100 protein-coding genes and 1 pseudogene (1 of these 101 cut by a window edge) are annotated in these 113,812 nt (G+C 62.6%); 55 read left to right on the plus strand and 46 right to left on the minus strand.

What is annotated here, in order from left to right; all coding sequences use genetic code 11:
• Positions 1 to 233: 233 nt before the first annotated feature.
• The 5 genes from BLQ09_RS11000 to BLQ09_RS11020 are packed head-to-tail and all read right to left on the minus strand — an operon-like array spanning position 234 to position 5,414.
• Positions 234 to 1,178 carry a D-isomer specific 2-hydroxyacid dehydrogenase family protein gene (locus tag BLQ09_RS11000; RefSeq protein WP_027608701.1) on the minus strand — a complete coding sequence of 315 codons (945 nt, stop codon included), beginning with the start codon at positions 1,176 to 1,178 and terminating at the stop codon, positions 234 to 236.
• On the minus strand, positions 1,175 to 2,344 hold the full coding sequence (locus BLQ09_RS11005) for an acyl-CoA dehydrogenase family protein (RefSeq protein ID WP_092356668.1): 1,170 nt from the start codon (positions 2,342 to 2,344) through the stop codon (positions 1,175 to 1,177). Before BLQ09_RS11005 ends, BLQ09_RS11000 begins: the two co-directional genes overlap by 4 nt.
• A gap of 39 nt (positions 2,345 to 2,383) precedes the next feature.
• Positions 2,384 to 3,067: a peroxiredoxin-like family protein gene (locus BLQ09_RS11010; RefSeq protein WP_092356671.1), complete on the minus strand. Its 684-nt coding sequence runs from the start codon at positions 3,065 to 3,067 to the stop codon at positions 2,384 to 2,386.
• A complete protein-coding gene (locus BLQ09_RS11015; protein ID WP_092356674.1) occupies positions 3,064 to 4,428 on the minus strand; it encodes an LLM class flavin-dependent oxidoreductase in 1,365 nt (454 codons plus the stop codon). Before BLQ09_RS11015 ends, BLQ09_RS11010 begins: the two co-directional genes overlap by 4 nt.
• Before the next feature lie 11 nt (positions 4,429 to 4,439).
• Complete coding sequence (locus BLQ09_RS11020) at positions 4,440 to 5,414, minus strand: ABC transporter substrate-binding protein (protein ID WP_092356677.1); 975 nt, start codon at positions 5,412 to 5,414, stop codon at positions 4,440 to 4,442.
• 396 nt (positions 5,415 to 5,810) lie between these two features.
• On the opposite strand from BLQ09_RS11020, the gene BLQ09_RS31255 reads away from it, so the two are divergent.
• Entirely contained in the window at positions 5,811 to 5,972 is a 162-nt protein-coding gene (locus BLQ09_RS31255; RefSeq protein WP_155954390.1) for a hypothetical protein, read from the plus strand.
• Between the two features lie 68 nt (positions 5,973 to 6,040).
• On the opposite strand, the gene BLQ09_RS11025 is transcribed toward BLQ09_RS31255, so the two are convergent.
• Both BLQ09_RS11025 and BLQ09_RS11030 read right to left on the minus strand, forming a co-directional pair.
• Positions 6,041 to 7,624, minus strand: coding sequence for a rhodanese-related sulfurtransferase (locus BLQ09_RS11025; protein ID WP_092356680.1), 1,584 nt, complete (start codon positions 7,622 to 7,624; stop codon positions 6,041 to 6,043).
• Entirely contained in the window at positions 7,621 to 8,232 is a 612-nt protein-coding gene (locus tag BLQ09_RS11030) for a cysteine dioxygenase family protein (protein WP_027608695.1), read from the minus strand. The genes BLQ09_RS11025 and BLQ09_RS11030 overlap by 4 nt, the downstream gene beginning before the upstream one ends.
• Positions 8,233 to 8,448: 216 nt before the next feature.
• On the opposite strand from BLQ09_RS11030, the gene BLQ09_RS11035 reads away from it, so the two are divergent.
• Both BLQ09_RS11035 and BLQ09_RS11045 read left to right on the plus strand, forming a co-directional pair.
• A complete protein-coding gene (locus BLQ09_RS11035) occupies positions 8,449 to 9,354 on the plus strand; it encodes a LysR family transcriptional regulator (protein WP_027608694.1) in 906 nt (301 codons plus the stop codon).
• Between the two features lie 735 nt (positions 9,355 to 10,089).
• Positions 10,090 to 10,884: a class II aldolase/adducin family protein gene (locus BLQ09_RS11045; RefSeq protein ID WP_092356686.1), complete on the plus strand. Its 795-nt coding sequence runs from the start codon at positions 10,090 to 10,092 to the stop codon at positions 10,882 to 10,884.
• A 72-nt stretch (positions 10,885 to 10,956) separates the two neighbouring features.
• Here BLQ09_RS11045 and BLQ09_RS11050 read toward each other — a convergent pair whose 3' ends face one another.
• Positions 10,957 to 12,039: an LLM class flavin-dependent oxidoreductase gene (locus BLQ09_RS11050; RefSeq protein ID WP_092356689.1), complete on the minus strand. Its 1,083-nt coding sequence runs from the start codon at positions 12,037 to 12,039 to the stop codon at positions 10,957 to 10,959.
• A gap of 255 nt (positions 12,040 to 12,294) precedes the next feature.
• On the opposite strand from BLQ09_RS11050, the gene BLQ09_RS11055 reads away from it, so the two are divergent.
• On the plus strand, positions 12,295 to 12,918 hold the full coding sequence (locus tag BLQ09_RS11055) for a phosphatase PAP2 family protein (RefSeq protein ID WP_092356692.1): 624 nt from the start codon (positions 12,295 to 12,297) through the stop codon (positions 12,916 to 12,918).
• Here BLQ09_RS11055 and BLQ09_RS11060 read toward each other — a convergent pair.
• Positions 12,870 to 13,202: a hypothetical protein gene (locus BLQ09_RS11060; RefSeq protein WP_027608690.1), complete on the minus strand. Its 333-nt coding sequence runs from the start codon at positions 13,200 to 13,202 to the stop codon at positions 12,870 to 12,872. The two genes, BLQ09_RS11055 and BLQ09_RS11060, sit on opposite strands and share 49 nt — an antisense overlap.
• Complete coding sequence (locus tag BLQ09_RS31505) at positions 13,199 to 13,507, minus strand: phosphomannomutase (RefSeq protein WP_223841602.1); 309 nt, start codon at positions 13,505 to 13,507, stop codon at positions 13,199 to 13,201. The genes BLQ09_RS11060 and BLQ09_RS31505 overlap by 4 nt, the downstream gene beginning before the upstream one ends.
• Before the next feature lie 230 nt (positions 13,508 to 13,737).
• Here BLQ09_RS31505 and BLQ09_RS11070 point away from each other — a divergent pair, with 230 nt between their 5' ends.
• The 18 genes from BLQ09_RS11070 (at position 13,738) to BLQ09_RS11155 (ending at position 32,945) form a co-directional block, all read left to right on the plus strand.
• On the plus strand, positions 13,738 to 14,178 hold the full coding sequence (locus BLQ09_RS11070) for a low molecular weight protein-tyrosine-phosphatase (RefSeq protein WP_027608688.1): 441 nt from the start codon (positions 13,738 to 13,740) through the stop codon (positions 14,176 to 14,178).
• A gap of 41 nt (positions 14,179 to 14,219) precedes the next feature.
• Positions 14,220 to 16,439 (plus strand): polysaccharide biosynthesis tyrosine autokinase, encoded by a 2,220-nt coding sequence (locus BLQ09_RS11075; protein ID WP_092356695.1) that lies wholly within the window; start codon positions 14,220 to 14,222, stop codon positions 16,437 to 16,439.
• Between the two features lie 5 nt (positions 16,440 to 16,444).
• Entirely contained in the window at positions 16,445 to 17,758 is a 1,314-nt protein-coding gene (locus BLQ09_RS11080) for a lipopolysaccharide biosynthesis protein (RefSeq protein ID WP_027608687.1), read from the plus strand.
• A complete protein-coding gene (locus BLQ09_RS11085) occupies positions 17,755 to 18,930 on the plus strand; it encodes an O-antigen ligase family protein (protein ID WP_092356699.1) in 1,176 nt (391 codons plus the stop codon). The genes BLQ09_RS11080 and BLQ09_RS11085 overlap by 4 nt, the downstream gene beginning before the upstream one ends.
• Positions 18,927 to 20,090 (plus strand): polysaccharide pyruvyl transferase family protein, encoded by a 1,164-nt coding sequence (locus tag BLQ09_RS11090; RefSeq protein ID WP_092356702.1) that lies wholly within the window; start codon positions 18,927 to 18,929, stop codon positions 20,088 to 20,090. Before BLQ09_RS11085 ends, BLQ09_RS11090 begins: the two co-directional genes overlap by 4 nt.
• Entirely contained in the window at positions 20,087 to 20,638 is a 552-nt protein-coding gene (locus tag BLQ09_RS11095; RefSeq protein WP_027608684.1) for an LbetaH domain-containing protein, read from the plus strand. Before BLQ09_RS11090 ends, BLQ09_RS11095 begins: the two co-directional genes overlap by 4 nt.
• Positions 20,639 to 20,652: 14 nt before the next feature.
• Entirely contained in the window at positions 20,653 to 21,612 is a 960-nt protein-coding gene (locus BLQ09_RS11100) for a nitroreductase family protein (RefSeq protein WP_159440249.1), read from the plus strand.
• A 1-nt stretch (position 21,613) separates the two neighbouring features.
• A complete protein-coding gene (locus tag BLQ09_RS11105; RefSeq protein WP_027608682.1) occupies positions 21,614 to 22,549 on the plus strand; it encodes a glycosyltransferase family 2 protein in 936 nt (311 codons plus the stop codon).
• Positions 22,550 to 22,618: 69 nt separating this feature from the next.
• Positions 22,619 to 23,740: a GDP-mannose 4,6-dehydratase gene (gene gmd, locus BLQ09_RS11110; RefSeq protein ID WP_027608681.1), complete on the plus strand. Its 1,122-nt coding sequence runs from the start codon at positions 22,619 to 22,621 to the stop codon at positions 23,738 to 23,740.
• 2 nt (positions 23,741 to 23,742) lie between these two features.
• On the plus strand, positions 23,743 to 24,720 hold the full coding sequence (locus tag BLQ09_RS11115; RefSeq protein WP_065925164.1) for a GDP-L-fucose synthase: 978 nt from the start codon (positions 23,743 to 23,745) through the stop codon (positions 24,718 to 24,720).
• Positions 24,720 to 25,928, plus strand: a complete 1,209-nt coding sequence (locus tag BLQ09_RS11120; RefSeq protein WP_092356705.1) for a glycosyltransferase WbuB — start codon at positions 24,720 to 24,722, stop codon at positions 25,926 to 25,928. Before BLQ09_RS11115 ends, BLQ09_RS11120 begins: the two co-directional genes overlap by 1 nt.
• Positions 25,929 to 25,933: 5 nt before the next feature.
• On the plus strand, positions 25,934 to 26,392 hold the full coding sequence (locus BLQ09_RS11125) for a GDP-mannose mannosyl hydrolase (RefSeq protein ID WP_092357244.1): 459 nt from the start codon (positions 25,934 to 25,936) through the stop codon (positions 26,390 to 26,392).
• Positions 26,393 to 26,415: 23 nt separating this feature from the next.
• Positions 26,416 to 27,825 (plus strand): mannose-1-phosphate guanylyltransferase/mannose-6-phosphate isomerase, encoded by a 1,410-nt coding sequence (locus tag BLQ09_RS11130; protein ID WP_027608677.1) that lies wholly within the window; start codon positions 26,416 to 26,418, stop codon positions 27,823 to 27,825.
• Positions 27,826 to 28,003: 178 nt separating this feature from the next.
• Entirely contained in the window at positions 28,004 to 28,243 is a 240-nt protein-coding gene (locus BLQ09_RS11135; RefSeq protein WP_027608676.1) for a hypothetical protein, read from the plus strand.
• Positions 28,244 to 28,330: 87 nt separating this feature from the next.
• A complete protein-coding gene (locus BLQ09_RS11140) occupies positions 28,331 to 29,443 on the plus strand; it encodes a polysaccharide biosynthesis/export family protein (RefSeq protein ID WP_027608675.1) in 1,113 nt (370 codons plus the stop codon).
• Between the two features lie 12 nt (positions 29,444 to 29,455).
• The gene (locus tag BLQ09_RS11145; protein ID WP_223841601.1) at positions 29,456 to 30,109 is read left to right on the plus strand and encodes a YjbF family lipoprotein; all 654 of its coding nucleotides are present in this window, start codon (positions 29,456 to 29,458) and stop codon (positions 30,107 to 30,109) included.
• Positions 30,106 to 30,873 carry a capsule biosynthesis GfcC family protein gene (locus tag BLQ09_RS11150; RefSeq protein WP_027608673.1) on the plus strand — a complete coding sequence of 256 codons (768 nt, stop codon included), beginning with the start codon at positions 30,106 to 30,108 and terminating at the stop codon, positions 30,871 to 30,873. The genes BLQ09_RS11145 and BLQ09_RS11150 overlap by 4 nt, the downstream gene beginning before the upstream one ends.
• Positions 30,870 to 32,945: a YjbH domain-containing protein gene (locus tag BLQ09_RS11155; RefSeq protein ID WP_027608672.1), complete on the plus strand. Its 2,076-nt coding sequence runs from the start codon at positions 30,870 to 30,872 to the stop codon at positions 32,943 to 32,945. The genes BLQ09_RS11150 and BLQ09_RS11155 overlap by 4 nt, the downstream gene beginning before the upstream one ends.
• Positions 32,946 to 33,153: 208 nt before the next feature.
• Here BLQ09_RS11155 and BLQ09_RS11160 read toward each other — a convergent pair whose 3' ends face one another.
• The 5 genes from BLQ09_RS11160 to BLQ09_RS11180 form a co-directional block, all read right to left on the minus strand.
• Positions 33,154 to 34,545, minus strand: coding sequence for an undecaprenyl-phosphate glucose phosphotransferase (locus BLQ09_RS11160; protein WP_027608671.1), 1,392 nt, complete (start codon positions 34,543 to 34,545; stop codon positions 33,154 to 33,156).
• A gap of 242 nt (positions 34,546 to 34,787) precedes the next feature.
• Positions 34,788 to 35,435 carry a winged helix-turn-helix domain-containing protein gene (locus tag BLQ09_RS11165; RefSeq protein WP_065925171.1) on the minus strand — a complete coding sequence of 216 codons (648 nt, stop codon included), beginning with the start codon at positions 35,433 to 35,435 and terminating at the stop codon, positions 34,788 to 34,790.
• A 31-nt stretch (positions 35,436 to 35,466) separates the two neighbouring features.
• Positions 35,467 to 36,171 carry a YuxH family protein gene (locus BLQ09_RS11170; RefSeq protein WP_092356708.1) on the minus strand — a complete coding sequence of 235 codons (705 nt, stop codon included), beginning with the start codon at positions 36,169 to 36,171 and terminating at the stop codon, positions 35,467 to 35,469.
• On the minus strand, positions 36,164 to 36,892 hold the full coding sequence (locus BLQ09_RS11175; RefSeq protein WP_092356711.1) for a winged helix-turn-helix domain-containing protein: 729 nt from the start codon (positions 36,890 to 36,892) through the stop codon (positions 36,164 to 36,166). The genes BLQ09_RS11170 and BLQ09_RS11175 overlap by 8 nt, the downstream gene beginning before the upstream one ends.
• Before the next feature lie 319 nt (positions 36,893 to 37,211).
• On the minus strand, positions 37,212 to 38,075 hold the full coding sequence (locus tag BLQ09_RS11180; RefSeq protein WP_027608667.1) for a LysR family transcriptional regulator: 864 nt from the start codon (positions 38,073 to 38,075) through the stop codon (positions 37,212 to 37,214).
• Between the two features lie 101 nt (positions 38,076 to 38,176).
• Between BLQ09_RS11180 and BLQ09_RS11185 the strand changes: the two genes are divergently transcribed.
• Entirely contained in the window at positions 38,177 to 39,181 is a 1,005-nt protein-coding gene (locus BLQ09_RS11185) for a quinone oxidoreductase family protein (RefSeq protein WP_027608666.1), read from the plus strand.
• A gap of 62 nt (positions 39,182 to 39,243) precedes the next feature.
• Here BLQ09_RS11185 and BLQ09_RS11190 read toward each other — a convergent pair whose 3' ends face one another.
• Both BLQ09_RS11190 and BLQ09_RS11195 read right to left on the minus strand, forming a co-directional pair.
• Entirely contained in the window at positions 39,244 to 39,708 is a 465-nt protein-coding gene (locus tag BLQ09_RS11190) for a phage infection protein (protein WP_081744503.1), read from the minus strand.
• A 145-nt stretch (positions 39,709 to 39,853) separates the two neighbouring features.
• Entirely contained in the window at positions 39,854 to 40,576 is a 723-nt protein-coding gene (locus tag BLQ09_RS11195) for a pirin family protein (protein WP_027608665.1), read from the minus strand.
• A gap of 181 nt (positions 40,577 to 40,757) precedes the next feature.
• Between BLQ09_RS11195 and BLQ09_RS11200 the strand changes: the two genes are divergently transcribed.
• The gene (locus BLQ09_RS11200) at positions 40,758 to 41,708 is read left to right on the plus strand and encodes a GlxA family transcriptional regulator (protein ID WP_027608664.1); all 951 of its coding nucleotides are present in this window, start codon (positions 40,758 to 40,760) and stop codon (positions 41,706 to 41,708) included.
• Positions 41,709 to 41,803: 95 nt separating this feature from the next.
• Complete coding sequence (locus BLQ09_RS11205) at positions 41,804 to 43,327, plus strand: ATP-binding protein (RefSeq protein ID WP_092356714.1); 1,524 nt, start codon at positions 41,804 to 41,806, stop codon at positions 43,325 to 43,327.
• On the opposite strand, the gene BLQ09_RS11210 is transcribed toward BLQ09_RS11205, so the two are convergent.
• Positions 43,274 to 46,036, minus strand: coding sequence for an ATP-binding protein (locus BLQ09_RS11210; protein ID WP_027608662.1), 2,763 nt, complete (start codon positions 46,034 to 46,036; stop codon positions 43,274 to 43,276). The genes BLQ09_RS11205 and BLQ09_RS11210 overlap by 54 nt on opposite strands.
• A gap of 58 nt (positions 46,037 to 46,094) precedes the next feature.
• On the minus strand, positions 46,095 to 46,493 hold the full coding sequence (locus BLQ09_RS11215) for a helix-turn-helix domain-containing protein (RefSeq protein ID WP_027608661.1): 399 nt from the start codon (positions 46,491 to 46,493) through the stop codon (positions 46,095 to 46,097).
• 204 nt (positions 46,494 to 46,697) lie between these two features.
• Between BLQ09_RS11215 and BLQ09_RS11220 the strand changes: the two genes are divergently transcribed.
• The 7 genes from BLQ09_RS11220 to uvrA all read left to right on the plus strand — a co-directional run bounded on the left by BLQ09_RS11220 (position 46,698) and on the right by uvrA (position 57,759).
• Complete coding sequence (locus BLQ09_RS11220) at positions 46,698 to 47,606, plus strand: LysR family transcriptional regulator (RefSeq protein WP_027608660.1); 909 nt, start codon at positions 46,698 to 46,700, stop codon at positions 47,604 to 47,606.
• Between the two features lie 92 nt (positions 47,607 to 47,698).
• Complete coding sequence (lexA, locus tag BLQ09_RS11225) at positions 47,699 to 48,316, plus strand: transcriptional repressor LexA (protein ID WP_027608659.1); 618 nt, start codon at positions 47,699 to 47,701, stop codon at positions 48,314 to 48,316.
• On the plus strand, positions 48,316 to 48,930 hold the full coding sequence (imuA, locus tag BLQ09_RS11230) for a translesion DNA synthesis-associated protein ImuA (protein ID WP_027608658.1): 615 nt from the start codon (positions 48,316 to 48,318) through the stop codon (positions 48,928 to 48,930). Before lexA ends, imuA begins: the two co-directional genes overlap by 1 nt.
• A gap of 7 nt (positions 48,931 to 48,937) precedes the next feature.
• Positions 48,938 to 50,353 carry a Y-family DNA polymerase gene (locus BLQ09_RS11235; protein WP_027608657.1) on the plus strand — a complete coding sequence of 472 codons (1,416 nt, stop codon included), beginning with the start codon at positions 48,938 to 48,940 and terminating at the stop codon, positions 50,351 to 50,353.
• Positions 50,329 to 53,421: an error-prone DNA polymerase gene (locus tag BLQ09_RS11240; protein ID WP_218190476.1), complete on the plus strand. Its 3,093-nt coding sequence runs from the start codon at positions 50,329 to 50,331 to the stop codon at positions 53,419 to 53,421. Before BLQ09_RS11235 ends, BLQ09_RS11240 begins: the two co-directional genes overlap by 25 nt.
• Before the next feature lie 109 nt (positions 53,422 to 53,530).
• Positions 53,531 to 55,243, plus strand: a complete 1,713-nt coding sequence (locus tag BLQ09_RS11245) for an ATP-binding protein (RefSeq protein ID WP_027608655.1) — start codon at positions 53,531 to 53,533, stop codon at positions 55,241 to 55,243.
• Complete coding sequence (gene uvrA / locus BLQ09_RS11250) at positions 55,240 to 57,759, plus strand: excinuclease ABC subunit UvrA (RefSeq protein WP_092356720.1); 2,520 nt, start codon at positions 55,240 to 55,242, stop codon at positions 57,757 to 57,759. Before BLQ09_RS11245 ends, uvrA begins: the two co-directional genes overlap by 4 nt.
• A 119-nt stretch (positions 57,760 to 57,878) precedes the next feature.
• Here uvrA and tkt read toward each other — a convergent pair whose 3' ends face one another.
• Positions 57,879 to 59,936 (minus strand): transketolase, encoded by a 2,058-nt coding sequence (tkt, locus tag BLQ09_RS11255; protein ID WP_092356723.1) that lies wholly within the window; start codon positions 59,934 to 59,936, stop codon positions 57,879 to 57,881.
• Positions 59,937 to 60,111: 175 nt separating this feature from the next.
• Between tkt and BLQ09_RS11260 the strand changes: the two genes are divergently transcribed.
• On the plus strand, positions 60,112 to 60,336 hold the full coding sequence (locus BLQ09_RS11260) for a DUF465 domain-containing protein (RefSeq protein WP_027608652.1): 225 nt from the start codon (positions 60,112 to 60,114) through the stop codon (positions 60,334 to 60,336).
• Positions 60,337 to 60,494: 158 nt separating this feature from the next.
• On the opposite strand, the gene BLQ09_RS11265 is transcribed toward BLQ09_RS11260, so the two are convergent.
• On the minus strand, positions 60,495 to 61,871 hold the full coding sequence (locus tag BLQ09_RS11265; protein WP_092356726.1) for a 2-oxoadipate dioxygenase/decarboxylase HglS: 1,377 nt from the start codon (positions 61,869 to 61,871) through the stop codon (positions 60,495 to 60,497).
• 288 nt (positions 61,872 to 62,159) lie between these two features.
• Here BLQ09_RS11265 and BLQ09_RS11270 point away from each other — a divergent pair, with 288 nt between their 5' ends.
• Both BLQ09_RS11270 and BLQ09_RS11275 read left to right on the plus strand, forming a co-directional pair.
• Complete coding sequence (locus tag BLQ09_RS11270) at positions 62,160 to 63,569, plus strand: OprD family outer membrane porin (protein ID WP_092356729.1); 1,410 nt, start codon at positions 62,160 to 62,162, stop codon at positions 63,567 to 63,569.
• 69 nt (positions 63,570 to 63,638) lie between these two features.
• Positions 63,639 to 66,314, plus strand: coding sequence for an MGH1-like glycoside hydrolase domain-containing protein (locus BLQ09_RS11275; protein ID WP_092356732.1), 2,676 nt, complete (start codon positions 63,639 to 63,641; stop codon positions 66,312 to 66,314).
• A 67-nt stretch (positions 66,315 to 66,381) separates the two neighbouring features.
• Here the strand turns inward: BLQ09_RS11275 and BLQ09_RS11280 are convergent, their stop codons facing one another.
• Entirely contained in the window at positions 66,382 to 66,696 is a 315-nt protein-coding gene (locus tag BLQ09_RS11280) for an SCP2 sterol-binding domain-containing protein (RefSeq protein WP_065927178.1), read from the minus strand.
• A 56-nt stretch (positions 66,697 to 66,752) separates the two neighbouring features.
• Positions 66,753 to 67,463 carry a histidine phosphatase family protein gene (locus BLQ09_RS11285; RefSeq protein ID WP_092356735.1) on the minus strand — a complete coding sequence of 237 codons (711 nt, stop codon included), beginning with the start codon at positions 67,461 to 67,463 and terminating at the stop codon, positions 66,753 to 66,755.
• 195 nt (positions 67,464 to 67,658) lie between these two features.
• On the opposite strand from BLQ09_RS11285, the gene sohB reads away from it, so the two are divergent.
• Positions 67,659 to 68,684 carry a protease SohB gene (gene sohB, locus BLQ09_RS11290; protein WP_027608646.1) on the plus strand — a complete coding sequence of 342 codons (1,026 nt, stop codon included), beginning with the start codon at positions 67,659 to 67,661 and terminating at the stop codon, positions 68,682 to 68,684.
• Positions 68,685 to 68,919: 235 nt separating this feature from the next.
• Here the strand turns inward: sohB and BLQ09_RS11295 are convergent, their stop codons facing one another.
• Entirely contained in the window at positions 68,920 to 70,428 is a 1,509-nt protein-coding gene (locus BLQ09_RS11295) for an MFS transporter (RefSeq protein WP_092356738.1), read from the minus strand.
• Positions 70,429 to 70,578: 150 nt separating this feature from the next.
• Here BLQ09_RS11295 and BLQ09_RS11300 point away from each other — a divergent pair, with 150 nt between their 5' ends.
• Positions 70,579 to 71,475, plus strand: coding sequence for a LysR substrate-binding domain-containing protein (locus tag BLQ09_RS11300; protein ID WP_027608644.1), 897 nt, complete (start codon positions 70,579 to 70,581; stop codon positions 71,473 to 71,475).
• On the opposite strand, the gene dhaL is transcribed toward BLQ09_RS11300, so the two are convergent.
• From dhaL to BLQ09_RS11335, 7 genes are all read right to left on the minus strand, one after another.
• Entirely contained in the window at positions 71,432 to 72,079 is a 648-nt protein-coding gene (gene dhaL / locus BLQ09_RS11305; RefSeq protein ID WP_065927173.1) for a dihydroxyacetone kinase subunit DhaL, read from the minus strand. The two genes, BLQ09_RS11300 and dhaL, sit on opposite strands and share 44 nt — an antisense overlap.
• Before the next feature lie 3 nt (positions 72,080 to 72,082).
• The gene (locus BLQ09_RS11310) at positions 72,083 to 73,084 is read right to left on the minus strand and encodes a dihydroxyacetone kinase subunit DhaK (protein ID WP_027608642.1); all 1,002 of its coding nucleotides are present in this window, start codon (positions 73,082 to 73,084) and stop codon (positions 72,083 to 72,085) included.
• An 88-nt stretch (positions 73,085 to 73,172) separates the two neighbouring features.
• Positions 73,173 to 74,288 carry an MDR/zinc-dependent alcohol dehydrogenase-like family protein gene (locus BLQ09_RS11315; RefSeq protein WP_027608641.1) on the minus strand — a complete coding sequence of 372 codons (1,116 nt, stop codon included), beginning with the start codon at positions 74,286 to 74,288 and terminating at the stop codon, positions 73,173 to 73,175.
• Positions 74,289 to 74,315: 27 nt separating this feature from the next.
• Entirely contained in the window at positions 74,316 to 75,071 is a 756-nt protein-coding gene (locus BLQ09_RS11320) for an SDR family oxidoreductase (RefSeq protein ID WP_027608640.1), read from the minus strand.
• Between the two features lie 151 nt (positions 75,072 to 75,222).
• On the minus strand, positions 75,223 to 76,230 hold the full coding sequence (locus BLQ09_RS11325; protein ID WP_027608639.1) for a substrate-binding domain-containing protein: 1,008 nt from the start codon (positions 76,228 to 76,230) through the stop codon (positions 75,223 to 75,225).
• A gap of 36 nt (positions 76,231 to 76,266) precedes the next feature.
• Positions 76,267 to 77,244 (minus strand): ABC transporter permease, encoded by a 978-nt coding sequence (locus BLQ09_RS11330; protein ID WP_027608638.1) that lies wholly within the window; start codon positions 77,242 to 77,244, stop codon positions 76,267 to 76,269.
• On the minus strand, positions 77,241 to 78,728 hold the full coding sequence (locus BLQ09_RS11335; protein ID WP_092356741.1) for a sugar ABC transporter ATP-binding protein: 1,488 nt from the start codon (positions 78,726 to 78,728) through the stop codon (positions 77,241 to 77,243). Before BLQ09_RS11335 ends, BLQ09_RS11330 begins: the two co-directional genes overlap by 4 nt.
• A 283-nt stretch (positions 78,729 to 79,011) precedes the next feature.
• Here BLQ09_RS11335 and rpiB point away from each other — a divergent pair, with 283 nt between their 5' ends.
• From rpiB to BLQ09_RS11350, 3 genes are all read left to right on the plus strand, one after another.
• On the plus strand, positions 79,012 to 79,473 hold the full coding sequence (gene rpiB, locus BLQ09_RS11340) for a ribose 5-phosphate isomerase B (RefSeq protein ID WP_016969738.1): 462 nt from the start codon (positions 79,012 to 79,014) through the stop codon (positions 79,471 to 79,473).
• 63 nt (positions 79,474 to 79,536) lie between these two features.
• The gene (locus tag BLQ09_RS11345) at positions 79,537 to 80,517 is read left to right on the plus strand and encodes a sugar-binding transcriptional regulator (RefSeq protein ID WP_027608636.1); all 981 of its coding nucleotides are present in this window, start codon (positions 79,537 to 79,539) and stop codon (positions 80,515 to 80,517) included.
• Between the two features lie 554 nt (positions 80,518 to 81,071).
• Positions 81,072 to 82,640 carry a TerC family protein gene (locus BLQ09_RS11350; protein WP_027608635.1) on the plus strand — a complete coding sequence of 523 codons (1,569 nt, stop codon included), beginning with the start codon at positions 81,072 to 81,074 and terminating at the stop codon, positions 82,638 to 82,640.
• A 19-nt stretch (positions 82,641 to 82,659) separates the two neighbouring features.
• Here BLQ09_RS11350 and BLQ09_RS11355 read toward each other — a convergent pair.
• Together BLQ09_RS11355 and BLQ09_RS11360 are read right to left on the minus strand one after the other, a co-directional pair.
• A pseudogene (locus BLQ09_RS11355) lies at positions 82,660 to 82,950 on the minus strand (thioredoxin family protein); the annotation flags it as partial.
• 75 nt (positions 82,951 to 83,025) lie between these two features.
• On the minus strand, positions 83,026 to 83,274 hold the full coding sequence (locus BLQ09_RS11360; protein WP_027608634.1) for a hypothetical protein: 249 nt from the start codon (positions 83,272 to 83,274) through the stop codon (positions 83,026 to 83,028).
• 332 nt (positions 83,275 to 83,606) lie between these two features.
• Here BLQ09_RS11360 and BLQ09_RS11365 point away from each other — a divergent pair, with 332 nt between their 5' ends.
• The 8 genes from BLQ09_RS11365 (at position 83,607) to BLQ09_RS11400 (ending at position 90,103) form a co-directional block, all read left to right on the plus strand.
• Entirely contained in the window at positions 83,607 to 84,455 is an 849-nt protein-coding gene (locus BLQ09_RS11365) for a transporter substrate-binding domain-containing protein (RefSeq protein WP_027608633.1), read from the plus strand.
• A 52-nt stretch (positions 84,456 to 84,507) separates the two neighbouring features.
• Positions 84,508 to 85,170, plus strand: coding sequence for an amino acid ABC transporter permease (locus BLQ09_RS11370; RefSeq protein ID WP_027608632.1), 663 nt, complete (start codon positions 84,508 to 84,510; stop codon positions 85,168 to 85,170).
• 11 nt (positions 85,171 to 85,181) lie between these two features.
• Positions 85,182 to 85,844 carry an amino acid ABC transporter permease gene (locus tag BLQ09_RS11375; RefSeq protein ID WP_092356744.1) on the plus strand — a complete coding sequence of 221 codons (663 nt, stop codon included), beginning with the start codon at positions 85,182 to 85,184 and terminating at the stop codon, positions 85,842 to 85,844.
• Positions 85,841 to 86,623 carry an amino acid ABC transporter ATP-binding protein gene (locus tag BLQ09_RS11380; RefSeq protein ID WP_027608630.1) on the plus strand — a complete coding sequence of 261 codons (783 nt, stop codon included), beginning with the start codon at positions 85,841 to 85,843 and terminating at the stop codon, positions 86,621 to 86,623. The genes BLQ09_RS11375 and BLQ09_RS11380 overlap by 4 nt, the downstream gene beginning before the upstream one ends.
• 16 nt (positions 86,624 to 86,639) lie before the next feature.
• Positions 86,640 to 87,029: a RidA family protein gene (locus BLQ09_RS11385; RefSeq protein ID WP_012723821.1), complete on the plus strand. Its 390-nt coding sequence runs from the start codon at positions 86,640 to 86,642 to the stop codon at positions 87,027 to 87,029.
• 169 nt (positions 87,030 to 87,198) lie between these two features.
• Positions 87,199 to 87,963: an IclR family transcriptional regulator gene (locus BLQ09_RS11390; RefSeq protein ID WP_027608629.1), complete on the plus strand. Its 765-nt coding sequence runs from the start codon at positions 87,199 to 87,201 to the stop codon at positions 87,961 to 87,963.
• A gap of 9 nt (positions 87,964 to 87,972) precedes the next feature.
• A complete protein-coding gene (locus BLQ09_RS11395; RefSeq protein ID WP_027608628.1) occupies positions 87,973 to 89,181 on the plus strand; it encodes an amino acid deaminase in 1,209 nt (402 codons plus the stop codon).
• Between the two features lie 10 nt (positions 89,182 to 89,191).
• The gene (locus tag BLQ09_RS11400; RefSeq protein WP_092356747.1) at positions 89,192 to 90,103 is read left to right on the plus strand and encodes a sugar kinase; all 912 of its coding nucleotides are present in this window, start codon (positions 89,192 to 89,194) and stop codon (positions 90,101 to 90,103) included.
• An 81-nt stretch (positions 90,104 to 90,184) separates the two neighbouring features.
• On the opposite strand, the gene BLQ09_RS11405 is transcribed toward BLQ09_RS11400, so the two are convergent.
• From BLQ09_RS11405 to BLQ09_RS11465, 12 genes are all read right to left on the minus strand, one after another.
• The gene (locus BLQ09_RS11405; protein ID WP_010564624.1) at positions 90,185 to 90,460 is read right to left on the minus strand and encodes a peptidylprolyl isomerase; all 276 of its coding nucleotides are present in this window, start codon (positions 90,458 to 90,460) and stop codon (positions 90,185 to 90,187) included.
• A gap of 31 nt (positions 90,461 to 90,491) precedes the next feature.
• On the minus strand, positions 90,492 to 92,999 hold the full coding sequence (locus tag BLQ09_RS11410; RefSeq protein ID WP_027608626.1) for a PAS domain-containing hybrid sensor histidine kinase/response regulator: 2,508 nt from the start codon (positions 92,997 to 92,999) through the stop codon (positions 90,492 to 90,494).
• A 134-nt stretch (positions 93,000 to 93,133) separates the two neighbouring features.
• The gene (locus tag BLQ09_RS11415; protein WP_092356750.1) at positions 93,134 to 95,092 is read right to left on the minus strand and encodes an acetoacetate--CoA ligase; all 1,959 of its coding nucleotides are present in this window, start codon (positions 95,090 to 95,092) and stop codon (positions 93,134 to 93,136) included.
• A 61-nt stretch (positions 95,093 to 95,153) separates the two neighbouring features.
• Positions 95,154 to 95,927 carry a 3-hydroxybutyrate dehydrogenase gene (locus tag BLQ09_RS11420; protein WP_092356753.1) on the minus strand — a complete coding sequence of 258 codons (774 nt, stop codon included), beginning with the start codon at positions 95,925 to 95,927 and terminating at the stop codon, positions 95,154 to 95,156.
• Between the two features lie 7 nt (positions 95,928 to 95,934).
• Entirely contained in the window at positions 95,935 to 97,326 is a 1,392-nt protein-coding gene (locus BLQ09_RS11425; RefSeq protein ID WP_027608623.1) for a GntP family permease, read from the minus strand.
• A gap of 293 nt (positions 97,327 to 97,619) precedes the next feature.
• Positions 97,620 to 99,011, minus strand: a complete 1,392-nt coding sequence (locus BLQ09_RS11430) for a sigma-54 interaction domain-containing protein (protein WP_092356756.1) — start codon at positions 99,009 to 99,011, stop codon at positions 97,620 to 97,622.
• Positions 99,008 to 100,582 carry an ABC transporter ATP-binding protein gene (locus BLQ09_RS11435; protein WP_092356759.1) on the minus strand — a complete coding sequence of 525 codons (1,575 nt, stop codon included), beginning with the start codon at positions 100,580 to 100,582 and terminating at the stop codon, positions 99,008 to 99,010. The genes BLQ09_RS11430 and BLQ09_RS11435 overlap by 4 nt, the downstream gene beginning before the upstream one ends.
• A gap of 10 nt (positions 100,583 to 100,592) precedes the next feature.
• Positions 100,593 to 101,615, minus strand: a complete 1,023-nt coding sequence (locus tag BLQ09_RS11440; protein WP_065927157.1) for an ABC transporter permease — start codon at positions 101,613 to 101,615, stop codon at positions 100,593 to 100,595.
• A complete protein-coding gene (locus BLQ09_RS11445) occupies positions 101,615 to 102,676 on the minus strand; it encodes a microcin C ABC transporter permease YejB (RefSeq protein WP_027608619.1) in 1,062 nt (353 codons plus the stop codon). The genes BLQ09_RS11440 and BLQ09_RS11445 overlap by 1 nt, the downstream gene beginning before the upstream one ends.
• Complete coding sequence (locus tag BLQ09_RS11450) at positions 102,676 to 104,535, minus strand: extracellular solute-binding protein (RefSeq protein ID WP_092356765.1); 1,860 nt, start codon at positions 104,533 to 104,535, stop codon at positions 102,676 to 102,678. Before BLQ09_RS11450 ends, BLQ09_RS11445 begins: the two co-directional genes overlap by 1 nt.
• 130 nt (positions 104,536 to 104,665) lie before the next feature.
• Complete coding sequence (locus tag BLQ09_RS11455; protein ID WP_003208024.1) at positions 104,666 to 104,947, minus strand: peptidylprolyl isomerase; 282 nt, start codon at positions 104,945 to 104,947, stop codon at positions 104,666 to 104,668.
• Positions 104,948 to 105,532: 585 nt separating this feature from the next.
• The gene (locus BLQ09_RS11465) at positions 105,533 to 106,027 is read right to left on the minus strand and encodes a DUF1543 domain-containing protein (protein WP_027608617.1); all 495 of its coding nucleotides are present in this window, start codon (positions 106,025 to 106,027) and stop codon (positions 105,533 to 105,535) included.
• 106 nt (positions 106,028 to 106,133) lie between these two features.
• Here BLQ09_RS11465 and BLQ09_RS11470 point away from each other — a divergent pair, with 106 nt between their 5' ends.
• A complete protein-coding gene (locus tag BLQ09_RS11470) occupies positions 106,134 to 106,955 on the plus strand; it encodes an aldo/keto reductase (protein ID WP_027608616.1) in 822 nt (273 codons plus the stop codon).
• A gap of 53 nt (positions 106,956 to 107,008) precedes the next feature.
• On the opposite strand, the gene BLQ09_RS11475 is transcribed toward BLQ09_RS11470, so the two are convergent.
• A complete protein-coding gene (locus tag BLQ09_RS11475; RefSeq protein ID WP_027608615.1) occupies positions 107,009 to 107,524 on the minus strand; it encodes an Hcp family type VI secretion system effector in 516 nt (171 codons plus the stop codon).
• Positions 107,525 to 108,002: 478 nt separating this feature from the next.
• On the opposite strand from BLQ09_RS11475, the gene tssA reads away from it, so the two are divergent.
• The 6 genes in view from tssA to tssG are tightly spaced (at most 31 nt apart) and all read left to right on the plus strand, a layout consistent with a single transcriptional unit that may run on beyond the window.
• Positions 108,003 to 109,550 (plus strand): type VI secretion system protein TssA, encoded by a 1,548-nt coding sequence (gene tssA, locus BLQ09_RS11480; RefSeq protein WP_027608614.1) that lies wholly within the window; start codon positions 108,003 to 108,005, stop codon positions 109,548 to 109,550.
• A gap of 31 nt (positions 109,551 to 109,581) precedes the next feature.
• Positions 109,582 to 110,079, plus strand: coding sequence for a type VI secretion system contractile sheath small subunit (gene tssB, locus BLQ09_RS11485; protein ID WP_027608613.1), 498 nt, complete (start codon positions 109,582 to 109,584; stop codon positions 110,077 to 110,079).
• A 28-nt stretch (positions 110,080 to 110,107) separates the two neighbouring features.
• Positions 110,108 to 111,583, plus strand: coding sequence for a type VI secretion system contractile sheath large subunit (tssC, locus tag BLQ09_RS11490; RefSeq protein WP_051429442.1), 1,476 nt, complete (start codon positions 110,108 to 110,110; stop codon positions 111,581 to 111,583).
• A gap of 14 nt (positions 111,584 to 111,597) precedes the next feature.
• Complete coding sequence (gene tssE / locus BLQ09_RS11495) at positions 111,598 to 111,999, plus strand: type VI secretion system baseplate subunit TssE (protein ID WP_027608611.1); 402 nt, start codon at positions 111,598 to 111,600, stop codon at positions 111,997 to 111,999.
• Positions 111,989 to 113,776 (plus strand): type VI secretion system baseplate subunit TssF, encoded by a 1,788-nt coding sequence (tssF, locus tag BLQ09_RS11500; protein ID WP_092356768.1) that lies wholly within the window; start codon positions 111,989 to 111,991, stop codon positions 113,774 to 113,776. The genes tssE and tssF overlap by 11 nt, the downstream gene beginning before the upstream one ends.
• On the plus strand, positions 113,740 to 113,812 hold the 5' portion of the coding sequence (gene tssG / locus BLQ09_RS11505; protein WP_027608609.1) for a type VI secretion system baseplate subunit TssG. It continues 935 nt past the right edge of the window; only the first 73 of its 1,008 coding nucleotides appear in the window; its start codon is at positions 113,740 to 113,742; its stop codon lies off the right edge, out of view. Before tssF ends, tssG begins: the two co-directional genes overlap by 37 nt.

Raw genomic sequence — 113,812 nt, forward strand, 5'->3', positions numbered from 1 at the left:
AAGCCTTCGTTCGGGCACACCGAGCCTAGGCGAGGTGCCGAGTGTTGGGGCAAGAGCCCTTTGGTTACTTTGGGGCTTTTCCAAAGTGACCCGCCGTAAGGGCGGAACCCTAAGCCGCCGTTACCGCAGCAACGGATATGTACTCGCTCAACTCCAACGACATGGTCGGCCCGAAGGCCGCCACGGGAGCAAGTCGAATCGTCGCACCGCCCCTCCGACATTTTTGAACAGCGTCAGGCGTTAGCCAGATTCGCCAGTTCAACCCCTGAAACGTAGCGCTCCAGATTCGCCAAGAACGTATCGGCAATCTCGTTGCGGCTATTGGTCGAAATCGCTGACGTGTGCGGCGACAACCGTACCCGTGGGTGGCTGTACAGCGGGTGCCCGTCCGGCAAGGGCTCCGGCTCGGTCACGTCGAGCGATGCCAGGCCGATCTGGCCGTTATCCAGGGCCTCCAGCAACGCCTCCTGATCGAGCAGGCCCCCACGGGCGATGTTGATCAGGTGCAGGCCCGGCCTGGCGCTGCCCAGCACATCGCGGTTGATGATATGCCGCGTGGCGTCGGTCAGTGGCGCTGCCACCACCAGGTGGTCGGCGCGGGCGAACAGGTCGTGGATGTCCTGGGCGGCGTCCACGCCGGCGCCGAGCGGTGCCTGGCTCTGACGCAGCGCGACCACCTTGATGCCCAGGCCCAGGGCTTTTTGTGCCAGGCTTTCACCAATCGCGCCAAAGCCAAGGATACCCAGGGTGGTGCCCTTGAGGGGGCGCAGGGCGGTGAAGTTCCATTGCGAGTCCTTCACCCAGATGTCCGGCAAATGCTTGGAGGCGGCAAAGATCGCTGCCAGGGCGAACTCGGCCAGGTTGTCGGCGGCGCTGCCTCGGGAGGTGGTCACCGGCGGGCCGTTGAACAGCCATTGCGGGTAGAAGTCGATGCCGGACGATACCAAATGCACCCATTGCGCGCCGTAGGGCCAGCCCGGTGGCGGGGTGTCCGGTGCGGTGTAGCCGCGCACGTTGATCGGGCGCAGCAGCAGGATATTCGCCTGGGGCGGCAGGTCGCTTGGCACGCCTGCCGGCACGCCGATCACCTGGGCTCCGGGGTGGATCGCAGTGAGGCGCGCGCGGATCACGTCGTTGTAGTCTTCGTCCAACTGGCTGGCGATAATCACCTGGGTCATGTGCGTTCCTTCTGGCGTTGGGCGAACACGGCTTTACCCACGCCCTGCAGCACCGCATCGTTCTGCGGGGTATGCACACGACTGCACAGCACATCGCGGTAGTGGCGTTGCAGCGGGCTATGACGTGACAGACCGGGGTTGCCGGAGGCCTCGATGGCCAGCTCCACCGCGCGAATAGCGTTGTGGGTGACCAGGTACTTCAACTGCGCGGCGTTGGCGGCCGGGGTGTGGCCGTCGGCGGCGGCGTCGAGCAGGCTGCGGTTGGCGAACAGCAGGGTGTCGATATGGCCGACGGTTTCCTGGAAACGCGGCAGTGTCGACAGCGCCGCGCCGAGATTGGATGGCTGGCGCTCTTCCAGCCAGTTCACCAGCCAGTCCCGCGCGGCCTGGGCCACGGCGTCATACACCGAGGACAGCAGCACCGACATCCACAGGAAACCCTCGGCATCCAGTTCCGGTTGCGGCGCGCTCCAGGGGCTGACGCTGACGGCGTGGTCCAGTGGCACCAGCACATTGTCGAGCACCACTTCATGGCTGCAGGTGGCGCGCATGCCGAGGTGGTCCCAGGTGTCGATGATGCTTACGCCGGGGCTGTCCTTGGGCACCAGCCAGGCGCCCACCAGCGGGTCGGCGTCATCGCTGCGCGCCCATACGCTGAACCAGCTCAGACCATGGCTGCCGGTGGAGTAGATCTTGCGCCCGCTGATGCGCCAGCCCTCGGCAGTGCGCACGGCAGTCGTCGCCGGCAGCCCGCCACGGGCCGGGGTGCCGAGGTCGGGTTCGACGCGCAGGGCATTGATCAATGCACCGTCGCGCACCGCGTCCTCGGCCACTCGGGTACGCAGGTGGGGCGGCCAGGTCTTGCTGTCTTGCAGGCGCGTGTGTTGCAGGTATTGCATCACCAGGATCAGTGCGGTGGACGGTTCGCCCTTGGCAATCGCACTGATCGCCTTGCGCGCCTGGGGCAGGCTGGCACCACCGCCGCCGAGGGCCTTGGGCACGGTGAGGGCGACCAGGCCATGGTCGTGCAGCCGCTGGAAGTTGGCATGGGGGAAGGCGCCGCTCTCGTCATACAGGTGCGCGGTGCCGGCCAGCTCGGTGCTGAGGCGTTCGAGCAGGGCCTCGAAGTTGGCGACCTCCACGGAGCGTAGAGACGGTTGGGTCATGAGAATGTACTCGGTCAAAATGTGGGAGGGGCGCTGGGCCTAGATGGCGATGCGTACAGGCTGTTGGCCCAGCAAGCGCTCCACCACCTGCACCACCGGCTCGGCTTCGGTACGCACCAGCCAGTCCGGGCTGACGTCCACGAACGCCACCGTGCCGTCCTGGGCAATCACCACCACGGTCGGTTGCGGCAACTCCCAGGTTCCCGTACCGGTGGTTTCACCGATGTGATTGCCCTTGGCCAGGGCTGCATTGCGCGAGGCTTCGTCGAAGCTGTAGAGGATGCCCAGGCGGCGACCGAGTTGGTTGTCCGGGTCGCTGGCCACCCGCAATTGCAGGGCGTGGCGGCTCTTGATCTCAACCAGACGTTCAGGCACTTGCGGGCTCACCGCGACCAGGGGCACGCCTAGTTCTCGCAGGCGTGGGTAGAGTTGGCGTTCGTAATAGGGCAGGGCGATATTGCACGCCGGGCAGCCGGCAAAGCGGAAGAAGATCAGCACCGCCGGGCCGTCGGCCAGCAATCGTTCGCGGGTCAGTTCGCCGCCTTCCACAGTGAGCAGGGTGAAGGGGTCCAGCTCATCGCCGATCTGCACGTAGTCGTCTACCCGTGCTTCATCCACCAGGCGCTGGCGCTGGTCGATATTGACCTGCAACGCCGCCGGTGCCCAGGTCGCTACACGCTCGGCGTGCAGCGCCGCCAACTGACGGTTGAGGGACTCGCTCATGCCAGCGCCTCCTGTTGCGTTTCGACCTCGGCGGTGACGCTGTAACGGTTGGCCGGCACGTCCAGGCCAAGGTTGTCGCGCAGGGTGTGGCCGGTGTATTCGCTACGGAACAGGCCACGCTGTTGCAGCACCGGCACCACCAGTTCGGTGAAGTACTGCAAGCCGTCCGGCAGCACCGAGTTGATGATGAAACCATCGCTGGCACCGCGTTCGAACCAGGTCTGGATCGCGTCGGCGACTTGCTCCGGGGTGCCGACAAAATCACGCTTGGGCCGCGAGAAGCGCAGCGCCACTTCGCGCAGGGTCAGGCCTTCGTCCCTGGCCAGTTGCTTGATGCGGTCGGAGCCGCCTTTCTGGCTGTTGGCGCCCAGGTCGCCGAGTTCCGGGAAGGGCGCGTCCAGCGGGTACTGGCTGAAGTCATGGTCGTTGAACGGGCGGCCAAGGGCGACGATGGCGTCTTCCACGGTGACCAGCTCCACGGCCTGCTGGTAGCGGCTTTCCACTTCGGCCTCGTCGCGGCCGACAATCGGGCGGATGCCCGGCAGGATCGACAGGCTGTCGGCGTCGCGGCCAAAGCCTTTGGCGCGGCGTTTGAGGTCCTGGGTATACGCCAGGCCTTCTTCGATGCTTTCCACATGCACGAAGATGGCGTCGGCGTTCTGCGCCGCAAAGTTACGCCCGTCTTCGGAGGTGCCCGCCTGGAAAATCACCGGCTGGCCCTGGCGCGAGCGCGCAATGTTCAGCGGGCCTTTGACCGAGAAAAACTCGCCTTTGTGGTTCAGCGCATGCAGCTTGCCCGGGGTAAAGAATTCACCGCTTTGCTTGTTGTAGGCAAAGGCGTCGTCTTCCCAGGAATCCCACAGGCCCTTGACCGTGTTCAGGTGTTCCTTGGCGATGCGGTAGCGCACGGCGTGGGGTGGGTGCTCGGCTTTACCGAAGTTGTCGGCGGTGCCGCTGAGCCACGAGGTCACCACGTTCCAGCCGGCGCGCCCGCCGCTGATATGGTCCAGGGACGCGAACTGGCGCGCCACCTGGTAGGGCTCGGTGTAGCTGACGGTCACGGTGGCCACCAGGCCGATATGCGTGGTCAGTGCGGCCAGGGCCGAGAGGATGGTCAGCGGCTCGAAGCGGTTGAGGTAATGCGGGCTGGATTTGGCGTGGATGTGCAGGCTGTCGGCGATGAACACGAAGTCGAACTTGGCCGCTTCGGCGAGTTCGGTCTGCTGCTTGTAGAAGCCGAAATTCGTACTGGCATTCGGTTGCGCCTGGGGATGGCGCCATTCGCCCCAGCCGTGTCCGACACCGTGGACCATGGCGCCCAGTTTCAAATGGCGGGGTTTTAATGGATGTGGCGTGCTCATGTTCTGCTCCTTCAGCGTGATGCTTGGTTGTTGGGGGCGCGCTTGGCGTTAAAGCTCGTGTCGAAGCCCTGGGACACGTCGATGTGCCGGGGCAGCAGGCCTTCTTGCTGGTAGGTGTCGGCGGTGGCCTGCAGGCCACTGACCACGCTGTCGTCAATCAGCACCGGGCTCAGGCGGGTTTCCTTGGCCACGGCCAGATGCACGGCCAGCGGCAGCCCGGTGATTTTGGCCTGGGCGGCGGCGTACTCGTCGGGGTGGGTATTGGCCCAGGCGTAGGCGCGGTCGACGCGGGCGACAAAGTCGTCCAGCTGCGTGCGCTTGTCGGCGATGGCCTGGCGGGTGGCGGCGAGGTACAGGTGGTTGCTCAACAGGGTGTTGCCGCTGGCCAGGATCCGCGCCTGGCTTTGGGACGTGACGACGGTGGTGTAGGGGTCCCAGGTCGACCAGGCGTCGACGGTGCCGTTATCCAGTACCAGGCGCGACTCGCTGGGCAGCAGGAAAATGAACTGCACATCCTTAGTGGTCAGGCCTGCGGTGGCCAGGGCTTTGATCGCCAGGTAGTGGCCGATGGAGCCACGCCCGGTGACGATTTTCTTGCCCTTGAGGTCGGCCACCGTCTTGATCGGCGAATCCTTGGGCACCAGCAGGGCGGTGGTGTTACGCCCTTCGGCGTGGATGATGCTGACCACCTTGAGCGAGGCGCCGGCGCCAAGGGCAAACACGTAGGGCGCATCGCCCAGGGCACCGATATCCACGGCACCGGCATTCAAGGCTTCTCCCAGGGGCGAGGCGGACGGGAATTCCGACCACTGGATTTCATAGGGCACGTTTTTCGTTTCGCCGGAGACTTCCAGCAGCGTCTTGATCGTCGATTTCTGATTGGCCACCCGCAGCGGTTGCAGGTCGGCGGCGTGGGCGCCGGTGGCCAGGCCAAGGGCCAGGGCGGTGCCCAGGAGCAGGCGTTTGAACGGAGTGAAAAAGACCATGGGATGCAGGCTCCAGGCAGATCGAAAAAGGGTTCGGCTACCTCCGCCTGGAGAAGGGGTCGGTGAGGAGTTCACGTTATGCCCATAAAAACCTGCTGTGAAAGTCTTTTTGGTTATATGTTAATTATGAAAAATATTAAGATAATTTGTTATCTAATATGCGTTTTATGTATTTTTAAAGTGCGTAATTGCGGCTGGGGTGCCTGGGTTTCCAAAGGGACGGTGCCAATCGCTCTCAGCGCAGGTTTGCATAGTGCGAAGTTGTCTAGGCCACTGTCATTCTTCACAGGTGTCCAGGCGTTGCGCCGGGCAGAAAATGACAGTACGCAGCCAAGTCAGCTGTGAGTAAACGATGGGGGTATTTTTACCCTCTCAGCGAACCAGTGAGGATTCGTCATGTTCAAATTATTGGCAACCACATGCGTCATGTTCAGCCTGTTGCTCGGCGCCCAGTTCAGCGTGGCCTCGCAAATGGAGGCGGGTGTCCACGCCATGCAGTCTCAGTTGAGCGGTAGCTCGGGGACGGTTTCTTGCACCGACACAGAAGAAAGAAAGTAACGCAGTACCCCCACCCCATCAGCCTGGGGTAGCGCCTGCTCCCGCAATGGGGGCAGGCGTGCCTGGGGTCAAATGACGTAAAACCCATGGGTCCCATCACGGGCCAGTTGCTCCACCAGACCGAACTCCCAATCCAGATAAGCCTGCATGGCTTCCTTGGGGTTGTCGGTGCCTTCGTACGGCCGGCGGTAGCGGTCGATGCGCGGCGAGGCCAGGTGGGTTTCGCCTTCTTCCAGTGGCAGTTGCGCGTTGATCCAGGCGGCGGTGCCGTCTTGCAGCAGGAACACCTGTTTGCCGGTGATCGCTTCGACTTCGGCCACCGCCAGGCGCGCCAGTTGGCTGCTGCCGCAGGTCAGCACATAACGCTGGGCGGCGGGTATCTTGGCCAGGGCCTCGGGCAGTTGCGCACGCAACGCCCACCAGGCGCCGGGGATATGGCGTTTGACGTAGTTGGCGCTGGCGGTGAAGTCCAGCACCACCGTGTCGCCATGGGCGAGCCATTCGGCGAGGGTATGCGGGCTGATCAGTTCGGCCTGGGGCGGCGCGGGCACCGGGGCGACCCAGGCGCCTTTCGCGCTGAAATGCGCTGCCTGCAGGTCATCCAGCACATGCACCTCCCAGCCCAGTTGGGCCAGCCAGGACGCGGACATATTCGCCCGCACGCCATCGTCGTCCGCCAGTACCAGGCGTGCCCCGCGCACGCTGGCGACATGGTCGGTTTCCTGTACCAGCTGGCCGCCGGGTGTGGAGCGTGCGCCGGGCAGGTGGCCGGCTTCGAATTCTTCCGGGGTGCGCACATCGAACAGGTAGGTGGTGCGGGTGGTGTCCTGCTGCCAGGCTTGCAGGTCGGCCAGGGTGGCACGACCGACGCGGGCCTTGTCGGCGACGCGGCGGGCATCGACGGCGGCGATCTGGCGATGTTCTTCCGAGGTCGGGGCAAAGCGCCGCGACTGGCCGTGGGCGAGTGTCTGCCCGGCGAGGGTCCAGCCGATGGTGCCGTTGCGCAGCGCAGACACCGGGTTGGCCACGCCGGCATTGATCAGCGACTGGGTACCGATAATGCTGCGGGTACGCCCGGCGCAGTTGACGATGATGCGGGTGGCCGGGTCGGGCGCCAGTTCGCGCGCGCGTAACACCAACTCGGCACCGGGCACGCTGATGCCGGTGGGGATGCTCATGGTTTGGTATTCGTCGAAACGGCGGGCGTCGAGCACCACCACATCGGCCTGGCTGTCGAGCAGCGCCTGCACTTCTTCAGCGGCGAGGGACGGCGTGTGGCGCTCGCTTTCCACCAGCTCGCCAAAGGCCTTGCTCGGCACGTTCACATCGATAAACAGCTCGCCACCGGCCCGGCGCCAACCGTCCAGGCCACCTTCCAGCAGGCTGACCTGGGTGTAGCCCAGCGCAACCAGGCGTTCGGCGGCACGGGCGGCCAGGCCTTCACCGTTGTCGTAGACGGTGACCTGGGTATCGCGGCGTGGAATGCGCGAATACACCTCCAGTTCCAGCTTGGACAGCGGGATATTCGCCGCGAACAGCGGGTGGGATTCGGCAAACGGCGCTTCTTCGCGCACGTCCACCAGGGCGACTTCTTCACGGTCCAACAGGGCCTGGCGAATCCGGGCAAAGCTACGGGTCGATACGGTGGTCATAGGGCAGGGCTCTTTTCTTTGGACAAATCCCAGATATTCGGGAGGAAGGCATTGGAATAACCGGAGATAAACAGTTTCTCGCTGCCGTCGGGCTGGTACACCGCACGGCGCACCGCGCCGATATTGGCGCCGTACACATGAATGCTGATCGACACCTGGTCGCTGTGGGCATTGCTCACCTGGTGGATGTCGCCGACCTTGGGAGACACCGCTTCGACCTGGCCCGGCACCAGTTGAATCGGCTGGCCTTCGGCGACCAGGCTGCCGTCGGGTGCGCGTTGGAAGCCTTGGGAGAACTCTGCGCCGCGCAGCATGCCGATCAGCCCCCACACCCGATGGTCGTGGATCGGCGTGCTTTGCCCCGGCCCCCAGACAAAGCTGACGATGCTGAAACGCTGGCGCGAATCGGCATGCAGCAGGAACTGCTGGTAGCGCTCGGGGTCGGGTTGGGCAAATTCATCGGGGAGCCAATCGTCATGGCTGACCAGTTGCGCCAGCAGCTTGCCGCCACGGTGCAACAGGTCGCCTTCCCGTGGGTTGCCGTCGATCAATTCCGCCAGGGCGCCTATGAAGGCTCTGAGTCTCTCGGGGTGTCGGGCCTGGGTCATGGCACTTCCATCGTGTGGTCGCAGGGATGGGGTTATCTAAGCATAATGTTTATAGTTAATATGCTATTTTTTAATGATTAGCTTATAGCTGAAGGTAATTTAGAACCGGTCTGAATAGCGTTAGACGTTATCGATTGCAGCGCGGGCTATTCACGCCACGTTCCTGCAACTATGCTTTACACACATCTTAATGACTGTTCTCTATGTGCGGCCCAAATGAAAATTGACGATATCGATGCTTTTGTCGAAGTGATTCGTTGCCAGTCCATCAGCCATGCCGCCGAGTCGTTGCAATTGACCCAGCCGGCCATTACCCGCCGCGTGCAGAACTTCGAGCAGGCGCTGGGCGTGGAGCTGTTCGACCGCAACACCAAGCCCCTCAAGCCGACATTGATCGGCACCCGCGTCTATGAGCAGTGCCGGTTGATCCTGCGCGAGATGGATGCCCTGCGCGAGCTGGTGGCCACCGACGCACCGCCCACCGGCCTGCTGCGCCTGGGGGTGCCGCAGACCATCGGCGACGTGGTGCTGCTGGACGCGCTCAAGCACCTGCGCAGCGAATACCCCGACTTGCGTGCCCAGGTCGCCACCGGCTGGGGCAGCCAGTTGGTGGGCAAGATCGAACGCGGCGAACTGGACGCGGCGGCGGCGCTGTTCCCGGCAGGCAAGATCTTCCCGGACAACATCGTCGGCGAGTCCATCGGCAAGATGGAACTGGTGGTGGTCTGCGCCAAGGCCCAACTGCCGAAGAAACCCTGCAAGCTGGCCGATGTGTACCAGAACGGCTGGGTCCTCAACCCGGACGGCTGCGGTTTCCGCGCCGGCTTGCAGCGCACCTTGTCCGATCAGGGCCTGGCCCTGCGGGTCAACCTGGAGACCTTCGGCACCGAACTGCAACTGGGCCTGGTGGCCGACGGCCTGGGCTTGGGCCTGGTGCCACGGCCGTTGCTGGAACGCAGTGCGCACCGTGAGCAGCTGGCGGTGATGCCGCTCAAGGATTTCAAGCCGGTGATGGACCTGTGGCTGATCTACCCGCACTTCCTGGGCAACCTGCAGGGGCCGGTGGATGCGTTTGGCAAGCGGGTGGCGGCGTCGCTGCATAAAGTCCGCGACGCCGCGTAACCCTGTGGGAGGGGGCTTGTCCCCGATGACGGCCTCTGGGCCGACCATTTTTTTGGATTGGACCGGGTACATATCCGTTGCTGCGGTAACGGCGGCTTAGGGTTCCGCCCTGACGGCGGCTCACTTTGGAAAAGCCCCAAAGTAAGCAAAGGGCTCTTGCCCCACCACTCGGCACCTCGCCTAGGCTCGGTGTGCCCGGAATCCGACAGTGATTTGGGGGGCCGCCGCCACGCGCCATCCATGGCGCGGGGCGGCTAAACCGGCATCCCTGCCGGTTTAGCCCCCCAAATCACTGTCGGATTCCGGCCAGCGTGGTTAACGGGGCGCCTGAGATCAAGATCAAGATCAAGATCAAAAGCAAGATCAAGGGCGGCTCGCTTCGCATCGATGTTAGCGTTGCGGGAGATACTCATGGCCATCGGGGGCAAGCCCCTCTTATCAAACTTAAAATAACTGAATGATTTTAGAGGGTTAAAATTTCACCCTGAAGTCTTGAGTCTTGCCTGAACAATTTCAGGCGACCGCATTCTTGTGGCAAGCCCGCTCGCCACAGTTTGCTGCGCGACAGCGCTGCGTCGAAGAGGTCGTGGGATCTACCACATTTGCCCTGAATTATTGGTAAGGGTTATATGAAAAAAAATAATAATTAGCTTAGATTAAAATGTGCTTTTTATTATTTTTGGCCATCCCCTAGGCTTGCCTGGAAGTCCTTAAGGCCATCCAGGAAGTTTTGCCATGAGCAGCGTCACCTCGATCACCAACCTCACCAGCAATGTTCGCCAGCGCGTTACCCCGCAAGAGTGGGAGGTGCGCGTCAAACTGGCCGCCGCTTATCGCCTGGCCGCCTTGTACAAGTGGACCGACCACATCTATACCCATTTCTCCGCCCGTGTACCGGGGCCGGAGGAGCATTTCCTGATCAACGCCTTCGGGTTGTTGTTCGATGAAATCAGCGCATCCAACCTGGTCAAGGTCGACCTCGACGGCACTATCGTCGATGACCCTACCGGCCTGGGCATCAACTACGCCGGCTATGTGATCCACAGCGCGATCCACGGCGCACGCCATGACCTGCAGGCGGTGCTGCACACCCACACCCGCGACGGCATTGCGGTGTCGGCGCAGAAGGACGGCCTGCTGCCGATCTCCCAGCATTCCATTGGTTTTTCCGGACGCGTGGCGTACCACGGGTATGAAGGCGTGGCCCTCGACCTGGACGAACGCGAGCGGCTGGTGGCGGACCTGGGCGACAAAAGCGTGATGATCCTGCGCAACCATGGCTTGTTGACCGCCGGCGTCAGTGTTGAACATGCGTTTGCGCAGCTGCAACAGTTGGAGCGCGCGTGCAATATCCAGGTGGCGGCGCAGGCGGCGGGGAATGCGGAGTTGATCTTCCCGCCGGCCGAAGTGGTGGCGAAAGTCGAACAACAGGCCAAGGTGTTTGCCAGTGGCGAAGGAGCGGGGGTGGCGCGGCATTGGAATGCGCTGATTCGGCAGTTGGAGCGGACTGATACCGACTACAAGAACTGATTTCGAACCAGGTGAAAATCAAAATGTAGGAGAGGGGTTGCCCCTCCCACATGGGTTTTGTGGTGTTCTTGCTCACGCGACCTGTTTGGCCTGCTCGCGTTCAGCAATCAACTGCCGGGTGAGGGGGATCAACCGCTTGCCATAGTCGATCGCATCATTGAGCGGATCAAACCCACGGATCAGGAAGGTGGTGATGCCGAGGTCGTAATAATCGACCAATGCCTCTGCCACCTGTTCGGCGGTCCCCACCAACGAGGTGGAATTCCCCTGCGCCCCCAGCAACCTGGCAATCCCCGTCCACAAACGCTTGTCCAGCCGCGAGCCCTGCGCCGCCGCCGCCAGCAACCGGCGCGAGCCTTCATTCGGCGGTTCACGCCGCACAAAGCCATTCTTTTCGGCCAGCTCGGTGGCCTGTTGCAGGATGCTGTCGGCACGGGCCCACGCCTGTTCTTCGGTCGCGGCGAGGATCGGCCGCAGCGACAGGCTGAAGCGAATCGTGCGCCCATGCCTGGCCGCTTCGGCGCGCACCTGGGTCACGATCTCGCGTACCTGCTCATAGGTTTCGCCCCACAGCGCGTACACATCGGCATGCTTGCCCGCCACTTCAATCGCGGCCTTGGACGATCCGCCAAAGTACAACGGGATATGCGGCTGCTGCGGCGACTTCACCGCGGAGTGGGCGCCTTCGACCTGGTAGTAGGTGCCGGCAAAGTCGAAGGGCTGATCGCTGGTCCATTCCTGGCGGACCACGCTCAGGTATTCATCGGTGCGCGCGTAGCGTTCGTCCTTGCCGATATGGCTGCCATCGGCGCGCAGTTCGCGGTCGTCGCCGCCGGTGATGATATGCACGGCGGTGCGCCCGCCATTGAACACATCGAGGGTGGCGAACTGGCGGGCGGCCAGGGTGGGTTGGGCGAAGCCCGGACGGTGGGCGATCAGGAACTGCAGTTTTTTCGTCACGCTGGCGGCATGGGCGGCGATCAGCGTGCTGTCCGGGCTGTTGGAATGGAACGCCACCAGCGCGCGGTCGAAACCGGCTTCTTCGTGGGCGCGGGCCACGGTTTCCACGTAGTCCGGTTGCAGGGTAGGGCCGCTGCGCGGGTGGATCTCGGAAGCGTGGTGACCGCCGATATAGCCGATGAATTCAATGCTCATGGTCTGTCCTTGTCGAGTAGGGAGTGAGTACCTCCGCCGGGCAGGGGGTCGGTCATGCTCGTCCACGGTAGGGGCCGCGACAGCCGCTGTAAAATGCCGTTTGGTTCTAACCTAATTATTAAAATATAGAATCATATTTAGGTGTTATAATCAGTAAATTGCATTTTTAGCGCGTTGCTGACCCTAGATAACGTTGTGTTTTTGCCGGGCCTGAGGTCTGATGAGCGCCGAAAATGGCACGTCGAAGGTTAAGCAGTGATGCGGGCAGAACTTGCGCAATATGGCGGCATTACCGTCATGATTCCGGCCGCACTGGTGATTGCTGTCTGGTTAAGGTATTCCACGCCGTGGGCATTGCGGGCCTGGATAATAACGCTGGGTATTACTTATTCGATCGTGGCGGCCAGCAAGTTGCTGTTTAAAGGTTGGGGCTTATCCTTCCAGCACTTGGATATTGCTGTAATAAGTGGCCATGCCATGAACACCTGTTTGATGGTCACGGTGGCAACGAGTTTGTTGGCCCGCCAGTTCAACCAGGCCTGGCGTTGGCCGGCGGCGCTGGCGGGGTTGGTGATAAGTATCGGGTTCAGTGCTTATTGTGTCGCGCCTTATATACATCCGCTGAATGAAGCCCTGGCCGGTGCCGCACTGGGTGCGACAGCGGCCAGTGTGTTCCTGTGGCGTATTGATGCCGCGCCCATCAAGGTATCCCCCGTGTTCATCGGCGGCGGGCTGGTGTTTTTGCTGGTCTGTGGGCTGGTGCCCAAGTACAACGCGGAGTGGCTGCTCAACCGCGTCGCAGTGACCCTCTCAGGTGCCGACCAGGCCCCTCAGGAGCCTGCCTGGCGCCTGGAAACCGCGCACCGGAAGGCCGAGTAGGTCGCCAGGTCCAGCGCCAGGTTGCTTTCCACCATCAGCGCCAGCAAGGTCGTCTGCGCGTTGAAGCGCCGCGCATTGCCACGGCGCTGCGCGCGTTTCATCTGCTGGAACAGTGCATGGGTGATCTGCTGCGGGGAGCTGCCGCGCAACAGGTCCAGCCAATGGCCGATGACCCGGGTGTTGCGCTGGTACTGCGCGCCCTGCACCGGTTCGGCAAACCCCTCGAACATCCCCGTCAGCCTGCGCAACGCATAGCCGCGTCTCAAGCCCGCCCACAGGCTCATGGCCGCTCCTCGGTGCCGCAGATATTGGCCAGCAGTTCGGCCGTCTTGACCTGCATGAACTGGCTGTCGCCGCGACTTTCCACGCACAGGCACACCGACAACGGGTCACTGACCTGCAACTTGAAGCGCCAATCGGCGAACACCATGGAAAACCCGGCACCGGACGCGTCGCTGTCCAGTGAGTTATCGGCATACAACACCTGCAGGCGTTCGACGACATGGGATGAATCATGCACTTCCACTTGAATATTTCCCGAAGAAGGAAATAGGCCAATACGCTCTACCAATAACTTTGACGTGTTCATGGCCGTCCCCTGTCTGGTGCATTCAAATCGCACTTTATTATGGGACGGTACAAAAATACCGGAATGTTAGTTTTAGTCGGTTAATGCCGGGATTGTTATTTTTTGTCTTGCGCGATAGATGGTCTCGGTTTGTAGGCTGTGGTCATAATTACTCGGTCGTTAGTTGCAACTCATTAAATAAGGTCGTCCCTTTTGCCGAAGAATAAGTGTGCGGTGCGTGGGAGGTTGCCTTGTTCAAAAAGATATTGATTGTGTGCATCGGCAACATCTGCCGCAGCCCCACGGCGGAACACTTGCTGGGGGCCGCACTGACGTCCTCCGGAATCACGGTGAGTTCGGCGGGCTTGGCGGCGTTGCGTGACCATCCGCTGGAACCGACGGCCGGGCAAGTGCTGCAGGAGCATGGACATGTTCCCCGGGCACACAAGGCGCGGCAACTCAGCGTTGAAGCCGTGAGTGAGGCCGACCTGATCCTGGTGATGGAGCAACGGCACATCGACGGCGTGCTCGACCTCGCCCCCGAGGCGCGGGGCAAGGTGTTCCTGTTGGGCAAGTGGCAGCACGATCGCGAGATCACCGACCCCTATCGCCAGGGCAAGCCCGCCTTTGTGCAGGCCTATGCCTTGATCGAACAGGCCGCACAGGCCTGGGCCCAGCGCCTGGCGCGCTGACGCTCCCTCTTTAAACGATTGCAAGGACGAAGACGCGATTTATGTATTCACCCCAGAACGCTTCCCCTGAAAGCCCTCACCGTGACGAGATCGATGTGCTCGGCATGCTCGGCAACCTGATCGATCACAAATGGCTGATCGCCGGGATCACCGGCACCTGCATGCTGATCGGTGCGGCCTACGCGATTCTGGCGGCGCCGGTGTTCCAGGCGAATGCGTTGATCCAGGTGGAGCCGAAGAAGAACGACATGCTCGGTTTCTCCGACGTCAGTAGCCTGCTGGGCAAGGAATCGCCGGCGGTGACCGAGATCGAGCTGATCAAGTCGCGCACCATCATTGGCAAGACCGTCGATACCCTGGCGTTGGACATCACTGTCACGCCGCAGCATTTTCCGTTGATCGGTGGCTTCCTCGCGCGGCGTTATGCGCCTGAAAACAAGGGCGATATTGCGCCGCCGCTGTTCGGTTTCAGCCGCTGGTCGGCAGGGGGCGAGGCCCTGGCGCTGAGCCGCTTGAACCTGCCGACGGCGTTGCTCGGGACCACCCTGGTACTGGTGGCCGGCGAGGCCCAGGCCTACACGTTGTTTGATGAGGACGGCGTCGAGATCGCCGCAGGAAGCGTCGGCGTGCCGTTTGCCGCCGACGGCGTCGAGGTGCTGGTCAAGGAGCTGCGGGCCAATCCGGGCGCGCATTTCAAGATCGTGCGCAAGCCGCGCCTGGACACGGTGGCCGACTACCAGGACCTGCTCACCGTGATCGAACGCGGCAAGGAGTCGGGCATCATCAGCCTGTCCCTGGAGAGTACGCGCCCGGCCCTGGCGGTGCGGACGCTGAATGAAATCTCCAACCTGTATGTGAAGCAGAACGTCGACCGCACCTCGGCCGAGGCTGCGCAGAGCCTGTCGTTCCTCAATGACCAGTTGCCCCAGGTGCGTCGCGACCTGGAGAAGGCCGAGAACGCCTTGAACCGCTTCCAGACCCGCAGCAAATCCATCGACATCAGCCTCGAGGCCAAGGCCGTGCTCGACCAGGTGGTGGCCCTGGACACCGGCATCTCCGAACTCAAGCTGCAACAGGCCGAGATGGACCGCAAGTTCACCCCCCAGCACCCGGCTTATCGCGCCTTGATCGCCAAGCTGGCGGAACTCAATGCCAAGCAGGCGCAGATGACCAAGCGCGTCGAAGGCTTGCCCACGACCCAGCAGGAATTGCTCAGCCTGACCCGCGACGTGCAAGTGGGCACCGAGATCTACACCCAGTTGCTCAACCGCTCCCAGGAGCTCGACGTAATGCGCGCCGGCACCGTGGGCAACGTGCGTTTGATCGACAGTGCCGATGTCAACCTGGCCAAGCCTGTAGCGCCGCGCAAGGTCATCGTGGTGCTGCTGGCGATGCTGCTCGGCGGCATGCTCTCGGTAGGCATCGTGCTGGTGCGCAGCCTGCTCAACCGTGGCCTGGAAAGCCCGGATGAGATCGAGAAACTCGGCCTGCCGGTGTACGCCTCGATCCCCTTCAGCCTGTTGCAAAAGGCCGAGGAAACCAACGCCGCCAAGGGCCGCTCCGGCGCACCGTCGCTGCTGGCGGTCAATCACCCCCATGACCTGGTGATGGAAGCCATGCGCAGCCTGCGCACCAGCCTGCACTTCGCCATGCTCGAGGCCAGGAACAACCGCCTGATGATCACCGGCCCGAGCCCCGAGGTGGGCAAGACGTTTGTCTCGGCCAACCTGGCGGCGATTGTCGCGCAGTCGGGCCAGCGCGTGCTGCTGATCGATGCCGACATGCGCAAGGGCTACTTGCACAAGATGCTCGGCAAGGCGGTGGAGGCGGGGTTGTCCGACCTGCTCGCCAAGCGCTGTGATCTGCAGGAAGCGATTCACCCGACCGCAGTGGAGCGCTTCGATTTCATCGGCCGTGGGCAGATCCCGCCCAACCCATCGGAACTGCTGATGCACCCCAACTTCGCCGCGTTGCTGGCCGAAGTCAGCGAGCGCTATGACCTGGTGATCATCGACACGCCGCCCTTGCTGGCGGTGACCGATGCCGCGATTGTCGGGCGCCAGGCCGGCACCAGCCTGATGGTCACCCGTTTTGGCGTGAACTCGGCGAAGGAGATCGAGTTGACCCTGCGCCGCTTCCATCAGAACGGCATCGAGCTCAAGGGGGCGATCTTCAATGGTGTGGAAAAACGCCGGTCCGCCAGCTACGGCTATGGCGACTACGGCTACTACAGCTACGCCTATCAGTCCGACAAGGCCTGACGACCATGAGCAAAGTGCTTGAAATGCCGCGCTCGTTGTCGCGACGGTTTCGCCTCAACGTGCTCAGCTACGGCTACACCCAACTGGTGACGCTGGCGGCGCAACTGGTGCTGGTGCCGTTCTTCCTGCACGCCTGGGGCACCGGGCGCTATGCCGATTGGCTGGTGCTCACCGGTATTCCGTCGATGCTCAGCCTGCTGGACCTGGGGGTGGCCCAGGCGTCGGCCACCAGCGCCACGCTGCGTGCGAGCCAGGGCGATGTGCCGGGGGCGCGGCGCAGTGTGCAGACCGCGCTGGCCTTTACCCTGGCGGTGGTCGCGCTGGTGCTGGTATTCGCCCTGACCTTGGGCCAGTGGCTCGACTGGGTGTCACTGCTCGGGCTCAAGACCTTGACCGCCGAGCAGGCCGGCCTGGTGGTGCTGTTCATGTCCGGCTACCTGTGCACGCGCTTGCTGGGTGGGCCGATCGACGCCTGGTTTCGCACCATCGACAGAACCGTCGGCGGCGTCTTCATCATGGCCAACCGCAGGACCCTGGACATTGTGCTGTCCATCGTCGTACTGCTGCTGGGTGGCTCCGAACTGCAATTGGCCCAGGGCATGTTTTTCAGCCAGGTGCTGTTCCTGGTGCTGGTGACCCTGTTTGTGCGGCGGATTTCACCCTGGCCGCTGCTGGGGCTGGGGTCGGCGTCCTGGGCCGAGTTCCGTGGTATCTGGAAACCGGCGCTGGGCAGCGCGGCGATCCCGCTGGCGCAGGCGATCACCCTGCAAGGCGGCCTGCAAGTGCTCAACCAGATCGCCGGCCCGGCGGTGGTGGTGGGTTACACCATGGCGCGCACCCTGATGCGCCTGATCATCCAGTTGGGCATCACCTGCAGCAACGCCCTGACCCCGGAGATCTCACGGCTGGCCGGGCGCGGCGAGTTCGAACAGGCACGACGCTTTACCCAGCGCGCCAGCTCCCTGGTACTGGGCCTGTGCCTGCTGGTGTATGCCGCGGGGATCTGGGCCGGGCCGCAGGTCATCCTGCTGTGGAGCCATGGCCTGGTGCAGGTCGATCGCCTGTCCTTGGCGCTGATCGGCTCCCATACGATTTTGAATGTGGCCTGGTTCATCCTCGCGGCGATGCTGATTTCCACCAATCGCCACACCCTCACCTCAGTGATCTATGCGCTGAGCAGCGTGGCAGCCTTGCTGCTGTGGCTGGCATGCAAGGAGCGCATCGATCCGCTGCTGGGCGCGTCGCTGTTGCTGTCGCTGCCGGAACTGGTGGTGTTGGTGTACCTGCGGGTGATTCGCGTGGGGGAGGTCGGCCCATGATGCTGTCCCAGGCGCGCCTGACCCTCTACCTGCCGCTGACGTTCTTCGCCTTGCCCCTGGCGCTGAGCAACAACCTCTCGCAACCGGTGGCGTTGCTGCTGTTGCTGCCGTTCGTGGTGTACGCGGCGCGTGGCTTTACCCGCGCGCTGCCATTGCTGGCGCTGGTGGTTGCGTCCAGTGTGTTGCAGGTATTGGTGAGCAGCGGGGCGAACATCTCGCTGTACCAGTTCCTGCGTTCCGGCATTCCGTTTTTCTATTTTGTGCTGCTGCTGGCCGGGTACCGCCATGTGCTGGCCCATGTGGAAACAATCGCCCGGGCCCATAGTGTCAACTACCGGCGCATCCTCGAACGCATCATCTACATCTTCGCCCTTGGCCAGTTGCTCCAGGTCAGCCTGTATGGCGTGGGCATCGACCTGACCAACGCCGCGTCCAAGTCCAGCGACGAAGTCGGGCGGATCATGTTGTTCCCCACCAGCTCGGCGGTGCTGCTGTTTTTCTATGCCTGTTGCCAGCGCAGGATCGGCCTGATGCTGATTCTCGCGGTCACGCTGCTGGCGGCCGGGTCCAAGACCATCCTCGCGGCGATGGCGGTGATGATCCTGTTGTCGGCGATTACCCAGCGCAAGCTCAAGTCGTTGGCGGTGCTGGTGGTGGCCATCGGCGCGCTGGGCACGCTGACGTTCTATGCCAGCCCCTTGGCGGTGTCGCGCTTTGCCACTTACCTGTTCGAGGAGAAGGGCGAGGACGTGACCCGTGCGTTCGAGATCGCCCATGCCAAGGAATCGTTTCTCGACAACCCGGCCACGGTGTTCCTGGGCAATGGCCTGGCCAAGCAATTGACCCCCGGCGTGCCCACCAATGACGAGCGCTGGTTCGAGAACTCCAAGTTCGATATCGAGAACGGCTACTGGGGCGTGACCGCCAAGCTGGGGGTGCTCGGCGTGGCGCTGTTTTGCCTGCTGTTCAGCGGTTTGCCGCGCAGCCCGGTATCCCTGGCCGTGGTGGCGATCCTGCTGATTTTCTCGTTCAAGACCAGCTACCAGTTCTTCACCACCTTCGATGGCAGCTACCTGCTGGTGTGGTCGATGTTCATCGGCCTGCTCAACAAGGCTGCGCCTGCACGCCAGGCGGTTTACCCCAATTACTTACTGAAACAGGCTGGATCATGAACGCACCTGCTAGCCCCATCAGGGCCGGGATACTGACGTACCACTTCAGCGAAAACTTCGGCGCGGTGCTGCAAGCCTATGCCTTGCAGCGCTGGTTGCAGCAACAGGGCTTGCAGGTAAGCCTGATCAACTACCACCCGGCCTACGTGGAGGATGGCAGCGAGATCCGCCAGCTGTTCAACCCGCGCCAGCTCAAGGCCAACCTCAAGGCCCTGTACCTCAAGGCCCTGGCGTTGAAAACCCGGGTGCTGGGGCCGAATGCCCAGTCGCGCCAGTTCGAGGCGTTCAAAACGCGCTTCCTGAATATCCAGGCGCCGCGTTACGCCCACGCCCACCAGCTCCACCAGGCGGTGGCCGGCCAGCAGTTGCTGGTGGCCGGCAGCGACCAGATCTGGAACCCCTCGGGCCAGACCGGCCTCGACCCGGCGTACTTCCTGGCCTTCGACTGCGACAAGGCGATCCGGCGCATCTCCTACGCCGCGAGTTTCGGCAAGGAATACCTGGAGCCGCAGTACCATGCCGAAGCCGAGGGTCTGCTCAGGCAACTGTCGGCGATCAGTGTGCGCGAGGAGAGCGGGGTGAGCATCGTGCAGCAGGTCTCGGGGCTGGCTGCCCAGTGCGTGCCGGACCCGACGCTGCTGCACCGCGACTATTCGGCGCTGCTCGCCACGTCCACCCAGACCCGCACCGGCCACGTGTTCTGCTATGCGCTGCGCACCGGCGTGGGCGTGCGCGAAGTGGCCCAGGCGCTGTCGCGGCAGGTGGCCGGGCCGATTGTCTCGCCGTACAACGCGCACCGGCGCTGGCGGCAGATCGGCGAGACCGTACAGGTGGGCCCGCAGGATTGGCTCAAGTTGCTCAAGGAGAGCGCCTACGTGGTGACCAACTCCTTCCACGCCACGGTGTTCGCGATCATTTTCGAGAAGCCGTTTATCGCCGTGGGGTTGCCGGGCAACAAGGCCTCGCTGAACGCCCGTGTGCGCAACCTGCTGGAGAAGCTGGAGCTGTCGCAACGCTTCCTGCCGGCAGACGATGCCGACCAGGTGCACGCCTTGATCGCGGCGCCCATCGACTGGGTGGCGGTGCGGGCCCGGCGCCAGGCCCTGCAACAGGTGGGCGAGCGCTACCTGTTGGAACAACTGGCGGCGCTGCGGTCATGAGCGACTTCGCGCAACTCAAGTACGTCGACACCCTGCCGCGCAGCAACAAGGCGCGCCGGCTGTTGTGGGGCATCGTCTACCAGCTGCTGTTTCGTCCCACGCCGCGCTGGATGCTGCACAACTGGCGGCGTTGGTTGCTGCGCTGCTTTGGCGCCAAGGTCGGCGTGGGCTGCCGCATCGCGCCCACGTGCAGCATCTGGGCACCGTGGAACCTGGAGATCGGCGACTACACCGCCATCGGCGATGGGGTCGATGTGTACGCCATGGCCAAAATCACCCTGGGCTCCAAAGTCACCATCAGCCAGCGCAGCTTCCTGTGCACCGGCAGCCACGACACCCGCAGCCTGCTGCGGCCCTTGGTGACTCGCGAGATCGTGATCAAGGACCACGTGTGGGTCGCCGCCGAGGCCTTTATCCACCCCGGTTGCGTGCTGGAGGAGGGCTGCGTGGTCGGCGCGCGCTCGGTGGTCACGGCCAGCCAGCCGGCCTGGATGATTTGCGTCGGTGCGCCGTGCCGCCCCCTCAAAACGAGAGACATCGCACTATGAAACAGGTGAAACCCATGATGGATAAGGCATGGAAGTTGATGTATTTCGTCAGCGAGTTCTTTCGCGACATGCTCACGTTTATTCGCCACAACGGTTACTCGCCGTTGGAAAGCCGCAACAAGAAGCTGTTCTACAAAATCCTCATCGAAACCCACACCGTGGAAAAGGGCCTGTCCCTCAAGGAACCCAAGCCGCTGTTCGGCAAGGACAAGATCAACGGCATCATCCATATGCTCAACGAATACGACCGCACGTATTCGGCGCTGCCGGTGGAGATGGCCCTCGGCGCGTTCCAGGGTTACCTCGAGCTGCACCGCACCCTCGGCATCAGCGACGACTTCGTGTTTTACCTGGATGCCTATGTGGAGCACCTCAAGCGCGACGGCACCGCCGGCAGCGGCGGTATCAAGCGTGCAGCGCCGTGGCTGGGCAATGGCGGGCTGGATGCCAAGGCGTTCCTGCAATCGCGCTCCAGTTGCCGCATGTTCCAGGCCGGCAAGATCGACAGTGGCCTGCTGACGTCCCTGGTGGAATTGGCGCAGTCGTCACCCTCGCAATGCAACCGGCAGTCGTCGCGGGTGCATGTGTATCAGGACCGTGCGGTGATCGCGCAGCTGCTGGAGCTGCAAGGCGGCTCGCGCGGGTTTGCGCAGTCGGTGGACAACCTGTTTGTGGTCACGTCCGAAGTCACCGCCTGGGGCGGCGCGGGGCAGCGCAACCAGCTTTACGTCGACGGTGCGTTGTTTTCCATGGGCCTGCTGCTGGCCTGCCACGCCAATGGCCTGGGTGCGTGCCCGCTGAACCTGGCGATCCTCAATTCGGTGGAAAAGAAGATCCGTGGCATCGGCGCCATCCCGGCCAGCGAGCGGTTGATCATGATGATCGCCGTGGGGCTGCCCCTGGAAAGCCACTTCCGGGCCGCGCGTTCACCGCGCCGGCTCACCACCGAAGTCCTGCAGATGCACGGTGGCTGATATGAAGCGCGAAACCGTCAGTGTGATCATCCTCACCTACAACGAAAGCCTGCATATCGCCCGGGCCATCGAGTCGGTACGGGCCTTCAGCGACGAAGTGCTGGTGGTCGATTCGTTTTCCACCGACGACACCTGCGACATCGCCCGGCGCCATGGCGCGCTGGTGGTGCAGCACGCCTTCGTCAACCAGGCCAAGCAGTTCCAGTGGGCGCTGGATCACCTGCCGATTACCGGCAACTGGACGATGCGCCTGGACGCCGACGAAATCATCGAGGCCGACCTTGCCGCCGCGATCAATACCCGGCTGCCGACCCTGGCCCGGGACATCACCGGCATCAACTTCAAGCGCAAGCATATCTTCATGGGGCGCTGGGTGCGCCATGGCGGCCGCTACCCGTTGAAGATGCTGCGGCTGTGGCGCACCGGCCAGGGGCGCATGGAGGACCGTTGGATGGACGAGCACATCTCGGTCGCCGAGGGCCGCACCATCACCCTCGACGGCGGGTTTGCCGACCATAACCTGCATGACTTGACCTTCTTCACCCACAAGCACAACCAGTACGCCACCCGCGAAGCGATTGAAGTGCTTAACGCGCGGCTGGGGCTGTTTGCGATACGCGATGAACTGCATGCCGGGCAGAGTTCGTTCCAGGCCAAGGCCAAGCGCCTGGTCAAGAACCGCGTGTACAACCGCGTGCCGTTCACCCTCAGTTCCACCGCGTATTTCCTGTGGCGCTACATCATCCAGCTGGGGTTTCTCGATGGCCGCAGCGGCCTGGTCTATCACCTGCTCCAGGGCTATTGGTACCGCTTTCTGGTGGGCGCCAAAGTGCTCGAACTGGAAACCGCGATTGCGCACTTAAACGATAAGGAAGCCATTGTCCGGGAACTCTCAAAGTTGACCGGACATAACTTGAACCTGCCCACACCGAAGTAACTGAGCGTTTTTAACAAACACCCAAGTCTGGGTGTCGGCCTTCGCTCGCCTATCAATTGGGAGACAGACATGAATAAAGTCGCGCTTATTACCGGGATCACCGGTCAGGATGGCTCGTACCTGGCCGAGCTGCTGCTGGAAAAAGGCTATACCGTGCACGGCCTCAAGCGCCGTTCTTCGTCGTTCAATACCCAGCGCATCGATCATATTTACCAGGACCCCCAGGCCCTGCGTAAAAACCTGATCCTGCACTATGGCGACCTGGCGGATTCGTCGAACCTGACGCGTATCATCCAGCAGATCCAGCCCGATGAAATCTACAACCTCGGCGCCCAATCCCATGTGGCGGTGAGCTTCGATTCGCCGGAATACACCGCCGATGTGGATGCCCTCGGCACCTTGCGCATCCTCGAGGCGATCCGCCTGCTGGGCCTGGAAAAGAAGACCCGTTTCTACCAGGCCTCGACCTCCGAGCTGTACGGGCTGGTGCAGGAAACCCCGCAGAAGGAAACCACGCCGTTCTACCCGCGTTCGCCCTATGCGGTGGCCAAGCTGTACGCCTACTGGATCACCGTGAACTTCCGCGAAGCCTATGGGCTGTATGCGTGCAACGGCATCCTGTTCAACCACGAGTCGCCGCGTCGCGGTGAAACCTTCGTGACGCGCAAGATCACCCGCGCCCTGAGCAACATCGCCCTGGGCCTGGAACAGTGCCTGTACATGGGCAACATGGATGCACTGCGCGACTGGGGCCATGCCAAGGACTACGTGCGCATGCAGTGGATGATGCTGCAACAGGAACACCCCGAGGACTTTGTCATCGCCACCGGTGTGCAGTATTCGGTGCGCGACTTTATTCGCTGGTCGGCGGCGGAACTGGGGCTGCATCTGCGCTTTGTCGGCGAGGGCGTGGAAGAGGTGGCGGTGGTCGAGCGGATCGACGGCGACCTGGCGCCGGGCATCCTGGTGGGCGATGTGATTGTGCGCGTCGACCCGCGTTACTTCCGCCCGGCGGAAGTCGAGACGCTGTTGGGCGACCCGTCCAAGGCCAAGCGCCTGCTCGGCTGGGTGCCGGAAATCAGCGCCCAGGAAATGTGCGCGGAGATGGTCCGCGAAGACCTCAAGGTCGCCCAGCGCCACGCCTTGTTGCGCCTGCACGGGCATGACGCACCGATTGCCGTGGAGAACTGAGCATGGCACGTGACTTTGATGCGCGGATCTTCGTGGCCGGCCATCGCGGCATGGTCGGCTCGGCCATCGTGCGGCGCCTGTGGGCCTTGGGCTACACACAGTTGCTCACGGCCGGTCGTGACGAACTGGACCTGCTCGACCCGGCCGCGGTGCAGGCGTACTTCGCCCGGCACCGTGTGGACCAGGTGTACCTGGCGGCCGCCAAGGTCGGCGGGATTCACGCCAACGCAACGTACCCGGCCGATTTCATCTACCAGAACCTGATGATCCAGGCCAACGTGATCCACGCCGCCCACAGCCATGGCGTGGAGAAGCTGTTGTTCCTGGGCTCGTCCTGTATCTACCCGGTGCATGCCCCGCAACCGATGATCGAAGCGGTGTTGCTCGACGGCGCGCTGGAACCCACCAACGAACCCTACGCGGTGGCCAAGATCGCCGGGATCAAGCTGTGCGAAAGCTACAACCGCCAGCATGGCCGCGATTACCGCAGCGTGATGCCCACCAACCTGTACGGGCCGGGCGACAACTACCACCCGCAGAACAGCCATGTGATCGCCGCCTTGCTGCGGCGCTTCCATGAGGCGACCCAGCGCGGCGATGAGGAAGTGGTGATCTGGGGCAGTGGCAAGCCACGGCGCGAGTTCCTGCATGTGGATGACATGGCGGCGGCCAGCGTGCATGTGATGGAGCTCAGCCAGGAACGCTACCGCGAGCAGACCCAGCCGATGCGTTCGCATCTGAACGTCGGCACCGGGGTGGATTGCACCATTGCCGAACTGGCCCAGGCGCTGGTGCGGGTCACCGGCTTCAAGGGGCAGTTGCGCTTCGACGCCAGCAAGCCCGACGGCGCACCGCGCAAGCTGCTGGATGTGAGCCGGATCAACGCCCTCGGCTGGGAAGCCTATGTGCCGCTGGAAGAGGGCCTGCGCGACGCCTACAACGCTTACCTCGCGGCCCTCGAACAGCCTCGGGGCCACTGATGAAGATCCTCCTGTACGGCATCAACTACAGCCCGGAGCTCACCGGCATCGGCAAGTACAGCGGTGAACAGGCGCGCTGGCTGGCAGGCCAGGGCCATGAGGTGCGAGTGGTGACGGCGCCGCCGTATTACCCGCAGTGGCAGGTGGGCGAGGGCTATTCGCCGTGGCGCTTTCGCACCGAGCAGGACGACGGCGTGACGGTGATTCGCTGCCCGCTGTATGTGCCACGCCAGCCCACGGCGTTGACGCGCCTGCTGCACCTGATGAGCTTTTCCGCCAGTTCGTTTTTGGCGGTCATGGGGCAGTGGCGCTGGAAACCGGACCTGGTGATCCTGGTGGTGCCCACGCTGTTTTGTGCGCCCCAGGCACTGTTGTTGGCCAAGCTGAGTGGCGCGCGCTCGGTGCTGCATATCCAGGATTACGAAGTGGACGCGATGTTCGGCCTCGGCATCGGTGGCGGCTCCCTTGTGCGGCGCCTGGCGTTTGGGCTTGAACGCTGGCTGTTGCGGCGCTTTGACCGGGTCTCGACGATTTCCAGCGGCATGCTCGACAAGGCCCGGGGCAAAGGCGTGAACGGCAAGCGCCTGCTGTTCTTTCCCAATTGGTCGGAGACCGCCCGCTTTCGCCAGGTGCCCCGCAGCCCCGGGCTGCTGCAGCGCCTGGGTGTGGCGCCGGGCCAAAGGGTGTTGTTGTACTCCGGCAATATCGGCGAGAAGCAGGGCCTGGAACTGATCCTCGACGCTGCCCAGGCCTATGCCGATCGCCCGGAGCTGGTGTTCCTGATCGTCGGCCAGGGCACCGGCAAGGCCCGCTTGCTCGAGCGTGTACAGCGCGATGGCCTGCGCAACGTGCTGTTTGCGCCGTTGCAGCCCTACGAGGATCTGCCGGTGCTGCTGGCCTCGGCCGACGTGCACCTGGTGATCCAGAAGCGCGGGGTGGCGGACGCGGTGCTGCCTTCCAAGCTGACCAATATCCTCGCGGTGGGCGGCCACGCCATCATCACCGCCGACCCCGGCACCACCCTCGGCCGCCTGTGCGAGGAACACCCGGGCATTGCGGTGCTGGCTGAACCGGAGTCCGTCGCCGCGCTGAACACCGGGATCGAGCGGGCACTGGCATTGCCTGCGCGCAATGAGGTGGCGCTGAACTACGCCAAGGAGTTCCTCGACAAGGAACGTATTCTGCAACGCTTTATGGCACAGGTCTGATGGGTATGTGGCTTGATTTACCGACCTTCAATACGGTCGTGGCATCGACGCCGCTGGTGGCGATCGACCTGGTGGTGAGAAACGCCCGTGGCGAGGTCCTGCTGGGCCTGCGCGTCAATCGGCCGGCCTATGGTTTCTGGTTCGTGCCCGGCGGGCGTATCCAGAAAAACGAACACCTCGACAACGCCTTCCGGCGCATCACCCGTGACGAACTGGGACACCCGTTCGAGCGCGCCGAGGCGCGGCTGCTGGGGGTGTACGAGCACTTCTACGACGACAGCGTGTTCGCCAACGCCGGGGCCGGGCCGGACACCCATTACGTGGTGCTCGGCTATTGCCTGGACCTGGGCGAAGGCCAGACCCTGCAACCGCCCACGGAGCAACACCAGCATTACCGCTGGTGGTCCGAGGACGAACTGCGCATCAGCCCGCGGGTGCATGAACACACTCGCGCCTATTTCTGACTCTCTCTCCCGAGGACGCTCTCATGTTGTTACCGGTGATCATGGCAGGCGGTTCGGGGTCGCGCCTGTGGCCGCTTTCGCGGCAGCTGAACCCCAAGCAGTTCCTGCGCCTGACCGACGCGCACCTGTCGATGCTGCAGCAGACCATCACGCGGCTGGAAGGCGCCAACGTCGCGCTGCCGCAGTTGATCTGCAATGAGCAGCATCGCTTCCTGGTGGCCGAGCAATTGCGCCAGTTGGGCATGGAACAGGCCAGCATCCTGTTGGAACCGGTGGGGCGCAACACGGCGCCGGCCATCGCGCTGGCGGCGTGCAAGGCGCTGGCCGAGCACCAGGATCCGATCCTGCTGGTGCTGGCGGCGGACCATTTGATCGAAGACATCCCGGCGTTTCATGCCAGCCTGGAAGTGGCGCTGCCGCTGGCCCGCGACGGCAAGCTGGTGACCTTCGGGATCACGCCCACCTGCGCCCATACCGGCTACGGCTATATCGAACAAGGCGCGGCGGCGGGCGAGGGCGGTTATCGGGTCAAGCGCTTTGTGGAGAAGCCGGACGCCGCCACCGCTGCGGCGTACCTGGCCAGCGGCGGGTATTACTGGAACAGCGGCATGTTCATGTTCCGCGCCAGTCGTTACCTGGAGGAGCTGGAGCGCTTCCAGCCGGCCATCCTCGAGGCCTGTCGCGTGGCGCTGGAGGGCGGCAGCCAGGATCAACCCTTCACCCGCGTGCATGCCGCGACCTTTGCCGCGTGCCCGGACGATTCCATCGATTACGCGGTGATGGAAAACACCCATGACGCGGTGATGGTGCCGTTGCAGGCCGGCTGGAGTGATATCGGCTCGTGGTCGGCGTTGTGGGAGGCCAGCGAAAAAGATGCCAGCGGCAATGTGATACGCGGCGACGGGCTGAGCCTGGACACACGTGACACCTACGTCCACGCCGACAGTCGGCTGGTGGCCACGGTGGGGGTGCAGGACCTGATCATTGTCGAGACCAAGGACGCGGTGCTGGTGGCCCACAAGGACCAGGTGCAGCAGGTCAAGGCCATCGTCGACCTGCTCAAGCAGGCCGGGCGCCATGAGCATCTCAACCACCGCGAGGTGTATCGGCCATGGGGCATGTACGACTCGGTGGACAACGGCCAGCGCTATCAGGTCAAGCGCATCACGGTGAAACCGGGGGCCAAGTTGTCGGTGCAGATGCACCACCATCGCGCCGAGCACTGGATCGTGGTCAGCGGTACGGCGCGGGTGACCAATGGCGAACAGACTTACCTGGTGTCGGAAAACCAGTCGACCTATATCCCCATTGGCCAGGTGCACGCCCTGGAAAACCCGGGGGTGATCCCGCTGGAGTTGATCGAAGTGCAGTCGGGCTCTTATCTGGGCGAAGACGATATTGTGCGCTTCGAAGACAAGTACGGCAGGGCCTGAGGTTTTCCGACAATTAATAACGTTTTTAATAACTTTACCGGGCGCAATGCATTGAAGGCCGGGGCTTGCCGGGAAAACGTTATTTTCAACTAAGTCGGCTGAATATTATCTGTCTGGTGTGCTGTTTAGTTGAATGGCACTATCGGTTTGCCTGCTCACTGATGATAAGGAGTCTGAAATGAGAAAATCACTGGCTATTCTGGTACTCAGTGTCTTGAGTACCTCGGCGATGGCCGACGAGTTGCCGTTGGGGCTTGATACCACAGTGGCCGGAACCGTTACGGTGGGGCAAACGTTGTTGGTCGGCACTGCCCTGGTTGCCGGTGTTGCCGCTGTTTCCAACAGCGGCGGCAGCTCCAATGGCGGCACCACCACGGGTACTACCGGCACCACCGGCACTACGGGTACCAGCAACTAGTCGTACACCTTCCGCTTTTAAGACCGCTTGGAATCCCCGCCCAAGTGGTCTTTTTTTCTTGTCGTCTATCGCGAGTGTCCTAGCACTATGATGCGTATTTTTTCTATTGCAGCCGTGGCCGCTGCATTATTGCAAGGCTGCATGTTTGCCCCGGGTCAATCTATGGACACGGCCGCCCTGACCGAAGAGGGCGGGCCTGAAAATAGTCGCGTGGATTTAATTCCGATCACCCCAAAGTTATTGGCCATGGACGCGGCAAGTCATGTGCCTTATTCCATTCCAGCAGAACTCTTGAGTTATAAACCCGGGCCGTATTTGATCGGCGCCAATGACGCGCTGTATATCACGGTGTGGGATCACCCTGAACTTACCGCGCCGTCCGGCCCGCAGCAGCAGATCGATGCCAACGGTCGCCTGGTCAGCCCCGAGGGCAACCTGTTTTATCCCTACGTCGGCGAGGTGGTTGCCAAGGGTCGCAGCATTGAAGCGCTGCGCAGCGAGATCACCGACAAGCTGCGCCAGTACATCGACAGCCCCCAGGTGGATGTCAGCGTGTTGCGCTTTGCCAGCCAGAAAGTGGTGATCAGCGGCGCGGTGCTCAAGGCCGGGCCGGTGCCCCTCACCACCATTGCCATGAACGTCAGCGAGGCCCTCGGCGCCGCCGGGATCGACCCGATCAACGCCGACCTGTCGAACCTCACCCTCACCCGTGGCGGCAAGCGCTACACCCTGGACCTCGACACGCTCAACCTTGAGCAGTCGCGCCTGAATGACATCTACCTCAAGGACGGCGACCAGCTGTACCTGGCCTACAACGACCGTAAGCGCATCTACGTGATGGGCGAGGTGATGCAACCCCGCGCGCTGAGTTTCAAGACCCGCAGCATGAACCTCTCCGACGTGCTGGGTTCAGTGGGCGGGGTCAACCAGAACACCTCCAACGCCGATGCCATCTACGTGATTCGCGGCGCGCAGAACATCGATGTGGAACCGGCCAAGGTGTTCCAGTTGCAAGCCGGCTCCCCCTCGGCCATGGCCCTGGCCACGCGTTTTGATGTGCAGCCCCAGGACGTGGTGTTTGTCGGCCCGGCGAATATCACGCGCTGGAACCGCTTTATCAGCCAACTGGTGCCGTCCGCGTCGATCATCGGCATTGGTGCATCCACCCAGAACAACCTGAGCGAAGCCAGCAGCCGATAGGGTGGTACCTGCGTGAACAGTTTGAAAATCGGTACGTACGCAGGGTTGGCGTGGCTGTTGGCTGGCTGCAATCCGCTGATGCAGGCCTCGCTGGATACCTTCAGGGCTGCCGTCGGCGGGCCGCCGCCGCTGGTGTTGAGCCAGGCCCAGGTGGATGCGGTGCCGTTCCCCCAGATCAAGGTCACCACGGTGTCCGGCGCAGGGGTAATGGCGCTGATCCGCCAGCGTGACGACCTGCAGTTCTGGGTGGCATCCGGCAAACAGGTGCTGCTGCTGCGCGACGGTCTGGTGGTGCGCACGGTGGGCCTGGGCACTGACCTGGATGGCACGCGCTGGCAAGGCCGGTCACCGTTCCAGCAAGGGTTGCATCGTGTCCCGGACGGCTATCGCAGCACGCGCCAGATCGACGTGGTCGACGGCTATCGCCTGGGCGTTACGGTCAACAGCCGCATGACGCGCCAGGGGCTGGAGAGCGTCGAGATTCTCGACAAATCCTATGCCTTGCTGCGGGTGGATGAAGACATCGAGGCCGCCGGCTTTCACGCGCGTAACCGTTACTGGGTCGACCCCGGCGACGGTTTTATCGTGCAGAGCGAGCAGCACCTGACGCCCGACCTGACGCTCACCATTACCCAACTGCAACCGACCCGCAAGGATGCCCCATGATGCTGCGAAAATTGGCCGCGCTGGTGCTGTTGTGCAGTGGCGCCAGTGTGACCCTGGCGGCGATGACCGTCAGCGGCGAGGTGCGCAATCCGGGGCCGATCCCCTTGGCGCCCGAGGCGCGCTTGCTGGATGTGATCACCGCGTCGCAACCGGATGCCCAGGGCTATTGGCTCGGTGCGGCCTGGCTGCGCCAACCCTTGCTGGCACAGCAGGCACGGCTCAAGGCCGGTGTGCTGTTTGACCTGCAAACCCTGCAGCGTGCGGCGTTGGCGGCCGGTCGCGAAGGTCGCGCGCATGCGGCGGCTCGGCTCTATCAACAGGTGCAGGCCTTGCCGGTGACCGGCCGCCAACAGGCGATGCTGGATCCGGTGGCGGTGGAAGTCGGCTTTGCGCCGAACCCGCTGGTCAGTGAGGGCGACCGCCTGGTTTATCCGCCGAGGCCGCACAGCGTGCGCGTGGTGGGGGCCGTCGCCGCAGCCTGCACGTTGGCATTCCAGCCGATGCAGCGGCCCCTCGATTACCTCCACGCCTGTCCGGCCCTGGCGGAAGCGGACCGCGATTACCTGTGGCTGATCCAGCCCGACGGCCATGTCACGCGCCTGGGTATCGCGGCATGGAATCGCGAGGAGGGCACGCCTCCCGCGCCGGGCAGCACGTTGCTGGTACCGATCCGCAGCGACGACCTGGACCCGCTCACCCCCGAACTCAATCAGCAACTGGCCGAGTTTCTTGCCACCCAACCCCTGGCCGAGGTCACGCCTTGAAATTATGTATTGCAGCCGTGCTGCTGGTGCCCTGTGGCGTCGCCCATGGCGATCCCCGTTACACCCAAAGCGATTTCGGCGGCGTCGGGCTGCTGCAAACCCCCACCGCCCGCATGGCGCCCGCCGGCGAACTCAGCGTGAATGCCAACCGCACCGAACCCTACAGCCGCTACAGTTTTTCGGCGCAACCCCTGGACTGGCTGGAGGGCACCTTTCGCTACACCGCGATCACCAACCGCCCCTATGGCGCCGAGTCCTTCAGCGGCGGCCAGAGCTATAAGGACAAGGCCGTCGACGCCAAAGTGCGCCTGTATCAGGAAAGCCACTGGCTGCCCGAGGTGGCGCTGGGGTTCATGGACCTGGGTGGCACCGGGTTGTTTTCCAGCGAGTACCTGGTGGCCAACAAGCGCTACGGTGACGTGGATTTCAGTGCCGGCATCGCCTGGGGGTACCTGGGCAGTCGCGGTGATTTCGGCAACCCGTTGGGCGCCTTGGATGATCGTTTCAACCAGCGGCCCACCGCCGAAGGGTCCGGCAGTTTTTCCAACGGCTACTTTCGCGGCCGGCCCGCGTTGTTCGGCGGGATTGCCTATCAGACGCCCTGGGCACCGCTGAGCCTCAAGCTGGAGTACGAGGGTAACGACTATCAGAACGAACCCCGCGACAACAACCAGCGCCAGGACTCGCCCATCAACCTTGGCCTGGTCTACAAGCTGGCCGACTCCATCGATGTGAGTGCCGCCTGGGAACGTGGCAACACCGCCATGTTCGGCATCACCCTGCACACCAATTTCGTCAGCCGCAAAGCCCCGGTAAAAACCTACGACCCACCGGCCCCCAAGCTGCCTGCCAGGGCCCCGACCACACCGATGGACCAGGTGGATTGGGCCGCCGTATCCCGGCGCCTGCACGATAATGCCGGCTACAACGTGCAGCGCATTACCCAGCGCGGGCCGGAATTGTTGGTGTACGGCGAACAGCAGCGCTACTTCTACAGCGCCAAGGCGGTGGGCCGCGCCAGTCGGATTCTCGATAACAGCGTGAATGACCAGATCGATTGGTTCACCCTGGTGAGCGAGCGCTACGCCATGCCGATCGAAGAAACCAGCGTGCCGCGCGAGACCTTTCGCGAGGTGGTCAACCACCGCGAGGACCTGCAGAACCTGCATCGCCAGGTCGAGGTCAATCGCGCCAGCAACCGCAGCCAGACAGTGCTGTACACCCAGCCACCCAAACCCTTCACCTATGGTGTGGGGCTGGGCTACAAGCAGAACGTCGGCGGGCCGGATGGCTTGCTCTACCAGGTGTCCGCCGACCTCGACGGCGAGTATCGTTTCACCCGCAATACCTGGTGGAGCGGCCTGCTCAGCGTCAACCTGCTGAACAACTACGACGGGTTTACCTACGATGCGCCCAGTGGCTTGCCCCGGGTGCGGACCGACCTGCGCCGGTACATGACCACCTCCGATGTGACCCTGCCGACCTTCCAGCTCAACCATGCGCAGCAGTTGGACCAGGACCTCTACGGCATGGTCTACGGTGGTTTGCTGGAGTCGATGTACGCCGGTGTCGGCAGTGAAGTGCTGTACCGCCCCATGGGCCAGCGCTGGGCGTTGGGAGCCGACCTGAACTACGTGCGCCAGCGCGGTTTCGAGCAGGATTTCAGCTTGCGCGATTACCGCACCGTCACCGGGCATATCACCGGCTATACCGATCTGCCCTTCAACATTCAGGGCGCCTTGAGTGTGGGGCGCTACCTGGCCAGGGACTGGGGCGCGACCCTGGACCTGTCGCGGGAATTCAACAATGGTGTGCGGATTGGCGCGTGGATCACCCGCACCACTGCATCCAGCGCAGAGTACGGCGAAGGCAGCTTCGACAAAGGCCTGTACCTGTCCATTCCGTTCGATGAGTTGATGAGCCTGTCGACGATGCGGCGCGCCAACCTGGTATGGGCACCGCTGACCCGCGATGGCGGCGCACGCTTGAACCGCGCCTACTCACTGCATTCGATGACCGATGGGCGCGACAGTGAGCTGTTCTACAAGAACATCGACAAGATCACTGAATAGACCCCGCTACCTCTTCGACGTAGCGCTGTCGCGCAGCAAACTGGGATCTTTGTGGTGAGCGGGCTTGGCGAAGCGTCGCACCGCCCGCGTTGGGGTGCGAAGCGCCCCCTGATGAAGACGAATGCGGTGTATCAGGCACTCCTCTGGGCCTGGTTTTGGGGCTGCCGCGCAGCCCCTCCCACATTTGAACTGTATTGATTGCCGGCTATCAGTAGATGTCCTTGGACAGCAGCGTAAACGGCGTCTTCAGCAGAATCTTGATGTCCAGCCACAGCGACCAGGTGTTGATGTAGCGCAGGTCGATGTCGACGCGCTGTTGCATCTTTTCCAGGGTCTCGGTCTCGCCCCGGCAGCCATTGACCTGGGCCAGGCCGGTGATGCCGGGTTTGATCCGATGGCGGGCCATGTAGGCGCGGATTTTCCCCGAGTAGTAGTCGTTGTGTGCAATCGCATGGGGGCGTGGGCCGACCAGTGCCATGTGGCCTTGCAGCACGTTGAACAGCTGCGGCAATTCGTCGATGGAGGTGCGCCGGATAAACCGGCCGACCGGCGTAATGCGCGAATCGTTGCGACTGGCCTGGCGTACCTCATGGTCGTCATGCACACGCATGGAGCGGAATTTCCACACCTTGATCACCTCGCCATTCCAGCCGTGGCGGTCCTGCTTGAAGATCACCGGGCCGGGGGACGTCAGCTTGATCAGCAGGGCGACCAGCAGCAGCAGCGGGCTCAGCACGATGATTGCCAGAGCCGCCAGGCTCTTGTCCAGCAGCGACTTGCTCAGCGCCGCGGTGGGGCGGCTGGTCAGCGGGCTTTCGTTGAGGTAGATCGCCGGCAGTCCATCCACTTCGGCCACGCAATGGTTGAGCAGCAGCATGTTATTGAGGTCGGGCACCCAGATCACATCCACGCTGATCTCCAGCAGGTTGAGGTACAACGCCTCAATGTGGGTGGCGTCCTGCAATGAATGGGTGATGTAGAGCCGACGGATGCCGTGTTGCCGGATCAATTGGGGCAGTTGCGGCAGCTCGCCGAGGATCTGCGCTTGCGCATCCTCGGTCGCCTCGGCACGGCTGCCGACCAGACCCACCAGGGGCGAGCGTTTTTGCCGTGAGAGGGTCCTGGCCAGGTCCACCGCAAGCTTGCCAGTGCCCACGATCAATGATTTTTGGCGTTCGTGAAGTTGGCGGTGGTAATACCGGGACAGGCTGTGCAGCGGTATGTAACACAATGCCAATAACGGGTAACTGACCGCCGCCCAGAGTAATAAGGTTTCCACAGGGAACAGTGCGCTGGCATTACAGGCTACGCCCACGGCAAACAATATACCCATGGTTAACAGCCAGCCCATGAACAAGCGTCCAAGGCCCACGGCATAATCATCTTTCTTGCTGTAGACATCGCACAAGGTATACGCCGGGAGAGAGGCCAATATCGTAAAGGCGGCCAGGACGCGGTAGTAATACTCCAGTTGGCCAGTCTTCAAGATAACCAGCGTAAATAACAGTGCCACAACTAAGCTCGATGCGAGTGTCCATTGCCCCCAGAACGTCAAACCCCTGGGGGTCAGGTTGCGATGCATTCTAGTGTTATTAAGCATAGTTCTGCTCCCGGTGATGACCGCGCACGTGGTGGCAGGCGTTAAGGGTTAACGGTTAACTTTTATAAACGACAGGCACGCGCAGGCGCGTGCCCATTGATAGTAATGAACGGCAGGGGGCAGTGGCTGACGACTTATAACAAGGTCAAGAGGGTCTGGCGGAGTGAATGTTATAAAAGGGCAGGTAGAAGAGTTTTTAATAGGCAGGGTGAATTAAAAAGTCTGGGTTGTTTTTATTTTTGTTAACGGCGTGGCTGACTAAGCTCGAGCGGCTTTTTGATTTTTTGCGTCAGGCAATAACCACGGTTTCTTACCGCACGAAACAGGCGTTCACCGTCGTTGACCCGCTTGAACTTTTCCTGCAAACGACTCAGGCACATTTCCAATCCGCGATATAAATCGGGTTCACGACCTATATTACGGATCAACTCTTCTTTGCTGACCACGCGTTCTTCATGGTGCAGCATCTTTTTAATCAGCGCCGATTCAATAGTGGTCAATGAAATGCGCAGGCCGCCCTTGACCAGTGCGCGATCATGTTGGGTGAGCAGCCAGAAATCCTGTGGATACAGTGGCGTTCGTTCGGCGCTGATCTCTTGAGTACGCGTATGGTTATTCGGCGCGCTGTCAGGGGCCTTGGCGGTTGGCATTCTGGATTCTTGCCGCTTGGGGTTAAACGATTGTGAGGGCAAGTTAAGGGTGTGGGTAATAATGTAGGTATTAAAATGCGGGGTGATCTGTGGTTGGGAAAACGCCGGATTTGTATCGGCGGGGTCTGTGGTTGCCGGGGCGTTTACATCGTAATAGAAGAACTCTGCGTTGGGCGTGAAGTCCTGCAGTGCGATAGACGCAAGTGTTGGAGCGAAGGCGTGTTTCTTGAAAGAACTCATAGGGTCCACCCATATCAGGAAGATGCAGTTGTTAAAGGCAGTCAGCGGGGGAGTAATAGCCGCCCTGAAAGTATTCGAACGGCAAGTTTTTAGCCAGCATGGCGCTGTCGGCAAACTCGACCTGATCGGCGATGAAGCAGACCCTGCAGGCACTGATCAGTTCCAGCATGTGATCGTAAAGCCGGTCGTACAGGTCCGAACGCGTGTTGAGGCTGAGCCTGAGGGCAGAATCCGGAAAGGGCATTTTTATATAGTCGTATAGCTCGAGGTCGACCAGCAGGTCTGCCGGCTTTGTATCGAGTCTGTAGTTGTTGTAGGCCAACGTGATACCGCTATGGTCTTTCAACTTATACAACTGACGCACCATCGCCCGGCGTTCTACCGGACCGGGCAGGGCGTCCAGTGGGTTGTCGAGACTGAGGGTGAAGGGTTGTTTGTGGTCTTCCAATGCCCGCGCGGCTTGAATGATCGCCTTGAGGATGTCGTCGTTCATCAGGGCCGATTGACCCATGCGCAGAAGCGTATGACTCGTCGCCGGGCTGACTGCCTTAAGCGTTTTGCGCGGTGGGTGGATATGGCGCAAGGCCTCAGTGCAGGCACTTTCAAGTTGTGCGGGATCAACGCCGTCCGCTACGCTGATTTCGCTGCCCCACCAGGCATGACCGCGATCAACGATGGCTTGCCTGATGATCTTGAAGTGCGGGGTATGTACAGGGGGCATTTTTTCACTATTCACGGCTCGGCCCCTCCTTAGTGGGTTGGAAATGGCTGGCGCAAATAAGACCCCGGCTGAGTTTATAACCATAGCCGCGAATATTTTGGATGATGTTTTCACCGTAGTGCGCCTTGATTTTACTGCGCAAACGGCTGATGGATTTTTCCAGTGCGCGGGAGTCGTAGTACTTGGTATTAAGTCCCATGACACGGGCGATCTCATTATGACTGAGCAGTCGGTTCTGAATAAGCGCTTCCAATACTTTCATTTCGACGAAGGATATTTCCAACTTTTTTCCGTCGCCATACAGGCACATGCGGTCCTGGTCGAGAATCAGGTCGCACTGATTGAGTCGAGCGCTTTCACTGAGAAAGGCATCAAACAGGTTCAACTTTTTTTCGGGTGAAGTTTCGATTACCTTGATGCAGTAATCGGCGCCAGCCAGGTAGTATTTTGTTTTGCTCAGGGTCGACGCAAAGGTGATCACGACGAATATCGTGCAGTCGGGGTTTTCAGTTCGCGCTTTTCTTATTATGTCCAGGCTCATATTGCTGGCGGAGGGTGTATCAATTTCTATAATGATGGCACGGTAATGTACGTGGCTTTCCTGGGTGTCAATTAGTTGTCCGTAGCAACGTGTATCGACTTTTAAATTATTCGCTACAGTGCGAACTAAAAGCGCCCGAAAGTCCTCTGATTTCGATTGAGTCCGTGCAATAGCGAGGACGTTGGAAAAATGCATCACCTACTCCCTTTTCCGGCATGCAAGGCCGTCAGTTCAATCGCTGCTAGCGTTTAGATACTAATCGAATTGATTCCGCTAAAACGTGACAAATTTTAACATTCACCACTTGGTTTTTACGAGCGCAGGGGGGATTAGGGGAATATTTCACGGGAGGTTGTACCGACTTACACATATGCTAGTGCAAACTCTTAATGCTCGATAAGTATTTTAGTTCCAACGATTTTTTTGACGGGTGCAGGTTTAAGCGTTGACCTTCTCAGGCAAAAAAACGCCTGCAGAGCGCCCCGAAGGTTGGCGGCCGTCCCCTCGGATGGGCTCAACGGCGCAACTGCACTTCGGCCTCGATGCACGCCACCAGAAACTCCATGACCACCTTCACGGACGGCGAGCGGCGCATGTCGGGGTACACCGTGAGCCAGATATCACGCAAAGGGCCTTCGACCGCAGTGGGCAGCCTGACCAGCAACGGGTCGTGATCGCCCACCAGGGTCGGCAGCACCACCGCGCCGACCTGGGCCCTGGCCGCCATTTGCTGGGTGGCCAGGTCGCTTGCGGCAAACGCGATCTCACGGCCGGCGCGCAGTTGGTGCATCCAGGCTTGCTGGGGCAGGTGGTCACGGCTGCTGTCGTAGGCGATGAAAGTCCACTGCGCAGCCGGCAATTGCTGGAACGTCGGCGGGCCATACAGCCCGAAGCGCACCACCCCGACTTTCCTGCGTACCAGGGCTTCCTCATCGGGACGCACCGTGCGCAGGGCAATATCCGCTTCACCTTTGTCCAGCGCGGCCAGTTGGGTCGACGGCATCAGCACCAGGTTCAACTGCGGGTATTGGGCGCGCAGCCGCGCTATATGGGGCGCAATGCAATAGTGGGCGATAGACGGCGGGCAACTGACCCGCACCGTGCCGGCCATTTCGATCGACGCGACCCGCGACAGGCGCATCACCTGGGTCGCCATGTCGTCCATGCCCGCCGCCAACTCCGCCAATGCCAGGCCTTGCGCGGTCAGCGGGCGGCTGCGCGGCAGGCGGTCCACCAGTTTGACGCCGAGGGCTTTTTCCAGCGCATCGACGCGGCGCCCGACGGTGGCGTGCTCCACCTGCAACTCGCGGGCGGCCGCCGACAACGACTGGCTACGTGCCAATACCGTGAAGTAATACAGGTCCTGCCAATCGAACATCGGGTTATTTCCGCACGGAGGTTGGGAAGCTTTGGGGAATTTTCCTACTGAGAGCGTCCTTTTACCATGGCCGCTTCCCAGTGCACACGGAGTTGTCCCCGATGAAAGCCATTACCTTGCAAACCTACGGCGGCCCTGAAGTCGTCCAATTGCGCCATGACGTCCCCAAACCCCAGGTGTTGGCCGGGCATGTGCTGGTCAAGGTGGCGTGCGCCGGGATCAACTTCATGGATATCCATACCCGGCAGGGCAAATATGCGCAGTCGTCGACCTATCCGGTGCGCCTGCCCTGCACCTTGGGTATGGAGGGCGCCGGCGTGGTGGTGGAAGTCGGCGCAGGCGTCAGCCATTTGGCCGTCGGCGACCGGGTGGCGTGGTGCATCGCCTGGGGCGCCTTCGCCGAGTACGCCCTGGTGCCCGCGGCCAAGGTGGCGCAGATTCCCGGTGCCATCGCCTTCGATCAAGCGGCTGCGGCGATGTTTCAAGGCTGTACCGCCCACTACTTGATCGAGGATGTCGCCAGGTTGCAGGCCGGCAGTACCTGCCTGGTCCACGCTGCGTGCGGCAGCATCGGCCAGTTGCTGGTGCAGATGGCCAGGCGCTCAGGGGCTACGGTGTTCGCCACCGGCAGCACCGCTGAACGCTGTGCCATTGCCCACGAGCGCGGGGCCCACCAGGCCTGGGTCTATGACGGCGGCCGATTTGCCGAGCGGGTGTTGGAGGCCACGTGCGGGCAGGGAGTGGATGTGGTCTTCGATTCGCTCGGCAAAAGCACCCTGCGTGACAGCTTCCGCGCCTGCCGCACGCGCGGCCTGATCGTGAACTATGGCAATGTCTCGGGTTCGTTGACCGACCTCGACCCGATGGAACTGGGGGAGGCGGGCTCGCTGTTTTTGACGCGCCCCCGGCTGGCCGACCATATGGCTGACGGCGCGAGCGTACAACGGCGCGCCAACGCGGTATTTGCGGCGATGCTCGAAGGTACGTTGACGGTGGCTATCGAAGGGCATTACACGCTGGAAACGCTGCATCAGGTACATGAGCGCATCGAAGCGCGGCAACAGATCGGCAAGGCTGTGGTGTGGGTGGACCGCGACCTGCATTAATCGAAGGCGAAAAAAAACCGGCTGATCAGGCCGGTTTGGGGTGCCCCGCGAACAGTGCGGGATTAAGCGTGGTTGTCCAGCAGGCGATCGGCACCGCCTTCAACAATACCGCGTTGCTGCAAACGATCGGCACCGCCTTCGGCCAGGCCACGTTCCTGCAAGCGATCAGCGCCACCTTCGGCAACGCGGTTGCCTTGCAGGCGATCGGCACCATCTTCGGCGACGCGGTTGCCTTGCAGGCGGTCGGCGCCATCTTCGGCGACGCGGTTGCCTTGCAGGCGATCAGCGCCACCTTCAACAATACCGCGTTGCTGCAAGCGATCAGCACCACCTTCGGCAACACGACGTTCCAGCAAGCGATCCGAGCCACCTTCGGCAACACGACGTTCCAGCAGGCGATCCGAGCCACCTTCAGCAACACGGCTTTCGATCAGGCGAGCCGCGCCGCCTTCAGCAACAACAGGGTGGGCAAATGCGTTTGCAGCGAGTACCGAGAAAGCGAGGCTAAGCAAGATTTGGCGTTTCATGAGGGTGTGCTCCGAGTGTTTTAGTTGGGTGTTGCCTGGTATGGGTTTGATGTTACGCGTTGCATTTTTTAAGAGAACTTCATTGGGATGATGGTGACTATCGATGCCAGCGATGGCCCGTTTCAAAGGGCCAACGCCGAGCCGGTCACGGCATCTGTGGCCGTTCCTGGGGGCGCAGGTCGAACACCAGCACCTCGGCATCCTGGCCCTGGCTCAGGCGGATTTGCCGCTCATCGCGCACTCGGGCACCGTCGCCTTCCTGCAAGCGCTGGCCGTTGATGTCCACGCTGCCCCGAGCCACATGGATGTACACGTGACGATCCGGCGGCAGGTCGAGGGTCGCGGCTTCGTCGCCGTTGAACAGCCCGGCGTACACCCGGGCGTCCTGGCGCACGGTCAGGGAGCCGTCGCTGCCGTCCGGCGAGATGATCAGTTGCAGGCGCCCTTGTTTCTGCGCTGCGCTGAAGTGCTCCTGTTGATAGCGCGGCTCGGCGCCGGCCACGGCGGGTACGATCCAGATTTGCAGGAAGTGCACGCCACGGGTCTGGCTGTGGTTGAACTCGCTGTGGGCCACGCCGCTGCCGGCGCTCATCAGTTGCACATCGCCGGGGCGAATCACCGAGCCGGTGCCCAGGGTGTCCTTGTGTTCCAGGGCGCCTTCAAGCACATAGGAGAAAATCTCCATGTCGCGGTGCGGGTGCTGGCCGAAGCCTTTGCCGGCCGCGACGCGGTCGTCGTTGATCACCAGCAGGTCGGAAAAACCCTGTTCATCGGGGTTCCAATAGTTGGCGAACGAGAAGGTGTGGAACGACTTCAACCAACCGTGATTGGCGGCGCCGCGTTCGGAAGCTTTGCGAAGGGTCAGCATGGTCTTGTCCTCAAGTGAGCGCGGGCTGCGAGATGCAGGGCGCTTGCGTTGAGAAGAAGGTTACTGGCAACCTGAAAATTCATTAAGAAGCTGAAATTTGAATAACTGTCTCCTTGAGATTGACAGTAAAAGCCATGCCATAATGCCTTTCGCTTTCTTCCCCTCGATGGATGCTTCCCGTATGAAAACCGTGGCCATGGCGCTGTTCCCGGACTTCCTCCTGCTTGACATGGCCGGGCCGCTCGAAGTGTTTTCCATTGCCAACCGCTACCTGCCGGCGGCCGAGCATTACCAGATCCTCACCCTGGGTACCGAGCCCGGTCCGTTGCGCGCCTCCAATGGGGTGCTGGTCCAGTCCGACCTGCTGCTGGACCAGGCCCAGGCGGCTTATGACCTGCTGCTGGTGCCCGGCGGCCCGGGTGCCTATAACGAATGCCATCCGGCGCTGCTGCCCTGGCTCAAGGCGGCGGCGCCACGGGCGCGGCGCTTCGGCTCGATCTGCACCGGCGCCTTTGTGCTGGGCCACGCCGGGCTGCTCGACGAACGCCGCGTGACCACCCACTGGCACTACACCGAGCGCCTGATCAAGGCCTTCCCCAAGGCCATCGTCGAGACGGATCGCATCTACCTGCAGGACGGGCGGTTGATTACCTCGGGCGGGGTCACCGCCGGTATCGACCTGGCGCTGTCGATCGTCGCCCAGGACCATGGCAAGCAAGTGGCGGTGGATGTGGCCAAGGTGCTGCTGGTGGTGATGAAGCGCCAGGGCGGCCAGGCCCAGTTCAGCCCGATGACAGCGTCCGTGGCGCCCCAGGAAACCGCGATCACCCGGGTGCAGAACCATGTGCTCGCCCATCTGGACCAGCCCTTCACCATCGAGTCCATGGCCGAACTGGCCGGCATGAGCCCGCGCCACTTTGCCCGGCTGTTCGCCAAGGACGTGCAGATGACGCCCATGGCCTTCCTGCAGGGCGCGCGCATCGACCGCGCCCGGCAACTGCTGGAAACCACCGACCTGCCGCTCAAGACCGTGGCGTTCCACGCAGGCTTCGGCAGCGTGCGGCACATGCGCTTTCTATTCAGTGAAAAACTCGGCCTCAACCCGACCCAATATCGCCAGCAGTTCAGTTAACGACAGGATGTCCGTCTCGCGCACCCGATTGTCCGTATCGCTCCCTGTGCCAGCATTGCCCTGTCACGGGTAGCTGGCAAGATAAGGTCGAGCCCATGGAAAAGGATGCGCGGAAGCCCAAGATCGGGCCTTTCAGCGCGATTGCAGACATGAATATGCCTCAGGCGATTGACGCGGATAGTACGGTGCGCTTCGGTGACTATGCCTTTCATCGGCAGCAGCGGCTGGTGAGCAAGGCGGGTTGGCCGGTGCCGTTGGGCGGGCGGGCTTTGGATATTCTGGCGGTGCTGCTGGAGTCGCCAGGGCAATTTATCAGCAAGGCCACCCTGATCGAGCGGGTCTGGCCGTGCAGCGTGGTGGAAGAGAACAACCTGCGGGTGCACATCGCCGCACTGCGCCGTGCCCTTGACGGGCAACGCTTGATTATCAACGACCCCCAGCGCGGTTACTGCTTCGCCGCCCCCGTGCGGGTCGCGGCTGCCGCGGTGCTGCCCCGGCATAACCTTGCCCCCCGGCTCAGCCCGCTGATCGGTCGCGATGAACTGCTGGGCGTGCTGGTGCGGCGGGTGTCCGGGCAGCGCCTGATGACCCTCACCGGGTGCGCCGGCGTGGGCAAGAGCACCTTGGCCCTGGCCCTGGCCGAGCGCGTGTTGCCGCGCTACCGCGACGGTGTGTGGTGGGTCGACCTGGCCACGGTGGAGGCGCCGCTGATGATGCTGCGCCACCTGGCCACGATCCTGCACCTGGAACCCGGCGGCAGTGTCACGCAGTTGTGCCGCCAACTGGTCTCCCGGCAATTGCTGCTGGTACTCGACGGCGCCGACCTGCTGCTCGGAGCCTGTCGACATCTTTTACGGACGCTGCGCGAAAATGCGCCCCAGGTCAGCGTGCTGGTCAGCAGTCGCGAAGCGTTGCAGGCCCCAGGCGAATGGGTGCTGCGCGTGCCCCCGCTGGGCGTGCCGGCGCCGTCGGCGCTGGGCAGTGTTGAACAGGCGATGGCGTTCCCCGCCGTGCAACTGTTCGTCGCCCGGGCGTGTGCCGGCCAACAGGGCTTTGTGTTGCGCCGACAGGACCTGGCGCCATTGCGGGACATCTGCCGGCGCCTCGACGGTATTCCCCTGGCCCTTGAACTGGCGGCGGCCCAAGTGGATGCGCTGGGCGTGCGCGGTCTACAGGCGCAGTTGCACAGTGGAGTGCAGGTACTGACCCGGGGCCGCCGCACAGCGGTGGAGCGCCACCAATCCCTGACCGCCGCCCTGGACTGGACCTACGAGCGCCTGAGCCTGCCGGAGCGCTGGCTGTTCCTGCAACTGAGCCTGTTCAAGATGGCCGTGACCTTGCCCACCCTGGGTAAGCTGGTGGCCGGCACCGAGCTGGAACACGCCGATTTGTCGTACCTGCTCGGGCGGCTGGTCGGCACCTCGCTGCTGAGCCTCGAACCCGGTCCGGGTTATCCGCGCTATCGTCTGCTCAACAGCACGCGCAGCTATGGCCTGGCACTCCTGCGCAACCCGCAGCAGGTGGCGCGTTTGCAGCAGGGCTATGGGCATTACCTGGGAGCGTTCTCAGGCCGGCCGTTTGTCCTGCAACTCGTCGAGCAGGCGGCGTACGCGGACTAGGTCCTGGGTGGCGAAGCCTTCGCTGAATCGCGCGTAGACCGAACCCAGCAGGTCGCGGGCGGCCTGCACACGACCCTGCTGTTGCCACCGCCGCGCCAAGGAGTCCGCACAGCGCAGCTCCCAGGCCAGCGCGCCTTGCTGGTGTGCCAACTCCAGGGCTTCGAGCAGCAGCGCCTCAGCCCCTTGGGGATCGGGCATGGCCTCGGCGCGCACGCGCAGGATTTCCGGGCTGCACCAGCCGGCCGCACCGCTCCGGGCGCGTTCGAACAAGGCTTCATCCACGGCTCGGGCGTTGAAGGTCACCAGGATGTCTGCGACCAGCCCCAATCCCTGCATATCGGCGATCTGCGCCGTGCCTTCGTAGCATTGCGCCCAGGTGTGGAACAACTGCACCGAATGCTTTTGCGCCTGTTGCAGGAGGAGGTCCAAGCGGTCGCGGGCCGCGAGGGTGTCGCCGTTGCAGTGGGCGATGACCACCCCGGCCAGGGCCAGGGTGTAGCAAATCGACGTGCCGTGGTTGATCTGCAACGCCAGCTCCAGCGCCTGGCTGGCGGTGCGCCACGCACGTTCGGGAAAACCGCGCAGCCACAGGATGCGCGCGAGGATGGTCAACGAGGCCACGCTCTGGTCGTACTGCACGCCAAAGCCGTGGGTAAACCGGTTGAGATGGCCGCTCTGGGCCATGCGCTGGATCACCTGTTCGGCATTCTGCTGCGCCAGTACCTGATTGCCGGCGAAGTGCTGCGCCAGCACCCTCAGGCGTTGGGCGCTGAGGGCCAGCAACGGTTCGGCCTGCGGCCCCAACCGGTCGAAATGCAGGCTTTGTTCCAGGGCCTCGCGGTAGTTGCCGCCACACAGGCTGACCGCCATTTGCCCCGACACCGCGCGCAGTTGGCCAACCAGGTTGCTGTCGGCTTCGGCCAGGCGCCGTGCATGGGCAAAGGCTTCGATGGTCTGCGGCGTACCGCCCTGGGTGTGGTAGGAAAAACTGCCGAAGGCCAACTGCAAGGCCATGTTCAAGTGCGGGCTCGGCGTGCTCGATTGCCCCAGCCGCGCCAGGGCCTTGCCCACGTACAGTCCGTGTTCGCGCAGCAGCGACAGCTCCTGCCACAACGGCATGGCGCTGACGGTGAGACGAATACCCAGCAGGTGCACGCCCTGGTCGCCCAGGCCCCAGTCGAGGGCGGCACGAATGTCTTCGCGCAGCGGCGCATAGCGGTCGATCCAGGTTTGGGTGGCGGTCTGTTCCCAATCGTCCTGCGCCTGGTTCATCAGCACCAGGCAGCGCTTGGCGTGGTGTTCACGGGTGGCGTCGAGTTCATTGGCGACGCTGAGTTTTTCCAGGGCATAGGTGCGGGTGATGTCCAGCAGGCGGTAGACCACCTCGTCATCCCCGGCTTCCACCGTGAGCAGGGATTTCGCCACCAGCTGGGTGATCGAACCCAGCACCTCGGCCGGTGCAACCTGTTGCCCGGCGATCACCGCCGCCGCACTGGCCAGGCTGAAACCACCTCGGAACACCGCCAGGCGACGCAGGCAGATCTGCTCGCAGCCGGTGAGCAATTCGAAGCTCCAGTCCAGGGTGGCACGCAGGGTTTGATGGCGGGGCAGGGCGCTGCGTCGGCCACGGGTGAGCAGGCGGAAGTTGTCTTCCATCTGCACCAGCAGGCCGGGCAGGCCGAAGCGCTCGATCTGCGCGGCCACCAACTCGATTGCCAGGGGGATGCCGTCCAGGCGTTGGCAGATATCAATGGCCAGGGGCAGTTCGGCTTCGCTCAGTTCGAAGCTGTCCTGATGGGACATGGCCCGCTCGATCAGCAGTTGCAGGGCCGGATAACCCAGGGCCTGGGCGCGGTTACCGGTGGCGGGCGGGCAGGCCAGGGGTTCCAGGCGCTGCACCGACTCGCCCTCGGCGCGCAAGGCCTCGCGGCTGGTGGCGAGGATGTGCAATTGGGGCGCGTGGCGCAGCAGGGCCTCGCTGATCAGCGCGATGTCGTCCAGCAGGTGTTCGCAGTTGTCGATCACCAGCAGCAACTGGTGCTCCTGCAGGCGGCGCGCAAACACGGGCAACGGTTCATGCTCGGTGTGGGTGAGGTCGAGGAGCGCGGCGAGATTGGGCAGGATCATCGACGGCGCGCTGAGGGGCGCCAGGTCCAGCAGGCGAATACCGTCGCGGTAATGTCCGATCAACAATTCCGCCACGCGCAAGGCAACGGTGGTCTTGCCGATGCCGCCGGCGCCGGTCAGGGTGATAAAGCGTTTCTCGGGCAGCTGCTGTACCAGGCTGTCGATCAGGGCCTGGCGGCCAAGCATGCGCGTGCGTCGCAGCGGCAGGTTGTGGCTCGGGCGTTGGGGGGCGCCTTCGGTCGGTAGGCTCATCGGCTCGATGCTCAGTGGCGCCACAAAACTGTAGCCGCGCTGGGCCACCGTAACGATATAGCGCTGCCCGGCCTGGCCATCGCCCAGGGCCTTGCGCAGCGCCGCCATGTGCACCCGCAGGTTGCCGTCTTCCACCACGCTCTTGGGCCAGACCCGGGCGATCAGTTCCTGCTTGCTCACCACTGTGCCGGCCTGCTCCAGCAGGATCAGCAGGATGTCCACGGCCCGCCGTCCCAAGCGCAATGGGCGACCAGCCTCCAGCACCAGGCGCTGGCGCGGGTGGACACGGTAAGGACCGAAATGCACGGCCTGGTCGCGTGGGTCACTCATGGGTGGCCATGCTCTGGGAAAAGTAAGCGGCCAGCATATTCCAAGTGCGTGCCGACCACTAGGCAGCGATCTCCCGAGGCTTGTGACGCAGTTGGTGATTTCGCCAGGTCATCGGGTTGACGCCCTCGCTGCGCGTGAACATATGGCAGAAATGCGCCTGGTCGCAAAAGCCGCACTCCAGGCTGATTTGCGTGAGGCTCAAGGAGGAACCGGTGATCAACTCCTTGGCCCGCTGGATGCGTTGCTGGCGTATCCATTCCTGGGGCGACAGCCCGGTGGTGCACTTGAACGCGCGGGAAAAATGGCTGCGCGACAGGGCGCAGGCCTGGGCCAGGTCGGCAATCGCCAGGCTTTCACCGAGGTTGGCGAGGATCAATTGCTTGGCGATTCGTTCGCGCCGGGGGCACAGGCCGCCGGTGGCGGATAAGCGAGGAGCACAATACGCAGGTCGGGCCATGACGGATATCCGCAGTCGATGGGAGCGTTCCCGGTGAATGGATGCAGTGTAGACCGGCTCATTTTTGGCGCCCCGCCGGCTGGCTGGCGAGTTAATCGTTGTTAATTTCGCCAGGTTCGGTCGCGGAAAAGACAGCACAGGCATGCAATCCAGGCAGTGTCCTGTCTGCTTAGCTGGGAGCCTGCTAACCGTTTGGATACCGCCATGAACCGCAATGACCTGCGCCGCGTCGACATGAACCTGTTGGTGATTTTCGAAGCGCTGATGTTCGAGAAGAACCTGACCCGGGTCGCCGAAAAGCTCTTCATGGGCCAACCGGCGGTGAGTGCGGCATTGGGCCGGCTGCGAGATTTGTTCGACGACCCGTTGTTGCTGCGCAACGGCCGGGGCATGGAGCCCACGCCACGCGCCGTGGCGATACTCAAGGAGCTGCAACCGGCCATGGACACCATTTCAGGCGCAGTCAGCCGCGCCAAGGATTTCGACCCTTCCACCAGCTGTGCGGTGTTCCGCATCGGCCTGTCCGACGACGCCGAGTTCGGCCTGTTCCCGCCGTTGCTCAGCCAACTGCGCGAAGAAGCCCCGGGCATTATCGTGGTGGTACGCCGCGCCAATTACCTGCTGATGTCCGCATTGCTGGCCAGTGGCGAGATCTCGGTGGGCGTGAGCTACACCACTGAACTGCCGGCGAATGCCAAGCGCAGGAAACTGCGGGACATTCCCTGCAAGGTGCTGCGCGGGGATGACGGCGTCGAACCGCTGACCCTCGACGACTATTGCGCACGGCCCCATGCGATGGTGTCGTTCTCGGGGGACTTGAGCGGCAATATCGACCTGGACCTGGCCCGTATCGGCCGTGCCCGGCGGGTGGTGCTGGCGGTACCGCAGTTCAGTGGCTTGCGGGCGCTGCTGGCTGGTACGCAGATTATTGCCACGGTGCCCGACTATGCGGCGTGTGCGTTGACCGAGGGCACGGCGCTGCGGGCAGAGGATCCGCCGTTTGCGATCGACGCGGCGGAGTTGTCGATGGTGTGGAGTGGTGTGCATGACAATGACCCGGCGGAGCGGTGGTTGAGGGGCAGGATTGCGCAGCATATGGCGGGAGGGGGATGAGCTTGGCGGCTTCTGGGCCTCCCCCGGTTTGATCTGCATACCCCCCAACCCCGACTACCGGCTCTTGTAAGAAATTTCCCAGAGGAGTACAAATGTACTCCATGACGACCCTGACCCCCCGCCGCACCGCCATCCTGACCTTCATCCGCGACCGTATCGCGCAGCAAGGCCAACCCCCCAGCCTCGCCGAGATCGCCGAGGCGTTCGGCTTTGCCTCCCGCAGCGTCGCACGCAAGCACGTCGTGGCCCTGGCCGAAGCCGGTTTCATCGAGGTCAACCCCAACCAGGCGCGCGGCATTCGTTTGCTCAACCAGCCCCCGCGCCCGGAGTGGCTGGATGTCCCGGTGCTCGGCCGAGTGGCGGCCGGCCGGCCCATCGGCGCGGATGCCGACGTGCACAGCCGCCTGCAACTCGACCCCGCCACTTTCGCGAAAACCCCGGATTATCTGTTGCGGGTGCAAGGCGACTCGATGATCGAGGACGGCATCCTCGACGGCGACCTGGTGGGCGTGCGCCGCAGTGCCGAAGCGGTGAACGGGCAGATTGTGGTGGCGCGCCTGGACGGTGAAGTCACCATCAAGCGTTTCGAGCGCAGTGGCGAGCGTGTGCGTCTGCTGCCGCGTAACCCCGCATACGAACCTATCGTGGTCGGCCCCGACCAGGACCTGGCCATCGAAGGGGTGTTCTGCGGCCTGGTGAGGCAAGGCTGATGGGCGCCGTGGTTGCACTGGATACGCTGTTCAATGGCGGCCGCGTCTGGAAAGGCCGGCCTGTCGCGCCTCCGGCCAGCGTGCAGCCTACGGGGCTGGCGGCGCTGGATGCGGTGCTGCCCACGGGCGGCTGGCCGGAGTCGGCCTTGAGCGAAATCCTGATGGCCAGGGACGGTATCGGCGAACTGCAACTGGTGCTGCCGACCCTGGCGCGATTATCGGCGGCGGGGGAGCGCATTGTGCTGGTGGCGCCGCCCTACACCCCGTACCCCCACGCGTGGCAGAACGCCGGGGTGGATTTGCGCCAGCTGTCGGTGGTCCAGGCCGAGGCGCGCGATGTGCTGTGGGCGGTGGAACAATGCCTGCGCTCCGGCAGTTGCGGCGCGGTGCTGTGCTGGCCGCACAAGGCGGATGACCGCGCCTTGCGTCGCTTGCAGGTGGCTGCGGAAACCGGGCAGACCCTGGCGTTTGCCTGGCGCGCCTTGAGTGAAGCGATCAACCCTTCGCCCGCCGCCCTGCGCCTGGCCGTCGAGGCCAAACCTGCCCGGGTGCGGGTGCTCAAGTGCCGGGGTGGCTTGGCTCATCCGGCGCCGATTGCACTGGCGGGGCACTGAGGTTGCCATGCGCTGGGTGTGTATTGTCTTCCCGCAATTGGCGCTGGACGGGGTGCAGCGCCTGCACCCCGAGCCCGACCAACCCCTGGCGCTGCTGGCCGGCACGCCGCAGCGGCGCGTGCTGCAAACTGTCAATGACGCCGCCCGCGCATTGGGCCTGCGCCCGGGGCAATCGCTGACGGCCGCCCATGCCCTGGCCAAGACCTTTGCCTGTGCCGAATACGACCCCGTGGAGATCGAGCGCTGGCAGCAGTTCCTCGCCGCCTGGGCCTACCGCTTCAGCTCCCAGGTCAGTGTGTATTACCCGCGTGCCTTGCTGTTCGAGATCGAATCGAGCCTGGGCCTGTTCGGGCCCTGGCCTCGGTTCGAGGCACGCCTGCGCCAGGAACTGAGCGAGCTGGGCTTTCGTCACCGTATCGTCGCCGCCCCCAACCCGGCGGCGGCGCGGGTGCTGGCCAATCTCTACGATGGCCTGGCCGTGGCCGATGAGGATGCGTTGCTCCAGGCCCTGGCGCCACTGCCCATCGACCGCGCCGGCCTCGACCCGCAAGCGGCCACCGCGTTGTCGCGCATGGGCCTGCGTACCCTGGCCCAGGTGCAGGCGTTGCCCCGGCACACCCTGGCGCGGCGCTTTGACGCCAGCCTGCTCAAGCACCTCGATGTCTTGACCGGACAACGGCCGTTGGCCCTGGCGTTCTATCAGCCGCCGGACCAGTTCGATGTGCGCATCGAGCTGAATTTCGATGTGCAATCCCACCAGGCCTTGTTATTCCCCCTGCGCCGTCTGACCGGCGACCTCTCGGCGTTCCTCTGCGGCCGGGACAGTGGCGTGCAGCGTTTCGACCTGCACCTGGAACATGCCGATGCACCGGACAGTGTGATCAAGGTCGGCCTGCTGAGCGCCGAGCGTGAGCCGGCGATGCTGTTCGAACTGGCCCGTGGGCGCCTGGAGCACGTGCAAGTCACCTCGCCGGTGCGTGGTTTTCGCCTGGTGGCCCAGGACCTGCCGGTGTTCGTGCCGCAACGCCAGGACCTGTTCGACGATCGCCCGCAACAGACCCTGCCGTGGGAACAATTGCGCGAACGCCTGCGTGCACGCCTGGGGGATGAGGCGGTGCAAGGCCTGCGCTTCCATGCCGACCATCGCCCCGAATGCGCCTGGCAAATGGCGGCGGATAAAAGCCCGTGCGCCACCTTGAGCAAGGTGCGGCGTCCCGGCTGGTTGCTTGACGAACCGACCTTGCTGGCCGAGCAGGGCGTGCAGATCCTCATGGGCCCGGAGCGCATCGAATCCGGCTGGTGGGACGGTGCTGATATTCGCCGCGACTACTACCTGATCCAGACCCGCGCCGGCCAGCAAGGCTGGGCCTATCGCTGCGTGGGGCAAAGCGATGGGCTGTGGCTGCAGGGCTGGTTCGCATGAGTTATGCCGAGCTGCACTGCCTGTCCAACTTCAGCTTCCAACGCGGTGCCTCCAGCGCCCTGGAGTTGTTCGAGCGGGCCAAGCGCCAGGGCTACAGCGCCCTGGCGATCACCGATGAATGCACCTTATCGGGCATCGTGCGGGCCTGGCAGGCGGCGAAGGCGGTGGGCTTGCCGCTGATTATCGGCAGCGAAGTGCGCATCGAAAACGGCCCGAAACTGGTGCTGCTGGTACAGGACCTCAGCGGCTACCAGCACCTGTGCCGCTTGATCACCGTGGCCCGACGCCGGGCTGAAAAAGGTCGCTACCGCCTGCTGCTGGAAGACTTCGAGCAGCCGTTGCCCGGCCTGCTGGCGCTGTGGGTCGCCGAAGACAGCGACACCCAGGCCTCGATCCACTGGCTGCGCCGTACCTTCGCCGAACGCCTGTGGCTGGCGGTGCACCTGCACTGCGGCCAGGACGATGCGCGGCATCTGGAGCAACGCCTGCACCTGGCCGCCAGCCTGCAGATTCCGGCGGTGGCCTGCGGCGATGTGCATATGCATGCCCGTGGCCGCCGCGCCCTGCAAGACACCATGACCGCGATCCGTCATCACGTGCCGGTGGCCGACGCCGGCACGCGCCTGCACCCCAATGGCGAGCGGCATCTGCGCAGCCTCGACGCCCTGGCCACGCTGTACCCGCAAGCGCTGCTCGACGAAACCCTGGCCATCACCCAGCGTTGCAGCTTCGACCTTAGCCAGTTGCGCTACCACTACCCGCGCGAATTGGTGCCCGAGGGTCATGATGCCGAATCCTGGTTGCGCGCCGTCACCGATGAAGGCATCGCCCGGCGCTGGCCCCACGGGGTCGACGCCAAGACGTTGCAGCAGATCCATCACGAGCTGACACTGATCAGCAAACTGGGTTACGAAAGCTACTTCCTCACGGTGCACGACATCGTGCGCTTCGCCCGCAGCCGGTCGATCCTGTGCCAGGGCCGGGGTTCGGCAGCCAACTCGGCGGTGTGTTTTGCCCTGGGCATCACCGAGATCGACCCGAGCCTGACGAGTACGTTGTTCGAGCGCTTCCTGTCAGAGGAGCGCAACGAGCCGCCGGACATCGACGTCGACTTCGAGCACGAACGTCGCGAAGAAGTGCTGCAGTACGTGTTCCAGCGCTATGGCCGTACCCGCGCGGCGCTGACGGCGGTGGTCAGCAGTTACCACGCCGCCGGCGCAGTGCGCGATGTGGCCAAGGCCCTCGGCTTGCCGCCGGACCAGATCAACGCGCTGGCCGAATGCTGCGGGCGCTGGAGTGACGATGCGCCGCCCCTGGAACGCCTGCGCGAAGGCGGCTTCGACCCGGACAGCCCGATCCTGCGCCGTGTGCTGACGCTCACCCAGCAACTGATCGGTTTTCCCCGGCACCTGTCCCAGCACCCCGGGGGCTTCGTGATTTCCGAATATCCGCTGGATACCCTGGTGCCGGTGGAAAACGCCGCCATGGCTGAGCGCACCATCATCCAGTGGGACAAGGATGACCTCGATGCGGTCGGCCTGCTCAAGGTGGATATTCTCGCCCTGGGCATGCTCAGCGCGATCCGTCGCTGTTTCGATCTGCTGCGCCGCCATCGTGGCCGTGACCTGTCGCTAGCGACGATCCCCCAGGAAGACCAGGCCACCTACGCGATGATCAGCAAGGCCGACACCATTGGCGTGTTCCAGATCGAGTCGCGGGCGCAGATGTCGATGTTGCCCAGGTTGCGGCCGCAAACATTCTACGACCTGGTGATCGAGGTGGCCATTGTGCGCCCCGGGCCGATCCAGGGTGGTATGGTGCATCCGTACCTGCGCCGACGGAACAAGGAAGAACCCACGACTTACCCGTCGCCGGAGTTGGAAACCGTGTTGGAGCGCACCCTGGGCATCCCGCTGTTCCAGGAACAGGTGATGCAGATCGCCATGGTCGCCGCCGACTACAGCCCCGGCGAGGCCGACCAGTTGCGCCGTTCCATGGCCGCCTGGAAACGCCACGGTGGCCTGGAGCCGCATCAAGCACGCCTGCGCACCGGCATGTTGAAAAACGGCTACACCGAGGCTTTTGCCGCGCAGATCTTCGAACAGATCAAGGGCTTCGGCAGCTATGGTTTCCCCGAGTCCCACGCCGCCAGTTTTGCCTTGCTGACCTACGCCAGTTGCTGGCTCAAGTGCCATGAACCGGCGGCCTTCGCCTGTGCGTTGATCAACAGCTGGCCCATGGGGTTCTACAGCCCGGACCAGATCCTGCAGGATGCGCGGCGCCATCGCTTGCAGATCCGCCCGGTGGATGTGCAGGCCAGCGACTGGGACTGCAGCCTGGAGCCCATCGATGGCCAGCAGCCGGCGATTCGCATGGGGTTGCGCATGATCTCGGGGTTTCGCGAAGAGGATGGGCGGCGTATCGAAGCCGCACGTCAGCGCCGGGCGTTCAGGGATATTGCCGATCTGGACGCCCGCGCCGGGCTGGATGCGCGCACCCAGGCATTGTTGGCGGATGCCGGGGCCTTGCGTGCCCTGGCCGGCAACCGGCATACGGCGCGCTGGGCCGTGGCAGGGGTGCATAAGCAGCTTGGCTTGTTCGCCGGCCTGCCCAGCCCCGATGAGGCGCGGGTGGAACTGCCGAAACCGACGGTGGGTGAGGATCTGCACGCCGACTACGCCCTGCTTGGCACCACCCTTGGCCCGCACCCATTGGCGCTGCTGCGCGCCGAGCTGCGTAAACGGCGTTGCCGCAGCTCGAATGAACTGCAGGCGGTGGAGCATGGGCGCACTGTCAGCGTCGCCGGGCTGGTCACCGGTCGCCAGCGCCCCGGCACGGCCAGTGGCGTGACCTTTGTCACCCTCGAAGATGAATTCGGTAACCTCAACGTGGTGGTCTGGCGCGACCTGGCCGAACACCAGCGCCAGGCCCTGGTGGGGTCGCGGTTGCTCAAGGTGGACGGGCGTTGGGAGGCGGTGGGCGAGGTGCGGCACCTGATCGCCGGGCGCCTGACCGACCTGACGCCGCTGCTGGACGGCATCACGGTGCGCAGCCGGGATTTTCACTGAGGCGGGTAGCGCTGGCGGTGATTAGCCCCTAATTTATAGAAAATGAAACCATCGCCCCTTGATACGCTCCAAATTTTGCGACCGTCCTTTCTCTGCGCAGAGCCGAACGATGCAATTCTTATCCGACCCCCACGGCTGTGAAGGTTGGGCCGGCGAAATGGCCCAGCGCATTCGCGCATTTGACTGGTCCACCACCGACCTGGGACCCCTTGACCGCTGGTCCACCAGCCTCGCCTGTACCGTGCAGATGATGCTGGCATCCCCCGTGCCCATGGTGATGCTCTGGGGGCCGGCGGGGTACATGATCTACAACGACAGCTATTCGGTGTTTGCCGGCGGCCGCCATCCTTATTTGCTCGGCACGCCGGTGGAGCTGGGCTGGCCGGAAGTCGCCGACTTCAACCGCCATGTGGTGGACACCTGCCTGGCCGGCGGCACCTTGTCGTTCAACAACAAAGACCTGGTGCTGCTGCGCAACGGCCAGCCGGAAACGGTGTGGCTGGATCTCTATTACAGCCCCGTCGCCGGGGATAACCAGCAACCGGCCGGTGTGCTGGCGATTGTGGTGGAGACCACCGCCCATGTGCATTCCGAACGTGTGCGCCAGGAATTGACCCATAACCTGGAGCAACGGGTGGCCGCCGAAGTCCAGGCGCGTTCCGCCGCCGAAGACCAACTGCGCCAGTCGCAAAAGCTCGAAGCCATTGGTGGCCTGACCGGTGGCGTGGCCCATGACTTCAATAACCTGTTGCAAGTGATCGCCGGCAACCTGCACCTGCTGGCTCGCCATGAACCGGAGAATGCCCAGGTGCAGCGGCGGGTCACGGCGGCCATTGCCGCGGTGGAGCGGGGCGCCAAACTGTCCTCGCAACTGCTTGCCTTTGCCCGGCGCCAACCGTTGTCACCGGCCGTGTACAACCCGCAGCGCATCTACGCCGGGCTGGGCGAACTGCTGCAACGTGCGTTGGGTGAAACCATCCATATCGACGTGCAGCTGCCCCAGGATTCCTGGTGCATCAACGTCGATCGCAACCAGTTGGAAAATGCGCTGCTCAACCTGGCGATCAACGCCCGCGACGCCATGAAAGGCGAAGGCGTGATTCGCATCACCGGTGAAAACATCATCCTCAACCCCAAGGATTGCCGTGGCAAAAGCATCAAGCCAGGCGAGTATGTGCGCCTGGCCGTCACCGACATTGGCGTGGGCATGCCGGCGGCGATCCTGTCGCGGGTGTTCGAGCCGTTTTTCACCACCAAGCGCGATGGCCACGGTACCGGCCTTGGCTTGAGCATGGTGTTTGGTTTTGTCCGCCAAAGCGGTGGGCATGTGGACGTGTGGAGCGAGGAGGGCAAGGGCACCGTGGTGCAAATGTACTTTCCGCGCAGCCTGGGCGAAGAAGTCCAGGAGACTCACCCAGAACCCGTGTCCCACGACATGGGCCAGGAGACCATCCTGGTGGTGGAGGACAACGAGGATGTGCGGGTGACCGTGGTGGACCTGCTCGAACAGGCAGGCTACACGGTGTTGACCGCCGAAGACGGCGACCGCGCGATGCAAGCCTTGCAGGACGGCGTGCGGCCCGACCTGATCTTCACCGATGTGGTGATGCCCGGCCGTATCAAAAGCACCGACCTGGCCGAGTGGGCCCGCGTCCAGACGCCGCCGGTGGCGGTGCTGTTCACCTCGGGGCACACCCGCGACATCCTCTCCAGCAATCACCTGCTCAGCGCTGATATTCATTTGCTGAGCAAACCCTACAGCCCCGAGGCCCTGACGCAACGGCTGCGCAGCGTGCTCACCGCCAGACAAGGTTGTTCATGACGTCACAGCGCAACATGCCTCCGATCACTGCCCAGCACCTTGGATTCGTAAAGGTGCGCGGCGCCCGCGAACACAACCTGAAGAACGTCGACGTGGACATTCCCCGGGATGCCCTGGTGGTGTTTACCGGCGTCTCCGGTTCGGGCAAATCGTCCCTGGCGTTTTCCACGGTGTATGCCGAGGCCCAGCGCCGCTATTTCGAATCGGTGGCGCCCTATGCACGGCGCCTGATCGATCAGGTCGGCGTGCCCGATGTGGACAGCATCGAAGGCCTGCCGCCCGCCGTGGCGTTGCAGCAGCAGCGCGGCACGCCGAGTGCGCGTTCCTCAGTGGGCAGTGTGACCACCCTGTCGAGCCTGATCCGCATGCTGTATTCGCGTGCCGGCAGCTACCCGCCGGGACAGGCGATGCTGTATGCCGAGGACTTTTCGCCGAACCTGCCCCAGGGCGCGTGCCCGCAATGCCATGGCCTGGGCCGTGTGTATGAAGTGACCGAGGCGCTGATGGTGCCCGATCCGTCCCTGACCATCCGTCAGCGCGCGGTGGCGTCCTGGCCCCTGGCGTGGCAGGGCCAGAACCTGCGCGACATTCTCGTGACCCTGGGCTATGACGTGGATGTTCCCTGGCGCGACCTGCCGAAAAAGCAGCGCGACTGGATCCTGTTCACCGAAGAAACCCCCACCGTACCGGTGTATGCCGGTTTCACCCCGGCGCAAACCCGCGATGCACTGAAACGCAAGCTGGAGCCAAGCTACCAGGGCACGTTCAGCGGCGCGCGGCGCTACATTTTGCACACCTTCACCCACACCCAAAGCGCGCTGATGAAGAAGCGCGTGTCGCAGTTCATGCAGGGCAGCGCCTGCCCGTTGTGCGAGGGCAAGCGGCTGACCCGGGCGGCGCTGTCGGTGAAGTTTGCCGGGGTGGACATTGGCGAGTTGTCGCAACTGTCATTGACGCAATTGGCCGCGTTGTTGCGGCCGGTGGCGGCGGGGCAGGACAAGATGAAGCTGTCGGTGGAAAAACGCCTGGCGGCCCAGCGTATTGCCGAGGATCTGCTGGAGCGGGTCAGTACCTTGATCGAATTGGGGTTGGGCTATCTGTCCCTGGAGCGCAGCACGCCGACCCTGTCGTCCGGGGAGTTGCAGCGCCTGCGCTTGGCCACGCAATTGGGTTCGCAATTGTTCGGGGTGATCTATGTGCTGGATGAACCTTCGGCAGGCCTGCACCCGGCGGATGGCGAAGCGTTGTTCTCCGCGCTCGAACGTTTGAAAGCGGCGGGCAATTCGTTGTTTGTGGTGGAACATGACCTGGAAACCATGCGCCGCGCCGACTGGTTGATCGATGTGGGCCCGGCCGCCGGCGAGCATGGCGGGCACGTGCTGTACAGCGGGCCACCGGCCGGTCTGGCGGACGTTGAGGCGTCGCAGACCCGGGCCTATCTGTTCGCCGACAAGCGCCCTGGGAACCCGGCGCGCCGTGAACCCAGCGGCTGGCTGAGCCTGGAAGGCGTGACGCGCAATAACCTCAAGGACCTGAGCGTGGATGTCCCGTTGGGCTGCTTTACGGCGGTCACCGGTATTTCCGGCTCGGGCAAGTCCAGCCTGGTCAGCCAGGCGCTGCTGGAACTGGTGGGCAGCGGCCTCGGCAGCCGGGTGGAAAACGACGAAGAGCCGAGCCTGGAAGACGACGCCCCGCAAATCAGCGGCGGGCGCATCAGTGCCGGCCTGGAGCACATCCGCCGCCTGGTGCAGGTGGACCAGAAACCCATCGGCCGCACCCCGCGTTCCAACCTGGCGACCTACACCGGTTTGTTCGACAACGTGCGCAAGTTGTTCGCCGCCACGCCAGCGGCGAAGAAGCGCGATTACGACGCCGGGCAGTTCTCCTTCAACGTCGCCAAGGGCCGTTGCCCGAACTGCGAAGGCGAGGGCTTTGTCAGCGTCGAATTGCTGTTCATGCCCAGCGTCTACGCACCGTGCCCGACCTGCCACGGCGCGCGCTACAACCCTGAAACCCTGGCCGTCAAATGGCAAGGCCTGAGCATCGCCCAGGTGCTGGGGCTGACCGTGGAACAAGCGGTGGAGGTGTTCGCCGAACAACCTGGGGTACTGCGTTCACTGCACGTGCTGCGGGATATCGGCCTGGGTTACCTGCGCCTTGGGCAGCCGGCGACGGAACTGTCCGGCGGCGAAGCGCAACGCATCAAACTGGCCACCGAGCTGCAACGCAATGCCCGTGGCGCGACGTTGTATGTGCTGGACGAACCCACCACCGGGCTGCATCCACGGGATGTCGACCGCCTGCTCAGTCAGCTCAATCAACTGGTGGATGGGGGGCATACGGTGGTCGTGGTGGAACATGAAATGCGCGTGGTGGCCCAGAGTGACTGGGTGATCGACATCGGACCGGGAGCCGGGGACCTGGGCGGCAAGGTGGTTGCCAGTGGGACGCCGCAGAAGGTGGCCAAAAACAAAACCAGCCGCACCGCGCCATTCCTGGCCCGAGAGCTGCTCTGACTAGCGATGTTGTCCAAATGTGGGAGGGGGCTTGCTCCCGATGAGGGAGTGTCAGTCGCTAATAATTTGACTGAGCCACCGCCATCGGGGGCAAGCCCCCTCCCACATTTTGCTCAGCGTTAGGTCAGGTTGATCTGTGCCCTGGCCTGCTTCACCACATTCTCAACCGTAAACCCGAACTGCTCCTGCAACTTCGCCAACGGCGCCGACGCGCCGAAGCTGTTCATCACCACCTTGGCGCCGGTCTGGCCGACATAGCGGTCCCAGCCCAGTGGCCCGGCCTGTTCCACCACTACCCGGGCCTTCACTGCCGGCGGCAACACGCTGTCGCGGTAGGCCTGGTCCTGGTCTTCGAACAGTTCCCAGCTGGGCATTGAAACCACCTGCGCGGCAATCCCTGCGCTTTTCAACTGCTCATACGCAGCCACCGCCAGGCTGACTTCACTGCCGCTCGCCAGCAGAATCACCTGAGGATCATCCGCCCTCGCCAGTACATAGGCGCCCTTGGCCGCCCCCGATGCCGCCGCGTATTTCGTACGATCCAGCGTCGGCAGTGGCTGGCGGGACAGTATCACGCAACTTGGCCGGTGGGTCTGCGCCAGCGCGACCTTCCACACTTCCAGGGTTTCATTCGCGTCGCCGGGGCGCAGGGTCAGCAACCCCGGCGTGGCGCGCAGTTGGGTCAGGTGTTCGATGGGCTGGTGGGTCGGCCCATCTTCGCCCACGCCAATCGAGTCATGGGTAAACACGAACACCACCGGCAGCTCCATGATCGCGGCCAGGCGGATCGGCGGCTTCATGTAGTCGCTGAACACCAGGAATGTCGAGGTGTACGGCCGCAGGTAGGACAACGCCATGCCGTTGGCAATCGCGCCCATGGCGTGTTCGCGGATGCCGAAGTGCAGGTTGCGCCCGCTGTAGTCGTCGGCGCTGAAACGCCCGGCACCGTCGAAGGTGAGGTTGGTCTTGGTCGAGGGCGACAGGTCCGCCGAGCCGCCGAGCAGCCACGGGATCTGCCGGGCAAAGGCATTCAGTACTTCGCCACCGGCGGCACGGCTGGCCACGCCCTTGGCGTCGGGGTCGAAACCGGGCAGGTCATCCTGCCAATGCTCCGGCATTTCGCCGGCACGCATGCGGCGCAGCTCTTCGGCCAGTTGCGGCTCGTGCTGCTGCAGCTGCGCCAGGCTATGCTGCCAGGCGTCATATAACGGCTGGCTGCGCTCCAGCAGGGCGTCACGCAACACCGTGCGGGCCTCGTCGGGGACCAGGAAGCTGGAATCCTGCGGCCAGCCATACGCAGCCTTGGTCAGGCGGATCTCTTCATCGCCCAAGGGCTCGCCATGGGCGGCGGCGGTGTTGTGTTTGTGTGGCGAACCGTAGCCGATCACGCTGTCGACCACGATCAGGGTCGGCGCGCCGGTGTTGCCCTTGAAGGTGTTCAGCGCCTCGCTCAAGGCCTGCAAGTCATTCGCATCGGTGACGTGCACGGTGTGCCAGCCATAGGCCTGGAAGCGCTTGATCACGTCTTCGCTGAAGGCCAGCTCGGTGTGGCCTTCAATGCTGATGGTGTTGTTGTCGTAGATCCAGCACAGGTTATCCAGCTTCAGGTGCCCGGCCATGGACGCGGCTTCGCTGCTGATGCCCTCCATCATGTCGCCGTCGCCGCACAGGGTGTAGACGTTGTAGTCGAACAGCACCTGGCCGTCGCGGTTGAAACGCTTGCCCAGCCAGCGCTGGGCCATGGCCATGCCGACGCTGTTGGCGCAGCCCTGGCCCAGCGGCCCGGTGGTGGTTTCCACACCGGTGGTCATGCGGTACTCGGGGTGGCCGGGGGTCTTGGAGCTCATCTGGCGGAACTGCTTGATATCGTCCAGGCTGATCGCCGGTTGCCCCGAACGTTTGCCGTGGGCATCGATCTCGACCACACCGGCCAGGTGCAGCAGCGAATACAGCAGCATCGACGCATGCCCCACCGACAACACAAAGCGGTCACGGTTGGGCCAGTCGGGATGCTCGGGGTGGTAACGCAGGAAGCGGCTCCACAGCGTATACCCCACCGGTGCCAGGCCCATGGGCGTGCCGGGGTGGCCGGAGTTGGCCTTCTGCACGGCGTCCATGGCCAGGGTGCGCAGGGTGTTGATGCATTGGGTGTCGACAGCGGTGGCAGCATGAGTCATGAAACCGTTCTCCCTCGGGTGGCGATTTACAGTGGAGGGCGGGGTGTGGCAAAGGTTTGATCCCATTGCCCGCGCCGCGACGAACGGGGATGGATTGACCCTGAACATGACAAGACCGGCTGGAATGGGCTAGCTTCAAGGGGGTAAGCCATTGATCAACTTGCGGAGGTACGCCATGCCAGTGAAACACGACCTGTATCAGGATTTGGGGTTGAGCAAGGAAGCCGTTCACGAACGCAGGGCGAACGACAAACGCCTGGACTCGCTGTTCACTCAATACGATGCGGCCGATGGGGAGGTGCTGAAGGCGGAATCGGCCAAGGCCAGCGATGAGGAGGTGGAGAAGCTGAAGAAGAAACGCCTGTTGGTCAAAGACGAGATTGTGGGGCGATTGGGTTAAGCGCAACACTGCGCCTGCCATAGCGGGCGCAGATTTTTTCAGAATTGCCTGAAAGACATCTCTGCGCCGCCTGCCTATGATCCCGCTCGCCCTCCCGGCTCTGGGGACTGTTGCGGCGCAAGGATTGCGCCGGTGAGCCGGGTGGGCACTTTCCGTTTCTACACCAGCAGTGCCCGAGTGCATTCATCTATGGAGCGCTGCTGCGTCTCGCCATACACCTTCAATTCATCGACAGTCGTGCGCCCCAGGGCCTTCTCGAATGCGGCCTGGTTCGAATTGGCCGCGTAGTGACTCTGCGCCCCATCCCCCAGGTTCGACTGGAAAATCCCCGCCGCACTCACCGGCAGGAAATCCTCATACACCAAGGGTTCGACAGCCACATGGCCGGTGGCGACCAGTGCCTCCAGTGTGCGCGGTTGATCGGCCTGGCCGCGTGCCGCCAGGCCTTTCTCCGTGGCGAAGTAGCGGAAGTAGGCCAGATCCTGCTCACGCATCTGCCCGTGGTTATCCGGGAAGGCCTGGAAGTGCTGCTCCATCAACTGCATGTAGCGCGCGGCGTTGCCCTCGTTGGGGAAGGCACCCAGTTCGTCGCGCGCGGCATTCAGCAGTTGGTCGTACAGCGCGCGGCCCTTGGGCGTCAGCGCCACGCCACGCTGTTCGATTTCGCCGAAACGCGCGCTGTGGCTGCCCTGGGCATCGGTGAAGGCGATGGGTTCGTCGAGGGCCTTGAAGCTGGTCTGGCGCAGCAGGATCGGGCACTGGCGGCGGGGCGGGCCTTCGATCACGGCCTTGGGGGTGATGCCCTTGCCGGGCATGGCGGCCTGGACCTGGTCGATGTCCAGGGTGCGCGGGGTCAGGTGGTTGATGTGCGGGCCCTTGAAGGCCACCACGTCGGCGATCAGGCGGTGCTGGTCGCTGAGTTGCTGGTACTGCGCGGCGGTCACGGTCGCGGTGTGGTGCCAGCGGAAGGTTTCCAGGGCCTGGCGCACAAACTCATCGGCATCCGCAGGGTTGAGGCCACCGTCCTTCTCCGCTTGCTCGATCAGCGCCAGGGCGCGGGGAGTGAAGATCGAGCGCTTGGCCAGGGCGGTTTCGGCAAACCTGCGCAGCTCGGGGTTTTCGATCAGCTCCAGGCGTAGCAGCGAGGTAAACACGCGAAACGGGCTGGTCTGCAGCGCGCTTTCGTGCACGGCGCGGAACGCCGTGGAATGCACCGGCACGCCGGCGGGGGTCAGGTCGTAGTAACCCACCGGCTGCATGCCCATCACCGCGAACAGGCGGCCGATGGTCGCCAGTTCCGCCGCGGTGCCGAGACGGATGGCGCCATGGCGTTCCATGTCCAGGCGCTGGATCTCACCGGTGCGTTGCAGCTGTTGCGCCAGGTCCGGTTCGCTGGCGAGTACGCGGGCGTTGGTGGCGGCGACCAGCTCCATCAGTGCGCCATACAGCGGAACTTCATCTCGGTACATGTCGGACATGGCCTTGGAAAAGCCCTTGCGGATCTCGTCGGGGCTGACATGTGCGGTGCTGTGCATAGAAAAATTCCTGATCACGATGCTGATGGGAGCGGCCGATACCTGGATTTTGTTGGGCTGTGGGCGGGCGTGCAAACGAAGAATCCTCTGGACTTCATTCTGCAAATGAATGAAATGACGTGAATATGACAAAAAACGGCGGCAGGGAAATTTCATTTTCCAGGCCCTTTTCTAAAGAAAGCTTCACGAGGTCCGCCCTGGCCGGCATGAAAGAATCGTCACGTTTGCAGAGCCGACAGTGGGTTTGCACGCCAAACACGATAAAAAAACATTCAGGGGCCGCAGTTAATGAAAATTTCTACACTGGCGCTGTCGATCACCGCCGCCGTTCTTGCACAACAGGCTTACGCTGATGACTTCGGGCTCGGCGCGCTGGGCACGGGCAATGGCCACAGCGGCTTTCTCGAAGACAGCCATGCGTCCGTCAGTTCGCGGACCATGTACTACAGCGCAGATAACCGCTCGGGGACCAATAACGACTTGCGCGAAGCTGCTACCGCACTGCGTTTCGACTACAAATCCGGCTTCACCCAAGGCACCGTTGGCCTGGGTTTCGACGTGATGGCCTTCGGCGCCCTGCGCCTGGACGGTGGCGATGGTCACACTGCGGGCCCGGGCCTGGCGGGTAATGGCAACAGCTTCTTCCCAACCAAAAACAACGGCACCGAGCCGGCCGACTCCTTCGGTCGCGCGGCCGGCAACGTGAAGTTCCGCATTTCCCAGACCGAGTTGCATGTCGGTGGTGGCCTGGCGCCGGTGTTGCCGATCCTGGTCTCCAACGACAGCCGCGTGGCGCCGCAAACCTTTGACGGCGGCATCCTCACCTCCAACGATATTCCCAACGTCACCTTCACCGGCGGCGAGCTGAACCGCGCCGAAGGCCGTGCCTCCAGCAACTCCACGGGCTTGAGCGTGGCCGGCGGTACGCGCGACAGCGACAGCTTCAAGTTCGGTGGGGTGGACTACAAGCCGTTTGGTTCGTCCGACAACACCATCGCAAAAAACCTGACGTTGCAGTACTACTACGCCCAGTTGCAGGACTTCTACAAACAGAACTACGTCGGCCTGGTCCACGTGCTGCCCCTGGGCAACGACCAGTCGTTCAAGACCGACCTGCGTTACTTCGACAGCAGCAGCGACGGCAAGAATGGCGAGAGTGGCTACCAGTTCAACAACAACGGCGGCTACGCCAAGCACGCCAACGAAGTGGACAACAAAACCTACAGTGCCGCGTTCACCTACCAACTGGGCGGCAGCAGCCTGATGCTCGGCCACATTGGCGTGGGTGACGATGGTGGTTTTGTCTGGGTCAACCAGGGCAGCCTTGCCGATCCCCACGCCCAAGGTGCCGGCGGCAGCGACTTCTACCTGTTCACCGATGCGGTGGTGGGCCAGTTCTCCCGAGCGGGCGAGCAGGTCAACTTCGGGCAGTATGCGTATGACTTCAAGGCCTACGTGCCGGGCCTGAAAGCGTCCGTGGCCTACCTGGACGGTACGGATATCAAGTCGAAGGTCGCCGGTGGCCCTGACCAGAAAGAAAACGAAACCGACTTCCGCCTGGACTACGTGGTGCAGGCCGGTCCTCTGAAAGGCTTCGGTACCACCTTGCGTACCGGCACCTATCACGGCAAAAACACCGGCACCGCCGACCAGGACCAGACCCGCCTGATCTTCAACTACACCTACGCCATCTTCTAAGTCTTCATGTGCACCCGGGCGTCATTGGGCTCTACACTGCTCCTCACCTGGTAGGCGATGGAGGACCCGATGACGGCCACACCCGACACCCGAATACTGGACACGATTGAAGGCCAACGCCTGGCGACGCCGGAAGCCGAGCGTTGGCGCGAGTGGGGCCCCTACCTGAGCGAACGCCAATGGGGCACGGTGCGCGAAGACTACAGCGCCGACGGCGATGCCTGGGCTTACTTCCCCCATGAACATGCGCGCAGCCGCGCCTACCGCTGGGGCGAGGATGGCCTGGCCGGTTTCAGCGACAAGGCGCAACGCTGGTGCCTGGGCCTGGCCCTGTGGAACGAGCGCGACGCGATCCTCAAGGAACGCCTGTTCGGCCTGAATAACGCCGAGGGCAACCACGGTGAAGACGTCAAGGAGTTGTACTTTTTCGTCGACGGTGTGCCCAGCCATGCCTATATGCGCATGCTCTACAAATACCCCCATGCCGCCTTTCCCTACGCCGACCTGATTGCGGAGAACGCCCGGCGTGGTCTGGCCGATGCCGAGTACGAGATCCTCGATACCGGTGTGTTCGAAGACAACCATTACTGCGACGTCAGCGTCGAATACGCCAAGCACCAGCCTGACGATATTTTCATGCGCGTCACCGTGCACAACCGTTCGCAGCAGCCGACGCGCCTGCAGGTGCTGCCGCAGCTGTGGGCGCGCAATGACTGGAGCTGGACCTCGGATGCGCCCAAGCCGCAGTTGAGGCTGGACGGCGAACACGTGCTGGCCCGTCATCATGCACTGCCCGATCTGCGCCTCAGCGCCTGGGGGCAGGAGAGTGTGGAATGGCTGTTCTGTGAAAACGAGAGCAACTTCCCGCGACTGGGCGGGCAACCGGCGCCGGGGCCGTTCAAGGACGGGATCAACGATTATGTGGTTGAAGGGCTGGACGCTGCGATTCGCCGCGACACCGGTACCAAGGTGGCCGCACGCTTTATCCTTGAGCTGGCGGGCCTGCAAAGCAAAAGCCTTTACCTGCGCCTTGCACCCGTGGACGCGCCGGAGGTCAACGCGCGCAAACTGTTTGAGCAGCGTCGCCAGGAAGCCGATGACTTCTACGCCGCCTTGCAGCAAGGCCTCGTCGATGACGACGCGCGCAACGTGCAGCGCCAGGCCCTGGCTGGCTTGCTGTGGTCCAAGCAGCTCTACTATTTCGATGTGAACCGGTGGCTCGACGGCGACCCGGCCCAGCCCGCGCCACCGCCCGAGCGCCTGCATATCCGCAATACCCATTGGCGGCACCTGTCCAACTTCGACATCCTGTCCATGCCCGACACCTGGGAATACCCGTGGTACGCCTCCTGGGACCAGGGCTTCCAGGCGGTGGCGTTTGCCCTGATCGATCCGGGGTATGCCAAGCAACAGCTGTTGTTGCTGGTGAAGGACCGCTTCATGCACCCCAACGGCCAACTGCCCGCCTATGAATGGCGCTTCGACGACGCCAACCCACCGGTGCATGCCTGGGCCAGCTGGCGCGTGTACCAGCAGGACAAGGCGCTGACCGGTGTGGGCGACCTGGATTTCCTCGAGCGGATCTTCCACAAGCTGCTGCTGAATTTTTCCTGGTGGGTCAACCGCAAGGACGCCGAGGGTCGCAACCTGTTCCAGGGCGGCTTCCTGGGGCTGGACAATATCGCCTTGTTCGACCGCTCGGCCGCGTTGCCGCCGGGGTATCAGCTCGATCAGGCCGACGGCACCGCCTGGGTGGCGGCGTATGCGCTGGACTTGATGCGTATCGGCCTGGAGTTGGCCAAGCGCAATGTCGTGTATGTCGATATCGCGGTGAAGTTTTTCGAGCACTTCCTGTACATCGCCGGCGCCATCAACCGCGTCGATGACAGCGCCGAAGGCCTGTGGGACGAGCAGGACCTGTTCTTCTACGACGTACTGCACCGTCCCGACGGCCAGAACGAGCCGGTGCGCCTGCGCTCCATTGTCGGCCTGATGCCGTTGTTTGCCGTGCTGGTGCTGGAGCAGCGCGAACACGAGGGGCTGGAAGGGTTGCGTGAACGGCTGTTGGGTTTCATGCACCACCGGCCGGACCTGGCCAAACTGGTGTCGCGCTGGAACGAACCGGGTCAGGGCAATCGCCTGTTGCTGGCGCTGTTGCGTGGCGAGCGCACCAAGGATTTGCTGCGGCGCATGCTCGATGACGACGAATTCCTCTCGGCCTTTGGCGTGCGTTCCCTGTCCAAGGCGTTTGCCGAGCAGCCACTGGCGCTGAAGATGAATGGCGACACCCTGTGCGCCCGTTACCAGCCGGGTGAATCCGACTCGCGCCTGTACGGCGGCAACTCCAATTGGCGCGGGCCCTTGTGGATGCCGGTGAACTACATGCTGATCGAATCGCTGCGGGAATTTCACCGCTACTACGCGGACAACTTCTCGGTGGAATACCCCACGGGCAGCGGGTATCTGGCATCCCTGGAGGACGTGGCCGACAGCCTCAGCCAGCGCTTGACCCGCCTGTTTCTGCGGGATGAAAACGGTTCACGACCGTCGATGGCGGGGTATGCGCAGTTGGAGGCGGACCCGGCCAGTCGTGACCTGGTGTTGTTCCATGAGTATTTCCATGGCGAGACGGGGCGGGGGTTGGGGGCTTCGCACCAGACCGGATGGAGTGCGCTGGTGGCGTTGCTGCTACAGCCCAAATGTGGGAGGGGGCTCGCCCCCGATAGCGGTGGATCAGTCAACTGATGACGCGACTGACAAACCGCCATCGGGAGCAAGCCCCCTCCCACAGGGATTCAGGGTTGCCCGTGAATCAGGAAGGGAACAGTTCGCTCAGCTTCATGGCCAGCATCATGTCGCCTTCGGTGCGCAGCTTGCCGCCCATGAAGGCCTGCATGCCGTCTGTGGAACCGTCGACGATGCCCTCAAGGGTCTCGCTGTCCATGACCAGGGTCACTTGGGCGTCCGGGTTTTCGCCTTCCAGCAGTTCACAGGTCTTGTCTTTGACCACCAGGGAAAAGTTCTTGGTGTCGTCGATACGGAAACCGAACACCAGGTCCAAGCCTTCGGCAGCGCTTGGGTTGAATTTGGCTTTCATTGCTTCTACGGCTTTAGCTACGTCAGTCATGGTTTCGATCCTTTTATGGTGAGTCCAGTGACCTTGGGGTCACGGTTGGCCGCACTTCATCGGAAGGTGATGAGTTGCGGCGCCTTCAACAGTTGCAAGTGGGTGTGACTGTTGAAGGAAGCCAGTGCCACCTCGCGACCGCGGAATTTCAGCTGGTTGAGCGAGGTGTTAACAATTTGCCAGTTCAGTTCGAAGGCCTGGGCGGCAGGCATCCGGGTAATCAGGTGGAGCAGGGCGGTGATGGTGCCGCCGGAGGTGAACACCGCGATCTTCTGCGTGTTGTCCGCCGCTTCCAGAATGCGTTGCAGGCCACCCTGGACGCGCTCCACGAAGCCCAGCCAGCTTTCCAGTCCCGGCGGGTCATAGGTGCCGGCCAGCCAGCGCTCGATGATCAGGGCGAAGATGCGCTGGAACTCGCTGCGGTTTTGCGCGGCGTTGCGCAGGATGTCCAGGGCGTCGGGTTCGCTGCCGAGCAGGTCGGGGAGCAGGGCGCGGATGATCGCGTCGGCGTCGAATTCGTTGAAGGCGCTGTCGGTTTCCAATGCTGGCACGGGCAGGCCGAGGGTGCTGTATTGATCGAAGGCGGCAGTGGCGGTGTGCTGCTGGCGGCGCAGGTCGCCGGCGATGCAGCGGTCGAACACCAGGCCCATATCCGCCAGGTGGCGGCCGAGCACTTGCGCTTGTTCCACGCCGACGGGCGACAGCACGTCATAGTCGTCTGCACCGAAGGAGGCCTGGCCATGTCGAATCAAATAGATGCTGCCCACGTCCGTTTTCCCGGTACGTTGAAAGTCTGGCGAGGTTATGAGGATGCCAGGGTGCTGTCAATGAAAAAACATACGCTTGTTTTAAAAGCTCGTTGGAGCGCGTTCCTGCTGGCGGTTTGAGCACTGGCCGCCCGGCGATCCCGTCGGTATGCTTGGGCAATCCGCGCCTGGCGCCGTGCATTGTTAAGGAGACACATGGATTTTTTGGCTGAATACGCGAGCTTTCTGGCGAAGACCGTCACCCTGGTGGTCGCTATTCTGGTGGTCTTGATCAGCTTCGCGGCACTGCGCAGCAAAGGGCGTCGCAAAGCCGCCGGCCAACTGCAGGTCAGCAAGCTCAATGACTTCTATAAGGGCCTGCGTGAGCGCCTGGAGTCGAGCCTGCTCGACAAGGAGCAGCTCAAGGCCCTGCGCAAGTCCGAAAGCAAAGCCGAAAAGAAGAACGGCAAGAAGAAGCCCGAGGCCAAGCCACGGGTGTTCGTGCTGGATTTCGACGGTGACATCAAGGCCTCGGCCACCGAGAGCCTGCGCCATGAAATCACCGCGCTGCTGAGCCTGGCCACGCCCAAGGACGAAGTGGTGCTGCGCCTGGAAAGCGGCGGCGGCATGGTGCACAGCTACGGCCTGGCGTCATCGCAACTGGCGCGTATCCGCCAGGCGGGCGTGCCGTTGACCGTGTGCATCGACAAGGTCGCGGCCAGCGGCGGCTACATGATGGCGTGCATCGGCGAGAAGATCATCAGCGCACCGTTTGCCATCCTCGGCTCCATTGGCGTGGTGGCGCAGTTGCCCAACGTCAACCGCCTGCTGAAAAAGCACGACATCGACTTTGAAGTACTGACCGCCGGCGAGTACAAGCGCACCCTCACGGTGTTTGGCGAAAACACCGAGAAAGGCCGCGAGAAGTTCCAGGAAGACCTGGACATCACCCATCAGTTGTTCAAGAACTTCGTCTCGCGTTATCGCCCACAGCTGGCGATTGATGACGTAGCGACCGGAGAGGTGTGGCTGGGTGTTGCCGCGCTGGATAAGCAACTGGTCGACGAACTGCAAACCAGCGACGAATACCTGGCCACCAAGGCCAAGACCGCCGAAGTGTTCCACCTGCACTATGCCGAGCGTAAAAGCCTGCAGGAACGGGTGGGCCTGGCGGCCAGCGGCTCGGTAGACCGGGTGCTGCTGACCTGGTGGAGCCGCCTGACCCAGCAACGCTTCTGGTAAGCCCCTTTGAGGTATAGGTAATACCTGTGGGAGGGGGCTTGCCCCCGATGGCGGTGGGTCAGTCACAGTTGCATTTACTGACACACCCTCATAGGGGGTATAGGTATCTACACAACGTTGGCTCAGCGCTGAACGCCTGGCAGATAGGGCTGTTGTGGCGAGCGGGCTTGTCGAATCGTCGCAGTTACTGTGTTCCTCCTTAACTGACTGGTATTAGGGCAAGCCCTCTCCCACATTAGTTCGGTGTGGGTATCGGCTTGCGCATCAGCCTCCCCACCACCAGCGCTCCGAGCAATCCCAGCACCCCCGCCATCCACAATACGTAACTGAATCCACCCACAAACGCCTGTCGCGCCAGCGGTTGCACCACCGCCTGTGCCGGCTCGGGCAACAAGCCCATTGCCGCCGGCATGTCCCCGGCCACCACCCGTGAAGCAATCCCCGCCGCCTGCGCCTGCCATTGCGTGTCGATACGTGCGCGCAATATGTGCTCGCTGTGGCTGCTCAGCAGTGCGCCATACACGCCAATCGCCAACATGATCGCGCTGAACCGCATGGTGGTGCTCATGCCCGACGCCATCCCTGCACGGTCCCGTGGCACGCAGGCCATGATGTTTTTTTGCGTATCACCATTGAGCAAACCCGCACCGGCACCGGTGACGGCAATCGCCAGGGCGAAGGGCAGGTAACCGCCGATATTCACCGCCCAGGCACTTAGCAGGTTGCCGCAGCCCACCAGGGTCAACCCGGCCGCCATCATCGTTGCCGGTGCGAAGCGCCCCGCCAGCCGCGCGCCGATCCGGGGGCAGATCAGCATGGTCAGGGCGAACGGCAGCATGCCCAGGCCCGAGGCAATCGCGGAGAAGTCCAGGCCGTTCTGCAGATAGAACGGCAGCAGCGTCATCATCACTTGGGCGCAGCCGGCGTAGGCAAACATCCCGAGCAAGGCGCCGATAAAACGCGGGTGGTGAAACAGTTGCAGGTCCACCATGGGCCGCTGCTGCACACGTTCGACCCCTACAAATACACCCAGCAACACCGCACCGCCGATCAGGCGTGCATAGGTCAGCGGGTTATCCCAGCCGATACGGTTGGCCTCGATCAGGCCCCAGATCAGGCACAACAGGCTCGCGCTGAAGGCCAGGCTGCCCCACGGGTCGAGGCGGGCGGATTGGCTATCGCGGGATTCCGGAATCGCGTGCAGCACCAGGCTCATCAGCGCCAGGCCCACGGGCAGGTTGAGGTAGAAAATCCAGCGCCAGCCGAGGTATTCGGTGATCACGCCGCCCAGGGTCGGCGCGGCCGTCATCGCCACGCCCATGCAGGCGCCCCAGAACGCCCAGGCCTTGGCCCGCTCGACTTCATCGTGGAAGGTGTGGCCAATGGAGGCCAGGGCTGACGTGAGCAATAACGCTGCACCGACGCCCTTGACCGCGCGGGCGATATCCAGCCACAACGCACTCGGCGCCGCCCCGCAGCCAAGGGAGGCGAGGATAAAAATACTCAGGCCCCAGACCAGGGATTTCTTGCGCCCGAACCGATCGGCAAGGCTGCCGGCCGGCAGGAGCAAGGCGGCAAACGCCAGCATGTAGGCGCTGACCACCCATTCGATATCGGCAAAGTTCGCCCCCAGGTCGCGAGCGATGCTCGGCAGGGTCACGGCGACGATATTGGTGTCGAGCACGATCAGCGAGCAGACACCGGACGCGGTGAGCAACGTCAGGCGCGGGCTGACCCGACTCATGGCTTGATTACCTTACAGGCAATAGGGCAAATGTAGTTGGTGGGCATCGTAAGGGCGCTCCAATGTTGAGGTGCTTCGAGCTTATCCCTGGCCACTGCTGGTATTGTTAGCCGCTGTGGAGCACTTCATTACCTTTGAGCTAATCCTGTTATGGATATCCGCCATTTTCGCTACTTCCTCGCCGTGGCCCGGCAGCGCAACTTCACCCGTGCCGCCGAGCAATTGGGCATTGCGCCACCGACCCTGAGCCGGCAGATCCAGGACATGGAAACCAGCCTGGGCACGCGCTTGTTTATCCGCCGGCAACGCGAAGTCAGCCTCACCGAAGCCGGCGCCGCCTTGCTGGTCGAGGCCGAAGCCACCGTGCGCCAGTTTGAATTCGCCCAGCACCATGCCCAGCGTGCCGGGCGTGGCGAGATCGGCCATATCGAATTGGGTTACGTGGCTTCGGCGCTGTACGCCGGGCTGTTGCAGCGGCAGATGCGTGCGTTCGGCCAGGCATTTCCCGACGTCAGCGTGACGGTGCGCGAATGCGCCATGGCCACGCTGCCGAGTGCGGTGGCGGACGGGCGCTATGACATCGGCTACATCCGCTCGCCGATGACCTTGCCCGAGGGAGTAGAGGCGGTGCGTCTGGACGGCGAAGGTTTTGTCCTGGCGCTGCCCCAGGATTCCTGGCTGCTGGGGCTCGCGGCCATTGGCTGCGAACACCTGCAAAACGAGACATTTATCCTGCCGGAGCAAATCAGCGGCACCCTGCATGTCGCCGCGCAAGGCGGTTATGCCCCGCGCCTGGGGCCACAGCCGGGCGGGTTGGTCGCGGTGGTGGCGCTGGTGTCGATGGGGCAGGGCGTGGCGGTGGTGCCCGCGTCAATGGTCGGGCATGTGCAGTTGCCGGGCGTGGTGTATCGCAGCATTCAGGGCTGCGACGCGTCCTCGTGGCTGTCGCTGATTCACCGGCGCTTCGAGAAAGCGCCGGCGGTGGCGCGGTATATCCAGCAGGTCAAGCACTCAGGCGCGGCTGCACCGAATCCGCCAGGCGCGTAAGGATCAGGCAGCACGACACCGCCCCTGCATCCAGCACGCCCAGTGAGCGCTCGCCCAGGCGACTGGCGCGGCCGATCTTCGCCACCAGGTCCTTGGTGGAGTCGCGTCCCTGGGAGGCGGCGGTTTTCATTGCCTCCAGTGCATCACTGAAGGACGCCCCCGAGGCGTGCGCGCGCTCGAAGGCTTCCACCGCCGGGATCAATGTGTCCATCAGGCACTTGTCGCCCACGCCCGCTTCGGTGATGTCCTGCAACGAGGTCAGGCCGCCGCGCAACAGGTGGGCGAAGGTGGCTGCGTCGATGTCGTCACGGCCGCGCACTTCGTCGGCCATGCCGATAAACAGGCTGCCATACAACGGCCCCATGGAGCCGCCGATGCCTTCCATCAGGCTCAGGGTCAGCTCATCCAGGGCTTCGGCGAGGGTCAGTTGGCGACCTTCGATCGTGCGCCCGCAATGGGCGAAGCCCTTGGCCATGTTGATGCCATGGTCGCCGTCGCCAATCGCGCCGTCGACTTCGCTGAGGTATTCACGGTTGGCCACGATCACACTGACCAGGTCGGTGACGATGGCGCTGCCGTGGTGGCTGGAAAAATGCTGGCTCATGGTTCAGTCCGCCTGGGTCATGCCGATGGAGCGGCAGGGTTGGTCGATCAGGGTTTTCAGCTCCGCGTCGAGGCCGAGCAGGGTCAGGGTCACGCCCATCATTTCCAGGGAGGTGAAGTAGTTGCCGACGTAGCAGCGGTGAATCTTCAGGCCCTTGGCGTTGAGTTGGCGTTCCACCTCGGCATAGAAAATATACAGCTCCATCACCGGCGTGGCGCCAAGACCGGAGACCAGCACCACCACGCTGTCATCCTGGCTGAAGTCGCGGTCGGCGAGGATCGGCGCGAGCATGCGCTCGGCCATGGCGGCGGCGGACTCAATGGGGATGACCTCAATGCCCGGTTCGCCGTGATGGCCGATGCCCAGTTCCATCTGGCCGTCGGGGATCTGGAAGTTGGGCTTGCCCACGGCGGCAATGGTGCAGGGCGTGAGGCCGATGCCAATCGAGCGGCAGTGGTCGACGGTTTTCTGCGCGACGCGAATCACGCCGTCGAGGTCGTAGTGCTGGGCGGCGGCGGCACCGCCGATCTTCCACATGAAGATTTCCCCGGCCACGCCGCGACGCTTGGCGATCTCGGTCTTGGGCGCGGAGGCCACGTCGTCGTTGGCGACCACGGTGCGGATGCGCATGTCTTTGCTGGCGGCCATTTTCATCGCCAGCTTCACGTTCATATTGTCACCGGCATAGTTGCCGTACAGGCAGGCCACGCCGGCGCCATGGTCGGCGGCGCGGAAGGCGTCGAAAAAGCTCTTGGCGGTGGGCGAGGAGAAAATCTCACCGACGGCCACCGCGTCGACCAGGCCGGGGCCGACATAGCCGAGAAAGGCCGGCTCATGGCCGGAGCCGCCCCCCGTGACAATGCCGACACGCCCTGGCCCGGAAGGCCTGGCCTTGACGATCACCCGTGGGTTGCTTTCGTACTGGCGCAGTTCGGGGTGCGCGACCAGGATGCCGCGCAGCATGTCCTCGACCACGTGGTCCGGATCGTTGATGACTCGATTCATAACGCGGGTTCCTGTTTTTATGGGTTCACCGCTATCCAACCGTGGGGGGGAGGGCTTGCCGCCTCCCACATTTGGACCTGTCGGGTGCTTAGGGCTCTAGTACAACTTTGAGCGACTTGTCGCCACGTTCCATCACCGCAAACGCTTCCTTGAAGTCCGCCAGGGCGAACTTGTGGGTCACCACATCGCGCATATCGATCTTGCGGTTGCCGATAAAGTCGATGGCCCGCGGGTACATGTACGGCCCCAGGTGCGAGCCGAGGATGTCCAGCTCCTTGCGGTCGCCGATGATCGACCAGTCCACCGTGGCTTCGTCGTTGAACACGCTGAACTCCACGAAGCGCCCCAGCTTGCGCAGCATCGCCAGGCCCTGGTTCACCGCCTTGTGGTGCCCGGTGGCCTCGATATAGATGTCGCAGCCATAGCCGTCGGTGATCGCGCGGATGTTGGCCAGTACGTCCACTTCGGCCGGGTTCCACACTTCGTCGGCGCCCATGCGCAGGGCGAGGGCGGCGCGTTCGGGTTTCATGTCGAGCACGATGAGTTTTTTCGGGTTGCGCAGGCGCACGGCGCCGATGATGCCCAGGCCCAGGGTGCCGGCGCCGGCCACCACCACGACGTCGTCATGGTCGACGTTGGCGCGTTCCGCCGCATGCAGTGAGCAGGCCAGGGGTTCGATCAGGATCGCTTCGTCGGGGGCGATGGATTCCGGCACTTTGTGAATGATGCCTTCCTTGGTGAAGATCATGTACTGGGCCATGGCACCCTGCACATTGTTCTGGAAGCCATAGAGGTCGTGTTTCTGGCACATCCAGTACTGGCCGTGGTTGCAGAAGCGGCAGCCCCAGCATGGCACGATCTGCTCCGAGATCACCCGGTCACCGACCTTCACGCCGCGCTTTTCCGCGCCTGGGCCCAGGGCCACCACGCGACACACGAATTCATGGCCGGGGATCATCGGCGGCTTGACGTAGCGCGGTTGCTCGGCATCGCCCCAGAACGACGGCGCGCCGCGATAGGTCTTGATGTCGCCCATGCAAATGCCGCACAACTCGACCTTGGTGAGGATTTCATCGGGGCCGGGCGTGGGCACGTCGACGGTTTCCAGGCGATAGTCTTCCGGGCCATGGCAAACCACGGCCTGCATGGTTTTCGGGATGACCGGCGAGAGTTGTTCGGGTGTGCGTTCGGTGACAGTGGACATGACAAAACCTCACGACAGATAAATGAATTACTGAATGCTGTAGCCGCCGTCGATCACCAGGTTGGCGCCGGTGATCATCTGCGCGGCATCGCTGAGCAGGTACAACGCCAGCCCGGCGATTTCCTCCGGCTGGGCAAAGCGGCCCGCCGGGATCTGCAATTTGGCCCGTTCGCCGACTTCACCGGCCCAGGCCTTCTTGCCCAGCGCGGTCTCGACGATGGTGGGGGAGATGGCGTTGACGTTGATGTGCGGCGCCCATTCCATGGCCAGCACCTTGGTCATGCCGACGATGGCCGCCTTGCTGGCGCAGTAGGCGACGTGGCGGTCGAGGCCGATCACCGCGGCCTGGGACGCGAGGTTGACGATGCGTCCGCTGCCCTGGGCGAGCATGTGCCGCGCGCAGGCCTGGGCCACGAAAAAGCTGGCCTTGAGGTTGATGTCCAGGGTGGTGTCCCAGGCGCTTTCGCTGACATCGACGGCCTTGTCCAGCAGGGCCACGCCGGCGCTGTTGATCAGGTAGTCCAGGCGTTGGAAGTGTGCGAAGACCTGGTCGATGGTGTGTTGCACCTGGTTGATCCGGCTGAGGTCGACGGCAATGCCCAGATGCCCGGCACCCAGGCTTGCTGCCACTTCAACCACCGCCGGGTCGCGGTCGAGCAACGCTACGCGGGCGCCGCGCTCCACCAGCAGGCTGGCGCAGGCCAGGCCGATACCGGCGGCGCCGCCGGTGATCACCGCGCAACGGCCGTTGAGGTCGAAGGCTTGGTTCCAGAATCCAGACATTTACATGACTCCATTTTCGAAAACAGTGAAGATCTCATGTGGGAGGGGGCTTGCCCCCGATGACGGTGGGTCAGATCACCTGATCTATCACTGGTACACCGCCACCGGGAGCAAGCCCCCTCCCACACTTGCCTGTATTTCAAGCCAATAACTACTTACCGCCACTGACCTGTTTGTACAGTGCATCGGCGTTGGCGTTAGTCACGGGCACCCACGGCAGGATGTAGGTCTTGGCCGTGCCATCGCCCCATTTCACGTCCTTGGCATAGCGCTCCCAGATCACCGACTGCGGTTTGTAGTCCTTGCCGGCGAGTGCGCGCAACGCTACGTCCAGTGCGCCCTGGGACTGGGCCTGGGCGTCCTGGAGGAAGGTGGTGACTTCGTCTTTCTTCGCCGCCTGGATCGCGTCCGGCATGCCGTCGATGGACGTGACGGGCACATCCTTGGAGGTCAGGCCGTGGGATTTGAGGGCCTGCACGGCACCGAGGGCCATGTCGTCGTTCTGCGCGATCACGCCGTTGATGCCTTTGGGGTGGGCGTTCAGCCAGTCTTCGGTCAGCGCCAGGGCCTGGGCGCGGTCCCAGTTGGCGGTCTTCTTCTCGATGATCTTGATGCCAGGGTGCTTGCCCAGCACTTCCAGCTCGCCTTTCTCGCGGTCGATCTGCGCCGACTGGCCAATCGGGCCCTGGATGATCACCACGTTGCCCTTGCCGTTGAGCTTGTCGACCATGGCCTGGGCCTGCAGGCGGCCACCTTCCACATCATCGTTGCCGACGTAGGGCACCGAGGCGTCGGCGACCTTGGTGTTGGAGGCGATAACCACCACGTCGTTGCTCATGGCTTGCTTGACCGTGCCGACGCCGGCCTTGGTGTCGATCGGCACGAACAGGATTGCGTCGTAGCGCTGGGTCACCATGTTTTCGATCTGATTGTTCTGGGTCAGGGCGTCGTAGTTGCCGTCGAACACGGTCAACTGCACGGTGCCGTCCTTGACCGCCGGGTGCTCCTTGAGCTCGCGGACCCAGTTCTGCATGAACTGGCCCTTGAGGCCGTAGACGGCCGCGCCGACCTTGTAGGTCTTGCCATCGGCGGCCATTGCGATACTGCCGGCGAGCAGGGAGAGAGCCGCCGCGGCGGCCAGGGTGGTACCAAGTTTCATGGGGGGAACTCCGGTTATTGTTGTAGTGGTCGTTCTCTAGCGTTTTTTCTTGCGCCACACGTCGATCAGTACTGCAAACACGATGATCAGGCCCTTGGCGACCTGCTGGTAATAGGAGGACACGCCGAGCAGGTTCAGGCCGTTGTTGATCACGCCGATCAACAACGCGCCGAACAGCGTGCCGACAATGCTGCCGGTGCCGCCCGACAGGCTGGTGCCGCCGATCACCACGGCGGCTATCGCGTCCAGCTCATAGGAAACCCCGGCCTGGGGCAGGGCGGAGGTGGTACGTGCCGACAACACCACGCCGGCCAACCCGGCGAGCAGGCCGGACACCACGTACACCGAAAACATCACCTTGCGCACGCCGATCCCGGAGGTGCGCGCGCTTTTTTCATTGCCGCCCACCGCGTACACGTAGCGGCCGTAGGTGGTGTAGCGCAGCACCATCCAGAAGATCAGCGCGACCACCGCAAAGATGATGATCGGCACGCCAATCGGGCCGATCTTGCCGATGCCCAGGGCCAGGTAGGCGTCGGGCAGGTCGGTGATCGGGCTGCCGTCGTTGAGGATGAAGGTCATGCCACGGGCAATGCTGAGCATGCCGAGGGTGGCCACGAACGGTGGGATCGACAGGTTGGCGACCATAAAGCCGTTGACCACGCCGAGCATCGCCCCGGCAAACATCCCCGCGCTCACCGCCGCCAGCAGCCCGTAGCCCTGGGTCGCGACCATGGCGCTGCACAATCCGGCAAAGGCCAGGATCGAGCCGACGGAGAGGTCGATGCCCTTGGTCAGGATCACGTAGGTCATGCCCACCGCGAGGATGCCGTTGATGGAGGTCTGGCGCAGGATGTCCATCCAGTTGCGCCAGGTCATGAAGTACTCGCTGGAAAACGCCATCACCACGCACAGCAGGATAAACACCAGCGGCAGGCCGAAGCGGTCGAGGGACAGGCGCAGGCGGTTGCGCGGTGCGGTGGTGATAGGGGCGGCAATGGTTTTGGCATTCATGAGGCAAGACTCAACAGGGCTTCCTGGGAAAGGGCGGTGTCGGTGCTGATGGTCACCAGGCGACCGCCCTTGAAGACGGCGATGCGGTCACTCAGGTGCAACAGTTCCGGGGCTTCCGACGACACCACGATGGCGGCGCCACCGGCGCGCACGAATTGATCCAGCAGGTGGTAGATCTCCTGCTTGGCGCCCTCATCGATACCCCGGGTCGGCTCATCGCACAGCAGGCACACCGGTTCGGTCGACAGGCATTTGGCAAGCACCACTTTCTGTTGGTTGCCGCCGCTCATGGACGCCACCGGCAGTTCCAGTGAGGTGGTTTTGATCTGCAGGCGCTTGACCATGTCCTGGGCCAGTTGGGTTTCCTTGCGTGCGTTGATCAGCGACCAGCTCGACAGGCGCTTGTAGGCCGACAGCGCAATGTTGGAAAGAATGCTGCCGGTCAGCACCAGGCCGCTGTCCTTGCGGTCTTCGGTGACCAGCGACATGCCGGCATTGATGGTCGCCTTGGGCAGGCCGACGGGCATGGGCTTGCCTTGCAGAGTGACGCTGCCGGAGTCGGCCACGGTCAGGCCATAGATGCAGTTGAGGAATTCACTGCGCCCCGAGCCCATCAGGCCGTAGATGCCGAGGATTTCACCCTGGCGCAGTTGCAGGCTGATGTCGTGGAACTCGCCGGCGCGGCTGAGGTTGTCGATTTGCAGGCAGGTGTCGGCGGCGCATTCGCGGCCGACCTTGTGGTCGATGCGGGTCAGTTCCTGGCCAACGATGCCGCGCACCAGGTGGTCGCGGTCGATATCGGCCATGCGTCCGCTTTCCACAAAGGCGCCGTCGCGGAAGATGCTGTAGTCATCAGCGATCTGCGCCAGTTCGCTCAAGCGGTGCGATACATAGACGATGCCGGCGCCCCGCGCGGTGAGGCGGCGAATCGCCTTGAACAGGGTTTCGGCTTCGCGCTCGCCAATGGCCGACGTTGGCTCGTCCATGATCATCACCTGGCAGTCATGGCTGAACGCCTTGGCGATTTCCACCAGCTGGATCTGCGCCACGCTCAGTCGGTGCATGGGGCTGCTGGCGTCCACCTCGAATTCCAGGCTTTCCAGCAGCTCGCGGGTGCGGCGGTTCAAGGCCTTGTTGTCGACGATGCAGCCGGCGCGGCGCGGTTCGCGGCCCAGCCAGATGTTTTCGGCGACGGTCATGTAGGGGATCGGTTCCAGTTCCTGGGTGATCATCGCGATCCCCGCCGCGAGGGCTTCGCTGGGGCGATTGAACTGTACGGCGGTGCCGTTGAGCAGAATGCTGCCGGCATCGCGCGGGGTGATGCCCATCAGGATGCTCAGGAAAGTCGACTTGCCTGCGCCATTGCCGCCGCACAGGGCGTGGACGCTGCCGGCCCGCAGAGAGAGGCGCCCGTCACGCAGGGCAGGGATCCCGGCGTAAGCCTTGGCGACGTGTTCAGCCTGGAGCAGTAATGGCGTGGCCATCGGCGTGTCCTCGTGCTGTGAATTCTTATTAGGTCGCACAGTCATGTTTCGCTGTGATCATATGTGTATCAAATGAAATTCTGATCAGTCAATCTCTTTCATGTAAATGCTGCGATTCTGATCTTTTTCGCCAATTACCCTTTTTTAGAGCGCTTTGACTGGCAGGTCAGTTAAATCCCGCTTGACAGAAGAGGGGTAACGCCTGCGAAATGAATGATAGAAATTTCATTGAGTGATCAATTGATCAGTCGTAAGCACCCTCACGGCAGCGGAGCCAGACACCATGAACACACCTTTCCCGGTGGCTATCGGATGCGATGAAGCGGGTTTTGAGCTCAAGGAGCTGTTAAAGCGCCATATCGAGGCGCTGGGCTATCCGGTGACCGACTTCGGCACCCATTCCACCGCGCCGGTGTTGTACCCGGACATCGCCCTGGCCGTGGCCACCGCCATCAACGCCGGGCAGCAGCGCCTGGGCGTGCTGGTGTGCGGCACGGGGATCGGCATGGCGATCTCGGCCAACAAGGTGCTCGGGATTCGTGCGGCCCAGGCCCATGACACGTACTCGGCAGAGCGGGCGCGCAAGAGCAACGATGCGCAGATCCTGTCGATCGGCGCGCGGGTGATCGGCGCCGAACTGGCGAAAAGCATCGTCAAGTCGTTCCTGGAGTCGGAGTTCGAGGCGGCCCGTTCCGGGGCCAAGGTCGAGCGCATCAATGCGATTGAGCGCGATGGGCATCAATAGTGGACGTAGCAGGGCAAGAGTCGGGAGAATGCGCCTTTGACGCCGAAACGGAAGCCCGTCCCCATGAGTGACAGTACCCAGCGCATGGCCAGCGATATTGATCAGATGACCGAAGTGGCGATGCTCTATTACCTCGAGAACGTCACTCAGGAAGCCATCGCCAAGCGCTTCGACCTGTCCCGGGCAAAAGTCAGCCGATTGCTCAAGCGCGCGCGGGATGAGGGCATTGTCGAGGTGCGCGTCTTGCAGCATCCGGCGATGAACAACGAGCTGGAACAGGCCTTGGTGGCGCGCTTCAAGCTGGATCGCGCGTTGATCGCGGTGGACCACAGCGACCCCGATACCCAACGCTCGGCCGTCGCCAGCCTGGTGGCCAACTACCTGAACAAGACCTTGAGCGACGGCATGATCGTCGCCGTGGGCATGGGTCGCAACGTCGGCGCCGTGGCCGATAACGTGTTCCTGCCGGTGACGCGCAACTGCACATTTGTCTGCGCCATTGGCGGTTCGCTCAAGGCCGGCGAATACATGAACCCCGATCACATCTGCCGGCGCCTGGCCCTGCGCTTTGGCGGCGAGAGTGAAAGCCTGTACGCCCCGGCCCTGGTGGCCAACCCGGAGTTGCGCGGGGTGTTGATCAACAATGACACGGTGCGCTCCACCCTCGACCGTGCGCGGCGGGCTGACATGGCGCTGATCGGCATCGGCGACATGAGCGAGAACAGCAATATGGTCCGTATGGGCTGGTTCTCGCCCCAGGAAATCGCCCAGGCACGCTTGTCCGGCACCGTGGGCGACATGATGGGCTATGACTTCATCGACATCCACGGCCAGCCGGCAGTCAACGCGATCCAGGGGCGAGTGATCGGGTTGACGGTGCAGGAGTTGTTCCGCATCCCGGACGTGGTGGCGATTGCCAGTGAGAACACCAAGGCGGCGGCAACGTTGGGGGCGTTGCGGTCGGGGGTGATCAATACCCTCGCAACCACCGTCACTAATGCCCACACCATCCTGGCGCTGGACGACGCAACCCGTAAAACCTGACACGCCCTCATCGGGGCGTGGGTATCTACACAACGTTGGCTCAACGCCGGACGCCCGGCAGACAGGGCTGTTGTGGTGAGCGGGCTTGTCGAATCGTCGCACCGCCCGCGCTGGGCTGCGAAGCAGCCCCAGTAAAGAAGAACGCGGTGTATCAGGCACTCTGTAGAGGCTGGTTTTGGGGCTGCTTCGCAGCCCAGCGCGGGGCAAGCCCGCTCACCACAGAGATTTGGCAAGATCTTAAAAGTTGTGTAGATACTCATGCTCATCGGGGGCAAGCCCCTTCCCACATGATTTTGTGTGGGGCTCGAAGACAGGTTTTGTAATAGTTTTGCGTTGCAGGAAATTTGTATTTCGCCTGTAGGATTCAAGTCCTTTTGTTATTTCAGGACCTGCATGAACATCCTCTCGGAGCCTCCCAGTCGTCTTTCCCCAAGACATCCGCCGCCGCTGTTCCCGCTGAAACACCCCGTATCCCGACTGCCAGCCGTGTCCCGGTCCACCGACCGCGCCTTGCCGTGCCCGGCATTCTGAAACCTGTAGAGAGACTGATATAAATGGAATGGTTAGCGGATCCAACGGCCTGGCTCGGCCTGTTGACCTTGATTGTGCTGGAACTGGTGCTGGGCATCGACAACCTGGTGTTTATTGCGATCCTGGCGGACAAGCTGCCGCCGGAGCAGCGCGACCGTGCGCGCTTGATCGGTTTGTCCCTGGCGTTGCTGATGCGCCTGGGCCTGCTGGCGAGTATTTCCTGGTTGGTGACCCTGACCCAGCCGCTGTTCGAGGTGTTCGACAAGAGCTTCTCCGGCCGTGACCTGATCATGCTGTTCGGCGGTGTGTTCCTGTTGTTCAAGGCCACCATGGAATTGCATGAGCGCCTGGAAGGCCATGTGGCCCAGCGCACCGGCAACGTGGCATACGCCATGTTCTGGCCGATTGTGGCGCAGATCGTGGTGCTCGACGCGGTGTTCTCCCTGGATGCGGTGATCACGGCCGTGGGCATGGTGGATGAGTTGGCGGTGATGATGATCGCCGTGATCATTTCCATCGGCCTGATGATCGTCGCGAGCAAGCCGCTCACACGCTTCGTCAACGCCCACCCGACGGTGATCATGCTGTGCCTGGGCTTCCTGATGATGATCGGTTTCGCCCTGACCGCCGAAGGCCTGGGTTTCCATATTCCCAAGGGCTACCTGTACGCGGCGATTGGTTTCTCGATCCTGATCGAGGTGTTCAACCAGATTGCCCGCGCGCGTCGCAAGAAGTCGGCCCAAGGCGTGTTGCCGGTGCGTGAGCGCACGGCCCATGCGGTGATGCGCTTGCTCGGCGGTCGCAGCCTGGCGGTGGAGGAGGTGGGGGAAGAGGTGGCTGACCTGTTGGGCGAGACGGATGCCGCCCAGGGGCCGCTGTTCGACCGACGCGAGCGGGTAATGATCAGCGGTGTGCTGCAACTGGCCGAGCGGCCGATTCGCAGCTTGATGACGCCGCGGGCCAACGTCGACTTTATCGACCTGGCGGACGACCCCGACACGATTCGCCTGAAGCTGATGCACTCGTCCTATTCGCGCCTGCCGTTGATCCGCAATGGCGCGGTGGATGAGCCGCTGGGCTTTGTGCACAAGAAGGAATTGCTCAAGGAATACCTGGCCGGCAATGAGCCGAACCTGGAGCACCTCGCACGCCGGGCGATCAACCTGCTGGAGAGCTTTTCGATCCTCAACGCCCTGGAGCAGATGCGCCAGGAATCCACCCATATCGCCTTCGTGATCAACGAGTTCGGTGACTTCATGGGCGTATTGAGCATGACCGACATTCTTGAATCCATTGCCGGTGAGTTGCCGGATGCCAGTGAGATCGAAGGGCCGGATATTGTCGAGGAGGGCGCGGGCTTCCGTGCCAATGGCGCCCTGAATCTCACCCAGATTCGTCAGCGTACCGGCTTCAAGGCCGTCGCGACCGAGGATTACCAGACCCTGGCCGGCCTGGTGATGAGCCTGCTCGACCGCCTGCCGGTGGTGGGTGATAGCCTGGAGCATGAGGGCTGGCGCCTGACGGTGGCGGCGGTAGAGGAGCGGCGGGTGACGCAGGTGTTATTGCAGCCTTGCGGCGTGCATAACGCTTGAAGGTGTCCTCCACAAACTGCGCTTGCTGCTCCTCGGGTCCGAAACCCTTGAATGTTTCCATCAAGGTGCCGTTCTGGAAGATCAGCAGCGTCGGGGTGCCTGTAACCTGCGGGTGCCTCGGCGTTTTCGCGCAATCGAGCACCAGGCTCACTACTGATCGGTACTGGGCGGCAATCTGCTCAAACAGCGGCCCGGCTACCCCGCAGGCCGGGCAGTGAGCTGAGATGAACAGCATGAATACCGGGCGCGAACTGCTCAGCACGCGCCGGTAGTCGTCGGTAGTGGCAATGGTCGCAGTGGCAATCCCCATGATGATCTCCCTTTGGGCCTTGCAGGGTTTTTGCCAACGCTAAGCCCGGGGACCGTTACCGTCTACTGTCAACCTTCACAGGTCTGCCTCACGCTCCACACGTTCCCGGGCCTTGCGCGCCTGGTTTGCGCACTTGCGGTATTCCTCATTGTCCCGGGAGGCCTTGGCCCGGCGATAGTCGTGGTGGTTCTGGCTGGTGTAGTTGGTGTCGAAGGCTTCCTTGAGCCTGCGCAGTTCTTCCTTGCAGTCGCGGCGGTCGTTGCTGGCCGACGCGTTGCCGGCTGCCAGCAAGGTGAGCACCACCAGGGTAAGACATGACTTCATCAGGGCAGGGTCCTTGTCGGCAGGGATGTGCCAAGGCTAGTCCAGCGTGGGGATTTTTCCACGCTGCACGCGCACTGCAACGGTGCGCGGTAACGCTGTTGCAGTGCGTCCGCCGGGACCTGTCACTGCCATATGGGGCCCTGAGTAGCAAAGAGATTGCAGATGCTGGCGTAGCGCCTTGTCTCCCCAAAATATTTATCTATCTGATTTAACAAGCCTTTATTGCAGGCATGTTTTTCTTTGAGGGCGTGTGGCACACTTTCTGCTGTCTATTCCGTTGTTACATACTAAGTTCCGGTATAGCGGAATACACAATTCCTGGAGTGCTTGTCATGCATCACCGACCTTCCGTGTTCAAAGCGTGTGTTTTTCTCTTCGCCGCATCGGCTTCCCTCGCAGGCATCGTGCAGGCGGCGGACAGCAAGCTCGATGATGTGCTCAAGCGTGGGCACCTGATCGTGGGTACAGGCAGTACCAATGCGCCGTGGCACTTCCAGGGAGCGGATGGCAAGTTGCAGGGGTTTGATATCGACATCGGCCGCATTGTGGCCAAGGGCTTGTTCAACGACCCGAGCAAGGTCGAGTTTGTGGTGCAGTCGTCCGACGCACGCATTCCCAACCTGCTGACCGACAAGGTCGACATGAGCTGCCAGTTCATCACCGTCACCGCCAGCCGTGCCCAGCAAGTGGCGTTCACGCTGCCGTACTACCGCGAAGGCGTGGGCCTGCTGCTGCCGAACAACAGCAAGTACAAGGAAATCGAAGACCTGCAGGCGGCGGGCGATGGCGTCACCGTGGCGGTGCTGCAGAACGTGTATGCCGAAGAGCTGGTGCACCAGGCGCTGCCCAAGGCCAAGGTCGACCAGTACGACAGCGTCGACCTGATGTACCAGGCGGTGAACTCCGGTCGCGCCGATGCCGCCGCCACCGACCAGTCCTCGGTCAAGTACCTGATGGTGCAGAACCCCGGCCGCTACCGCAGCCCGGCCTACGCCTGGAGCCCGCAGACCTACGCGTGCGCGGTCAAGCGTGGCGACCAGGACTGGCTGAACTTCGTCAACACCGCGCTGCATGAAGCCATGACCGGTGTGGAATTCCCCACCTACAAGGCGTCGTTCAAGCAGTGGTTCGGTGTGGACCTGCCGGAACCTGCCATCGGCTTCCCCGTCGAGTTCAAGTGATTCGTGAAAACCGGGGCGCCGCCAACGGCGCCCCCATCAGGTACTGCTGACCATGAACTATCAGTTGAACTTTGCCGCCGTGTGGCGCGATTTCGACACCTTGCTGGCGGGGCTCGGCCTGGGCCTGCAACTGGCATTGCTGTCGATCGCCATCGGTTGCGTGATCGGCCTGTTGATGGCGTTTGCCATGCTGTCCAGACACCGTGCGTTGCGAATCCTGGCCTCGGTGTATGTGACGGTGATCCGCAATACGCCGATCCTGGTGCTGATCCTGTTGATCTACTTTGCGTTGCCCAGCCTGGGTATCCGCCTGGACAAGATCCCGTCGTTCATCATCACCCTGTCGCTGTACGCCGGTGCCTACCTGACCGAAGTGTTCCGCGCCGGGCTGTTGAATATTCCCAAGGGCTTGCGCGAAGCCGGACTGGCCATCGGCCTCGGCGAATGGCGGATTCGTGCGTATATCACCGTACCGGTGATGCTGCGCAACGTACTGCCCGCGCTGTCGAACAACTTTATCTCGCTGTTCAAGGACACCTCGCTGGCCGCCGCCATCGCAGTGCCCGAGCTGACCTATTACGCCCGCAAGATCAACGTCGAAAGCTACCGGGTGATTGAAACCTGGCTGGTCACGACCGCGCTCTACGTGGCGGCCTGTTACCTCATTGCCATGCTGCTCCGTTACCTGGAGCAGCGTCTGGCGATCCGTCGTTAAGGAGGGTGTCCATGTACGAGTCCCCCAGCTGGCTGCATGAGTTGTGGATCGCCCGGGATACGCTCTGGGCGGGGTTTCAGGCCAGTGTCGCGGTGTCGGTGCTGGCGATTGTCTTTGGCACGCTGATCGGTATCGTCGCCGGGTTGATCCTGACCTACGGCAAATTCTGGATGCGCGCACCGTTTCGCCTGTATGTCGACCTGATCCGTGGCACGCCGGTGTTTGTGCTGGTGTTGGCGTGTTTCTACATGCTGCCGGCGCTTGGCTGGAAAATCACCGCGTTCCAGGCCGGCGCCGTCGGGCTCACGCTGTTCTGCGGCTCCCACGTCTCGGAAATCGTGCGCGGTGCACTGCAAGCCATTCCCCGTGGGCAACTGGAAGCGGGCAAGGCGATTGGCCTGACGTTCCAGCAGTCCCTGGCCTACGTGCTGCTGCCCCAGGCGCTGCGGCAGATCCTGCCGACCTGGGTCAATTCCTCGACGGAAATCGTCAAGGCCTCGACCTTGCTCTCGGTGATCGGCGTGGCCGAATTGCTGCTGAGTACCCAACAAGTGATCGCGCGTACCTTCATGACCCTGGAGTTCTACCTGTTCGCCGGGTTTCTGTTCTTTGTCATCAACTACGCCATCGAGTTATTCGGGCGCTACATTGAAAAGCGGGTGGCCTTGCCATGAACCAACCTCAAACAACCGAGCCGCTGCTGGACATCCGCGGCCTGCGTAAACAATACGGCGAGGTCGAAGTGCTCAAGGGCGTCGACCTGTCCATGGCGCGCGGCAACGTGGTGACGTTGATCGGCTCCAGCGGCTCGGGCAAGACTACCTTGCTGCGTTGCGTCAACCTGCTGGAAGAGTTCCAGGGCGGGCAGATCACCCTGGATGGCGAGTCCATCGGCTACAGCGACATCGGCGGCAAGCGCGTGCGTCACCCCGAACGCGTGATTGCCCAGCACCGGGCGATGACCGGCATGGCGTTCCAGCAGTTCAACCTGTTTCCCCATCTGAGCGCGTTGCAGAACGTCACCCTCGGCCTGTTGAAAGTTAAGAAAATGCCTAAGGACGAGGCGGTGGCACTCGCGGAAAAATGGTTGGACCGTGTAGGACTTTTGCAGCGCCGCGATCACTTTCCCGGCCAACTGTCCGGCGGCCAGCAACAGCGTGTGGCGATAGCCCGTGCCATTGCCATGAACCCGAGCCTGATGCTCTTCGACGAAGTCACTTCGGCCCTCGACCCGGAATTGGTGGGCGAGGTGCTCAGTGTGATCAAGGGCCTGGCGGAAGAGGGCATGACCATGTTGCTGGTCACCCACGAAATGCGCTTTGCCTATGAAGTTTCGGACAAGATCGTCTTCATGAACCAGGGCCGGATTGAAGAGCAGGGCTCGTCGAAGGACATCTTCGAGCGGCCGCAATCGCCGCGCCTGGCGGAATTTCTCAAGAACATTCGTTTTTAATCAGGAGCATCGTTTTATGAGCATCACTCGTTACGGAGCCGGCAGTACGGCCGGCGGTGGCCAGCCGCGTCCCTTCGCCCGCGCGGTGGAAGCGGACGGTTGGCTGTACGTCTCGGGCCAAGTGCCTGCGGTGGACGGCGAAATCATCACCGGCGGGATCATCGAGCAAACCCGGCAGACCCTGCGCAACGTGGTGGCGATCCTCGAAGAAGCCGGCTACGAGTTGAAAGACGTGGTGCGGGTCGGCGTGTGGCTGGAAGACCCGCGGGACTTCTGGAGTTTCAACAAGGTCTTCGGCGAATACTTCACCCCGGAACACGCGCCGGCGCGCGCCTGTGTGCAGGCCAACATGATGGTGGACTGCAAGGTCGAGATTGATTGCGTGGCCTACAAGAAAAAGGGCTAAATTGCCCTCACCCTTAAGCCCACTGCAAATCCAATGTGGGAGGGGGCTTGCCCCCGATGGCGGTGAGTCAGTCACAAATGCATGTGCTGACACTCCCTCATCGGGGGCAAGCCCCCTCCCACAGGAGAATTGTGTCGTACCCAACAACTTCGACCGGACCGATATCGCCATGACCGAAGACACCATCAAACGCCGCGCCAAAGGCCTGGACCGTGCATTCGATATCCTCGATTTTCTCAAGGAAATCGGCCAGCCCCTGCGCCCGAATGATATTGCCAGTGGCATCGGCAGCCCCAAATCCACGGTCTACGAATTGGTCGCCTCCTTGTTGGAGCGGCGTATCCTCGAAACCGTGGGCAAGGACGGTCACGTTTACCTCGGCCGTCAGTTGTATTTCCTCGGCCAGGCCCACTTGCGTCATTTCGACCTGACCCGCGAGGCCGACCACGCCTTGCAGGAGATCGTCAGCCAAACCCACGAAACCGCGCAGATGTGCCTGCTCAACGGGCGCAAATACACGGTGGCGCTGATGCGCGAAGGCGAGCGGCATTTCCGCATTTCCTCGGACATCGGTGAAGACGCGCCGATCCCATGGACCGCCTCCGGGCGCCTGTTGCTGGGGCACTTGAGCGACCAGCAGATCATCGAACTGATCGACCACGACGACTTTATCCTGCCGGACGGCCAGCGCCTGCCGCTGGAGACCTTCCTCGCGCAAATCCGCCAGGCCACCCTCGATGGGTTCTTTTCCTTCGACAGTGTGGCCGACACCTTTACCCACTGCTTTGCCGCCCCGGTCCGGGACGCGCAGGGCGTCAGCATTGCGACGCTGTGCATCGTCGCCCCTCGGGCCGATGCGAGCAAAAACTACAACGACTATCGCCGGGTGTTGATCGACAGCGCCAACAACCTGGCCCGTCGCATCAACGAATAGGAGTTTTCCATGTCAGCCATCAATGCCGTTGAAAAGGGCGCCGCCGCCGTCGGTGCCCACCTGGTCCGTGACGTCAGCCTGCCCGCCCTGGTGCTGCACCGCGACGCCCTGGAACACAACATTCGCTGGATGCAGGATTTCGTCAGCAACAGCGGCGCGGAACTGGCGCCCCACGGCAAGACCAGCATGATGCCGGCATTGTTCCAGCGCCAGCTTGCCGCGGGCGCCTGGGGCATTACCCTGGCCAACGCGGTGCAGACCCGCGCCGCCTATGCCGGTGGCGTGCGCCGGGTGCTGATGGCCAACCAGTTGGTGGGCGCACCGAACATGGCGTTGATCGCCGACCTGCTGGCCGACAAGGATTTTGACTTCCACTGCATGGTCGACCACCCGGACAACGTCGCCGACCTGGGCCTGTTCTTCGCCGCCCGTGGCCTGCGCCTGAACGTGATGATCGAATACGGCGTGGTCGGCGGCCGTTGCGGTTGCCGCAGCGAGCAGGAAGTGCGCGACCTGGCCAAGGCGATCAAGGCCCAGCCGGCCCTGGCCCTCACCGGTATCGAAGGCTACGAAGGGGTGATCCACGGCGAGCACGCCATCAATGGCATCCGCGACTTCGCCGCGAGCCTGGTGCGCCTGGCCGTGGACCTGCAAAACAATGGGGCCTTCGACCTGCCCAAGCCCATTATCACGGCATCGGGGTCGGCCTGGTACGACCTGATCGCCGAGTCCTTCGAAACCCAAAACGCCGCCGGCCGTTTCCTCAGCGTATTGCGCCCCGGCAGCTACGTGGCCCACGACCATGGCATCTACAAAGAGGCGCAATGCTGCGTGCTCGACCGCCGCGGCGACCTCCAGGAAGGCCTGCGCCCGGCCCTGGAAGTCTGGGCCCATGTGCAATCGTTGCCTGAGCCGGGCTTTGCGGTGATCGCCCTGGGCAAGCGCGACGTGGCCTACGACGCCGGTTTACCGGTGCCGCTTAAACGCTATCGCGCCGGGATCCTGCCGGCGGAAGGCGATGATGTGAGCGCCTGCACCGTCACCGCCGTGATGGACCAGCACGCCTTCATGACCGTTGCGGCAGGTGTCGAGCTGCGCATCGGCGACATCATTTCCTTCGGCACCTCGCACCCTTGCCTGACCTTCGACAAGTGGCAGGTCGGCTGCCTGGTGGATGAGCAGTTGCGGGTGATCGAGTCCCTGGAAACCCGTTTCTGAGTGTAAAGCCATGACCACCACCCACCCCCGCATCGCCCTGATCGGCGAATGCATGATCGAATTGCAACACCGCGCCGACGGCAGCCTGCAACAGAGCTTCGGCGGCGACACCCTGAACGCGGCGGTGTACCTGCGCCGTGAGCTGGGGGATATCGGCACGGTGGACTATGTCACCGCCTTGGGCGATGACAGCTTCAGCGACGCCATGTGTGCGCACTGGGCCGAAGAAGGCTTGGGCCTGGAGCGGGTCCAGCGCCTGCCCGGGCGTTTGCCCGGCTTGTACTGCATCCAGACCGATGCCAACGGCGAGCGCAAATTCCTCTACTGGCGCAACGAAGCGGCCGTGCGCGACTGCTTTACCACGCCGGCGGCTGCGCCGATCCTGGCGGCATTGCCGGACTACAACGTGGTGTATTTCAGCGGCATTACCCTGGCGGTGCTGGGTGAAGTCGGGCGCCAGCGCCTGCTCGAAGTCCTGATCGAAACCCGCCGACGGGGCGGTGCAGTGGTGTTCGACAACAACTACCGGCCACGGCTCTGGGCCACGGTGGACGTTGCCCGCGAGGCTTATCGCAGCGTACTGGCCGAGGTGGATATCGCCTTGCTGACCGAGGATGACGAACGCGCGTTGTTTGGTTATGCCGACAGCGAACAGGTGTTCGCGGCGTACCCGGCGATTGCGGAAGTGGTGCTCAAGCGCGGTGCGGATGCGTGTTTGATCCGTTGCAACGGCGAGCGCCTTGCCGTGCCGGCGCTGAAGGTGGAGAAAGTGGTGGACACCACGGCGGCGGGGGATTCGTTCAGTGCGGCGTACCTGGCCAGTCGGCTCAAGGGCGGTTCGCCCCAGGAGGCTGCTTTGGCCGGGCATCGATTGGCGAGCCGGGTTATCCAGGTGCCGGGGGCGCTGATCCCCAGGGAGTAGGTGAATGGCCGCCTGCGGCGGATCGGGAGCAAACCCCCTGTGGGAGGGGCTTGCCCCCGATAGCGGTCTTAAGCCAAAGCCTCAATCCCGGTAAAACACCTGCACCAGGTGATACCCGAACTTGCTCTTGATCGGCCCGTGCACCACCTTCACCGGTTTCTTGAAGATCACCGCATCGATCACCCCGACCATCTGCCCCGGCCGCACTTCACCCAAGTCGCCGCCGCGCTTGCCGGACGGGCACGTGGAGTACTTCTTGGCCAGCACATCAAAGGCTTCGCCCTTGGCAATGCGCTGCTTGAGCTGTTCGGCTTCTTCGCTGGTTTTCACCAGGATATGGCGGGCTTGGGCTTTCATCGGTCTCTACCAGGTGTGCGACGGCGCGCGATTATGCCTGAACTGAATCATCGACGCTGATCATGCTGCGGATTTTGGTCGCCAGCAGGTCGATGGAAAACGGCTTGGCGACCATGTCCATGCCGTCCTCCAGGAAGCCCTGGCGTTCGGCGGCTTTCTCCGCGTAGCCGGTCATGAACAGCACCTTGAGCCCCGGCCGATGCTGGCGGGCGATCTCCGCCAGTTGGCGGCCGTTCATGCCGGGCAGGCCGACGTCTGTCACCAGCAGGTCCACGCGCAAGTCCGACTCCAGCAACGGCAGCGCCGCACGGGCATCCGCCGCCTGGTGCGCGGTATAACCCAGCTCGTCGAGCACATTGACCACCAGCATGCGCACCGCCGGGTCATCCTCGACCACCACCACCGCTTCGCCGGCAAGGGCCAGCGGGACTTCGCCCGGATGGGCGGGCTGGCTGCTTTCCAGGGAGGTGCCGTGCAGGCGCGGCAGGTACAGGCGCACGCAAGTGCCCTGACCCGGTTCGCTCTGGATGGTCACGTGGCCACCGGACTGCTGGGCAAACCCATAGATCATCGACAGCCCCAGGCCGGTGCCCTGGCCGATGGGCTTGGTGGTGAAGAACGGGTCGAACGCCTTGGCGAGAATCTTCGGTGCCATGCCGCTGCCGTTGTCACACACGCCGAGCATCACGTAGTCGCCGGCCCTGACTGGTTCGAGGGTGGTGATATCGGTGCCGTCCAGGTAGCTGTTGGCGGTTTCGATCAGCAGTTCGCCGCCATCGGGCATGGCGTCGCGTGCGTTGATTACCAGGTTGAGCAGGGCGTTTTCCAGTTGGCTGGCGTCGGTGTTGACCGGCCAGATGTCGCGGCCCAGTTGCACCTTGAGCGTGATATGCGCGCCCTTGGTGCGCTGGAACAGCTCCTCCAGGGACGCTACCAACTGGTTCGGATCCAGCGGGCGAAGGTCCAGCGACTGGCGCCGTGAAAACGCCAGCAGACGGTGGGTGAGGGCGGCCGCGCGATGGGCCGAGGACACGGCGGCGTCGGTAAAGCGGCCGATCTCGTCGCTGCGCCCGGCGGCGATGTAGCGCTGCATCAGGTCCAGGCTGCCGATGATGCCGGTGAGCATATTATTGAAGTCGTGGGCGATACCGCCGGTGAGCTGGCCCACCGCTTCCATCTTCTGCGCATGGCGCAGGGCATCTTCGGCGCGCTCGCGCTCGAACATCTCGTTTTGCAGGCGTTCGTTGGCTTCGGCCAGCGCCTGGGTGCGCTGGGCCACGCGCTCCTCGAGGTTCTCGTTGAGGTGGCGCAGGGCTTCTTCGGTGAGTTTGCGTTCGGTTTCATCGATGACAAAGATGTAGAAACCGTTCACCGAGCCGTCATTGCTGAAGCGTGGCAGGTATTTCATCAACGCATGGCGCGGGCGGCCATCGCGATGGGGGGTGACGGTCATGAAACTGCAGGCCTTGCCCCTGAGCGCAGCGGCGATCTTGTCCTCGCGCCCGGCGTACACATCGTCGCCGAGCACTTCGCGGATGGTCTTGCCGTACAGCTCCTGGGGCGTCAGGCCGTACCAGTCGAGGTAGGCACTGTTGTTCAGGCGAAAACGCTGCTCGTGGTCGACGTAGCCGATCAGCACCGGCATGGCGTTGATGATCAACTGCAGTTCGGTCTGGCTCTGGCGCAGGGCCTGCTCGGTGTTTTTGCGCTCGGTGAGGTCCAGTGCCGCGCCGAGGAAGCGCGCGGGGCGGCCTTGATGATCCTTGTAGCAACGCCCCCGGGCGAACACCCAGCGCACCTGGCCGTCGGCCTGTTGCAGGCGATATTCCTCGGCGTATTCAGTGCCGTAGGTGATGCAATGCTTGATGCTGCGCGCCACCATGCCGCGGTCTTCGGGATGTACGCCTTGCAGGTAGTCGCTGATCGGCAACCGGCTGGCGTCGCTTGGATCAACCCCGTGCAGGTAGGCGAAGTGCGCGTCGGCGATAAAGCGGTCTTCGCCAATGTCCCAGTCCCAGGTGCCCACCGCATCGGTGGCGGCCAGGGCCAGTTGCAGGCGTTGTTCGGTGTTGTGCTGGGCCTTGCGCCGTTCGTTGGTTTCGATGGCCGTGACCAGGATGCCGGCCACATTGGCGCTTTCATCGCGGATCGGGCTGTAGGTCAGGTCCAGCCAGATTTCGGTGTCGCGATTGTTGCGTTGCAGGACAAAACGCTGCTCGCTGAAGGTGCGCACCTGGCCGGTCAGCACGGCGTCGTAGATCGGCGCAGTGAAGCTTTCGAGTTCCGGCCAGGTCTGGTGCGCCGGCTGGCCCATGGCGTCCGGGTGTTTATTGCCCGCCAGCAGGGCGAAGCCGTCGTTGTAGAGTTGGGTGAGTTCGCTGCCCCACAGCAGGAGCATCGGCATCGGAGAGTGGATGACGATGTCCACGGCTGTGCGCAGGCTTTGCGGCCAATCATTGGCCTCACCGAGGGGGCTGTGCGCCCAGTCCAGCCGCGCAATCAATGCAGCGGCTTCGCTGCCGGTGGTTGTTCCCTTCATAAAAAGCCCTGAGCGTAACGCTTTGAAAAATGACAACACCCATTATCCCGTGGGACACCGATGGGTGACTACCCTCGAAAAATAGCATGCATTGAGGGTTTGTCTTCAAATGAGTGCGGCAGGGCTGAAACCTTTCATCTTTCCGCCAGTTCGGGGCGGTCGCGAAATTGCTCCAGGGCCTGCGGGTTGGCCAGTGCGTCGGTATTCTTCATCGGCTCGCCGTGCACCACGTTGCGCACCGCCAGTTCGACGATCTTGCCGCTGATGGTGCGGGGGATATCGCTGACGGCGAGGATCTTCGCCGGCACATGGCGCGGCGTGGTGTTGGCGCGGATCACCTGGCGGATCTGCTGCGCCAGGGCCTCATCCAGTTCGATGCCGTCATCCAGGCGTACAAACAGCACCACCCGCACATCGTCCTGCCAGCGTTGGCCGATGGCCAGGCTTTCCAGCACCTGCGGGACTTTTTCCACCTGGCGATAAATCTCCGCGGTGCCGATGCGCACGCCGCCGGGGTTGAGCACTGCGTCGGAGCGGCCGTGAATCAGCAGGCTGCCGTTGGGGCGTTGCTCGGCGTAGTCGCCCTGGGCCCACACGCCGGGAAACTGGCTGAAATACGAGGCGCGCAGCTTCTTCTGGTGCGGGTCGTTCCACAAACCGATGGGCATCGCCGGGAAGTGCCGGGTGCACACCAGCTCGCCTTTTTCCCCGACCAACGGTTGGCCCTGGTCGTCCCACACCTCGATGGCCATGGCCAGGCTCTTGCACTGCATTTCCCCGCGCCGCACCGGCAACACCGGATTGCCGATCACAAAGCAGGAGACGATATCGGTGCCACCGGACATCGAGGACAGGCACAACTCGGCCTTGATCTCGCGGTACACGTAGTCGTAGCTCTGGGGCGACAAGGGCGAGCCGGTCGAAATCAGGCCCTTGAGGCTGCCCAGGTCGTGGCTCAGGCGCGGTTGCAGCCCGGCCTTTTCCAGGGTGGCGAGGAACTTGGGGCTGGTGCCGAACACGCTGATCTTTTCCGCGTCGATCAGGTCGATCAAGCGTTCCGGGCCGGGGTGAAACGGCGAGCCGTCATACAGCACCGCCGTGGCCCCGATCGCCAGCACCGAGACCAGCCAGTTCCACATCATCCAGCCGCAGGTGGTGTAGTAGAACAGGCAATCCTCGCGGGAGATATCCGCGTGCAGGCCGTGTTCCTTGAGGTGGGTGAGCAGCACGCCGCCGGTGCCGTGGATGATGCATTTGGGCACGCCGGTGGTGCCGCTGGAATAGAGGATATACAGCGGATGGTCGAACGGCACCGCGACGAATTCAGGCGCGCCGCCGGGTTGGTAGAAGTCGTTCCACAGGGCGACGCGGGCCTGGGTCTGATAGTCCTCGACGCAGGCCTGGGGCCGTGCATACGGGACGATGATCAATTGTTCCAGGGACGGCAGGCGTTCGAGGATTTCATTGAGCTTGGCGCTCTGATCGATGGTTTTGCCGGCATAACGGTAGCCGGCGCAGGTGATCAGCACCTTGGGCTCGATCTGGCCGAAGCGGTCGATGACGCCTTGGGTGCCGAAGTCTGGCGAGGAGCATGACCAGATCGCGCCGAGGCTGGTGGTGGCCAGCATGCCGACCAGGGTTTGCCAGGTGTTGGGCATGCAGGCGGCGACCCGGTCACCGCGGCCGACACCGGCCGCCCGCAGGCTGTCCTGCAGGCCGGCGACGTGGGCGGCCAGTTCGGCGTAGGTCAGTTGTTCACGCTGGCCGTCTTCGCTGATCGCGACCACCGCCGGGTGATCGTCGCGGCGGCGCAACAGGTGTTCGGCAAAATTCAGGGTCGCGCCGGGAAACCACTGGGCGCTGGGCATCTCGACGTCTTCGATCAGCACTGCACTGGGCGGGCTGCGAAACTGCACATCGAAGAACGTGACGATCGCCTGCCAGAAGTCCGGGCGCTGGTCGATGCTCCACTGGTGCAGGGCCGGATAGTCGCTGAGCTGCACGCCGTGGCGATCATTGATAAAGCGCCGGAACTGGTCCATTCGCGTGGTGCGGATGCGTTCGGGGGAAGGTTGCCAGAGGATTTCGGACATCAGCACGGTCTCTTGTTCTTATGCAGGTTTTCCAAACTATAGCGTTCTAATGTGTCTGGCCTTATTGGGCCAGCCAGCCGCCATCAATGTTCCACGCCGCCCCCCGCACCTGGGCACCGGCCTCGCTGCACAAGAACAGCACCAGCTCTCCCAGCTGCGACGGCGTCACGAACTCCAGGGACGGCTGTTTCTCCGCCAGCAGATCATGTTGCGCCTGCTGCGGATCGACGCCGTTGGCCACGCGATCATCAATCTGCTTCTGCACCAGCGGCGTCAGCACCCAGCCGGGGCAGATCGCGTTGCAGGTCACGTTGCTGGTGGCGGTCTCCAGGCCCACCACCTTGGTCAAGCCGATCACGCCGTGCTTGGCTGCCACATAAGCGGCCTTGCCCACCGAGCCGACCTGGCCGTGCACCGAGGCGATGTTGACGATACGCCCCCAGCCCTTGGCCTTCATGCCCGGCAGGCTCAAGCGCGTGCTGTGGAACACCGAGGACAGGTTGATCGCGATGATCGCGTCCCAGCGTTCCACCGGGAAGTCCTCCACCGCCGCCACATGCTGGATGCCGGCGTTGTTGACCAGGATGTCGACACCGCCGAACTCACGCTCGGCGTAGGCCAGCATGTCGGCGATCTGCGCCGGGTCGCTGACGTCCGCCGGGTGGTGGCCGACCTTGCCGCCAAACGCCTGCACCTGGGCGACCACCGCGCTGGCGTCGCCGAAGCCGTTGAGGATCAGGTTGGCACCGGCCTTGGCCAGGCTCAGGGCGATACCCAGGCCGATGCCGCTGGTGGAACCGGTGACCAGGGCGGTCTTGCCGTTCAATCTTGTCATGAAAACCTCACACAATGCCGGTGGCGTAGAAAGTACCGATCACCACGAACACCGCGAGGGTCTTGATGATCGTGATGCCGAAAATGTCCTTGTAGGCTTCGCGGTGGGTCAGGCCGGTCACCGCCAGCAGGGTGATCACCGCGCCGTTGTGGGGCAGGGTGTCCATGCCGCCGCTGGCCATGGCCGCGACCCGGTGCAGCACTTCAAGGGGAATATTGGCCGCATGGGCCGCCGCAATAAAGCTCTCGGACATGGCCGCCAGGGCGATGCTCATGCCACCGGACGCGGATCCGGTGATACCGGCCAGCAGGGTCACGGTAATCGCTTCGTTGACCAGCGGGTTGGGGATGCCCTTGAGCCAGTCCGCCAGCACCAGGAAGCCCGGCAGCGAAGCGATCACCGCGCCGAAACCATATTCGGAAGCGGTGTTCATCGCCGCCAGCAATGCGCCGCTGACCGCGCTCTTGCTGCCGTCGGCGAGCTTACTTTTGATCGCCGACCAGCCGAATACCAGCACCATGATGATGCCCACCAGCAACGCCGCCTGCACCGCCCAGATCGCCGTGAGCTTGGCGATTTCGGTGGTCACCGGTGCGCTCATGCCCGGCAGGCTGAGGCTGTGGGTCTTGCCATACCATTGTGGGATCCAATGGGTGAACAGCAGGTTCATCACGCCCACCAGGATCAGCGGCGACAGTGCGATCCACGGGTTGGGCAGCGTGAGGTTCTCGGCGGTTTCCGGCTCGTTGCGCAGCTCGGTGCCGTAGCCTTCACCGGCGCGCTGGGCCTTGTTGCGCTGGCGCGCCAGGTAGAGCATGCCGGCGCAGAACACGAAAATCGTGCCGATCAGCCCCAGCCACGGCGCTGCCCAGGCGGTGGTGTTGAAGAAGGTGCTGGGGATGATGTTCTGGATCTGCGGCGTGCCGGGCAGGGCGTCCATGGTGAACGAGAACGCACCGAGGGCGATGGTCGCCGGGATCAGGCGCTTGGGGATATTGCTCTGGCGGAACATCTCCGCCGCAAACGGGTACACCGCAAACACCACCACAAACAGCGACACGCCGCCGTAGGTGAGCAGGGCGCAGACCAGCACGATCACCAGCATCGCCTGGCGCGTGCCGAGCAAACGGATCGCCGCCGCCACGATAGAACGCGAGAAACCCGACAGCTCGATCAGCTTGCCGAACACCGCACCGAGCAGGAATACCGGGAAATACAGTTTGATAAAGCCGACCATTTTCTCCATGAACACCCCGGTAAAGGCAGGGGCGACGGCGGACGGGTCGGTGAGCAGCACGGCGCCGAGGGCGGCGATGGGGGCAAACAGGATAACGCTATAGCCACGGTAGGCAGCCAGCATCAGCAACGCGAGCGCTGCCAGGGCAATGATCACACTCATGGTGTGTCTCCATCGGATTGTTATTGTTGTGGGTGAAGCAGTGGGGAGGGCTATAGCGAGATGTGTGCCATATTTTCAAGTTATTGAAATATATGGATATTTTTTAATTTCTTTCGAGTGTTTTTGAATGCTGTCTCTATTTGGAGACAAATGAAGATCAAATGTGGGAGGGGGCTTGCCCCCGATAGCGGTGCATCAGCCAGCATATGTGTTGACTGACCTAATGCTATCGGGGGCAAGCCCCCTCCCACAGGGAATGTCTTTGTATGGAGAATTTGGTCTCTATTTTGAGACTAGGCGATACCCAGTGCCACCATCTTCTTGTACAACGTCGATCGCCCCAACCCCAATCGCCTGGCCGCCTCTACCACATTGCCCTCACACGCCCTGAGTGCCGCCGCAATCACCTGCCGATCAAACCGCTCCCGCGCCGCCGCAAACGTCTCACCCTCAACCGTGTCCACCGCGCCGCGCGTCACCGGGCTGAACGTGCCAATCGCCGCACGAATGTCCCCAGCGTTCAACACCAGGTCATCGCTCAGCAACGCCGCGCGCTCCAGCACGTTGCGCAGTTCGCGGATGTTCCCCGGCCACGCATGCTGTGCCAACAGCGCCAGGGCCTCGCGGTCCAGTTCATGCTGGCTGCGCAGTTCCTCGAGGATCGCTTCGCTCAGCGCCGGAATGTCCTCCAGCCGCTCACGCAGCGGCGGCACCTGGATCGGCAATACGTTCAGGCGGTAATACAGGTCCGCACGGAACTCACCGCGCTTGATCGCCGCTTCCAGGTCCATGGAGGTGGCCGCGATCACCCGCACATCGCTGTGCAGCATTTCGTTGGAACCCACCGGTTCGAATTCCTTTTCCTGCAACACCCGCAGCAGCTTGCTTTGCAGCGGCAGCGGCATATCGCCGATTTCATCGAGGAACAGCGTGCCGCCCTGGGCAATCTGGAATTTACCCGGGCGGCCCTTGCGATCGGCACCGGTAAAGGCGCCCGGCGCGGTGCCGAAGAACTCGGCCTCCAGCAGGTCATGGGGAATCGCCGCGCTGTTGATGCTGACGAACGCCTTGTGCGCCCGCGGTGAGGCGCCGTGGATCGCCTGGGCGAGCAATTCCTTGCCGGTGCCGGTCTCGCCCAGCAGCAGCACCGGCGATTCGGCGCTTGCGCTGCGCCGGGCACGGCGTTTGACTTCCAGGCTGGCGGCGCTGGTGCCGATAAAGTGCGCGAAGTTGTACTTGCTCTGGCGTGAGCGCAGTAACGAGCGGGTGGAGGCCAGTTCCTGCTGCATGCTCAGGTAGCGTTCGATCAGCGGCGACAGGTTGCGCAGCTCATCGAACAAGGCAAAGCCAATCGCACCGATCACTTCACCGGCGTCGTTGTGGATCGGCAGGCGCATCACCACCAACGGGCCTTTGGGGGTGTCCTGGATGTCCAGCAGAATCGGCCGGTCGGTGCGCACCACCTGGCGCAACAGGCTGTTGGAAATCACCTGCTCGCACGGCTGGCCGATGGCTTCATCGGCACTCTTGAGGCCGAAGCGCTTGGCGTAGCGCTCGTTCATCCAGACGATATTGGCGTCGCGGTCGACAATCACCGTGCCTTCGCTGGACTGCTCGATGATCTCGAACAGCGACTGGATCGCCAGGCCGCGAACCTGTTGGTAGTCCGTCAGGCTGGTACTCATGACGACAGCCCGCCGGCCGCCGCCAGGAGTTCCTTGGTATACGGGTGCTGCGGCGCTTCGAAAACGTCATGGCTCGGCCCGCGCTCCACCACCTTGCCGTCCTTGATCACGATCATGTCATGGGCCATGGCGCGCACCACGGCGAGGTCATGGCTGATAAACAGGTAGGTCAGGCCGTACTTTTCCTGCAATTCACGCAGCAACGCTACGACCTGCTTCTGTACGGTGCGGTCGAGGGCTGAGGTAGGTTCGTCCAACAGCATCAACGCCGGCTTGAGCACCAGCGCGCGGGCGATGGCGATGCGTTGGCGCTGGCCGCCGGAGAATTCATGGGGGAAGCGATGGCGACTGGCGGGGTCGAGGCCCACGTCCTTGAGCACCTGGATCACTTGCGCATCGCGGTCGGCGAGGCTGCACGGCGCATGCACCTCCAGGCCTTCGCTGATGATCTGCTGCACCGACATGCGCGGGCTGAGGCTGCCGTAGGGGTCTTGGAAGACCACTTGCATCTGCTTGCGCCACGGGCGCATCTGCTTGTGGTTGAGCGGGTCGAGGGCCTCGCCCTGGAAGCGGATGCTGCCGGTGGAATCCAGCAGGCGCAGGATCGCCTGGCCGAGGGTGGACTTGCCCGAACCGGACTCGCCGACAATCCCCAGGGTCTTGCCGCGCTGCACGCTGAGGCTGATGCCATCCACCGCGCGCAGGTAGGTCTTGCGCCGGAACAGACCGCCGCCCAGGGGGAATTGCACGCTCAGGTCGTGCACGTCCAGCACGGTCTCCCGTGGCTCGCTGCACAGCACATCGCCGGACGGCTCGGCGTCCAGCAGCAGGCGGCTGTAGGGGTGTTGGGGGGCCGTGAACAAGGTCTCGCAGTCAGCCTGCTCGACAATCTCGCCGGCACGCATCACGCACACCCGCTGGGCAATGCTGCGCACCAGGTTGAGGTCATGGCTGATCAGCAGCAGCGACATGCCCAGGCGGTGTTGCAGGGACTTGAGCAGCAGCAGGATCTTGCGCTGCACGGTCACGTCAAGGGCGGTGGTGGGCTCGTCGGCGATCAACAGCTCCGGCTCACAGGCCAGGGCCATGGCGATCATCACCCGTTGGCGCTGGCCCCCGGAGAGTTGGTGGGGATAGGCCTTGAGGCGTTCCTGGGGTTTCTGGATGCCCACCAACTGCAGCAACTCGAGGATGCGCGCCTGCGCCGCCTTGCCGCCCAGGCCCTTGTGCAGCAGCAAGGTTTCGCCGATCTGTTTTTCGATGCTGTGCAGCGGGTTGAGGGAGGTCATCGGCTCCTGGAAGATCATCGCAATGCGGTTGCCGCGCAGTTTCTGCAAGGTCGATGCCGAGGCGCCGACCAGTTCCTGGCCGCGATATTTCACGGAGCCACGGGTTTCAGTACCGGCTTCGGGCAGCAGTTGCAGAATCGAATGGGCGGTCACCGACTTGCCGGAGCCGGACTCACCCACCAGCGCCAGGCACTCGCCGGGACGGACGTCCAGGCTCAGGTTGCGTACCACGGTCTGGCCGCTGAAGGCGACGCTGAGGTCGCGGATTTCGATCAGGTTCATACGCAGTCACTCATGAACGTGGGTCGAAGGCATCACGTAATGCCTCGCCGATAAAGACCAGCAGCGACAGGATCAGCGCCAAGGTGAAAAACGCCGTCAGGCCCAGCCACGGCGCTTGCAGGTTCTGCTTGCCCTGGGCAATCAGCTCGCCCAGTGACGCACTGCCCGCAGGCATGCCGAAACCGAGGAAATCCAGGGCGCTCAGGGTGGAAATCGCCCCGGTGAGGATGAACGGCAGGTAGCTCAAGGTGGCGGTCATGGCGTTGGGCAGGATGTGCCGGCGAATGATCTTGCCGTCGCCCAGGCCCAGGGCCCGTGCGGCCTTGACGTACTCCAGGTTGCGCCCGCGCAGGAACTCGGCGCGCACCACATCCACCAGGGCCAGCCAGGAAAACAGCGCCATGATCCCCAGCAACCACCAGAAGTTCGGCTCGACAAACCCCGACAGGATGATCAGCAGGTACAGCACCGGCAGCCCGGACCACACTTCAAGGATGCGTTGGCCGAGAAGATCCACCCAGCCGCCGTAATAGCCCTGCAAGGCCCCGGCGGCGATGCCGATGGTGGCGCTGATCGCGGTGAGTGCCAGGGCAAACAGGATCGACACCCGCGCACCGAAGATCACCCGCGCCAGCACATCCCGCGACTGGTCATCGGTACCCAGCCAGTTCACCGTCGAGGGCGGGCTGGGGGCCGGGCGGGTCAGTTCGTAGTTGGGCGTGTCGTCGCTGAACGGGATGGGCGGGAACAGCATCCAGCCGCCGTCCTGCTTGATCAGCTTTTGCACGTAGTCACTGCGGTAATCGGCCTGGAACGGCAGTTGCCCGCCGAACTGCTGCTCGGTGTAGCGCTTGAACGCCGGGAAATACAGCTCGTTCTTGTAGCTGAGTACCAAGGGCTTGTCGTTGGCGATCAATTCGCCGCCCAGGGTCAGGATAAACAGCCCGATAAACAGCCACAGCGACCACCAGCCGCGACGGTTTTTCTTGAAGCGTTCGAAACGCCGACGGGCCACGGGAGACAGGTTAAGCATCAGGCGTTCCTCGCGGCGAAGTCGATACGCGGGTCCACCAGGGTGTAGCAGAGGTCGCCGATCAGTTTTATCAGCAGGCCGAACAAGGTGAAGATAAACAGCGAGCCAAACACCACCGGGTAGTCCCGGGACACGGCCGCTTCGTAGCTCATGCGGCCGAGGCCATCGAGGGAAAAAATCACCTCGATCAACAGCGAACCGGCAAAGAACACACTGATGAACGCCTGGGGAATCCCCGAGATCACCAGCAGCATGGCGTTGCGAAACACATGGCCGTACAGCACCCGCCGTTCGCTCAGGCCCTTGGCGCGGGCGGTCACTACGTACTGGCGCGTGATTTCATTGAGGAACGAGTTTTTGGTCAGGATGGTCAAGGTGGCGAACCCGCCGATCACCAGTGCGCTGACGGGCAACACCAGGTGCCAGAAATAGTCGGCGATCTTGCCCACGGTGCTCAGCTCGGCGAAGTTTTCCGAGACCAGCCCGCGCACCGGAAACCAGTTCAATGACGTGCCTCCGGCGAACACCACGATCAGGAACATCGCGAACAGGAACGCCGGCATCGCGTAGCCAATCACAATGGCGGTGCTGCTCCACACATCAAAGCTGCTGCCATGGCGCACCGCCTTGCGAATGCCCAGGGGGATCGACACCAGGTAGGTGATCAGCGTGGCCCACAGGCCGAGGGAAATGGTCACCGGCATTTTTTCCAGGATCAGGTCGATCACGGTGGCGCCGCGAAAGAAGCTGTTGCCGAAATCCAGCTGGGCGTAGCTCTTGAGCATCAGCCACAGGCGTTCCGGCGCGGGCTTGTCGAAGCCGTATTGTTTTTCGATGTCCTTGATCAGTTTCGGGTCCAGCCCGCGGCTGGCACGGGAGCCGCTGCTGACACCGTCGCCGGATGAGCCGCCGACCGCGCCGCCGCCGATGCCCTGCAAGTGGGCGATGGCTTGTTCCACCGGTCCGCCGGGGGCGGCCTGGACGATCACGAAGTTGACCAGCAGGATGATCACCAGCGTCGGGATGATCAGCAGCAGGCGCCGCACGATATAGGCAAACATCAGCGAGCTCCCGCGCGTTTTTTCAACTCGGCATTCATTTGTTCATTGGTCAGCGGGGTAGGGCTGATTTCCCACCAGGTTTCCAGGGCTTCATCATTCCTGGCCTCGATGGCCGGGCGGCCGAAGCGGTTCCACCACGCGGCGGAGGTGCCGGGCGGGTAGTAATTGGGGATCCACAGGTAATTCCATTGCAGCACCCGGTCCAAGGCATGGGCATAGGTAAGCATCTGCGCCTGGGTGTCGGCCTTGACCAGGCCCTTGATCAGGCTGTCGACGGCCGGGTCCTTGAGCACCATGTAGTTGTTGGCGCCCGGATCGAATGCGGCGGTCGAGCCGAAGTAGTTGTACAGCTCCATGCCGGGCGAGGTGGTGACCGGGAAGCCGGTGACGATCATGTCGTAGTCGCGGGCCATCAGGCGGTTGACGTATTGCGAAGAATCGATGCGGCGGATGTTCAAGGTAATGCCGATCTGTGCGAGGTTGCGTTTGTACGGCAACAGCAGGCGTTCCAGCCCGTTCTGGGCATTGAGGAAGGTGAACTCCAGCGGCTCGCCCTCGGCGTTGACCAGTTTGTCGCCGTCTGGCTTCCAGCCGGCTTCTTCCAGCAGCGCCAGGGCTTGCAGCTGTTTGTCGCGGATCATGCCGCTGCCATCGGTGACCGGGGCCTTGAACACCTGGGTGAATACCTCGTCGGGAATCTGCCCGCGCAAGGGTTCCAGAATCGCCAGTTCTTCCGGGGTGGGCAGCTGGGTGGCGGCCAACGGGCTGTTGGAGAAGTAGCTTTGCTGGCGGATGTACAGGTTGCGCATCATCTGCCGGTTGGCCCATTCGAAGTCCCACAGCATCGCCAGGGCCTGGCGCACGCGACGGTCCTTGAACATCGGTTTTTGCACGTTGAACACATAACCCTGGGCCGGTTGCGGCATGTCCTTGGCCAGGTGCGCACGTTGCAGGCGGCCATCGTCCAGGGCCGGGCCGTTGTAGCCGATGGAATAGCCGGTGGCGGAAAACTCACGGTTGAAGTCGTAGGCGCCACCGCGCAGTACCTGGCGGGCCACTTCGGTGTCACCGAAGTACTCCAGGCTCAGGTGATCGAAGTTGTACAGGCCGCGGCTGACGGGCAGGTCCTTGCCCCACCAGTCGGGGTCGCGGGTAAAGGTGATGGTGCTGCCCGAGTCGATCTTGCCGACCTTGTACGGGCCGCTGCCCAGTGGGGCTTCGTAGCCACCGCCGTTGGCGAAGTCGCGGGTTTTCCACCAGTGCTCGGGAAACACCGGCAGGGTGGCGACATCCAGGGGCAGGGTGCGGTTTTCATTGCTGGAGAAATCAAAACGGACCTGGCGCGGGCCTTCGACTTCGACGTGCTTGACGTCGGCGAACAGCGTGCGAAAGCGCAGGCTGCCTTGGGTCATCAGCAGGTTGAAGCTGTAGCGCACGTCTTCGGCGGTGATCGGCTTGCCATCGGCAAAGCGCGCCTTGGGGTTGAGGAAGAAGCGCAGGGACAGGCCGTCCTCCGCGCGTTCCATCTTCTCGGCCACCAGGCCATACACCGTATAGGGCTCATCCAGGGAACGCAGGGCCAGGGGCGCATACAACCAGCCGTCGACCTGGGAGACGCCGATGCCTTTGTCGATATACGGCAGCACATGGTCGAAACGCCCGATCTCCAGCGCCGAGCGCCGCAGGCTGCCGCCCTTGGGGGCGTTGGGGTTGGCGTAGTCGAAATGGCTGAAACCGGCGGGATACTTGGCCGGTTCGCCGTACACGGTCATGGACGGTTGGGGCGCCGCGATCACGGCGCTGCTGGCCAGCAGCAGGGCCAGGGAGGTACTGAACAGTCTGGAAAAAGCCAATCGCATTGTCAGCCTTGAACGCCGGGTGAAGAAGAATAAGGATTTGTACGCTAACGGCATCAGCGTCGCCAGTCGTCACATGCACAACGGCCCACCAAGAGGCGGGCCGTTGTTTCAAGCAGCAGCGCGGACGGGATCAGTCCTGGCGGCTGGTGACTTCCAGCAGGTGGTAGCCGAACTGGGTTTTTACCGGGCCTTGCACGGTGTTGACCGGGGCGCTGAAGACGACGGTGTCGAATTCCTTGACCATCTGGCCTGGACCGAACGAACCCAAGTCACCGCCCTGGCGGCTGGATGGGCAGCTGGAGTTGGCTTTGGCGACTTCTGCGAAATCGGCGCCGCCTTCGATTTGGGCCTTGAGTTCGTTGCACTTGTCTTCAGTGGCAACGAGGATGTGACGGGCGGTGGCTTTGGCCATGGGGATTAACTCCTTGAGTAAAAACGGTGAGCGTACCGGATTCAGGCGGTTATTTCCTGGCAAAGTTCCGCTGGGGTTCAGGTTGGGGCGTTGGGCTTGGGTATTGGCGTGATGGAGTGAGACCCAGAGCAGGCTGGTATCTACCTGATGCATAGAGATCACATGTGGGAGGGGCGGTGCGACGATTCGACTTGCTCCCGATGGCGGCCTGATGGCCGACCAGGATTTGGGATCAGACCGAGTACATATCCGTTGCTGCGGTAACGGCCACCTAGGGTTCCGCCCTTACGGCGGCTCACTTTGGAAAAGCCCCAAAGTAAGCAAAGGGCTCTTGCCCCAACACTCGGCACCTCGCCTAGGCTCGGTGTGCCCTCACTCCGGCTTGACTCCGTGGGCCGCCGTCATGGGCCATCCCTGGCCCAGGACGGCTAACCCGGCGTCCTGCCGGGTTACCCACGGATTCAAGCCTGCGTTCGGCCAGCGTGTTTGACGGGGCGCCTGAGATCAAGAGCAACAGCAACAGCAACAGCAGTGTTACGTCTGACGTTGCTGGAGTTATCTGATGTCAGGTCGAATAAGCCTCCATCAATTCAAGACGATATAGTCGTTCTGCTGAATGATCGGCCGATGGGCGCCTTGCATCAGGTGAAGGTAGCGGCCGTCCACCAGGTCGATGGGCAGGCAGTCGTCGATATCCATCACGCCGTCGGTGTGGGCCTGGGACCAGTGGCGCAGCATTTGTTGCTTGCCCTTGCTGGCCGCCTCCCGTTTGTTGCGGGCGACCACCAGCAGGTAGTGGTGGGCCTCGCCAAAGCTATTGGTTTCATAACCGCCAAGGTTGATGAAGTACAGGTGATGGGCGTCGGCAGCGGGGGCCAGGTGGCTGAGTTCGACTTTCCAGCCGTCGACGCCGTCCACCGCCATCCACGAATCGATATGCACGCCCTTTGGGCTGCCAAACCAGCCCTCGCGCAGTTGCGGGTAGGTGCCTTCCAGGGTGTCTGCTACGGCGAACACCACATCGTGCACTTCAATCCTTGCCCGTGGGTGCTTGCCCCCTAGCATCACGACAAACAGCATTGCAGGTCCTTACTGGCGACTTGGCAAAGGGCAACCATACTTCGATTGAACCCTTTTGTCCGGTCAATGCCACACTGTTAATTCGCGAACTCATCAGGAGGTTGTCATGCGCACCATTGATCTGGCGGGTGTTCCCGTCCCTGTCATCGGCCAGGGAACCTGGCGCATGGGCGAAGACCCGGACCGGCGCCGCGCTGAAGTCGCGGCATTGCAACTGGGGATCGACGAGGGCATGACCCTCATCGACACCGCCGAGATGTATGGCGAGGGTGGCGCCGAGGAAGTCGTCGGCGAAGCCATCAGCGGCAGGCGTGACCAAGTGTTCCTGGTGAGCAAGGTCTACCCGCACAACGCCAGCCAAAAAGGCGTGCCCCGTGCCTGTGAAGCCAGCCTCCGGCGCCTGGGCACGGACTACATTGATCTGTATCTGCTGCATTGGCGTGGCCAGTACCCCCTTGAAGAAACTGTCGAAGCGTTCGAGCGCCTGCGTGAGGCCGGCAAGATCGGCCGCTGGGGCGTCTCGAATTTCGATGTGGCCGACCTGCAGGAGCTCGCATCCCCGGCCTGCGCGACCAACCAGGTGCTGTACAACATCGAAGAGCGCGGGATCGAATTCGACCTGTTGCCCTGGTGGCAACAACACCATTTGCCGCTGATGGCGTACTGCCCGATTGCCCAGGGTGGGGCGTTGCTGTCCAGCCAGACCCTCAAGCAGATCGCCCGCCGCCACGAGGTCACGCCTGCCCAGGTTGCCTTGGCCTGGGTGCTGCGCCAGGACGGTGTGATCGCCATTCCCAAGGCGGTCACCCCGGAGCATGTACGGCTCAATGCGGCCGCCGCCAAGGTGGTGCTCGATGAGCACGACCTGGATGCCATCGACCGGGTGTTCGGCGCACCCAAGCGCAAGCATCCCTTGGCGATGGTGTAGTTGCCTGGCAGAAACGGTGCCGTCCCTGGCTCCCGTTCCTGCTCAGGTCCGACTTAGCCCGCTACCGGGTTGCGCCAGTCATCCGATCCGGATGTGCCCGACACTTCGTGGGTCCACACGATCTTGCGATAGGTGAAGTACACATCCTCCAGGTGAGTGAAGTGGGCATTGTCCGGGTCCTGGCAATTGGGCATGCGGGACTGGATGTCCACGAGCGTCGCGCCCTCCAGTTCTATCGTGAAGTAGTGCTCCTGGGTGCCGGCCGATGATGTGCGGAACCACTCCAGTCGGCATTTGACCTCTTCACCGCTGGTCAATGCGCTGAACAGCAAGGGCGATGACTTATCGAAGACCTTGCTGATCATCAGCGGCTTATGGACCCTCTGGCCCGTCGGCTGACCCGACTGCGGATCGCGGGGGATGATTACTTGATGAGCAAAGGCCTGGACCAGAATCTGGTCTTCATGACCTTCCTGATAAATGTTGCCTACCGAGTCCTGGGTAAATGTGCCTGCCGTAATCAAACCTTGTTTGACACCGGTGATGGAAAGATACGCGGGTGTTGGCATGACGGGTTTCCTTGTCTGATTGATGAAGTAGTTCCAACGGTTAATCGTGCCGGTTGGGAATGTGGTTATTACAAGAAGCGTGCCGGAAAGTGCGGGAACCAATACGGACTTGGCATGCTGTGGATATAGGCGTTTGGTTTAAACGGGTATTATGGTTTTTTTGGCTGTTTTACGGAAAGTGTTTGCGCATAAGTGCGCATTTAGTTGCTCATATTGCTACGTCTCTTAGTAGTTGGTTTTCCGCTGGGGTTAGGTGAACTACATCTCTGTAGCTGCGCAAAAGTCTGCATATGCCTTGGTTTACGGGGTGTGTAGGAAATGTCTTAAGTGTGAGCCTGTTGCTTGCTGGATGTTATTGTCGTGGCTAAGGTTTACGAACTTCGCGGCGAATCAAGCGAAGGGTTCATGGCGATCTGGTGTGAAAGTTAAATGCACTTAGTTTGTCTCTCGTGCCTTGGATAGTCGAGTGCGCTCCTAAATGGTCCATTCAGAAAAACTCTGCGCTTATTACCTCGAGCTTGCCCGGCAGCCCTGTTTGCCAGCGAACTTTGCCGGCAGTGATATGCGCTATTCAAATGAATATGAAACCCTGGAGTCCGAACTGGCAAAGATGCAGTCCATGCATGGCGCCGGCCAGCCGGACTGGCAAAAGCTCCTGGAAATCAGCGAATGCCTGTTGCGTGAGCAGTCCAAGGATCTGCGCGTGGCCGTCTGGCTGACCTGGGCGCTGTACCACCGCGAGTCCTTTGCCGGACTGCTGGCTGGCCTCGGGTTGCTGCGCCATCTGTGTGAGCACCATTGGTCGGCGGTATACCCTGGAAAGCTGCGCACCCGCGGCGCGGCGTTCGGCTGGCTGGTCCTGCGCCTTGAGACACTGCTTGTCCAAGACCTGTCGGTTCAGGACCAGCAACCCCTATTCCAGTCCATGCTTGAACACCTCACGCGCCTTGATGAACTCTGGACTGCACATTTGGGAGGCGACACGCCGCTGTTGCTGCCGATTCGCAAACAATTGGAGCAGTGGTTGGCGCTTGCTGTGCAAGGCCATCCCCCTGTCGCCGGGTTGAACGCCGCCGTTGCGCAAGTGCAACCCGCTGCTACGCCATCCTCAACGGCCAAACCGACGGTAAACAACGAAAAAGACGCGCATGAATTGCTGTATGCCTTGCAGGAACAAGCTCGTCCGTTGTGTGCCTGGTGGTTACGCCAGGACGCCGCCGACCTACGGGCCTTGCACCTGAGTCGAACGCTGGCCTGGCTGTCAATCGTCCGCTATCCGGATGCCAACGGTGAGCGAGTCACCGCGTTGTGCGGGCCTGCCCCCGACAGACTCAAGTACTACCAGCAACGTTTTGCCCAAGGCCATCACGCCGAGCTGCTGCCTGAACTTGAGGCCGGCCTCTCAGGTGCGATGTTCTGGTTCGACGGGCTGTACATGCTCTGGCAATGCCTGGAAGCCCAGCAGGCGGAACTGGCCATGAGCGAGTTGGAAGTGAGTTTCGCCCTGCTGTTGCAACGATTGCCGGACTTGCCGGCGTTTCGCTTTCAAGGGGGCGTTCCTTTTGCCGACGACGCCACTCGCGACTGGATCGCACTGCATGTCTCCCATTACCTGCAAACCCCTGAGGCGCCCCGCGTGGGGGGCGATGCCGAGCCCTGGGAGATCGCCTTGCAGGATGTGCTACCGCGGCTGCGCAAGGATGGGCTCAAAGCCGCGGTACATGAGCTCAATCAAGGCCTCCATGCCGCTCGCAGCGATCGCGCCCGCTTTTATTGGCGGTTGGCCCTGGCGCGCTTGTGTGCACACGCTGGCAAACATGAACTGGCGAAGATCCAGCTCGAACAACTGGACTTCGAGCTGCAGCGCTCGGGCCTGGAGCGCTGGGAGCCGGAGCTGGCGTTTCAAGTGACACGCCTCTTGCACCGCTGCTGCGACCTGCTGCCACAAAACCATGCCGTGCGCGAGCGCAAGGAAGACACCCACCGCAGGCTGTGCCTCTTCGATCTGGAAGCGGTACTTGAATAGGCTTACGAGCCGCTTGAAAAGGAGATTTACCATGGCCAAAGAAGGTTCGGTAGCACCCAAGGAACGCATCAATATCACCTTCAAACCCGCCGTCGGCGGTGTGCGGGAAGAAGTCGAGCTTCCGTTGAAACTCCTCGTGCTGGGGGACTTCACCCAGCGTGAGGACCTGCGCAAGCTTGAAGATCGCAAGCCCATCGCCCTCAACCAGAACACCCTCGATGAGGTGTTGGCCAAACAGGCGCTGAGCCTGACGCTGAATGTCCCCAATCGGCTCCAGGACGGCGCCGAGGTCGAAGACCTGGCCATCCAGTTACGAATCAATTCGATGAGGGATTTCAACCCGGCGAACCTGGTGGAGCAGATCCCCGAGTTGCACAAGCTGATGGCCCTGCGTGAGGCGCTCATGGCGCTCAAGGGACCACTGGGCAACACGCCGAGCTTTCGCAAAGCCATCGAACAGGCCCTGGCCGACGACGAATCCCGTGCCCGAGTATTGGCGGAGCTGGGCCTGAGCGGCCGGACCGCCTGACATTCTTCAGTAAAAGGACACTGGCGCCATGACGACTCAACACACCTCGATACCCGTACTCATCACTGACGAGCACAGCATTCTCGACAACATCATCGCCCAGACTCTGTTGAGTGCGGATGATGAGGCCTACGGCATAGCCAGGCGTGGCGTCTCGGCATTTATCGAAGAGCTGATCAAGCCGCAGAACAGCGGGGAACCGGTCAAGAAACACCTGGTTGACCGGATGATTGCGGAGATTGACGAGAAGCTCGGTCGGCAAATGGATGAGATTCTGCACCACCCGCGCTTCCAGGCCCTGGAATCCTCATGGAAAGGCCTGCAGTTGTTGGTCGAGCGCACCAACTTTAGGGAAAACATCAAGATCGAACTGCTGAATGTCTCTCGGCAAGACCTGCTGGATGACTTCGAAGACTCACCCGAGGTGACCCAGTCCGGGCTCTATAAGCACGTCTACAGTGCGGAGTACGGTCAGTTCGGCGGTCAACCTGTGGGCGCAATCATCGCTGACTTCTTTCTTTCCCCCAGCGCCCCCGATGTGAAGCTGATGCAATACGCTTCCAAGGTCGCCTGCATGGCCCATGCACCGTTTATCGCGGCCGCCGGGCCGACTTTTTTCGGCTTGGAAAGCTTCACCGATCTGCCTGACTTGAAGGATCTCAGGGATCACTTCGAAGGTCCGCAGTTCGCCAAATGGCATAGCTTTCGCCAGAGCGAAGATGCCCGTTATATCGGGCTGACGGTGCCGCGATTCCTGCTGCGCACGCCTTACGATCCCCTTGAATGTCCGGTCAAGACCTTCGCCTACCGGGAAACCGTGGTGAACAGCCACGAGCACTACCTTTGGGGTAATACCGCCTACGCCTTTGCCACACGATTGACCGACAGTTTTGCGCGGTTTCGTTGGTGCCCGAACATTATCGGTCCGCAAAGCGGCGGCGCAGTGGAGGACTTACCCTTGCATCACTTCCACAGCATGGGCGAAATCGAAACCAAGATTCCCACTGAAGTGCTGGTATCCGACCGTCGCGAATACGAACTGGCGCAAGAGGGTTTCATTGCCTTGACGATGCGCAAGGGCAGTGACAATGCCGCGTTTTTCTCCGCCAGCTCGGTGCAACAGCCAAAGCGTTTCGGCATCAGTGCCGAGGGCAAGGAGGCCGAGCTGAATTACCGCCTGGGCACCCAGTTGCCCTACATGATGGTGGTCAACCGCCTGGCCCATTACCTCAAGGTCCTGCAACGGGAGCAACTGGGCTCGTGGAAGGAACGTACCGACCTGGAGCTGGAGCTCAACAAGTGGATTCGCCAGTACGTGGCCGACCAGGAAAACCCCAGTGCCGAAGTGCGTGGGCGGCGGCCATTGCGGGCGGCACGTATCGTTGTCAGTGATGTCGAGGGCGAGCCTGGCTGGTACCGCGTCAACCTGAGTGTGCGACCGCACTTCAAATACATGGGGGCGGATTTCACCCTGTCCCTGGTTGGCAAGCTCGACAAAGAATGAGCAGGGGCCAAGGGATGACGCGTAACCAAAACCTCTTCGAGCGACTTGAAAGTCCGGCCGCAAAATCATCATGTGCCGTGACGTCCGTCGCAGCTCATCTGGGAAAGATGCTCAGCATCCGCGCTGGCAGCGTGCAGACACTGGAGGATTACGGTATGCCGGATCTCAATGACATGAGCCAGAGTCTGCATGAGTCATTGAGCCAGTCGCGCTTGTTGATCGAGCGGTTTATCCGGGCCTATGAGCCCCGCTTGAAGGATACGCACGTGAGGGCGTTGCCTTGTGGTGACGATCCTCTGGCGCTGGCGTTTGCCATTGACGCCACGCTCTGCGTCGACGGGGTGACGCAGCCCGTGGTGTTCACCGCGCGCCTGCAGGATGCTGGACAGGTTGAGGTCTTGCCTGATGTCCTTTAACCACTATTACCAGAGCGAACTCAGTGCGTTGCGACAGCTCGGGCGGCGCTTTTCCGAGCGCAATCCTGCTCTCGCGCCCTTTTTAGGGGAGGCCGGTCAGGATCCGGATGTGGAGCGGCTGCTGGAAGGCTTTGCTTTCCTCACCGGTCGCCTGCGCCAGAAGCTGGATGACGAGTTGCCTGAGCTGACTCATTCCTTGATGCACCTGCTGTGGCCCAACTACATGCGGCCCCTACCTGCGTTCAGTATCCTGCAGTTCGAGCCGTTGAAACATGCGGGGCCCGGTGTGATGGTCGCACGGGATACACCGGTCGAAAGCGCTGCGGTCGATGGTGACCGCTGTCGTTTTCGAACCTGCTACGCCACCTGCATCTTGCCGCTGCAACTGAGCGCGCTGGAGTACTGCGTCCAGGGAGAGCAGGCGTTGCTGAGCCTGCGCCTGGACATGGGCGGCGAAGGCAATTTCAGCGAATGTGCGTTCGATCAATTGCGCCTGCATTTGTCGGGAGACCGCTACATCAGTCAAGCGTTGTACCTGAGCCTGTTGCGCGAGGTTGAGGGTATCGAGTTGCTGCCATTGGGCGGTGATGGGCTTGCGGTCAGCGGGGCTGATGGCCAGCCCCTGCTGTTGCGATTGGGTGGCGATCAGGTCAGTCCGGTGGGGTTCGCGGAGGAGCATGCGCTGATGCCTTATCCGCAGAATACCTTTCGTGGATACCGCCATCTGCAGGAGTATTTCGCCTTTCCTGAAAAGTACCTGTTCGTCGATGTGCTTGGCCTGGATGCGTTGCAGCGGTTGCCCCAGGACGTACTCAAGCAAATCTGCAGCGTCAGGCTGTGCTTCAAGTTACGCACCCGGTGCCAGGCAACCGGATACCCCACGATGGACAACGTGAGGCTGTACTGCACGCCCATCGTCAACCTGTTCAAACATGATGCGGTGCCGATTCGCCTGGACGGCAAGCAGGACGAATACCTGTTGATTCCTGGGGAATATGCGCGCGCAAACGCCTGTGTATTTTCCGTCGACAAGGTCACGGGCTGGCGCCCCGGCGGGCTGGGGTATCAGGCGTACGTACCGTTTGAATCCTTTGAGCACGACGGCGTTATCGATGCATCGGCAGCGCCCACCAGCTACAGCATTCGTCAGCGTGCTTCGGCGCATCATGCCGGGCTCGATACCTGGCTGGGGTTCGGAAGCGGGCGGGGGCATACCCAGGAAACGCTGTCGATCGAGCTGACATGCACCAATCACAACCTGCCTCGGCAATTGCAGGCAGGGGAAATCAATCAGCCCTGTGAGCAGACACCGGAGGGCTTGTCATTTCGCAATATCTGCGCACCGACTGCGAGTTTCGCACCGCCCCTGGACCAGGACTTTCTCTGGCGACTTATCAGCAACATGTCGCTCAACTATTTGTCACTGAGCGACATCAATGTCTTGAAGGTGGTCCTCGAAACCTATGACGTGCCGCGTTACCACGATCTGCAAGCGAAAAAGGTCAGCCAGAGAAGGCTGGGGGCCTTGCGATCCATCAGCCATACGGCCGTCGACCGCTTGCACCGGGGCATGCCGCTTCGAGGGGGGCGGGTCGACCTGAGCATTGATTCCCAAGGTTTCCTGGGGGCGGGCGAAGCGTTTTTGTTCGCCTCGGTGCTCAACGAGTTCTTCGCGCTTTATGCCAGCCTTAATGCCTACCACGAGCTGCGTGTCATCAGCACACAAGGAGATGTGTACCTATGGCCACCTCAGATGGGGCAGCAGCCCCTGCTTTGAAGCAACTGTGCCGTGCCATCCGTGAATATTCGCTGT

It is taken from the genome of Pseudomonas sp. NFACC25, from assembly GCF_900100935.1.
Lineage (GTDB): Bacteria > Pseudomonadota > Gammaproteobacteria > Pseudomonadales > Pseudomonadaceae > Aquipseudomonas > Aquipseudomonas marginalis.

Excerpts from the sequence above, each read along its gene's own strand:
- BLQ09_RS11000 (WP_027608701.1), bottom strand. The coding sequence starts at position 1,178 with ATGACCCAGGTGATTATCGCCAGCCAGTTGGACGAAGACTACAACGAC.
- BLQ09_RS11005 (WP_092356668.1), bottom strand. The coding sequence starts at position 2,344 with ATGACCCAACCGTCTCTACGCTCCGTGGAGGTCGCCAACTTCGAGGCC.
- BLQ09_RS11010 (WP_092356671.1), bottom strand. The coding sequence starts at position 3,067 with ATGAGCGAGTCCCTCAACCGTCAGTTGGCGGCGCTGCACGCCGAGCGT.
- BLQ09_RS11015 (WP_092356674.1), bottom strand. The coding sequence starts at position 4,428 with ATGAGCACGCCACATCCATTAAAACCCCGCCATTTGAAACTGGGCGCC.
- BLQ09_RS11020 (WP_092356677.1), bottom strand. The coding sequence starts at position 5,414 with ATGGTCTTTTTCACTCCGTTCAAACGCCTGCTCCTGGGCACCGCCCTG.
- BLQ09_RS31255 (WP_155954390.1), top strand. The coding sequence starts at position 5,811 with ATGTTCAAATTATTGGCAACCACATGCGTCATGTTCAGCCTGTTGCTC.
- BLQ09_RS11025 (WP_092356680.1), bottom strand. The coding sequence starts at position 7,624 with ATGACCACCGTATCGACCCGTAGCTTTGCCCGGATTCGCCAGGCCCTG.
- BLQ09_RS11030 (WP_027608695.1), bottom strand. The coding sequence starts at position 8,232 with ATGACCCAGGCCCGACACCCCGAGAGACTCAGAGCCTTCATAGGCGCC.
- BLQ09_RS11035 (WP_027608694.1), top strand. The coding sequence starts at position 8,449 with ATGAAAATTGACGATATCGATGCTTTTGTCGAAGTGATTCGTTGCCAG.
- BLQ09_RS11045 (WP_092356686.1), top strand. The coding sequence starts at position 10,090 with ATGAGCAGCGTCACCTCGATCACCAACCTCACCAGCAATGTTCGCCAG.
- BLQ09_RS11050 (WP_092356689.1), bottom strand. The coding sequence starts at position 12,039 with ATGAGCATTGAATTCATCGGCTATATCGGCGGTCACCACGCTTCCGAG.
- BLQ09_RS11060 (WP_027608690.1), bottom strand. The coding sequence starts at position 13,202 with ATGAGCCTGTGGGCGGGCTTGAGACGCGGCTATGCGTTGCGCAGGCTG.
- BLQ09_RS31505 (WP_223841602.1), bottom strand. The coding sequence starts at position 13,507 with ATGAACACGTCAAAGTTATTGGTAGAGCGTATTGGCCTATTTCCTTCT.
- BLQ09_RS11075 (WP_092356695.1), top strand. The coding sequence starts at position 14,220 with ATGTATTCACCCCAGAACGCTTCCCCTGAAAGCCCTCACCGTGACGAG.
- BLQ09_RS11080 (WP_027608687.1), top strand. The coding sequence starts at position 16,445 with ATGAGCAAAGTGCTTGAAATGCCGCGCTCGTTGTCGCGACGGTTTCGC.
- BLQ09_RS11085 (WP_092356699.1), top strand. The coding sequence starts at position 17,755 with ATGATGCTGTCCCAGGCGCGCCTGACCCTCTACCTGCCGCTGACGTTC.
- BLQ09_RS11090 (WP_092356702.1), top strand. The coding sequence starts at position 18,927 with ATGAACGCACCTGCTAGCCCCATCAGGGCCGGGATACTGACGTACCAC.
- BLQ09_RS11095 (WP_027608684.1), top strand. The coding sequence starts at position 20,087 with ATGAGCGACTTCGCGCAACTCAAGTACGTCGACACCCTGCCGCGCAGC.
- BLQ09_RS11100 (WP_159440249.1), top strand. The coding sequence starts at position 20,653 with ATGATGGATAAGGCATGGAAGTTGATGTATTTCGTCAGCGAGTTCTTT.
- BLQ09_RS11105 (WP_027608682.1), top strand. The coding sequence starts at position 21,614 with ATGAAGCGCGAAACCGTCAGTGTGATCATCCTCACCTACAACGAAAGC.
- gmd (WP_027608681.1), top strand. The coding sequence starts at position 22,619 with ATGAATAAAGTCGCGCTTATTACCGGGATCACCGGTCAGGATGGCTCG.
- BLQ09_RS11115 (WP_065925164.1), top strand. The coding sequence starts at position 23,743 with ATGGCACGTGACTTTGATGCGCGGATCTTCGTGGCCGGCCATCGCGGC.
- BLQ09_RS11120 (WP_092356705.1), top strand. The coding sequence starts at position 24,720 with ATGAAGATCCTCCTGTACGGCATCAACTACAGCCCGGAGCTCACCGGC.
- BLQ09_RS11125 (WP_092357244.1), top strand. The coding sequence starts at position 25,934 with ATGTGGCTTGATTTACCGACCTTCAATACGGTCGTGGCATCGACGCCG.
- BLQ09_RS11130 (WP_027608677.1), top strand. The coding sequence starts at position 26,416 with ATGTTGTTACCGGTGATCATGGCAGGCGGTTCGGGGTCGCGCCTGTGG.
- BLQ09_RS11135 (WP_027608676.1), top strand. The coding sequence starts at position 28,004 with ATGAGAAAATCACTGGCTATTCTGGTACTCAGTGTCTTGAGTACCTCG.
- BLQ09_RS11140 (WP_027608675.1), top strand. The coding sequence starts at position 28,331 with ATGATGCGTATTTTTTCTATTGCAGCCGTGGCCGCTGCATTATTGCAA.
- BLQ09_RS11150 (WP_027608673.1), top strand. The coding sequence starts at position 30,106 with ATGATGCTGCGAAAATTGGCCGCGCTGGTGCTGTTGTGCAGTGGCGCC.
- BLQ09_RS11160 (WP_027608671.1), bottom strand. The coding sequence starts at position 34,545 with ATGCTTAATAACACTAGAATGCATCGCAACCTGACCCCCAGGGGTTTG.
- BLQ09_RS11165 (WP_065925171.1), bottom strand. The coding sequence starts at position 35,435 with ATGAGTTCTTTCAAGAAACACGCCTTCGCTCCAACACTTGCGTCTATC.
- BLQ09_RS11175 (WP_092356711.1), bottom strand. The coding sequence starts at position 36,892 with ATGCATTTTTCCAACGTCCTCGCTATTGCACGGACTCAATCGAAATCA.
- BLQ09_RS11180 (WP_027608667.1), bottom strand. The coding sequence starts at position 38,075 with ATGTTCGATTGGCAGGACCTGTATTACTTCACGGTATTGGCACGTAGC.
- BLQ09_RS11185 (WP_027608666.1), top strand. The coding sequence starts at position 38,177 with ATGAAAGCCATTACCTTGCAAACCTACGGCGGCCCTGAAGTCGTCCAA.
- BLQ09_RS11190 (WP_081744503.1), bottom strand. The coding sequence starts at position 39,708 with ATGAAACGCCAAATCTTGCTTAGCCTCGCTTTCTCGGTACTCGCTGCA.
- BLQ09_RS11195 (WP_027608665.1), bottom strand. The coding sequence starts at position 40,576 with ATGCTGACCCTTCGCAAAGCTTCCGAACGCGGCGCCGCCAATCACGGT.
- BLQ09_RS11200 (WP_027608664.1), top strand. The coding sequence starts at position 40,758 with ATGAAAACCGTGGCCATGGCGCTGTTCCCGGACTTCCTCCTGCTTGAC.
- BLQ09_RS11205 (WP_092356714.1), top strand. The coding sequence starts at position 41,804 with ATGGAAAAGGATGCGCGGAAGCCCAAGATCGGGCCTTTCAGCGCGATT.
- BLQ09_RS11210 (WP_027608662.1), bottom strand. The coding sequence starts at position 46,036 with ATGAGTGACCCACGCGACCAGGCCGTGCATTTCGGTCCTTACCGTGTC.
- BLQ09_RS11215 (WP_027608661.1), bottom strand. The coding sequence starts at position 46,493 with ATGGCCCGACCTGCGTATTGTGCTCCTCGCTTATCCGCCACCGGCGGC.
- BLQ09_RS11220 (WP_027608660.1), top strand. The coding sequence starts at position 46,698 with ATGAACCGCAATGACCTGCGCCGCGTCGACATGAACCTGTTGGTGATT.
- lexA (WP_027608659.1), top strand. The coding sequence starts at position 47,699 with ATGTACTCCATGACGACCCTGACCCCCCGCCGCACCGCCATCCTGACC.
- imuA (WP_027608658.1), top strand. The coding sequence starts at position 48,316 with ATGGGCGCCGTGGTTGCACTGGATACGCTGTTCAATGGCGGCCGCGTC.
- BLQ09_RS11235 (WP_027608657.1), top strand. The coding sequence starts at position 48,938 with ATGCGCTGGGTGTGTATTGTCTTCCCGCAATTGGCGCTGGACGGGGTG.
- BLQ09_RS11245 (WP_027608655.1), top strand. The coding sequence starts at position 53,531 with ATGCAATTCTTATCCGACCCCCACGGCTGTGAAGGTTGGGCCGGCGAA.
- uvrA (WP_092356720.1), top strand. The coding sequence starts at position 55,240 with ATGACGTCACAGCGCAACATGCCTCCGATCACTGCCCAGCACCTTGGA.
- tkt (WP_092356723.1), bottom strand. The coding sequence starts at position 59,936 with ATGACTCATGCTGCCACCGCTGTCGACACCCAATGCATCAACACCCTG.
- BLQ09_RS11260 (WP_027608652.1), top strand. The coding sequence starts at position 60,112 with ATGCCAGTGAAACACGACCTGTATCAGGATTTGGGGTTGAGCAAGGAA.
- BLQ09_RS11265 (WP_092356726.1), bottom strand. The coding sequence starts at position 61,871 with ATGCACAGCACCGCACATGTCAGCCCCGACGAGATCCGCAAGGGCTTT.
- BLQ09_RS11270 (WP_092356729.1), top strand. The coding sequence starts at position 62,160 with ATGAAAATTTCTACACTGGCGCTGTCGATCACCGCCGCCGTTCTTGCA.
- BLQ09_RS11275 (WP_092356732.1), top strand. The coding sequence starts at position 63,639 with ATGACGGCCACACCCGACACCCGAATACTGGACACGATTGAAGGCCAA.
- BLQ09_RS11280 (WP_065927178.1), bottom strand. The coding sequence starts at position 66,696 with ATGACTGACGTAGCTAAAGCCGTAGAAGCAATGAAAGCCAAATTCAAC.
- sohB (WP_027608646.1), top strand. The coding sequence starts at position 67,659 with ATGGATTTTTTGGCTGAATACGCGAGCTTTCTGGCGAAGACCGTCACC.
- BLQ09_RS11295 (WP_092356738.1), bottom strand. The coding sequence starts at position 70,428 with ATGAGTCGGGTCAGCCCGCGCCTGACGTTGCTCACCGCGTCCGGTGTC.
- BLQ09_RS11300 (WP_027608644.1), top strand. The coding sequence starts at position 70,579 with ATGGATATCCGCCATTTTCGCTACTTCCTCGCCGTGGCCCGGCAGCGC.
- dhaL (WP_065927173.1), bottom strand. The coding sequence starts at position 72,079 with ATGAGCCAGCATTTTTCCAGCCACCACGGCAGCGCCATCGTCACCGAC.
- BLQ09_RS11310 (WP_027608642.1), bottom strand. The coding sequence starts at position 73,084 with ATGAATCGAGTCATCAACGATCCGGACCACGTGGTCGAGGACATGCTG.
- BLQ09_RS11315 (WP_027608641.1), bottom strand. The coding sequence starts at position 74,288 with ATGTCCACTGTCACCGAACGCACACCCGAACAACTCTCGCCGGTCATC.
- BLQ09_RS11320 (WP_027608640.1), bottom strand. The coding sequence starts at position 75,071 with ATGTCTGGATTCTGGAACCAAGCCTTCGACCTCAACGGCCGTTGCGCG.
- BLQ09_RS11325 (WP_027608639.1), bottom strand. The coding sequence starts at position 76,230 with ATGAAACTTGGTACCACCCTGGCCGCCGCGGCGGCTCTCTCCCTGCTC.
- BLQ09_RS11330 (WP_027608638.1), bottom strand. The coding sequence starts at position 77,244 with ATGAATGCCAAAACCATTGCCGCCCCTATCACCACCGCACCGCGCAAC.
- BLQ09_RS11335 (WP_092356741.1), bottom strand. The coding sequence starts at position 78,728 with ATGGCCACGCCATTACTGCTCCAGGCTGAACACGTCGCCAAGGCTTAC.
- rpiB (WP_016969738.1), top strand. The coding sequence starts at position 79,012 with ATGAACACACCTTTCCCGGTGGCTATCGGATGCGATGAAGCGGGTTTT.
- BLQ09_RS11345 (WP_027608636.1), top strand. The coding sequence starts at position 79,537 with ATGAGTGACAGTACCCAGCGCATGGCCAGCGATATTGATCAGATGACC.
- BLQ09_RS11350 (WP_027608635.1), top strand. The coding sequence starts at position 81,072 with ATGGAATGGTTAGCGGATCCAACGGCCTGGCTCGGCCTGTTGACCTTG.
- BLQ09_RS11360 (WP_027608634.1), bottom strand. The coding sequence starts at position 83,274 with ATGAAGTCATGTCTTACCCTGGTGGTGCTCACCTTGCTGGCAGCCGGC.
- BLQ09_RS11365 (WP_027608633.1), top strand. The coding sequence starts at position 83,607 with ATGCATCACCGACCTTCCGTGTTCAAAGCGTGTGTTTTTCTCTTCGCC.
- BLQ09_RS11370 (WP_027608632.1), top strand. The coding sequence starts at position 84,508 with ATGAACTATCAGTTGAACTTTGCCGCCGTGTGGCGCGATTTCGACACC.
- BLQ09_RS11375 (WP_092356744.1), top strand. The coding sequence starts at position 85,182 with ATGTACGAGTCCCCCAGCTGGCTGCATGAGTTGTGGATCGCCCGGGAT.
- BLQ09_RS11380 (WP_027608630.1), top strand. The coding sequence starts at position 85,841 with ATGAACCAACCTCAAACAACCGAGCCGCTGCTGGACATCCGCGGCCTG.
- BLQ09_RS11385 (WP_012723821.1), top strand. The coding sequence starts at position 86,640 with ATGAGCATCACTCGTTACGGAGCCGGCAGTACGGCCGGCGGTGGCCAG.
- BLQ09_RS11390 (WP_027608629.1), top strand. The coding sequence starts at position 87,199 with ATGACCGAAGACACCATCAAACGCCGCGCCAAAGGCCTGGACCGTGCA.
- BLQ09_RS11395 (WP_027608628.1), top strand. The coding sequence starts at position 87,973 with ATGTCAGCCATCAATGCCGTTGAAAAGGGCGCCGCCGCCGTCGGTGCC.
- BLQ09_RS11400 (WP_092356747.1), top strand. The coding sequence starts at position 89,192 with ATGACCACCACCCACCCCCGCATCGCCCTGATCGGCGAATGCATGATC.
- BLQ09_RS11405 (WP_010564624.1), bottom strand. The coding sequence starts at position 90,460 with ATGAAAGCCCAAGCCCGCCATATCCTGGTGAAAACCAGCGAAGAAGCC.
- BLQ09_RS11410 (WP_027608626.1), bottom strand. The coding sequence starts at position 92,999 with ATGAAGGGAACAACCACCGGCAGCGAAGCCGCTGCATTGATTGCGCGG.
- BLQ09_RS11415 (WP_092356750.1), bottom strand. The coding sequence starts at position 95,092 with ATGTCCGAAATCCTCTGGCAACCTTCCCCCGAACGCATCCGCACCACG.
- BLQ09_RS11420 (WP_092356753.1), bottom strand. The coding sequence starts at position 95,927 with ATGACAAGATTGAACGGCAAGACCGCCCTGGTCACCGGTTCCACCAGC.
- BLQ09_RS11425 (WP_027608623.1), bottom strand. The coding sequence starts at position 97,326 with ATGAGTGTGATCATTGCCCTGGCAGCGCTCGCGTTGCTGATGCTGGCT.
- BLQ09_RS11430 (WP_092356756.1), bottom strand. The coding sequence starts at position 99,011 with ATGAGTACCAGCCTGACGGACTACCAACAGGTTCGCGGCCTGGCGATC.
- BLQ09_RS11435 (WP_092356759.1), bottom strand. The coding sequence starts at position 100,582 with ATGAACCTGATCGAAATCCGCGACCTCAGCGTCGCCTTCAGCGGCCAG.
- BLQ09_RS11440 (WP_065927157.1), bottom strand. The coding sequence starts at position 101,615 with ATGCTTAACCTGTCTCCCGTGGCCCGTCGGCGTTTCGAACGCTTCAAG.
- BLQ09_RS11445 (WP_027608619.1), bottom strand. The coding sequence starts at position 102,676 with ATGTTTGCCTATATCGTGCGGCGCCTGCTGCTGATCATCCCGACGCTG.
- BLQ09_RS11450 (WP_092356765.1), bottom strand. The coding sequence starts at position 104,535 with ATGCGATTGGCTTTTTCCAGACTGTTCAGTACCTCCCTGGCCCTGCTG.
- BLQ09_RS11455 (WP_003208024.1), bottom strand. The coding sequence starts at position 104,947 with ATGGCCAAAGCCACCGCCCGTCACATCCTCGTTGCCACTGAAGACAAG.
- BLQ09_RS11465 (WP_027608617.1), bottom strand. The coding sequence starts at position 106,027 with ATGCTGTTTGTCGTGATGCTAGGGGGCAAGCACCCACGGGCAAGGATT.
- BLQ09_RS11470 (WP_027608616.1), top strand. The coding sequence starts at position 106,134 with ATGCGCACCATTGATCTGGCGGGTGTTCCCGTCCCTGTCATCGGCCAG.
- BLQ09_RS11475 (WP_027608615.1), bottom strand. The coding sequence starts at position 107,524 with ATGCCAACACCCGCGTATCTTTCCATCACCGGTGTCAAACAAGGTTTG.
- tssA (WP_027608614.1), top strand. The coding sequence starts at position 108,003 with ATGGTCCATTCAGAAAAACTCTGCGCTTATTACCTCGAGCTTGCCCGG.
- tssB (WP_027608613.1), top strand. The coding sequence starts at position 109,582 with ATGGCCAAAGAAGGTTCGGTAGCACCCAAGGAACGCATCAATATCACC.
- tssC (WP_051429442.1), top strand. The coding sequence starts at position 110,108 with ATGACGACTCAACACACCTCGATACCCGTACTCATCACTGACGAGCAC.
- tssE (WP_027608611.1), top strand. The coding sequence starts at position 111,598 with ATGACGCGTAACCAAAACCTCTTCGAGCGACTTGAAAGTCCGGCCGCA.
- tssF (WP_092356768.1), top strand. The coding sequence starts at position 111,989 with ATGTCCTTTAACCACTATTACCAGAGCGAACTCAGTGCGTTGCGACAG.